Source organism: Fructilactobacillus sp. X3R2C1 (assembly GCF_059901235.1).
Genome location: NZ_JBWXVA010000002.1, coordinates 115,103 through 230,445 on the forward strand (window position 1 = coordinate 115,103; position 115,343 = coordinate 230,445).

General features: G+C 36.3%; 108 protein-coding genes, 1 other RNA gene, 1 pseudogene and 1 riboswitch (2 of these 111 running past the window's edge). Of the genes and pseudogenes, 84 read left to right on the plus strand and 26 right to left on the minus strand.

The window, feature by feature from the left end; all coding sequences use genetic code 11:
* From ribF to AC6UDB_RS02675, 7 genes are all read left to right on the plus strand, one after another.
* On the plus strand, positions 1 to 914 hold the 3' portion of the coding sequence (ribF, locus tag AC6UDB_RS02645) for a riboflavin biosynthesis protein RibF (protein ID WP_500701131.1). Its footprint begins 37 nt before the window's first position; 914 of the gene's 951 nt are visible here — the last part of the coding sequence; the start codon falls outside the window, past its left edge; the stop codon is at positions 912 to 914.
* Positions 915 to 1,004: 90 nt separating this feature from the next.
* Positions 1,005 to 2,048: a heat-inducible transcriptional repressor HrcA gene (gene hrcA / locus AC6UDB_RS02650; RefSeq protein WP_500709082.1), complete on the plus strand. Its 1,044-nt coding sequence runs from the start codon at positions 1,005 to 1,007 to the stop codon at positions 2,046 to 2,048.
* A complete protein-coding gene (grpE, locus tag AC6UDB_RS02655) occupies positions 2,045 to 2,626 on the plus strand; it encodes a nucleotide exchange factor GrpE (RefSeq protein WP_500707932.1) in 582 nt (193 codons plus the stop codon). The genes hrcA and grpE overlap by 4 nt, the downstream gene beginning before the upstream one ends.
* 39 nt (positions 2,627 to 2,665) lie before the next feature.
* Positions 2,666 to 4,525, plus strand: a complete 1,860-nt coding sequence (gene dnaK, locus AC6UDB_RS02660; protein ID WP_500709083.1) for a molecular chaperone DnaK — start codon at positions 2,666 to 2,668, stop codon at positions 4,523 to 4,525.
* Positions 4,526 to 4,622: 97 nt separating this feature from the next.
* Positions 4,623 to 5,768, plus strand: a complete 1,146-nt coding sequence (dnaJ, locus tag AC6UDB_RS02665; protein WP_500709084.1) for a molecular chaperone DnaJ — start codon at positions 4,623 to 4,625, stop codon at positions 5,766 to 5,768.
* A 115-nt stretch (positions 5,769 to 5,883) separates the two neighbouring features.
* Positions 5,884 to 7,722 carry a translation elongation factor 4 gene (gene lepA / locus AC6UDB_RS02670; RefSeq protein WP_500709085.1) on the plus strand — a complete coding sequence of 613 codons (1,839 nt, stop codon included), beginning with the start codon at positions 5,884 to 5,886 and terminating at the stop codon, positions 7,720 to 7,722.
* Between the two features lie 29 nt (positions 7,723 to 7,751).
* Positions 7,752 to 8,237 (plus strand): GNAT family N-acetyltransferase, encoded by a 486-nt coding sequence (locus AC6UDB_RS02675; protein WP_500709086.1) that lies wholly within the window; start codon positions 7,752 to 7,754, stop codon positions 8,235 to 8,237.
* 812 nt (positions 8,238 to 9,049) lie between these two features.
* Here the strand turns inward: AC6UDB_RS02675 and AC6UDB_RS02680 are convergent.
* Complete coding sequence (locus AC6UDB_RS02680) at positions 9,050 to 9,319, minus strand: hypothetical protein (protein ID WP_500696632.1); 270 nt, start codon at positions 9,317 to 9,319, stop codon at positions 9,050 to 9,052.
* 294 nt (positions 9,320 to 9,613) lie between these two features.
* Between AC6UDB_RS02680 and pnuC the strand changes: the two genes are divergently transcribed.
* Positions 9,614 to 10,378, plus strand: coding sequence for a nicotinamide riboside transporter PnuC (pnuC, locus tag AC6UDB_RS02685; RefSeq protein WP_500709087.1), 765 nt, complete (start codon positions 9,614 to 9,616; stop codon positions 10,376 to 10,378).
* Between the two features lie 44 nt (positions 10,379 to 10,422).
* Here pnuC and AC6UDB_RS02690 read toward each other — a convergent pair whose 3' ends face one another.
* Together AC6UDB_RS02690 and AC6UDB_RS02695 are read right to left on the minus strand one after the other, a co-directional pair.
* Positions 10,423 to 11,205, minus strand: a complete 783-nt coding sequence (locus tag AC6UDB_RS02690; RefSeq protein ID WP_500709088.1) for a DNA/RNA non-specific endonuclease — start codon at positions 11,203 to 11,205, stop codon at positions 10,423 to 10,425.
* Positions 11,202 to 11,366: pseudogene (locus AC6UDB_RS02695) on the minus strand (sunset domain-containing protein); the annotation flags it as partial. The gene AC6UDB_RS02690 and the pseudogene AC6UDB_RS02695, both read right to left, overlap by 4 nt.
* A 414-nt stretch (positions 11,367 to 11,780) precedes the next feature.
* On the opposite strand from AC6UDB_RS02695, the gene AC6UDB_RS02700 reads away from it, so the two are divergent.
* The 10 genes from AC6UDB_RS02700 to AC6UDB_RS02745 all read left to right on the plus strand — a co-directional run bounded on the left by AC6UDB_RS02700 (position 11,781) and on the right by AC6UDB_RS02745 (position 19,802).
* On the plus strand, positions 11,781 to 13,079 hold the full coding sequence (locus AC6UDB_RS02700; protein ID WP_500696634.1) for a Y-family DNA polymerase: 1,299 nt from the start codon (positions 11,781 to 11,783) through the stop codon (positions 13,077 to 13,079).
* Complete coding sequence (locus tag AC6UDB_RS02705; RefSeq protein WP_500709089.1) at positions 13,072 to 13,386, plus strand: hypothetical protein; 315 nt, start codon at positions 13,072 to 13,074, stop codon at positions 13,384 to 13,386. Before AC6UDB_RS02700 ends, AC6UDB_RS02705 begins: the two co-directional genes overlap by 8 nt.
* Positions 13,387 to 13,406: 20 nt before the next feature.
* Positions 13,407 to 13,769 carry a hypothetical protein gene (locus AC6UDB_RS02710; RefSeq protein ID WP_500693824.1) on the plus strand — a complete coding sequence of 121 codons (363 nt, stop codon included), beginning with the start codon at positions 13,407 to 13,409 and terminating at the stop codon, positions 13,767 to 13,769.
* Between the two features lie 97 nt (positions 13,770 to 13,866).
* Entirely contained in the window at positions 13,867 to 14,253 is a 387-nt protein-coding gene (locus AC6UDB_RS02715; protein ID WP_500693823.1) for a VOC family protein, read from the plus strand.
* Between the two features lie 152 nt (positions 14,254 to 14,405).
* Positions 14,406 to 14,729, plus strand: a complete 324-nt coding sequence (locus AC6UDB_RS02720; RefSeq protein WP_500695594.1) for a hypothetical protein — start codon at positions 14,406 to 14,408, stop codon at positions 14,727 to 14,729.
* A 44-nt stretch (positions 14,730 to 14,773) separates the two neighbouring features.
* Positions 14,774 to 15,730 carry a 50S ribosomal protein L11 methyltransferase gene (gene prmA / locus AC6UDB_RS02725; RefSeq protein ID WP_500709090.1) on the plus strand — a complete coding sequence of 319 codons (957 nt, stop codon included), beginning with the start codon at positions 14,774 to 14,776 and terminating at the stop codon, positions 15,728 to 15,730.
* The gene (locus tag AC6UDB_RS02730) at positions 15,731 to 16,474 is read left to right on the plus strand and encodes an RsmE family RNA methyltransferase (protein ID WP_500709091.1); all 744 of its coding nucleotides are present in this window, start codon (positions 15,731 to 15,733) and stop codon (positions 16,472 to 16,474) included.
* 6 nt (positions 16,475 to 16,480) lie between these two features.
* Positions 16,481 to 18,706: a RelA/SpoT family protein gene (locus AC6UDB_RS02735; RefSeq protein WP_500706419.1), complete on the plus strand. Its 2,226-nt coding sequence runs from the start codon at positions 16,481 to 16,483 to the stop codon at positions 18,704 to 18,706.
* Between the two features lie 6 nt (positions 18,707 to 18,712).
* The gene (gene dtd, locus AC6UDB_RS02740; protein WP_500709092.1) at positions 18,713 to 19,168 is read left to right on the plus strand and encodes a D-aminoacyl-tRNA deacylase; all 456 of its coding nucleotides are present in this window, start codon (positions 18,713 to 18,715) and stop codon (positions 19,166 to 19,168) included.
* Between the two features lies 1 nt (position 19,169).
* The gene (locus AC6UDB_RS02745) at positions 19,170 to 19,802 is read left to right on the plus strand and encodes an HAD-IA family hydrolase (protein ID WP_500709093.1); all 633 of its coding nucleotides are present in this window, start codon (positions 19,170 to 19,172) and stop codon (positions 19,800 to 19,802) included.
* Here AC6UDB_RS02745 and AC6UDB_RS02750 read toward each other — a convergent pair.
* Positions 19,791 to 20,639, minus strand: coding sequence for a fructosamine kinase family protein (locus AC6UDB_RS02750; RefSeq protein ID WP_500695600.1), 849 nt, complete (start codon positions 20,637 to 20,639; stop codon positions 19,791 to 19,793). The genes AC6UDB_RS02745 and AC6UDB_RS02750 overlap by 12 nt on opposite strands.
* Before the next feature lie 13 nt (positions 20,640 to 20,652).
* Positions 20,653 to 21,504, minus strand: coding sequence for an N-acetylmuramoyl-L-alanine amidase family protein (locus tag AC6UDB_RS02755; protein WP_500709094.1), 852 nt, complete (start codon positions 21,502 to 21,504; stop codon positions 20,653 to 20,655).
* Positions 21,505 to 21,852: 348 nt separating this feature from the next.
* Between AC6UDB_RS02755 and aspS the strand changes: the two genes are divergently transcribed.
* The 6 genes from aspS to AC6UDB_RS02785 all read left to right on the plus strand — a co-directional run bounded on the left by aspS (position 21,853) and on the right by AC6UDB_RS02785 (position 28,836).
* Positions 21,853 to 23,631: an aspartate--tRNA ligase gene (gene aspS, locus AC6UDB_RS02760; protein WP_500709095.1), complete on the plus strand. Its 1,779-nt coding sequence runs from the start codon at positions 21,853 to 21,855 to the stop codon at positions 23,629 to 23,631.
* 101 nt (positions 23,632 to 23,732) lie between these two features.
* Positions 23,733 to 24,611, plus strand: coding sequence for a YitT family protein (locus AC6UDB_RS02765; RefSeq protein WP_500709097.1), 879 nt, complete (start codon positions 23,733 to 23,735; stop codon positions 24,609 to 24,611).
* A 157-nt stretch (positions 24,612 to 24,768) separates the two neighbouring features.
* Positions 24,769 to 25,836: a CDP-glycerol glycerophosphotransferase family protein gene (locus AC6UDB_RS02770; protein WP_500695603.1), complete on the plus strand. Its 1,068-nt coding sequence runs from the start codon at positions 24,769 to 24,771 to the stop codon at positions 25,834 to 25,836.
* Positions 25,837 to 25,863: 27 nt separating this feature from the next.
* A complete protein-coding gene (locus AC6UDB_RS02775; RefSeq protein WP_500693811.1) occupies positions 25,864 to 26,673 on the plus strand; it encodes an ABC transporter permease in 810 nt (269 codons plus the stop codon).
* Positions 26,674 to 26,684: 11 nt separating this feature from the next.
* Positions 26,685 to 27,908, plus strand: coding sequence for a CDP-glycerol glycerophosphotransferase family protein (locus tag AC6UDB_RS02780; protein WP_500709098.1), 1,224 nt, complete (start codon positions 26,685 to 26,687; stop codon positions 27,906 to 27,908).
* Positions 27,901 to 28,836 carry a deoxyribonuclease IV gene (locus AC6UDB_RS02785; protein WP_500699451.1) on the plus strand — a complete coding sequence of 312 codons (936 nt, stop codon included), beginning with the start codon at positions 27,901 to 27,903 and terminating at the stop codon, positions 28,834 to 28,836. The genes AC6UDB_RS02780 and AC6UDB_RS02785 overlap by 8 nt, the downstream gene beginning before the upstream one ends.
* Here the strand turns inward: AC6UDB_RS02785 and AC6UDB_RS02790 are convergent.
* Positions 28,817 to 29,635: a pyruvate, water dikinase regulatory protein gene (locus tag AC6UDB_RS02790; protein ID WP_500709100.1), complete on the minus strand. Its 819-nt coding sequence runs from the start codon at positions 29,633 to 29,635 to the stop codon at positions 28,817 to 28,819. The genes AC6UDB_RS02785 and AC6UDB_RS02790 overlap by 20 nt on opposite strands.
* 142 nt (positions 29,636 to 29,777) lie before the next feature.
* On the opposite strand from AC6UDB_RS02790, the gene rpsU reads away from it, so the two are divergent.
* The 14 genes from rpsU to pepT all read left to right on the plus strand — a co-directional run bounded on the left by rpsU (position 29,778) and on the right by pepT (position 43,426).
* Entirely contained in the window at positions 29,778 to 29,975 is a 198-nt protein-coding gene (rpsU, locus tag AC6UDB_RS02795; protein WP_039142968.1) for a 30S ribosomal protein S21, read from the plus strand.
* 54 nt (positions 29,976 to 30,029) lie between these two features.
* A complete protein-coding gene (locus tag AC6UDB_RS02800; protein ID WP_500695606.1) occupies positions 30,030 to 30,473 on the plus strand; it encodes a GatB/YqeY domain-containing protein in 444 nt (147 codons plus the stop codon).
* Positions 30,474 to 30,589: 116 nt separating this feature from the next.
* Positions 30,590 to 31,564, plus strand: coding sequence for a PhoH family protein (locus AC6UDB_RS02805; RefSeq protein ID WP_500695607.1), 975 nt, complete (start codon positions 30,590 to 30,592; stop codon positions 31,562 to 31,564).
* Between the two features lie 2 nt (positions 31,565 to 31,566).
* Positions 31,567 to 32,049: an rRNA maturation RNase YbeY gene (ybeY, locus tag AC6UDB_RS02810; RefSeq protein ID WP_500693805.1), complete on the plus strand. Its 483-nt coding sequence runs from the start codon at positions 31,567 to 31,569 to the stop codon at positions 32,047 to 32,049.
* A complete protein-coding gene (locus AC6UDB_RS02815; protein ID WP_500693804.1) occupies positions 32,033 to 32,428 on the plus strand; it encodes a diacylglycerol kinase family protein in 396 nt (131 codons plus the stop codon). The genes ybeY and AC6UDB_RS02815 overlap by 17 nt, the downstream gene beginning before the upstream one ends.
* 10 nt (positions 32,429 to 32,438) lie before the next feature.
* Complete coding sequence (era, locus tag AC6UDB_RS02820; protein WP_500693803.1) at positions 32,439 to 33,347, plus strand: GTPase Era; 909 nt, start codon at positions 32,439 to 32,441, stop codon at positions 33,345 to 33,347.
* An 8-nt stretch (positions 33,348 to 33,355) separates the two neighbouring features.
* Positions 33,356 to 34,129: a DNA repair protein RecO gene (gene recO / locus AC6UDB_RS02825; protein WP_500709101.1), complete on the plus strand. Its 774-nt coding sequence runs from the start codon at positions 33,356 to 33,358 to the stop codon at positions 34,127 to 34,129.
* A gap of 280 nt (positions 34,130 to 34,409) precedes the next feature.
* The gene (glyQ, locus tag AC6UDB_RS02830; RefSeq protein WP_500693801.1) at positions 34,410 to 35,378 is read left to right on the plus strand and encodes a glycine--tRNA ligase subunit alpha; all 969 of its coding nucleotides are present in this window, start codon (positions 34,410 to 34,412) and stop codon (positions 35,376 to 35,378) included.
* A complete protein-coding gene (glyS, locus tag AC6UDB_RS02835) occupies positions 35,379 to 37,457 on the plus strand; it encodes a glycine--tRNA ligase subunit beta (protein WP_500709102.1) in 2,079 nt (692 codons plus the stop codon).
* A gap of 45 nt (positions 37,458 to 37,502) precedes the next feature.
* On the plus strand, positions 37,503 to 39,323 hold the full coding sequence (dnaG, locus tag AC6UDB_RS02840; protein WP_500709103.1) for a DNA primase: 1,821 nt from the start codon (positions 37,503 to 37,505) through the stop codon (positions 39,321 to 39,323).
* Positions 39,324 to 39,349: 26 nt separating this feature from the next.
* Positions 39,350 to 40,615, plus strand: coding sequence for an RNA polymerase sigma factor RpoD (gene rpoD, locus AC6UDB_RS02845; protein ID WP_500693798.1), 1,266 nt, complete (start codon positions 39,350 to 39,352; stop codon positions 40,613 to 40,615).
* A 57-nt stretch (positions 40,616 to 40,672) separates the two neighbouring features.
* Complete coding sequence (locus AC6UDB_RS02850) at positions 40,673 to 41,377, plus strand: tRNA (adenine(22)-N(1))-methyltransferase (protein ID WP_500695610.1); 705 nt, start codon at positions 40,673 to 40,675, stop codon at positions 41,375 to 41,377.
* Positions 41,364 to 42,176 carry a Nif3-like dinuclear metal center hexameric protein gene (locus tag AC6UDB_RS02855; RefSeq protein WP_500695611.1) on the plus strand — a complete coding sequence of 271 codons (813 nt, stop codon included), beginning with the start codon at positions 41,364 to 41,366 and terminating at the stop codon, positions 42,174 to 42,176. The genes AC6UDB_RS02850 and AC6UDB_RS02855 overlap by 14 nt, the downstream gene beginning before the upstream one ends.
* A gap of 11 nt (positions 42,177 to 42,187) precedes the next feature.
* Positions 42,188 to 43,426: a peptidase T gene (pepT, locus tag AC6UDB_RS02860; protein ID WP_500699455.1), complete on the plus strand. Its 1,239-nt coding sequence runs from the start codon at positions 42,188 to 42,190 to the stop codon at positions 43,424 to 43,426.
* Between the two features lie 43 nt (positions 43,427 to 43,469).
* Here pepT and AC6UDB_RS02865 read toward each other — a convergent pair whose 3' ends face one another.
* Positions 43,470 to 43,646 carry a YjzD family protein gene (locus AC6UDB_RS02865; RefSeq protein ID WP_500693794.1) on the minus strand — a complete coding sequence of 59 codons (177 nt, stop codon included), beginning with the start codon at positions 43,644 to 43,646 and terminating at the stop codon, positions 43,470 to 43,472.
* Between the two features lie 126 nt (positions 43,647 to 43,772).
* Between AC6UDB_RS02865 and dnaE the strand changes: the two genes are divergently transcribed.
* The 17 genes from dnaE (at position 43,773) to AC6UDB_RS02950 (ending at position 62,438) form a co-directional block, all read left to right on the plus strand.
* Positions 43,773 to 47,123, plus strand: coding sequence for a DNA polymerase III subunit alpha (gene dnaE, locus AC6UDB_RS02870; RefSeq protein ID WP_500695613.1), 3,351 nt, complete (start codon positions 43,773 to 43,775; stop codon positions 47,121 to 47,123).
* 115 nt (positions 47,124 to 47,238) lie between these two features.
* Positions 47,239 to 48,999: a pyruvate kinase gene (pyk, locus tag AC6UDB_RS02875; protein ID WP_500706444.1), complete on the plus strand. Its 1,761-nt coding sequence runs from the start codon at positions 47,239 to 47,241 to the stop codon at positions 48,997 to 48,999.
* A 90-nt stretch (positions 49,000 to 49,089) separates the two neighbouring features.
* Positions 49,090 to 49,959 (plus strand): CvfB family protein, encoded by an 870-nt coding sequence (locus AC6UDB_RS02880; RefSeq protein ID WP_500709104.1) that lies wholly within the window; start codon positions 49,090 to 49,092, stop codon positions 49,957 to 49,959.
* A 6-nt stretch (positions 49,960 to 49,965) separates the two neighbouring features.
* A complete protein-coding gene (gene xerD, locus AC6UDB_RS02885) occupies positions 49,966 to 50,853 on the plus strand; it encodes a site-specific tyrosine recombinase XerD (RefSeq protein WP_500693790.1) in 888 nt (295 codons plus the stop codon).
* A gap of 42 nt (positions 50,854 to 50,895) precedes the next feature.
* Positions 50,896 to 51,276 (plus strand): riboflavin biosynthesis protein RibT, encoded by a 381-nt coding sequence (locus AC6UDB_RS02890; protein WP_500693789.1) that lies wholly within the window; start codon positions 50,896 to 50,898, stop codon positions 51,274 to 51,276.
* Positions 51,245 to 51,967 carry a segregation and condensation protein A gene (locus AC6UDB_RS02895; protein WP_500709105.1) on the plus strand — a complete coding sequence of 241 codons (723 nt, stop codon included), beginning with the start codon at positions 51,245 to 51,247 and terminating at the stop codon, positions 51,965 to 51,967. The genes AC6UDB_RS02890 and AC6UDB_RS02895 overlap by 32 nt, the downstream gene beginning before the upstream one ends.
* The gene (scpB, locus tag AC6UDB_RS02900; RefSeq protein WP_500699458.1) at positions 51,967 to 52,539 is read left to right on the plus strand and encodes an SMC-Scp complex subunit ScpB; all 573 of its coding nucleotides are present in this window, start codon (positions 51,967 to 51,969) and stop codon (positions 52,537 to 52,539) included. Before AC6UDB_RS02895 ends, scpB begins: the two co-directional genes overlap by 1 nt.
* Complete coding sequence (locus tag AC6UDB_RS02905) at positions 52,532 to 53,257, plus strand: pseudouridine synthase (RefSeq protein WP_500699459.1); 726 nt, start codon at positions 52,532 to 52,534, stop codon at positions 53,255 to 53,257. The genes scpB and AC6UDB_RS02905 overlap by 8 nt, the downstream gene beginning before the upstream one ends.
* 6 nt (positions 53,258 to 53,263) lie before the next feature.
* Positions 53,264 to 53,384: riboswitch (FMN riboswitch) on the plus strand.
* A 6-nt stretch (positions 53,385 to 53,390) separates the two neighbouring features.
* A complete protein-coding gene (locus AC6UDB_RS02910; RefSeq protein ID WP_500693785.1) occupies positions 53,391 to 54,023 on the plus strand; it encodes an ECF transporter S component in 633 nt (210 codons plus the stop codon).
* Positions 54,020 to 55,102: a helix-turn-helix domain-containing protein gene (locus tag AC6UDB_RS02915; protein ID WP_500699460.1), complete on the plus strand. Its 1,083-nt coding sequence runs from the start codon at positions 54,020 to 54,022 to the stop codon at positions 55,100 to 55,102. Before AC6UDB_RS02910 ends, AC6UDB_RS02915 begins: the two co-directional genes overlap by 4 nt.
* Positions 55,080 to 56,507 carry a RecQ family ATP-dependent DNA helicase gene (locus tag AC6UDB_RS02920; RefSeq protein WP_500709106.1) on the plus strand — a complete coding sequence of 476 codons (1,428 nt, stop codon included), beginning with the start codon at positions 55,080 to 55,082 and terminating at the stop codon, positions 56,505 to 56,507. The genes AC6UDB_RS02915 and AC6UDB_RS02920 overlap by 23 nt, the downstream gene beginning before the upstream one ends.
* A 58-nt stretch (positions 56,508 to 56,565) precedes the next feature.
* Positions 56,566 to 57,228, plus strand: coding sequence for a LysM peptidoglycan-binding domain-containing protein (locus AC6UDB_RS02925; RefSeq protein ID WP_500709108.1), 663 nt, complete (start codon positions 56,566 to 56,568; stop codon positions 57,226 to 57,228).
* A 30-nt stretch (positions 57,229 to 57,258) separates the two neighbouring features.
* A complete protein-coding gene (gene cmk / locus AC6UDB_RS02930) occupies positions 57,259 to 57,960 on the plus strand; it encodes a (d)CMP kinase (RefSeq protein ID WP_500699463.1) in 702 nt (233 codons plus the stop codon).
* 64 nt (positions 57,961 to 58,024) lie between these two features.
* Positions 58,025 to 59,245: a 30S ribosomal protein S1 gene (gene rpsA / locus AC6UDB_RS02935; RefSeq protein ID WP_500699464.1), complete on the plus strand. Its 1,221-nt coding sequence runs from the start codon at positions 58,025 to 58,027 to the stop codon at positions 59,243 to 59,245.
* Positions 59,246 to 59,311: 66 nt separating this feature from the next.
* On the plus strand, positions 59,312 to 60,619 hold the full coding sequence (gene der / locus AC6UDB_RS02940; RefSeq protein ID WP_500709109.1) for a ribosome biogenesis GTPase Der: 1,308 nt from the start codon (positions 59,312 to 59,314) through the stop codon (positions 60,617 to 60,619).
* Between the two features lie 209 nt (positions 60,620 to 60,828).
* On the plus strand, positions 60,829 to 61,104 hold the full coding sequence (hbs, locus tag AC6UDB_RS02945) for a non-specific DNA-binding protein Hbs (protein ID WP_010021419.1): 276 nt from the start codon (positions 60,829 to 60,831) through the stop codon (positions 61,102 to 61,104).
* A 68-nt stretch (positions 61,105 to 61,172) separates the two neighbouring features.
* The gene (locus AC6UDB_RS02950) at positions 61,173 to 62,438 is read left to right on the plus strand and encodes a tetratricopeptide repeat protein (RefSeq protein ID WP_500695627.1); all 1,266 of its coding nucleotides are present in this window, start codon (positions 61,173 to 61,175) and stop codon (positions 62,436 to 62,438) included.
* 39 nt (positions 62,439 to 62,477) lie between these two features.
* Here AC6UDB_RS02950 and AC6UDB_RS02955 read toward each other — a convergent pair whose 3' ends face one another.
* Positions 62,478 to 63,296 (minus strand): site-specific integrase, encoded by an 819-nt coding sequence (locus tag AC6UDB_RS02955; protein WP_500693777.1) that lies wholly within the window; start codon positions 63,294 to 63,296, stop codon positions 62,478 to 62,480.
* Between the two features lie 114 nt (positions 63,297 to 63,410).
* On the opposite strand from AC6UDB_RS02955, the gene AC6UDB_RS02960 reads away from it, so the two are divergent.
* From AC6UDB_RS02960 to AC6UDB_RS03020, 13 genes are all read left to right on the plus strand, one after another.
* On the plus strand, positions 63,411 to 64,619 hold the full coding sequence (locus AC6UDB_RS02960; RefSeq protein ID WP_500706467.1) for a CCA tRNA nucleotidyltransferase: 1,209 nt from the start codon (positions 63,411 to 63,413) through the stop codon (positions 64,617 to 64,619).
* A 20-nt stretch (positions 64,620 to 64,639) separates the two neighbouring features.
* The gene (locus AC6UDB_RS02965; protein WP_500709110.1) at positions 64,640 to 66,559 is read left to right on the plus strand and encodes an ABC-F family ATP-binding cassette domain-containing protein; all 1,920 of its coding nucleotides are present in this window, start codon (positions 64,640 to 64,642) and stop codon (positions 66,557 to 66,559) included.
* A 30-nt stretch (positions 66,560 to 66,589) separates the two neighbouring features.
* Positions 66,590 to 67,540 carry a thymidylate synthase gene (locus AC6UDB_RS02970; RefSeq protein ID WP_500695631.1) on the plus strand — a complete coding sequence of 317 codons (951 nt, stop codon included), beginning with the start codon at positions 66,590 to 66,592 and terminating at the stop codon, positions 67,538 to 67,540.
* Positions 67,541 to 67,549: 9 nt separating this feature from the next.
* Positions 67,550 to 68,044 carry a dihydrofolate reductase gene (locus AC6UDB_RS02975; RefSeq protein WP_500693773.1) on the plus strand — a complete coding sequence of 165 codons (495 nt, stop codon included), beginning with the start codon at positions 67,550 to 67,552 and terminating at the stop codon, positions 68,042 to 68,044.
* An 11-nt stretch (positions 68,045 to 68,055) separates the two neighbouring features.
* A complete protein-coding gene (locus AC6UDB_RS02980; protein ID WP_500693772.1) occupies positions 68,056 to 68,277 on the plus strand; it encodes a YozE family protein in 222 nt (73 codons plus the stop codon).
* Between the two features lie 17 nt (positions 68,278 to 68,294).
* Positions 68,295 to 69,170 carry a ribosome biogenesis GTPase YlqF gene (gene ylqF / locus AC6UDB_RS02985; RefSeq protein ID WP_500709111.1) on the plus strand — a complete coding sequence of 292 codons (876 nt, stop codon included), beginning with the start codon at positions 68,295 to 68,297 and terminating at the stop codon, positions 69,168 to 69,170.
* Entirely contained in the window at positions 69,160 to 69,924 is a 765-nt protein-coding gene (rnhB, locus tag AC6UDB_RS02990) for a ribonuclease HII (protein WP_500706475.1), read from the plus strand. The genes ylqF and rnhB overlap by 11 nt, the downstream gene beginning before the upstream one ends.
* Before the next feature lie 38 nt (positions 69,925 to 69,962).
* Complete coding sequence (gene dprA / locus AC6UDB_RS02995; protein ID WP_500709112.1) at positions 69,963 to 70,835, plus strand: DNA-processing protein DprA; 873 nt, start codon at positions 69,963 to 69,965, stop codon at positions 70,833 to 70,835.
* A gap of 89 nt (positions 70,836 to 70,924) precedes the next feature.
* Positions 70,925 to 73,054: a type I DNA topoisomerase gene (gene topA / locus AC6UDB_RS03000; RefSeq protein ID WP_500695636.1), complete on the plus strand. Its 2,130-nt coding sequence runs from the start codon at positions 70,925 to 70,927 to the stop codon at positions 73,052 to 73,054.
* Between the two features lie 76 nt (positions 73,055 to 73,130).
* Entirely contained in the window at positions 73,131 to 74,057 is a 927-nt protein-coding gene (gene xerC, locus AC6UDB_RS03005; protein ID WP_500709113.1) for a tyrosine recombinase XerC, read from the plus strand.
* A gap of 20 nt (positions 74,058 to 74,077) precedes the next feature.
* Positions 74,078 to 74,620, plus strand: a complete 543-nt coding sequence (gene hslV / locus AC6UDB_RS03010) for an HslVU peptidase proteolytic subunit (RefSeq protein ID WP_500695638.1) — start codon at positions 74,078 to 74,080, stop codon at positions 74,618 to 74,620.
* Positions 74,621 to 74,636: 16 nt separating this feature from the next.
* On the plus strand, positions 74,637 to 76,091 hold the full coding sequence (gene hslU / locus AC6UDB_RS03015) for an ATP-dependent protease ATPase subunit HslU (RefSeq protein WP_500701084.1): 1,455 nt from the start codon (positions 74,637 to 74,639) through the stop codon (positions 76,089 to 76,091).
* Between the two features lie 46 nt (positions 76,092 to 76,137).
* Positions 76,138 to 77,022: an aldose 1-epimerase family protein gene (locus tag AC6UDB_RS03020; RefSeq protein ID WP_500706483.1), complete on the plus strand. Its 885-nt coding sequence runs from the start codon at positions 76,138 to 76,140 to the stop codon at positions 77,020 to 77,022.
* A gap of 40 nt (positions 77,023 to 77,062) precedes the next feature.
* On the opposite strand, the gene plsY is transcribed toward AC6UDB_RS03020, so the two are convergent.
* Positions 77,063 to 77,710 (minus strand): glycerol-3-phosphate 1-O-acyltransferase PlsY, encoded by a 648-nt coding sequence (gene plsY / locus AC6UDB_RS03025; protein WP_500693763.1) that lies wholly within the window; start codon positions 77,708 to 77,710, stop codon positions 77,063 to 77,065.
* Positions 77,711 to 77,882: 172 nt separating this feature from the next.
* Between plsY and parE the strand changes: the two genes are divergently transcribed.
* The 8 genes from parE to solA all read left to right on the plus strand — a co-directional run bounded on the left by parE (position 77,883) and on the right by solA (position 88,085).
* Positions 77,883 to 79,844 carry a DNA topoisomerase IV subunit B gene (gene parE, locus AC6UDB_RS03030; protein ID WP_500693762.1) on the plus strand — a complete coding sequence of 654 codons (1,962 nt, stop codon included), beginning with the start codon at positions 77,883 to 77,885 and terminating at the stop codon, positions 79,842 to 79,844.
* Positions 79,845 to 79,859: 15 nt separating this feature from the next.
* A complete protein-coding gene (gene parC / locus AC6UDB_RS03035) occupies positions 79,860 to 82,322 on the plus strand; it encodes a DNA topoisomerase IV subunit A (protein WP_500709114.1) in 2,463 nt (820 codons plus the stop codon).
* Positions 82,323 to 82,387: 65 nt separating this feature from the next.
* Positions 82,388 to 83,419, plus strand: coding sequence for a LysR family transcriptional regulator (locus AC6UDB_RS03040; protein ID WP_500695642.1), 1,032 nt, complete (start codon positions 82,388 to 82,390; stop codon positions 83,417 to 83,419).
* On the plus strand, positions 83,412 to 84,350 hold the full coding sequence (locus tag AC6UDB_RS03045; RefSeq protein ID WP_500695643.1) for a manganese-dependent inorganic pyrophosphatase: 939 nt from the start codon (positions 83,412 to 83,414) through the stop codon (positions 84,348 to 84,350). Before AC6UDB_RS03040 ends, AC6UDB_RS03045 begins: the two co-directional genes overlap by 8 nt.
* Positions 84,351 to 84,458: 108 nt before the next feature.
* Positions 84,459 to 84,896, plus strand: a complete 438-nt coding sequence (gene msrB, locus AC6UDB_RS03050) for a peptide-methionine (R)-S-oxide reductase MsrB (RefSeq protein WP_500709115.1) — start codon at positions 84,459 to 84,461, stop codon at positions 84,894 to 84,896.
* A 30-nt stretch (positions 84,897 to 84,926) separates the two neighbouring features.
* A complete protein-coding gene (gene msrA, locus AC6UDB_RS03055) occupies positions 84,927 to 85,454 on the plus strand; it encodes a peptide-methionine (S)-S-oxide reductase MsrA (RefSeq protein ID WP_500709116.1) in 528 nt (175 codons plus the stop codon).
* A gap of 140 nt (positions 85,455 to 85,594) precedes the next feature.
* A complete protein-coding gene (locus AC6UDB_RS03060) occupies positions 85,595 to 86,548 on the plus strand; it encodes a Dyp-type peroxidase (protein ID WP_500709117.1) in 954 nt (317 codons plus the stop codon).
* 403 nt (positions 86,549 to 86,951) lie between these two features.
* The gene (gene solA / locus AC6UDB_RS03065; protein ID WP_500709118.1) at positions 86,952 to 88,085 is read left to right on the plus strand and encodes an N-methyl-L-tryptophan oxidase; all 1,134 of its coding nucleotides are present in this window, start codon (positions 86,952 to 86,954) and stop codon (positions 88,083 to 88,085) included.
* A gap of 999 nt (positions 88,086 to 89,084) precedes the next feature.
* On the opposite strand, the gene AC6UDB_RS03070 is transcribed toward solA, so the two are convergent.
* Both AC6UDB_RS03070 and AC6UDB_RS03075 read right to left on the minus strand, forming a co-directional pair.
* Positions 89,085 to 89,948 carry a DegV family protein gene (locus AC6UDB_RS03070; RefSeq protein WP_500699472.1) on the minus strand — a complete coding sequence of 288 codons (864 nt, stop codon included), beginning with the start codon at positions 89,946 to 89,948 and terminating at the stop codon, positions 89,085 to 89,087.
* A gap of 14 nt (positions 89,949 to 89,962) precedes the next feature.
* Positions 89,963 to 90,382 (minus strand): MarR family winged helix-turn-helix transcriptional regulator, encoded by a 420-nt coding sequence (locus tag AC6UDB_RS03075; protein WP_500709119.1) that lies wholly within the window; start codon positions 90,380 to 90,382, stop codon positions 89,963 to 89,965.
* Positions 90,383 to 90,507: 125 nt separating this feature from the next.
* Here AC6UDB_RS03075 and AC6UDB_RS03080 point away from each other — a divergent pair, with 125 nt between their 5' ends.
* Positions 90,508 to 92,244 carry an Rqc2 family fibronectin-binding protein gene (locus tag AC6UDB_RS03080; protein ID WP_500709120.1) on the plus strand — a complete coding sequence of 579 codons (1,737 nt, stop codon included), beginning with the start codon at positions 90,508 to 90,510 and terminating at the stop codon, positions 92,242 to 92,244.
* 12 nt (positions 92,245 to 92,256) lie between these two features.
* On the opposite strand, the gene AC6UDB_RS03085 is transcribed toward AC6UDB_RS03080, so the two are convergent.
* The 7 genes from AC6UDB_RS03085 to AC6UDB_RS03115 are packed head-to-tail and all read right to left on the minus strand — an operon-like array spanning position 92,257 to position 99,866.
* Complete coding sequence (locus tag AC6UDB_RS03085; protein WP_500709121.1) at positions 92,257 to 94,776, minus strand: carbamoyl phosphate synthase preATP-grasp domain-containing protein; 2,520 nt, start codon at positions 94,774 to 94,776, stop codon at positions 92,257 to 92,259.
* A gap of 4 nt (positions 94,777 to 94,780) precedes the next feature.
* Entirely contained in the window at positions 94,781 to 95,854 is a 1,074-nt protein-coding gene (locus AC6UDB_RS03090) for a carbamoyl phosphate synthase small subunit (protein WP_500709123.1), read from the minus strand.
* 12 nt (positions 95,855 to 95,866) lie between these two features.
* Positions 95,867 to 96,403, minus strand: coding sequence for a bifunctional pyr operon transcriptional regulator/uracil phosphoribosyltransferase PyrR (gene pyrR / locus AC6UDB_RS03095; RefSeq protein ID WP_500693748.1), 537 nt, complete (start codon positions 96,401 to 96,403; stop codon positions 95,867 to 95,869).
* Positions 96,404 to 96,415: 12 nt separating this feature from the next.
* Positions 96,416 to 97,333 carry an RluA family pseudouridine synthase gene (locus tag AC6UDB_RS03100; protein ID WP_500709124.1) on the minus strand — a complete coding sequence of 306 codons (918 nt, stop codon included), beginning with the start codon at positions 97,331 to 97,333 and terminating at the stop codon, positions 96,416 to 96,418.
* Positions 97,323 to 97,826, minus strand: coding sequence for a signal peptidase II (gene lspA / locus AC6UDB_RS03105; RefSeq protein ID WP_500709125.1), 504 nt, complete (start codon positions 97,824 to 97,826; stop codon positions 97,323 to 97,325). Before lspA ends, AC6UDB_RS03100 begins: the two co-directional genes overlap by 11 nt.
* The gene (locus AC6UDB_RS03110; RefSeq protein ID WP_500709127.1) at positions 97,801 to 99,459 is read right to left on the minus strand and encodes a formate--tetrahydrofolate ligase; all 1,659 of its coding nucleotides are present in this window, start codon (positions 99,457 to 99,459) and stop codon (positions 97,801 to 97,803) included. The genes lspA and AC6UDB_RS03110 overlap by 26 nt, the downstream gene beginning before the upstream one ends.
* A gap of 11 nt (positions 99,460 to 99,470) precedes the next feature.
* Entirely contained in the window at positions 99,471 to 99,866 is a 396-nt protein-coding gene (locus AC6UDB_RS03115) for an EbsA family protein (protein ID WP_500709129.1), read from the minus strand.
* A gap of 40 nt (positions 99,867 to 99,906) precedes the next feature.
* Here AC6UDB_RS03115 and AC6UDB_RS03120 point away from each other — a divergent pair, with 40 nt between their 5' ends.
* Positions 99,907 to 100,311, plus strand: coding sequence for a reverse transcriptase-like protein (locus AC6UDB_RS03120; RefSeq protein WP_500695657.1), 405 nt, complete (start codon positions 99,907 to 99,909; stop codon positions 100,309 to 100,311).
* On the opposite strand, the gene AC6UDB_RS03125 is transcribed toward AC6UDB_RS03120, so the two are convergent.
* From AC6UDB_RS03125 to AC6UDB_RS03145, 5 genes are all read right to left on the minus strand, one after another.
* On the minus strand, positions 100,308 to 101,420 hold the full coding sequence (locus AC6UDB_RS03125; RefSeq protein ID WP_500709130.1) for an NAD(P)/FAD-dependent oxidoreductase: 1,113 nt from the start codon (positions 101,418 to 101,420) through the stop codon (positions 100,308 to 100,310). The two genes, AC6UDB_RS03120 and AC6UDB_RS03125, sit on opposite strands and share 4 nt — an antisense overlap.
* Positions 101,421 to 102,569, minus strand: a complete 1,149-nt coding sequence (locus AC6UDB_RS03130; RefSeq protein ID WP_500709131.1) for a THUMP domain-containing class I SAM-dependent RNA methyltransferase — start codon at positions 102,567 to 102,569, stop codon at positions 101,421 to 101,423. It lies immediately after the preceding gene.
* Positions 102,570 to 102,637: 68 nt separating this feature from the next.
* Positions 102,638 to 103,014, minus strand: an RNA gene (gene rnpB / locus AC6UDB_RS03135) — RNase P RNA component class B.
* A 12-nt stretch (positions 103,015 to 103,026) separates the two neighbouring features.
* Positions 103,027 to 103,464 (minus strand): cell division regulator GpsB, encoded by a 438-nt coding sequence (gpsB, locus tag AC6UDB_RS03140; RefSeq protein WP_500709132.1) that lies wholly within the window; start codon positions 103,462 to 103,464, stop codon positions 103,027 to 103,029.
* 54 nt (positions 103,465 to 103,518) lie between these two features.
* Positions 103,519 to 104,082: an SLOG family protein gene (locus tag AC6UDB_RS03145; RefSeq protein WP_500709133.1), complete on the minus strand. Its 564-nt coding sequence runs from the start codon at positions 104,080 to 104,082 to the stop codon at positions 103,519 to 103,521.
* A gap of 107 nt (positions 104,083 to 104,189) precedes the next feature.
* On the opposite strand from AC6UDB_RS03145, the gene recU reads away from it, so the two are divergent.
* Together recU and AC6UDB_RS03155 are read left to right on the plus strand one after the other, a co-directional pair.
* The gene (recU, locus tag AC6UDB_RS03150; RefSeq protein WP_500706511.1) at positions 104,190 to 104,816 is read left to right on the plus strand and encodes a Holliday junction resolvase RecU; all 627 of its coding nucleotides are present in this window, start codon (positions 104,190 to 104,192) and stop codon (positions 104,814 to 104,816) included.
* 12 nt (positions 104,817 to 104,828) lie between these two features.
* Positions 104,829 to 107,135: a PBP1A family penicillin-binding protein gene (locus AC6UDB_RS03155; protein WP_500709134.1), complete on the plus strand. Its 2,307-nt coding sequence runs from the start codon at positions 104,829 to 104,831 to the stop codon at positions 107,133 to 107,135.
* Positions 107,136 to 107,299: 164 nt separating this feature from the next.
* Here AC6UDB_RS03155 and AC6UDB_RS03160 read toward each other — a convergent pair whose 3' ends face one another.
* The 3 genes from AC6UDB_RS03160 to AC6UDB_RS03170 all read right to left on the minus strand — a co-directional run bounded on the left by AC6UDB_RS03160 (position 107,300) and on the right by AC6UDB_RS03170 (position 111,415).
* Positions 107,300 to 108,004 carry a DnaD domain-containing protein gene (locus AC6UDB_RS03160; RefSeq protein ID WP_500709135.1) on the minus strand — a complete coding sequence of 235 codons (705 nt, stop codon included), beginning with the start codon at positions 108,002 to 108,004 and terminating at the stop codon, positions 107,300 to 107,302.
* A 26-nt stretch (positions 108,005 to 108,030) separates the two neighbouring features.
* Complete coding sequence (locus AC6UDB_RS03165) at positions 108,031 to 108,534, minus strand: cell wall elongation regulator TseB-like domain-containing protein (protein WP_500709136.1); 504 nt, start codon at positions 108,532 to 108,534, stop codon at positions 108,031 to 108,033.
* Positions 108,535 to 108,601: 67 nt separating this feature from the next.
* Entirely contained in the window at positions 108,602 to 111,415 is a 2,814-nt protein-coding gene (locus tag AC6UDB_RS03170) for a helicase C-terminal domain-containing protein (protein ID WP_500709137.1), read from the minus strand.
* A gap of 163 nt (positions 111,416 to 111,578) precedes the next feature.
* On the opposite strand from AC6UDB_RS03170, the gene mvk reads away from it, so the two are divergent.
* The 4 genes in view from mvk to fni are tightly spaced (at most 16 nt apart) and all read left to right on the plus strand, a layout consistent with a single transcriptional unit that may run on beyond the window.
* On the plus strand, positions 111,579 to 112,511 hold the full coding sequence (gene mvk, locus AC6UDB_RS03175; RefSeq protein ID WP_500709138.1) for a mevalonate kinase: 933 nt from the start codon (positions 111,579 to 111,581) through the stop codon (positions 112,509 to 112,511).
* An 11-nt stretch (positions 112,512 to 112,522) separates the two neighbouring features.
* Complete coding sequence (gene mvaD / locus AC6UDB_RS03180; protein WP_500693732.1) at positions 112,523 to 113,518, plus strand: diphosphomevalonate decarboxylase; 996 nt, start codon at positions 112,523 to 112,525, stop codon at positions 113,516 to 113,518.
* A gap of 16 nt (positions 113,519 to 113,534) precedes the next feature.
* Positions 113,535 to 114,602 (plus strand): phosphomevalonate kinase, encoded by a 1,068-nt coding sequence (locus tag AC6UDB_RS03185; protein WP_500709139.1) that lies wholly within the window; start codon positions 113,535 to 113,537, stop codon positions 114,600 to 114,602.
* A gap of 9 nt (positions 114,603 to 114,611) precedes the next feature.
* Positions 114,612 to 115,343: the 5' portion of a type 2 isopentenyl-diphosphate Delta-isomerase gene (gene fni / locus AC6UDB_RS03190; RefSeq protein ID WP_500709140.1), read on the plus strand. 294 nt of this gene lie beyond the right edge of the window; 732 of the gene's 1,026 nt are visible here — the first part of the coding sequence; it begins with the start codon at positions 114,612 to 114,614; the stop codon falls past the right edge of the window.

Here is a 115,343-nt window from a genome sequence, read left to right on the forward strand (position 1 = left end):
ACGAAAAAAATCGTCCCCAAGTCATTGCCATGGGGTTTTTTGATGGAGTTCACCTGGGACATCAAAAAGTGATTAATCAAGCTAAACAAATTGCTAAACAAAAAAAACTTCCTTTGGCAATTTTAACTTATGATCATCACCCGTCGTTAGTGTACAAGAAGTTGGATGGAAATGAAAAACGTTATTTAACCCCGCTTAATCGTAAATTACATTTATTTGAGCAACTGGGGGTTGATGTGGTCTATGTCATCAATTACAACTTTGCTTTTCAAAATCAAAATCCCCAAGAATTCGTTGATAATTATTTGATTGGATTGAATGCTGATACGGTTATAGCAGGATTTGATCATACTTATGGAGAACAAAATGCGGGCATGAAAGAGCTCCCTCAATATGCCAGGGAGCGATTTGATGTAGTCAGTGTGGCCGCTGATGAAATGGACGACAAGAAGGTTAGTTCTACTAGGATTCGTCGAAATCTTGAACAGGGACACATCCGGACGGTTAACGATCTTTTGGGATATGAATTCGAAAATGACGGAGTGGTTGTTCATGGATTTGCTCGTGGTCGTGAATTAGGTTTTCCCACTGCTAACGTTGAGTATTCGGCAAAACAGCAGTTGCCCAAACTTGGGGTGTATGTGGTCCAGCTTGAAGTTAATGGTACGTGGTACAAAGCGATGGCATCAATTGGCAAAAATGAGACGTTTGGAAATGATAATCCAGTTACTTTAGAAATTAATATTTTGGATTTCGATCAAAATATCTATGGTAATCACGTCAGAGTTAGATGGTTATCGAAAATGAGAGACGAGGTCAAATATCAGGGGCGGAAACCGTTGATTGATCAATTAAAAATTGATGAAAGTAACACCCGATCTTATTTTAAGAAATACATTAATTCTCACCAGTAAACTTATTTCTTGACGTTCTTTAATACCTTTGGTAAGGTATAAATGTACGTTAGCACTTGATAATAAAGAGTGCTAAAAGAGGTGGTAAGAATGCTCACAAAGAGACAAGATATGATTCTAAAGTACATTGTTGATGACTATACTAACAATGGTGTTCCAATTGGATCAAAACGCTTGGCTGATCAACTCCCAATGAATGTTAGTTCGGCTACCATTCGTAATGAGATGGCAGTTTTAAGTGGTCAAAATTTGATTCAAAAAGTTCATACTTCGTCTGGAAGAGTTCCTTCAAATGAAGGATATCGATATTACATTGATAATTTGGTTAATCCTGTACTGGTTGGCAATGAAGAAAAAAGTTTGATTCATAATGCTCTGGGAGGAACATTTCAACAAATTGATGATATTGTTAAACAATCTGCTGATATTTTGTCCAGCTTGACCGATTATACCGCGATGACTTTGAGCCCAGAACAGACTAATACCGAAACTTTACAACATTTTCAACTAATTAAGTTAGCCGATCACCAAATGATGGCAATTATGGTGATGAATGATGGGCAAGTTGAAAGTCAGCCCTTTATAACTAATCACCAAATTGATGAAGATAAGTTACTTCAAGTAACTAATTTAGTTAATGACAAGCTTTTTGGTAAGACAATTCCGGAAGTTTTAGCGGCACTTAAAAGTACAATTCCTGACGAAATTAGACACTATTTAACTTCTTCAGAAAACTTTGTTGGAGCTTTTGAATACGTCATTAATAAATCGCTTAAAGACCATTTCTTTGTTAGTGGAAGAATGAATTTATTGGATACAATGGATGATAAGAACGATCTAAAAAATATTAAGCCACTTTATTCAATGTTTGGAAATAACTCGAATATGGCAAAAATTTTAGATAATGAATCCAAACCCATTTCAGTTATGATTGGTTCTGAGCTACGAAATGATTTATTGAAAAATTATAGTATTATCTCTGGAACTTATGATGTTGGAATTCATGGTGTTGGTAGGATTGCCGTAATTGGTCCTACCAGAATGTCTTATCCTAAGGTTTTGGGCCTAGTTGATGCGTTTAAAGATGAACTTCAGAAACGAATCAATGGATACTATGATAATTATGATAAATAAAAAGGAGGTTCAAAATGGCGAGCGATAATGAAAAGCAAAGTAAAGATTTAGATGATAAAACGGAAAAGGTTGATGAATCGAGTAAGTCAGAGCAAGAAGTCAAAACGGACAAAAAAGATGATTCTGCAAAAAAGATTGATGAACTAAATCAACAACTAGATTCAGTTCAAGACAACTACTTACGAGCAGAAGCTGAGATTCAGAACATTCAAAATCGAAACAAAAAAGAGCGTGCTGATTTAGCAAAGTATGGTGCACAAGATCTTGCTAAAGACGTTGTGCCTGTGATGGATGATTTAAAAAGAGCTCTTGACGTTGACGTTTCTGACGAAAACGGTAAGCAACTCAAAAAGGGGATCGAAATGGTCCAACAACATCTTGAAAAAGCTCTGAAGGATAATGATATTTCGGAAATTAATGCTAATGGAGTGGAATTTGATCCTAGTTTTCATCAAGCTGTTCAAACGGTTGCTCCAAGTGATGAACATCCAAAAGGAACCGTAGTATCGGTACTTCAAAGCGGTTATAAAATTGCTGATCGGGTCTTAAGACCAGCAATGGTAGTAGTGGCACAGTAATTAAATAGTTATTAAATATATAAAAAGAAGGTTTAAGTTATGGCAAGTAATAAAGTTATTGGAATTGATTTAGGAACAACTAATTCAGCTGCAGCCGTTATGGAAGGTAATGAACCAAAAATCATTACCAACCCAGAGGGATCAAGAACGACCCCATCAGTAGTTGCTTTTAAAGATGGCGAGATTCAAGTTGGTGAAGTTGCTAAGCGTCAAGAAATTACTAACCCAGATACTGTTGTATCAATTAAGAGTCACATGGGTGAGCAAGGTTACAAAGTAAAGGCAAACGGAAAAGAATATACTCCACAACAAATTTCAGCTATGATTCTTCAATACATTAAAGGCTATGCGGAAGATTACATTGGTGACACTGTTAGTGAAGCTGTTATTACCGTTCCTGCTTACTTTAATGATGCACAACGTCAAGCTACTAAAGACGCTGGTAAAATTGCTGGGCTTGATGTTAAGAGAATTATTAACGAACCCACTGCTGCTTCACTTGCATATGGTTTAGACAAAAAAGATAAAGATGAAAAAATCTTGGTTTATGATTTAGGTGGAGGTACTTTTGATGTTTCCGTCCTTGAATTAGGTGACGGAGTCTTCCAAGTTCTTTCAACTAATGGTGATACTCACTTAGGTGGGGATGACTTTGATAAGAGAATCATGGACTGGTTAATCGATAACTTCAAGAAGGAAAATGGGGTTGACCTTTCGAAAGATAAGATGGCTTTACAACGTTTGAAAGATGCTGCTGAAAAAGCTAAGAAAGACTTGTCAGGTGTAACTCAAACTGAAATCTCACTTCCATTCATTTCTTCTGGTGAAAATGGTCCGCTTCATTTACAAACCACGCTTACACGTGCTAAGTTTAACGAATTAACTTCTGACTTAGTTGAAAAGACTAAGGCTCCTTTAGACAATGCTTTGAAGGATGCTGGACTTTCAGCTAGTGATATTGACCAAGTAATTCTTAATGGTGGTTCAACTAGAATTCCTGCTGTTCAAGAGGAAGTTCAAAAGTGGACTGGTAAAGAGCCAAGTCATTCAATCAACCCCGATGAAGCTGTTGCTTTAGGTGCAGCTATTCAGGGTGGAGTAATTACTGGTGACGTTAAGGATGTTGTTTTACTTGATGTTACTCCACTATCACTTGGTATTGAAACGATGGGTGGTGTATTCACTAAGTTAATCGATAGAAATACAACCATTCCAACTTCCAAGTCACAGACTTTCTCAACTGCTGCTGATAATCAAACGGCCGTTGACATTCATGTTTTGCAAGGTGAACGTCCAATGGCTGCTGATGATAAATCATTAGGTCGATTCCAATTAACTGACATTCCTGCAGCACCAAGAGGTGTTCCTCAAATCGAAGTTACCTTTGATATCGACAAAAACGGAATTGTAAATGTTTCTGCCAAAGATAAAGGGACTGGTAAACAACAAAAGATCACCATCAAAGATTCCAATGGTCTATCAGACGACGAAATCGACAAGATGATGAAAGAAGCCGAAGCAAATGAAGATGCTGATAAGGAAAAGAAGAACAAGGTTGATCTAGATAATGAAGTTGACCAATTGATCTTCCAGACTGATAAGACATTGAAAGATGTTAAAGGCAAAGTTTCAGATGATGAGATTAAAGCCGCTCAGGATGCTGAAGACGAACTCAAAAAAGCTAAAGAAGATGGCGATACTGATGCAATGAAGACTAAAAAGGATGCTTTGAACGAAAAAGTTCAAGCATTAGCAGTTAAATTGTATCAACAAAACCAAGGCCAAGCTGATCAAGGACAACAAGGTGGAAATGATACTAATGGTGGATCATCTAATGGAAATGATGATAATACTGTTAATGGTGACTACCATGAAGTTCATGATGATGACAACAAGTAATTGTTGCAATTGATGCTATTAACAATTGATGAAAAGCTAAAGTCAGTTTGATGGGCTTTGGCTTTTTGTTGTATTATTTGAGCTTGGAGGCGAACTAATGGCTAGTAAAGATTATTACAAAGTATTAGGCGTGGACAAAAGCGCCAGTGAAGATGACATTAAGCATGCCTATCGAAAATTATCAAAAAAATACCATCCAGATATTAATAAAGCTCCAGATGCAGAGGCAAAGTTTAAGGAAATAACCGAAGCATATGAAGTTTTAGGTGACAAAAAGAAACGAGCCAATTATGACCAGTATGGTTCAGCTGATGGTCCCCAAGGATTTGGAGGCTTTGGTGGCGGAGCCGGTGCTGGTGCAGGCGGACAAGGTGCCGGATTTGGTGACTTTTCTGATATTTTCAATGATATTTTTGGTGGTGGCGGAAGACGTCGTCAAGCTGACCCAACTGCACCACGTCGTGGACGAGATTTGCAATATCAGATGACACTTACATTTGATGAAGCTGTTTTTGGGACTAAAAAGACCATTAAGTATAATCGTGAAGAAACTTGTCCGACCTGCCATGGCACTGGGGCTAAGCCCGGGACTAAACCAGAGACTTGTTCTAACTGTCATGGAAGCGGGTATGTTACTAAAACGGTTAATACCCCGCTCGGTCAGATGCAGACCCAGGAACCATGTCCCGTTTGTGGCGGCACTGGAAAAGTAATTAAAGAGAAGTGCCCAACCTGTGGTGGCACTGGAAAAGTTGAGAAACAACATTCTCTTGAAGTTACGGTCCCTGCTGGTGTCGAAGAGGGACAGCAAATGCACATGCAGGGTCAAGGTGATGCCGGTGAAAATGGCGGTCCTTATGGTGACTTGTACGTGATCTTTAGAGTTCTTCAAAGCAAGTACTTTAGAAGAGACGGATCTACCATCTATTTTGATCAACCAATTTCATTTGCCACTGCTGGTTTAGGTGGAGAAATTAAAGTTAAAACCGTTCATGGTGACGTTGATTTGAAAATTCCTGCAGGCACCCAGACTGGGACGGTCTTCCGTTTAAGAGGGAAAGGTGCGCCTAAACTTCATGGAAATGGTAATGGTGACGAAATGGTCAAAGTTAAGGTTCAGACGCCAAAGAAACTTAACTCTAAGCAAAAAGTTGCTTTACAAGCTTTAGCTGAAGCTAGTGGTGATACTAATGTTGAAGAAGGCAAGAATTTCTTTGATAAAATGAAAGATGCTTTTAAATAAACAAATAAAGGAGCGGTTTAATAACCGCTCCTTTATTTGTTTGTTATACATATATCGGGTTGTTATAATAATAGTAACGACTTGGACGAATTAATAATGAAAGTAGGAAAATATCGTGGATTATAAAAAAATGAAGGAAAAGCAACGCCGGACGAGAAATTTTGCTATTGTTGCTCATATTGATCACGGTAAGTCAACTTTAGCCGACCGAATTTTGGAGTTGACTGACACTGTTTCTAAAAGGGACATGCAAGATCAAATTTTGGATAATATGGATTTGGAACGGGAACGTGGAATTACCATCAAGTTAAATGCGGTTGAGTTAACTTATCATGGTAATGATGGGATTGATTATGTATTTCATTTGATTGATACTCCCGGACACGTAGACTTTTCTTATGAAGTTTCTAGAAGTCTGGCTGCTTGTGAGGGTGCCTTACTGGTTGTTGATGCCACTCAAGGAGTTCAAGCTCAAACCTTAGCTAACGTTTATTTGGCTTTGGATGATGACCTTGAAATTATTCCTGTCATTAATAAAATTGATTTGCCTTCAGCAGAGCCCGAGAAAACTAAAAAAGAGATTGAAGATGTGATTGGATTGGATACCTCTGATGCGGTTGAGATTAGTGCCAAGACTGGACTCGGGGTTGAGAACTTATTAGAGGAAATTGTTAAAAAGATTCCTGCTCCAAGGGGAAATATTGAGGGTCCGCTCAAGGCGTTGGTTTTTGATTCAGTTTACGATGATTATCGGGGCGTAGTGTTGAGTGTTCGTTTGTACGATGGTGTCGTAAAACCTGGGGATCAAATTCGCTTGATGAACAGTGGAAGTGAATATGAAGTCACAGAAGTTGGTGTTAACTCGCCGAAGCCACTTCAACGAAAGTACTTAATGGCTGGAGATGTAGGATACATTACTGCCAGCATTAAAGATATCACTAAAACGCGAGTTGGCGATACAGTTACTGACGCAAACAATCCAACTGATAAAGCTCTGCCAGGATATCGTGAAATGATTCCCATGGTTTATGCTGGATTGTATCCAACTGATAATGCGAAGTTTGGTGATTTAAGGGAAGCACTTGAAAAACTTAAATTAAACGATGCTTCACTTGAATTTGAGCCGGAATCGTCTGAAGCACTGGGTTTTGGATTTCGTTGTGGGTTCCTTGGATTACTTCACATGGACGTGGTTCAGGAACGTCTGGAACGCGAGTTTGGGCTGGATTTAATTACTACGGCTCCGTCAGTAACTTATCATGTGGATTTAAATGATGGAAGTACACTTGAAGTTGAAAATCCATCTGAAATGCCAGATGTATCAGCAATTAAGGATATTAAGGAACCATTTGTTAAGGCTAGTATCATGGTGCCAAACGATTATGTTGGTGCTGTGATGGAAATGTGTCAAGATCGACGTGGTCAGTTTGTCACGATGGAGTATCTAGACGATGCCAGAGTGAATGTCATTTATCAAATGCCATTATCGGAAATTATTTTTAATTTTTTCGACAAATTAAAATCAAGTACGCATGGTTATGCATCACTTGACTATGAATTATCTGAGTATCGACAAAGTGATTTAGTTAAAGTGGATATTCTATTGAACGGTGATAAGGTCGATGCTTTAAGTTTTATTTCCCATAAACAGTTTGCTGCTGGCCGAAGTCGTGAAATTGTTAAAAAACTCAAGAGTATTATTCCAAGACAAAATTTTGAAATTCCAATTCAAGCAGCAATTGGCGCTACCATTATTGCTAGGACTAATATTAAAGCTTATCGAAAAGATGTGACATCTAGAATTCATACTGGTGATCCTGATCGAAGAGCGAAGTTACTTGAGAAGCAAAAACGTGGGAAAAAGCGGATGAAAGCGGTTGGAAAGGTTGATATTCCCCAAGAAGCCTTCATGGCTGTCTTACAAACTGATGAAGACCAAAAAAGCGACAAATAGTATTTGCCGCTTTTTTGATACTAACAATTATGGGTTATAATAAGTTAAATTTGATGATTGGAAGTGAATATATGTGGATGGTAAAGTCATTTGATCAATTAACTTTGAACGAATTGTTTGATATTTATCAACTGAGATGCGAGGTGTTTGTAGTAGAACAAAAGATTACTTTGCAGGATATTGATGATAATGATAAGAAGGCATGGCATGTTTTTTTGCTTAACGATCAAAATCATGTTATTGCTTATGGGCGAATATATAAACAAGATTACTATATAACTTTTGGAAGAATTGCCGTTTCTGCCGAACAACGTGGAAAACATTTGGGAACAAAATTAGTTCAGAGAGTGATGAGGGTTATTAAAGAAAAATATCCTCATAAAGAGATTATTATTGAGGCACAAAAATACGTTGAAAATTTATATGTTTCATTTGGCTTTCGACCAGAAGGAGAAGTTTTCATGGAGGGGAATGTTGAACATGTAAATATGGCCCACGAACCGCTTTTTAAATAATAATTATGATATTTTAAAAATTAAAATTTATTATTTTATTTAGTACTAAAAACCACTATTATAGAATAGTGGTTTTTTAGTTTAAATGATATTATTCTTTCCGTTAATTGTTAATAAATTTCATGAAATGCCGGTATTATGATTATGAAAATCATTAGTTAATGTTATGGATTACACAATTGGATTGAGTACACTAATGAAGTGATATGACTAACTTTTCCAACTATCAAACGAAAGGGTTCTTTGTTTTTAATTATGAATTGCCACTATTAATCCCGTTGTCATGGGTGTTAAGATATGTGATATGGGAAACAATATAATTGTAAAAATTTCTTAGAAAAATTTTTTATAAGATAAAAATTGCTTTATGATTAGTCTTTGTGTTCTCTTATAAGGAGTATATTTTGATATTTTTTACTTATATACTTGATTAGTAACAGCTAATATAATATACTGTAAAAGTAAGGTAAAGATTAAAGAATTCACGCCAGGGGATTTGAATGTACAAAAAAAGCACTCAAATAGAGTGCTTTCTACGATTAGAGAGGTTCAAGAACTGTAGCATAGTTATGAGAAGTAACAATCTAATAAGTAAAGATCTATGAAATAAAAGAGCACACGTGTCTAAGACTAATAAGCAGTAGGAGTGGAAAGCCTTAGCTGATGTGAATGTTGAGAATGTGACAGAAATTTATTACCTCTCTAATCTACACTCTATATTTAATCACACTTTACGAAATTTTACCAGGGAATTCTCATAATTATGATGCTTATTTACCAAAGAAGTACTATCTGTTAGGTAGTACTTCTTTTTATTTTGGAATTGCCATGAACACAACCGTATTATTTGATGGGAATGAGTTCTTTTCACCGAATTCATCAAAGGAAATACTTTCACCAGGAGCTCCCAATTCATGTTTAGCGTCTTTTGTAATGGTTAAAAGATGTTCATGATCACGATCAATATCGTCAAGGGTGACGGCGTCTAATTCTACTTTTTCACCAGATGGCATTTTTACGGTAACTTTTCTAAGATCATGAACTCCATCGGCTTTGATTGCAAATGGGACATTTACTAGCATGTTATTTCCTCCTTTATACTTCATTATTCATTATACATATTTTTTGTTTGCATTTACAATATCTTTTATATTTTATAAATGATACATTTATCTTAATTTGTCACACTTTGAATTTTTTTATCAATTTCTCTCTTATGATCGAATAAAAAATGAAGCTATAAAAATAAAAAAATTTTTTTATGGACCAATGTTGGGCCAATTTATAAAAGTTAGGGTTGTTAGCAAATTTGTTTAGAGATTATAAGTGTGTAATGATGAAAAGTGAATTCAAATTTGTCGAAGGGATGATTATTTATGTCGGAGAAAAACAACATTGCGGCTTATGACATATTAAAGCCTAATTGGTATGTCAATCAGATGAAAGGTTGGAGCTTTAAAAGCTATTTGTTGCTCCTATTTGGTTTGGGAGTCATTGCTGGATCAACTGTCACACAACCACTTTCGTTTATTGCGATTATGACGATGTTAGCGGGGATGCTCGGATTTACTACTACCATTTCAATTACTAATACGAAACCATTAAATGGAATTTTTGGTTTGATTAGTGCTTTGATTTATATCTATGTTGCATTCACTGCTAAGAATTACAATGATATTATTCTCCAAACTACATACATTGTACTTTTGGATATTCCGGTCTTGTTAATTCCTAGTTGGGCTACTAATGTTGATGAACATATTAAGAAATTGACTGTTAAGGGTAATCTTAAAAAAACGTTTATGAATTGGGGGTTGACAGCTCTTTTCTTTGTTATAGTATTAGGAGCTTTATATGCCTGGGAGCATGGATACAGTGATAGCCCTCGTCCTTTTGTAGATAGTTTTGCGGCCACAATTGGAATTACTGGTGCTTTACTTACGACTTTAAGGTTTCGGGATACTTATTATTTCTGGCTTGCCCAGGGGATTTTCTCGATTATTCTGTGGGGCATTACTGCATATCAGGGTGGTGCCAATTGGACGTTATTCTTAACTTACATTTTGTACTTATGTAATGACTTGTTAAGCTTCTTTGACAAAAACATTGCATGGTTCCATACGAAACCAATCAATCATTAATATTTAAATTGAAAGGACAGTGATTAGATGGTCACTGTCCTTTTTTATGATTTGGTACTGTATCCAGTTTGATAATTAATATTGTATCCTGGCTCGACGTTAAAAATGTACACGTTAAAGTGAATTTGATTACTTCCGACTGATTGGGCTCTCATTTGGACACCACGACTAAGTAATTCATTATTTCGATAAATCGGAGTGACCTGATATCTAACGTAGTTATTTGGATTTTCTTTTAGATAAGTAGCAATATCATCCTCATGATAAAGCATTAATGGGGAATTTAACGTTCTTGTCCCAGTTATTAAGTTTTTGGGATTATTGTTTTCACCACATAGTTGGTAACCAATCAGATGACTTCGGTTATATAACCAACCACTGTTGGTGTGTTTATTGTGCCATCCAGTGGGATTAAAGGTAAGTGGTTCACGTTTCTTAGTGGGCATTGTTTTAACGTTTAACATACCGTTAGCATCGGTGGCTCGGTTAAGATGATCAAGGTTACTAAATCGTAACCAGGGGCGTTTATTATGCAATTCTTCAGTAGAAAAATTAGGATTATTGTGATCAACTTCTACTTCTTGATTTCCGTCGTAATTTAAGTCACTTAATTTTAAATCTGGTGCATGCTTCAATTGGTATTGAAGTTTTTTAAGCTTTGATCTTTTAGTATCAACTTGCCCTTGAAGTTGATTAATGCTTTTTTCAAGTTGCTGGGTACTTTCATTATCATCGGCGCTTTTATGTTCGTTTGAATTGGTTTGTTGTGAACATCCAGCAAGTAATAAGGATAATATTATGATTGGAAATAGCAGGAACTTTTTCATCGTTTAGCCCTCCGATATCCAGCTGCTTGTGCGTCTGCCTCCGAATTAAAGTAGATGACGTTTTGGCTGTTCATGTTGTAACCCGTTTGGCCGGGAACATGATAAATGTGTGAATTTTTATTTCCAACGACTCGCTGAGTGTTTGAAGTATTGATGTCATTGCTATTACTTTGATCTTGATGATTTGGTGTAGGTTTTGTTTTTAAGGTATCGGAGTCGTTTGTTTTGACATTTGAGACTGGATTAATCGATACATATCTACTGTTTAGATCATTTTCCGTATGATTGATTTGTTTTGATAGTTGTTGATTCTGTTCAATGAGTGCTTTTTTCTGGGAAATTAATTCTGATCTACTAGATTTTGAAGCAGACAGAATTACTGCCGGAGTAGTGAATAGTAATGAGGTACAGCCGATTAATATTATTGCTTTCTTGATTCGATGCATGGTTATTATGCTCCGTTTCTACTTAATATAATTAGAATATCATAAAAAATAAAAGCAAAAAATTATATTTACAAAGCAAATGAAAGATAGTAATATTTAATACGAACAGATGTTCGGGCAGGTGATATTTTGAATTATGATGATGAACCTCATGGTGTTTACTTTTTCATTGATAATAAGTCTTTTTATGCAAGTTGTGAGAGTGTTAAACGTGGACTTAATCCACTTCGTTCGATTTTGGTGGTTATGTCGGAACAAGCTAATACAAATGGAGGATTAATACTGGCCGCTTCTCCTATGGCAAAAAAGTTATTTGGGATTAGCAACGTTAGTCGTCAGCGTGATCTTCCTGATGATGAAAGGTTGTTGATTGTTCCTCCACGAATGAACTTATACATTAAAAAGAATCTACAAATTAATGATATTTTTGCTGAATTTACTGATGAACACGACATTTTGCCATACTCAATTGACGAGTCATTATTGGATATGACTCATACTTGGAGATTGTTTGGTAGTAGTTTGAGGGAAGTGGCCCTTAAAATTCAAGAGGAGGTCAGAAGCCGTTTAGGACTGTATACAACGGTTGGGATTGGTGACAATCCCGTTCAAGCTAAGCTAGCGTTAGACGTTTATGCAAAGCATGATTACGACCTGATTGGTGAGATTCATTACGAAGATGTTCCTGATAAGATTTGGAATATCAATAGATTAACGGATGTTTGGGGAATTGGAAAAAGAACAAAAGTCCATCTAAAGCGACTTCATATTAATAATATGTATGAATTGGCGCATGCTAACCCGTATCTGTTGAAAGAAAAAATGGGAGTCATTGGATTACAGCTATTTGCCACTGCATGGGGAATTGATCGAAGTAACTTGAGACAACCCCTGCATACTAAAGAAAAAAGTTACAGTAATTCTCAGGTACTTCCACGTGATTACGTTAAGCGGGATGAGATTGAAGTTGTTATTAGAGAAATTGCGAGTCAGGTTGCTTCACGAATTCGTAATCATGGACTGCAAGCCGGATGTGTGACGTTATGGGTTGGCTTTTCTTTTTCAATAAAACAGCTTATTGGTAGCAATGGTTTTTCTCAGTCAATGAAAGTTGAACCAACAGATGATGATCATGACCTTGGTCGTTATTTAATTGAATTGTTTGAAAGGAACTGGCACGGTGAAGTTGTGCGAAATATTGGAGTTGACTACAGTCATCTCTCAAATAAGGTTGGAGAACAATTAAACCTATTTAAGGATAATCAAAATATGATTAAACAAAATGTGTTAAATAAAACCGGTGATCAAATTCGAAAACGGTTTGGTAACACGGCTTTATTAAATGCCAATAGTTTGTGTGTCGGTGCTACCGCAATTTCAAGATCTAATTTGGTTGGCGGACACAATGGAGGCAATTCTTATGAATAATGATGTGATTTTTATTGGGAATCAAGTTTTATCCCATATTAATCATCTATTTTTGCGAATTCCTAAGACCCGCTACTGGATGATGATTGTTAATAACACTTTTGATAAAGAGTACGATTGGTTTTTGAGTTCTAAGAAGAAGTATCAACAGGAGCGATCGCAACCAATCTATGTTATTTCTGATTACGACTTGGAACTTTTAGAAAAAGTAGTTAACTATGTAACTGAATATAACCTGTTAACCATTTATTATCGTAATTTTGATGACATGGTTTGGCCTGATTCACAGAAGAAAATTCAAGATTAACTTAAAGTTAGGAGAACGTTATGAACGAAGAAGCTGTACATGATTTTTTTAAGTTTGATTATCATGATCGTGGGATTAAAAAATGGCAGGGTTATTTTTTATCAGATCATACCAGTAAACTAAATCAAATAAAGAAAGAAAAGGATAATGAGCAAACCAGAAAATTAGATGATCAGATGGATCACTCAAAAATTGATGAAATTCTGCAAAAATCGTTTGTCAGTCGACTGAGAGTGGAACTACAGTATGCTTATTATGACAAAAACGAACTAAAAGTGGAACAAATTATCGGTAGGATGAAAGGGTATTATAAGAACTTAGTAATTGTGGGAGACCAAATTCTTAAATGGAATGAAATTGTGAGTGCTAAATTAATAAAATAAACTAGGATGATGGCTTTATTATTTATCATTAATGTCTTACAATGTAGTTGTTAGAGATTTCACATATGGTGAAAAATATATCATAAGGAGAATTATTATGGCACTTAGTAATTACTTTACCGGCATCCAACATGTTGGTATTCCAGCAAAAGATTTAGATGAAACGATTGATTTTTATAAGAAGTTAGGTTTTGATAAAGCTGGTCAATTCATGTATCAAGGAAATCGTTGTGCTTTTATGAAGTATGGCAATTTAATGATTGAGACATGGGAGGGCGATCCAGTTGCTGATAAAGATGGCGCTATTAACCATATCTCATTAAACACTACTGATGCTGACGCAGCGTTTAAAGAAGCTAAGAAAATGGGCTTAGATGTTCAGGAAGATGAAATTGATACTCGTCCATTCTGGGATAAGGGAATCCGTTTCTTTAACATTTATGGGCCTAACCACGAAAAAATTGAATTCTGTCAAATTGTTTAGTTTATAGTTTGAATGTTTATATTAAGACGTGGCGATACACGTCTTTTTGTTTGCTGGAAGTTAGATGCTTGCCAATTAAATATATCTCCATTATGATATAGACTAAAGGTTTTAAGAACGAGTTTTATTAAAAATATGAGAGGAGGATGAATATGTTAGATCAAACTAAAAGATTTTTGCGCGATCAAGGATATCATTACAAAAAAACATATATCAGACCGTTAATTACTCCAGATAACGTCTATGTATTTCGCTTCGGTAAAGATAATTTAAATAATCGGCTCATTATTCGTTATGGCCATGGATGGACAGGGCGACAAAGAATTAAGGAAATTGATCTTCGATTGCATAAACAAAAGCATCCTCGGATTTTTAAGACAGAACGAGGATTGCTTAAGTATTTGGCTGGTCATTTGAAACAACACGAGCAGAAGCTTAAAAAAATTGAGGACAATAAAAATAATGCATCCAATTAACGGGTGCTTTTTTTATAAAAAGATAAAAAGAATGAGGGGTAACAATGAACTTAGTCGAGATTTCAGTTGAAACCAGTCACGAAGCAGTTGATGCGGTCGCTAATATTTTAATGGACTTTGGAGCAAATGGAGTTCAGATTAATGATAGAAATGATTATGAGGTTTTAAAACGAGAATCTAATTGGGATCAGTATGAATTGGGAGATTCTAAAGCTGATAACGATCTAGTTAACGCTAAAGTAAGTGCTTATTTTCAGGATGATATTGAGGTAGATGCGACCGTAAAAAAGATTCATGAAAAAGTTGCTGATTTAACGCGGTTCGATTTGAATCCTGGTAAAAATGTGATAAATGTTCATGATGTAAAAGATGAGGATTGGGCGACATCTTGGGAAAAGTATTATCATCCAGAACGGGTGACACGATTTTTAACCGTTGTCCCAAGTTGGGAAGACTATGATGTCAAAAGCTCTGACGAGTTGATGGTAAAATTAGACCCTGGAATGGCATTTGGAACCGGCACCCATCCTACTACTAAACTTGCCATGCAAGCACTTGAGATTGTTATTAGAGGAAACGAAAGAGTGTTTGACGTTGGAACTGGATCTGGAGTGCTATGTATTGCAGCGAGGAAACTTGGTGCTGGCAATATAAATGCTTATGATGTCGATAAGGTGGCCGTTAAATCAGCTGAAAAAAACATTGAATTAAATTCTGGGATGAAGGGAATCAACGTTAGTGTTAATAATTTGTTAAATGGAATCGATGAAAAAGCAGATATTGTGGTAGCTAATATTTTAGCTGAGATTATCATTCCGTTAATCCCGCAAGCAGAACAATGTTTAAATGAAGGTGGCATGTTCATTAATTCCGGTATTATTGCCGATAAATTAGAGCTAGTGATTGACGCGCTAAAAAAACATCATTTTAAGGTTGATCAAGTTTTAAGTATGGATGATTGGCGATCAGTAATTGCAAAGAAAGATATTGAGGTTAATTAATTGCAACACTACTTTTTAGATAAGCCACTAAAAGTGGGTCAAATTGTTAAACTTCCAAACGATGTGACACATCATTTTGTTGGGGTTATGAGAGCAAAAGCTGGAACCAAGGCTGAGTTTGTTTCTAGTCAAAATATTATTTATATTGGGGAATTAGTTGATGAAACGGCCTCAACAATTAAGATTGTTGATGTAACTAGTCAAAATACTGAACTTCCGGTTAAAGTAACGATTATTTGTGGAATCCCGAAGGCGAGCAAAGCCGACCTCATCACGCAAAAGGCAACCGAAATGGGGGTCAGTGAGATTATTTTTGTGCCTACTGAGTGGTCAATTGCTAAATGGGGGAATAAGGCACCGAAGAAGATTAAGAGACTTCAAAAAATCGCTCAAAGTGCTGCCGAACAATCTCACCGAAATATTATTCCAATGGTGAAGTACACCGATTCAATCACTAAGGTAAAAAAACTTAGTAGTGATCAAAAAGTTGTGGCCTATGAGGAATCGGCTAAACAGGGTGAAAACAGTAAATTGTATGAATGTGTGTCGGAAATGAAGCCTGGCAAAAGCTTGACCGCTTTTTTTGGACCTGAAGGTGGAATTTCACTTAAAGAAATCGAACAATTAAAGCAAGATGGTTTTGTTCCCGTCGGATTGGGGCCGAGGATTTTGCGAACTGAATCAGCGCCTTTATATTTTTTATCAGCCGTTTCAACTATATTAGAATTAAAACAAAGTGAGTAGGATATAATGTCGAAAATTAAAGAATGGACACCACAAGAAATCTTTCGTGATGCTTCTGAGTATCTTGATGATAGTGATGTTCAAATGATAAAAAAAGCATATAAATTTGCCAAAATTGCTCATGAGGGGCAAGAACGTGCTTCTGGGCAGCCTTATATTAATCATCCTGTTGAGGTGGCAGGCATTTTAACTGATCTTCATATGGATGCAGAAACGATCACGGCTGGTTTTCTTCATGATGTGGTTGAAGACACCGGTGCAACGATTGAAGATGTTACTGAACTTTTTGGTAAACACGTTTCATTAATCGTTGATGGAGTTTCAAAGCTTAGTAAGATTAAGTATAAATCGAGTAAAGAACAACTTGCTGAAAATCACCGGAAACTATTACTAGCAATGTGCAAAGATATTCGAGTAATGATTGTTAAATTAGCGGATCGATTGCATAACATGGAAACGTTAGATGCTCTTCGCCCAGATAAGCAAAAGCGAATTGCTCAAGAAACTTTAGATATTTATGCCCCCTTAGCTGATCGGCTCGGAATTGGAACGATTAAGTGGGAATTAGAAGATCTTTCTTTGCGTTACTTAAAGCCTGATGATTATTATCAAATTGTTGATTTGATGAATTCCAAGCGGAATGAGCGAGTGGCATACGTTGATAATGCCGTAAAAAAAGTTCAACAAGCGATTAAGGGGCTGGGAATCAAGGGAGAAGTCTATGGAAGGCCTAAACATATCTACTCCATTTATCGTAAGATGCATGATAAACATAAAGATTTTAAAGAAATCTATGATTTACTAGCTGTTCGAGTGATTGTGAAATCGGTAAAGGATTGTTATGCAGTTTTAGGTGCAATCCACACTGAATGGAAACCGTTCCCAGATCGGTTTAAGGATTACATTGCAATGCCCAAGCCTAATATGTATCAATCGTTGCATACTACAGTTGTTGGTCCTGAAGGCAAACCACTTGAAATTCAAATTCGAACTGAGGAAATGCATCGAATTGCTGAGTATGGTGTTGCTGCTCACTGGGCTTATAAAGAAGGTAAAAAGGACGAGGTTGAAAGTAATAAAAACAATGTTCAACTCAATCTTTTTAAAAAGATCATTGAAATTCAAGAGGAGTCAGAGGACGCCTCTGATTTCATGGATAGTGTCCAAGGGGATTTATTTAGCGACCGAGTTTATGCCTTTACTCCATCAGGTGATGTTATTGAATTACCCAAGGGGTCAATTCCGATTGATATGGCTTACTCAATTCATACGGATGTTGGTAATTCAACCACAGGGGCACGAGTTAATGGTAAATTAGTTCCCCTAGATTATGAAATTAAAAATGGAGATATTGTTGATATTATCACTTCCAGTAGCTCCGACGGTCCTGGCAAAAACTGGATGGGCATGGTTAAAACGCGTCGTGCTAAGCATAAGATTAAGCAATTTTTCAAACGGAGTAGTCACGATGATGACATTAATTCTGGAAGAGAAATACTTGAAAAAGAAATTGTCGATTCTGGATTTGATCCGGCTACCATTTTAACTGATGATAATTTATCCCGTGTTATCAATGAAATGCATTATACAAGTATCGATAATTTATATGCAGCCATTGGGTTTGGTGATATTCAACCTAACGGAGTTGTTAATCGTTTACTAGAACCAGAAAAAGATGAAATTGAGAAGAAACGACAAAAAGATGCCGAACGTGATGTATTAGAAGGTCATAAAACCATCTCACATGAGAGTGAGGACGCAGAACAAGGAAAGAAACCAGAAGATAACATCAAGATTCAAGGCGTTGACAACCTATTAGTTCATATCAGTCGTTGTTGTGATCCGGTTCCAGGAGATGACATTGAAGGATACATCACAATGGGAAATGGTATCTCAGTTCATAGAAGTAATTGTCCTAACTTAATTCAAGCAAAGAATGGTAATAATCGAATTATTAATCTTAGTTGGCGTAAAACTGATAATAATGTCATTACTTATAGTAGTGATTTAGAGATTCAGGGATACAACCGAAGTGGTCTTTTAAACGATATCTTAAAACGAGTTAATTCTGCTACTAAGAATTTGAATTCAGTTGAAGGAAAGGTCATTCACGAGGACCTTGTTTCTATCCGGGTCTCTGTGGGCGTAAGAAATATTCAACAGCTAAATCGCATTATTGATAGTGTGAGTGCTGTTCCTGATGTTTATGAGGTTAAACGAACGGAAGGATGAAAAAGATTGAAATTAGTGATTCAACGAGTTAACCATGCAAGCGTAAGTATTGATGGTAAAATAAACGGGAAAATCGGCAACGGATATATGATCTTAGTTGGGGTTACAGATTCCGATGGACAAGATGAAATTGATCATCTTGTTCATAAGGTTGCTCATCTAAGGATTTTTGAAGATGAGAATGGCAAAATGAATTTAAACATCCAGCAAGTTAACGGCTCAATTCTTTCTGTTTCGCAATTTACATTGCTTGCTGACACCAAAAAGGGAAATCGTCCAACTTTCACTGGAGCTGGTAATCCTAAGCACGCTAAACTTATTTACGAAAAGTTTAATGACGCACTCAAAGAGATCGGATTGAAAGTTGAAACTGGCGTGTTTGGTGCCGATATGAACGTTGATTTAGAGAACCATGGTCCTGCCACATTTATTTTGAATTATCAGAAAAAAGGAAAGATTTAACATGACAAATGCAGTTTGGAATTTTGATGGAACACTTTTTAATACTTACCCGTACATGGTGACTTCGTTTTGTAAGGCGTTAGCTGAGAATGGAGTGAGTGATGTTAACTTTGATCCTGAGTCAATCTATGAAGATATGCGAGTTCATTCATTGGGCTCGGCTGAGACCAAATATTGCGCTGAATTTAATCTTAATCGAGATCAATTTCTAAAAGACTATAAAAAGTTTGAAGTTGATGAAGTTATGTTAGCAAAGCCATTTAAAGGGGTTCAATCTGTTTTGTTAAAAGTTTTAAAAACGGATGGAAAGAACGGACTTTTAACTCATAGAGATGACCAAGCATTAACTCTACTTGATCATTTTGACTTAAAAAGACTGTTTACTGGTTTTGTTACCAGCAAACAGTCTTTTAAAAGGAAACCTGATCCGGGGTCTTTGAATTATTTAATTGAAAAGATGAATTTAGATCGCTCTGATACTTTTATGATTGGTGATCGACGTTTAGATGTTGATGCTGGTCATAATGCCGGAATTAAAACCATCCTTTTCGATCCTGACTACGTAATTGTTGAACCAGGAGACCCAGATTACGTAGTTCATGATTTTAACGATATGTTAAGTTTAATTAAATGAACTTAGCACGCCGTCTAATAAGGGCCCAAATGTTTCCCCAAATAATACAACGTGCATTAGTGAGTAATAGAAGCGGTACCAACCGACCCGGTTTTCAAAACCCGGTTCAATTGGATAGGTGTCATTGTAACCGCGGTAGAAATCGCGGTTAAATCCACCAAAGACGGTTGTTACACCAAGGTCATACTCACGGTCGCCAAAGTAGACGTCTGGATCAATCAACATGGGCTCATGATTAGCTGTAAAAATAGCATTCCCAGACCAGAGGTCTCCGTGGAGCAGGCTTGGGATACTGGGATGTTTTGTGTAGTAGTCAATAATTTGTTGTCTCATAACTTGATAATGTTGGTCTCTGGAATCATTCCAGCGGCCCTTTTCTTTTGCTATTTTTACCAACGGATCAATTCGTTGTTCGACGTAGAATTTTTGCCAAGTGTCTTGCCAGGTGTTATTTTTTGGTATTTTTCCAGCATCAAAGTTTTGGTCTAATCCAAACTGATCGTTATGAATTTTATGAACGTTTGCGACCATTTTGCCAAGATCGTATTGGTTTCCAGAACCAACGTCAATCCAATCCAGGATTAAAAAGCCGTCACCATCAATTTCACCAGATGCTACTACCGTTGGGACGTTGGCCGCTTTCGATAACAAGTGAATTCCTTCAACTTCATGATCGAAGAATACTTTTCCACGATTAGGCTGGACCTTCATAAAATAAGTTTTATCTGGAGTTTTAACTTGATATGAGTCATTGATGTCTCCGCCTGAAACCGGAGTTAACGATTCAACGTTCTTTAATGGTAATTGAGTAATCCAATCTTGATTTAATTTTTTCATAGTAAACTCCCTTCTAATAAGTCTTGTTTACATAATTATTGATTCCATTGGTTACATCATTTGCAACGAGATTTTGGTAACTAGCATTTTTAATCTTACTAAAGTCATGGTCATTATTAATGTATCCCATTTCGAGTAAAACCGATGGGATTGAGACATCCCTAATCACTAAATAGTTACCAACTTGGACACCACGATTATTAAGGGGAACATCATCCATATTGGAATTGATGTCAGATGCCAGTTGTTTTGATTTTCCTGAATGATAGTAGTAGCTGGTAAATCCACTTGCGGTATTATCGGTACTGGATGAATCAAAATGGAAACTCACGAAGAAATTGGCATGATTATCAGTTGAAAAATCGGGTCGTTTGTATAGACTAACCGTCTTATCTGAATCCCTTGTCATGATAACATGCGCACCACGATTACGCAGCTTATTTGCGACTTGTTGGGCTAGTTTAAGGGTGTAGTTTTTTTCTTTTTGCCCGCTGGTTGATAGTGCACCCGAGTCGCTTCCTCCATGACCAGGGTCTAAGACGATGGTTGTTTCTGATAGTTTAGTGGCTTTATTAAGCTTACGATTATTGACTAACCAAGCAGGTACCCAACCAATCTTTTGGTTTTGATATACAACTCTGTACCAGTTGTCTTTTTCACTTAGAATTTGAAGTCTAGTTCCTCGGTTAATGGTTTTGACCGTACGATATTCAATCCCTGGACCGGATTTTATGTCCAGGTTATTAAAGCCAATACTGACATTATTTTTTATTAACATAACTAAAAGGATAATCAAGGTTACGCCCACAATTATCAGAGTAGTGTAAAAACCACGTTTATTTTTTATGTATAAATTTATATTCATCTTTTCGACCTCATTAATGATACGATTACTCATAATAGTATAACTTTTTGTCTTTTTGTTTAAGCATATAATAAAAATACTCACTAGAATCTTGACAATTTATGTGGGTTTTATTAGTCTTAAAGTGATTTAAAATACTGTTGACGATGAATAGTAACCGTTTAGTGGTCTGAAGAGAACGTCCAAGTGCTGAGAGGGCGTGTCCTAAAAATGGTAAAGACGCATCGAGGTAAAATGAATAAACAAAAGAAACTAAAAAAGGTGGTACCGTGCTAATTGCGCCCTTGTAATTACATGGTGCGCTTTTTTTATGCTTTTGACTCAACTAAATGAGAGGAAGATTAGTACATGAAGCGAACAACGTATGCTGGAAACGTTAACGAGGATTATTTAGATCAAGAAGTAGTCTTAGATGGATGGGTTGCTAAAAAGCGTAACTTGGGAAGTCTTATTTTTATTGACTTACGTGATCGTGCTGGGATCGTTCAGTTGGTTTTTAATGAAAAAAATGGCAAAGAAGCCTTTAAAGTAGCCGAATCAGTTAAAAATGAGTATGTTATCCAGATTAAAGGAAGAGTGGTTGCTAGAGCAGAAAAAGAAATTAATCCGGATATCCATACCGGAAAAGTTGAAGTTGATGTTTCTGACGCTAGGGTTTTAAGCACCTCCAAGCAAACCCCATTTGAAATCAAAAATGATATCAATGCGTCTGATGACTTAAGATTAAAGTATCGTTATCTTGATCTTAGACGTCCAGTGATGCAAAAGGGATTATTGATCCGGAATCGGATCTTACAGTCTACTCACAAGTATTTTGACGAAAATGGATTTATCGATATTGAAACCCCAGATCTAACGGTTTCAACTCCAGAGGGAGCAAGAGACTACCTAGTCCCATCAAGAGTATATCCGGGATCATTTTATGCATTACCTCAATCTCCGCAGCAGTTTAAACAATTACTAATGGGAGCTGGATTTGATCGCTATTATCAAATTGCACGGTGCTTCAGAGATGAAGACTTACGGGGTGATCGTCAACCAGAATTTACCCAGATTGATATGGAGACTTCATTTCTTTCTGCTGAAGAAATTCAGGAAATCACAGAAGGATTAATTAAAAAAGTCATGAAAGATACGGTTGACGTTGATGTTAATTTGCCCTTTGAGAGGATTACTTGGCAGGAATCAATGGACCGATTTGGTACAGATCAACCGGATACTCGCTTTGGGATGGAATTAAAGGATCTTTCGGACGTAGTTACTGGGTCCGACTTTAAGGTATTTGATTCAGCAATTAAAGATGGTGGTCAGGTTAAAGCCATTGCTGTTCCTGGTGGTGCAGCAAACTTCTCAAGAAAAGATATTGATAAGTACGGTGAATACGTAAAGCGTTTTGGCGCTAAGGGACTTGCATGGATGAAAGTCACTGATGATGGATTCTCTGGCCCAATCGCTAAATTCTTCAAAGATCCAGAAATGGTAAGTAAAATTAAAAAAGCCACTGGGGCAAAAGACGGTGACTTGTTATTATTTGCTGCTGATCGGAGTAAGGTAGTGGCTGATACTTTAGGATATCTCCGGGTTGCCATTGCCAATGAGTTAAATATGATTCCAGAAGACAAGTATAATTTCCTTTGGATTGTTGATTGGCCACTATTTGAATATGATGAGGGTGCTGGGCGTTGGGTTGCTGCTCACCATCCATTTACGATGCCAAATGTAGGTGACGAACATTACCTAAATGACGGAGAAGATCCCCACAAAGCGCATGCTCAAAGTTATGATATTATTCTGAATGGACTGGAGCTTGGTGGAGGATCAATTCGTATTCATACCCGTGATCTTCAAGAAAAGATGTTTAAAGCCCTCGGATTTACTAAGGAAAGTGCGGAGAATCAATTTGGGTATTTCCTTAGAGCATTGGATTATGGTTTTCCACCACATGGTGGTTTGGCAATTGGATTAGATCGTTTTGCTAGGTTATTAGCACATCGTGGTAATATTCGAGATGTAATTGCCTTCCCTAAGAATTCAAAGGCAGTTGAACCATTGACTGGTGCTCCTACACCTGTTTCTGACAAACAGTTAGATGAATTAGGCATTTCAGTTGATAAAAGGGATAATTAAATATTAGCTAAAAGTTGTGGTAACCCCACAACTTTTTATTTTTTTTAAATTTTGGAATGGTATACTAGTTATGAATTTCTAAATGATCAGGGGTTACTTAAATGGACGACGTACAGAAAATTTTAAAGCGACATCAGTACATATCTAAGTTCTCGACCGCCTTCGTGTACGGAATCATGGTTTCAATTGCGATGAATTTCTTTTGGACTCCCGGACATATTTATTCTTCAGGAGTTACCGGTTTTGCACAGCTATTGGATACTCTTACAGAACGGTATTTTCCATTTACAATTTCAGCTGCTTTGGGACTTTTCTTACTGAACATTCCAATGTTTATTTTGTCTTGGAAACAAATTGGTCATCAGTTTACCATGTTTACGTTCGTTTCCGTTGTGGTTGCCAGTGTTATGATCAAAATATTACGGCCACTGACTCTGACAACGGATCCATTGATTTGTGCTATCTTTGGTGGTGCCATTAACGGATTTGGAGTGGGTCTGTCGCTTAAAAATGGGATTTCTACTGGTGGGTTAGATATCTTAGGAATTGTTATCCAACGTAAAACCGGTAAATCAATTGGGAAAATTAATCTGATATTCAATACTTTTATCATCTTATCAGCGGGATTCTTTTATGGTTGGCCCTATGCCTTTTATTCAGCAATTGGAGTCCTAGTTAACGCGAAAGCGATGGATCTGGCATATACAAGGCAACAAATCGTGCAAGTAATGGTAGTTACTGATCGTCCTAAGACGGTGGTTGATAGTATTCAAAATCACCTTAGGAGAGGTATTACGATTATTCATAATGCTGAGGGAGCCTATAACCATAAAAAAAAGTCGGTTTTGTTCACCTCAATTTCACGATATGAAATGACCGAATTTGAAGCGGCTTTAAATGAATCTGATCCAGATTCATTTGGAGTGGTTGTGGATGTTGATAAGGTACTAGGGAATTTCTATGAAAAGAAGCGAAAATAGCTTATTAAGTTAGAGTGTCCCGGTTTTTTCTTTATGATATAATGTCTCATTGTAATTATTGAAAATGGTGGTTTAAGTGAAAGTCATGTATACATGGTTAATTAAAATAGTTTCTGCAATTTTTTATTTTCGACCAAAGAAAAATATATATTATGTTATGAGTTTCGATAATAACCTTAGGTTGATTAAACAGATTGCCACTAACACGCCCATTGGACAAGAATTAGTCGTATTATACGAACCCGAAATTGAAGCCGCAGCAACTGATTTGAGTGCCTTTGGAATCAAGACGATTCCCTTTAATGAAAACGCTAAATTTGCGTTATTTACCGTTCCTCAATTAATGTCAGCTCGAGTTTTGTTCTGTGATAATTACTTCCCATTTTTGGCTGGTTTAGTACGACCAAAGAGTAAAATGAGAATTGTTCAATTGTGGCATGCTGATGGTGCCATTAAATGTTTTGGATGGGAAGATCCCACGACCAAGAAAAGATCGTTTTTCGATAGACTTAGATTTCAAAGTGTATACAATCATTTTGATGACTTTGTGGTAGCTTCAAAAGCGATGGGAAAGATCTTTGAACGCAGTTATCATGAGGTTCCTAGTAAAATGAAATATTTAGGCTATCCACGTTCGGATCGATTGTTTAAGGAACGCTGGAGAAGAGTTGCCAGACATCGTGTTTATCAGGTTGCTCCAGAATTAAAGGGTAAAAGGGTCATTTTGTATGCTCCAACATATCGGGATGGCTTAGAGTTTGAACCTCCAAAAAGTATTGGCGAAGCATTGACCGCCGATCCAAATGCGATTACAGTGGTTAAACTTCATCCCTTACTCAGGGATCAGGAAGCACGTATTAGAAAGTTTTCAAACGGAAATATTCGTTTTTATAATCAACTTTCAACGTCTGATTTACTTTCAGTTTGTGACACACTCGTAACGGACTATTCTTCAGTTGCCTTTGATTTTAGTTTATTGCCACAAGCACGATCAATGATTTTCTTTATGTTTGATTTAGAACAATACGAAAAAGACCCAGGAATTCAAAAGGATTTCTTACAGTGGTTACCATCTAAACCAATCACTAAGGTTGATCAGTTGAATAAAGCCATTGTGGATAATCAAAAAATTGATTTTACTAATTTTAATAAACACTGGAACACTTATAATGATGGGTATGCAACCGAACGGGTTATTAAAAAGTATGTTTTACAAAATAATTAGATAAACAGAAAAGGGAGAGTGCTGAGCTTGAAGGAAGTTTGGGCCTTACTTAAGGAACAATTTGAAAATTTGGGCATTATTTTTCGAATTTCAAAGTATGAAGATAAGGCTACTTATCAAAGTCATTATTTGGGCTTAGTCTGGGAGTATCTTTATCCGCTGATTCAAATTGCAATTTACTGGTTAGTCTTTGGTGTTGGGTTAAAGGGTAGTACCGGACACAACGGCAGTTATCTCCCATGGATGGTCATTGGGATTACTCCTTGGTTTTTTATGAACCGAGTTACACTAGACGCCTCTAAGAGTATTTATCAACGAGCTGGGTTAGTTTCAAAAATGAAGTTTCCAATTAGCATTTTACCTTCGATTAAGTTAGTCAGTAACTTGAGTTCTTTTTGGACAATGTTGGCGTTTTCAATTGTAATTGGTTATCTTTATGGAGTTCGACCGAGTTTGTTCTGGTTCCAGTGGATTTATTACTTTATTGCCATGATTGCTTGGTTAATTGCTTTTGGCATTTTTAATTCGACCATTACCGTCTTGGTACGAGATTATCATGTCATGTTGCAATCGTTTATGAGAATGCTGTTCTACATCTCAGGAGTTCTATTTAACTTTGAATCGTCTGCATCATTTCCGCCATTTTTAATCAGAATTTTGGAGTTGAATCCGTTTTTTTACATTGTTCAAGGATTCAGGGATTCAATGTTATCGAGTAGCTGGTTTTGGGAGAAGCCACTGTTAACCGTGATTTTTTGGTTGATGACGTTATTTTTCTTTTTAATTGGATCTCATCTTCACTTTAAATTTAGATCGCATTTTGTTGATTTAGTATAGGTAAAAATAACATGAATGGAAAACAAATTAAAAACAAGTTAATTAATGGGATTAAGTTGACTATTCGCACTGGGCTCATCGTTTTAAACGATGGGTTTATTTGTTTACCAACTAAAAAAAATGAAGTAATGTTTGAAAGTTTTAATGGTAGGGATATAAACGATAATCCAGCCGCCATTTACCTTGCGTGGGTGAAGCAACATCCTCATGATGCTAAAAAAGCCTATTTTGGTGTCAAAGCTTCCAAATACAAACAATTACACGAAAAGTATCCCAACATAAAGATTTTACGGCGTTTTTTTCCAAGGTGGGTTTGGCACATTGCTAGGGCAGACTTTTGGGTTTTTAATTCCCGATTTCCGAAGTGGTGGAAAAAGAATAGGCGGACCACCTATATCCAAACATGGCATGGAACCCCGTTAAAAAAATTAGGAATTGATATCAAACACGTTGCGATTCCAGGTATTTCCACTAATCAATACCATAATGATTTTGTCAAAGAAGCCGAGCGGTGGGACTATTTAATTATGCCTAATCAGTATTCAGAACGAATCTTTGATCACGCCTTTGATTTTAGAAATATTCCGTTACGAATTGGTTATCCCAGAAACGATGTCTTATATCATAAAAATACTTCAAGTGAGATTAAAAAATTAAAAGAAAAAATTATTGGTGACTCGACTTCTAAAGTTATTTTGTATGCACCAACTTGGCGTGATGATGATTATCAAAAGAAGGGCAGTTATAACTTTGAGTTACCGTTTTCTTTAAAAGGTTTCTTTAAGCATGTATCTAGTGACACTATTTTAATTATTCGTCCGCATTACTTAGTCAAGGACCAAATTGATATTTCTGGGTATGAAAAGCGAGTTTACATTGAAGCTGATCGTGATATTAATGAGTTATACTTAATTTCAGATTTGCTCATTACTGACTATTCTTCAGTAATGTTTGATTATGCCAATCTAAAACGGCCAATGTTGTTTTATACTTACGACTTAAAGCATTATAAGGATGAACTACGTGGATTTTATTTTGATTTTCTAAGCGATGCTCCTGGTCCAATTGTTCAAAATCAAAATTCTTTTTATGAAGAGTTGTCTAATTTTAATGAAAATGGTAAGTTTGCTGGGTATCATCAGAAAATGATGAAGTTTTATGGTAAGTTTTGTAGTTGGGAGCATGGAGATGCTTCTAATCAAGTTGTTAAAGTAATGGGGGATAAACATGAGTAATGATGAATTTTTGATTGGTTCACATGTTGCAATGAAAAAGCCAGAGATGATGTTAGGATCCGCAAAAGAAGCCGAACGCGATGGTGAGAATGTCTTTATGTTATACACTGGTGCTCCTCAGAGCTCAAAAAGGACCCCGATTGCAAATCTTAAAATTGATCAAGCACACGACTACATGGCTGATCATGATTTACGTGAGGTGGTAGTTCATGCACCTTACATCATTAACTTAGGTAACACAAAAAAGCCACAAAGTTTCCACTTTGCGGTTGATTTTCTTAAACAAGAGATTGATCGATCTGAAGCAATGGGAGCTGATCAAATTGTTTTGCATCCCGGTGCACATGTTGGTGCTGGCGTTGAAGCGGGAATTAAGCAGATCATTAAAGGGTTAAATGAAGTAATCACCCCAGAACAAAAGATTCAAATTGCACTTGAAACAATGGCAGGAAAAGGGACTGAAATCGGGTCGACTTTTGAACAACTTGCTGAGATTATTGACGGTGTTAATTTGAATGATAAGTTATCGGTTACCTTTGATACCTGTCATACTAGCGACGCTGGTTATGACATTAAAAATGATTTTGATGGGGTTATGGAAGAGTTCGATCAAGTTATTGGTATTAATCGAATCAAAGTGATTCATTTAAACGATTCTAAAAATCCAATGGGATCCCATAAAGACCGTCATACTAACATTGGTTTCGGGACCATTGGATTTGATGCTTTAAATTATGTAGCCCGGTATCCCAAGTTTGATCAAGTTCCTAAGATTTTAGAGACGCCGGTTGTTAAGATTGGAGATGTTAAAATTGATCCTCATCAATATGAAATTAAAATGTTAAAAGAACAAAAGTTTAATTCTGATATGATTGAGGATATTAAAGAAGATTATCAAGCTAAAAAGATTAATGATCTTGTTCGTTAATATTAAGACTTTGAGTTATGATGGTGGCCGTTTCTTCAATTGACTTGTTATACACGTTAATTTGAAGACAATTTAGTTTTCGATAAAGTTGCTTGGCATAGTCAAGCTCTTTTTTTATTTGATTTGAGTCCGAGTATGGAGTGTTTGGGTCTAACCCATAAGCAATCATTCTTTCCTGCCGAATCTTTTTTAGATTGGTAACTGAATTGGTTAAACCAAATATTTTATTGTGGTCGATCTGATAAACCTCTTCTGGTAATTGGATGGTAGGACCGATTGGGACGTTTGCTACCAAGAAGTTTTGATTGGCAAGGTATAGCGATAATGGCGTTTTAGATGTTCTTGATATTCCTAAAAGAACGATATCAGCTTTTTTGAGGTCATTAGGTCGTTTTCCGTCATCATTAGCTACCGCAAATTCGATTGCTGAGATCCGTTTGAAGTAGTCTTCATTTAAGTTGTGAACTAGGCCAGGTACTTCTGCAGCCGATTCATGGAGTTTTTTAGAAATGATTTGAATGGGTTTTTGAATGCAGTCAAAACTATACAGGTTATTTTCTAGTGCAAATTGAGATACTATTTTACTCAGGCCCGGATCAACTAAAGTGTGAAAAATGATGGCGTCCTGTTTTTTAGCAAGTTTGAGTATTCCATCGAGCATGGATTGCGTTTGAGTAAATGGGTATCGTTTAAAATTAGCGTTTGCTTCTGGAAATTGAGAAGCAGCGGTTCGGGCGATCGAAGTTGCCGTGGCACCACTTGAATCAGAAATGATAAATGCATTAAAATTAGTTGCCATAATATTACCTCCTACTTTGTTAACATTTTATCATATTTCTTGTTCAGACTCGTTGACGGGCTCCGTGCCATAATGTATAATTAATATTGATCGTTAAGGATTACAGACGGTATCATTTAAGCTCGGAGGGAGGGATTTTATCATGTCAAAAACTGTCGTTCGTAAAAACGAATCTCTTGATGATGCTCTTCGACGCTTTAAGCGCACGGTTTCAAAAAGCGGTACCCTTCAGGAATTCCGTAAACGTGAATTTTACGAAAAACCTAGCGTAAAACGTAAATTAAAATCAGAAGCAGCTCGTAAACGTAACAATAAGAAAAAGAAGCGTCGCAGCTTCTAATATTAAACGCCCCTGATCAGGAGCGTTTTTTATATTGACGAAAAGAGGTCCAATATGACTTTATCAAATGAATTAAATAATGATCTAAAAGATGCAATGAAGAATCATGATAAGACTAAGCTGACAATTGTCAGAATGCTTAAGTCGAACTTAATGAATGAAAAGATTAAATTAGGTCATGATCTTTCTGATAGTGAAGAAGCGGCTGTTGTTAATCGAGAAGTTAAACAACACAAAGATTCGATTGCTGAGTTTAAAGATGGTGGCAGGGATGATTTGGTGAAGGAGCAAGAAGATGAGCTAAAGATTCTTGAAAATTATGCCCCAAAGCAAATGTCAGAAGCTGATCTTGAAAAAATTGTTAACGAAACGGTTAAGCAACTTGGTGCGGCAAACAAGAGCGATTTTGGCAAAGTAATGGGTGCTGTCATGGGTAAAGTTAAAGGACAAGCCGATGGCAACACTGTTAATAAACTTGTTAATAAAGCGCTTAGTTAAGAAGGGAACTCATTGAATGGTCAATGGGTTCTTTTTGTTCTTTTACTTTGTAAGTGGCAAATTATATGCTAGTATTTTAAGTAAAAGTTGAGTTGATATGAAAGGAACCTGTTTGATTGACAGATAATTTTGAATTTAAAAAAGAATTAACGTTAAAGAATCCAAATGATGAATCAGCTTTATTTGGAGCTCAAGATGCCTTTTTAGATATTCTAGAACAGGGGATGGAAACTTCTATTCGCCATTCTGGTGGTAAGATTACGGTTGAAGGTGACACTCAGAAAGCGGTTCAAAATACCATTGATATTTTAAATGGAATGATTGAACTTGTTCATTCTGGGATCACTTTGAATGGTAGTGATTTTGTTTCGGCAATGAAGATGGCTGAGAAAGGAACTCTAGGTTTTCTCCCAGAATTATATAATCAAGTCCTTTTAAAGGATAATAAGGGGAAGCCGGTTCGAGTTAAGAATTTTGGGCAGCGTCAGTACGTTCAGTCCATCAAGCATAATGATGTTACCTTTGGAATCGGACCTGCTGGGACGGGAAAGACTTATCTAGCAGTTGTAATGGCAGTTGCCGCTTTAAAAAAGGGTGACGTTGATAAGATTGTCTTAACCAGACCAGCTGTTGAAGCGGGTGAGAGTTTAGGCTTTTTACCTGGCGACCTAAAAGAAAAAGTTGATCCATATTTACGACCACTGTACGATGCACTGAATTCGACCCTTGGATCTGATCACACTGAAAGGCTAATGGATCGTGGCGTTATCGAAATTGCGCCATTAGCTTATATGCGTGGTCGGACCCTCGATAATTCTTTTGTTATTTTAGACGAAGCTCAAAACACTACTAATGCTCAGATGAAAATGTTTCTAACCCGGTTGGGTTTTGGTTCTAAAATGATTGTTAATGGTGATATTTCTCAAATTGATTTAAACGGAAGAATCCGGAGTGGATTAGTCACCGCTCCTAAAATCCTGAGAAATATTGATGATATTAATTTTGTAAACTTTAGTGCTGATGATGTAGTTAGACATCCAGTTGTGGCTAAAATCATTAATGCCTACGAAAAAAATGATAATGGGGAATAGATATGGATCTGGAAATATATGATCAAACTAAGGATGGGGTCGACCCCAAAAAAATTGATTTGATTAGAGATATTCTAAATTATGCCGCTAAGTATATTGATTTAAAAAATAATACCGAAATGTCGGTTACTTTGGTCAACAATGATCGCATCAAGGAAATTAACCGGGACTACCGTGGTGTAGATCGGGCCACTGATGTGATTAGTTTTGCGATTGAAGATCAGAGTGATGATGATTTTCCCGTAATCATGAATGATGAAATGAAAAAAGATATTCCTGAAAATATTGGGGATATTTTTGTGTGTGTTGATAAAGTTGCTGAACAGGCTGATTTTTTAAATCATTCAAATGATCGAGAACTTGGTTTTTTAGTTGTACATGGATTTTTGCATCTAAATGGTTATGACCATATGAAGCCTGAGGATGAAGCCATCATGTTCCCACTTCAAAGAAAGATTATGGACTCTTATGGACTCACAAAATAATAAACAGACTGGGAAAAATAAAAATATATTTCAGGCTTTTGGACATGCGTTTGATGGCATTAAATGGGTTTTTGTTCATGAACGAAACTTTAAGTTTGATATAACTAGTGCCATTATTACCCTAATAATTGGTTTTCTTTTGAAAATTAGTTTGGAACAATTTATGTGGCTGTTTACCGCAATTATTTTAGTTCTTGTCGGTGAGATTCTTAACACCGTTGTTGAGAGGATCATGGATTTTATGGCGGACCATCATTACGACGAACGAGTTAAGGTAATTAAAGACGTTGCGGCTGGTGGCGTTGTTTTAACGGCAATTTTTGCGATCATTGTAGGTTTAATTGTTTTCGTTCCAAAAATTATTGATTTAATGAGCTAAAGGGGAAAATATGGCAGAAAAGGCACAGTATAAGTCAGGATTTGTAGCAATTGTAGGACGTCCAAATGTTGGGAAATCAACCTTTTTAAATCGAGTGATTGGGCAAAAGGTTGCGATTATGTCTGACAAGGCACAAACCACTCGTAACAAAATTCAGGGAATTTATACCACTGATGATGCACAAATTGTTTTCATTGATACTCCCGGAATTCATAAACCAAAAAACAAGTTGGATGATTATATGGACGACGCTGCTCTCTCTTCTTTAAAGGAGGTCGATGCAGTCCTTTTTATGGTTAGTGCTACTGAAACTCGTGGTGCTGGTGATAATTACATCATCGATCAATTAAAAAAAGTGGATTGTCCGGTTTACTTAGTTATCAATAAGATTGATGAAGTCAATCCGAACAGTTTATTACCAATCATGGACACGTACAAACGAGCTTATAAATGGGCTGATGTGTTTCCTATTTCTGCTCTTCAAGGGAACAATGTTGATGAATTACTGACTACTTTGGTTTCTAAGTTGCCAGAAGGACCGCAGTATTATCCTGACGATGAAATTACCGATCATCCCGAACGTTTCATCGTTTCCGAATTAATTCGCGAAAAAGTTTTAGAACTAACGAGGCAAGAAATTCCACATTCTGTTGCAGTTGAAGTTGAAAAAATGAAGACCCAAGATAATGGAAACGTTCATATTGACGCTAATATTATTGTTGAACGAAAGGGCCAACGCGGGATCTTGATTGGGAAGAATGGTGGAATGCTGAAAAAGATTGGGACATTGGCCAGAAAAGAGATTGAAACTCTACTTGGAAGCAAAGTTTATCTTGAATTGTGGGTAAAAATTCAACCAAGTTGGCGTGAAAAAGAATCAGCTTTAAGACAATTAGGATACCGAAAAGATAGTTACTAGGTGATATTTTGTCAGTAAATCCAAGGAGTCAAACTTTTCATGGAATTTTATTGTATCGTAAGAACTATCGCGAGCACGATATGTTGGTGAAATTTTTGACGGCAGAAGCTGGGCTCAAAATGTTTTTTATTAGAGGAGCCAATAAAGCGAACTTTAAAATGGCAGGTGATATTTTGCCATTTAGCTTTGGTACGTACGAGGGCACGCTCAAATCAGAAGGATTGTCGCACATTAGTAGTGGTAATGAGGTTAAGCATTTTGAACAGATTGCAAATGATATTTATTTAGATGCATATGCTACTTACATTATGACGTTAGTGGATGCGGCATTTCCTGAGGGAGTTAAGATAAACGATTGGTTTAATCGTTTATACTATGCTTTAAATATGATTAACAGTGGTTTTGATGCTGAAGTAATTACCAATATCATTGAGATTCAACTTCTTCCTGCTTTTGGGGTAGCACCTGAATTTAAATCCTGTGTTATTTGTCATCAAACCAATAAAAAGTTTGATTATTCAGAAGAGTATGGAGGAATTATTTGTGAGGATCATTTTCATCTTGATCCTCATCGAATGCATCTCGACCAAAAAACAATTTACTATCTTCGCTTGTTTTCTGCGATTGACCTGAAAAAAATCGGTAACATTCAGGTTAATAGCAAAACTAAAAAGAAAATTCGCAGTGTGATTGATAAAATTTACGATAGTTCTGTTGGACTAAATTTAAAGAGTAAAAAATTTTTAGATCAGATGAACAATTGGAAAATCAACCTTAATTGATGGTTAACCGTTGACTGTTTTGTGTGATAATTTTATAATTATAGTAGTTAAATAATTGGTGTTGATGAAGGAAGTTTTATGCTTATCACATTTCAGTGAAACCATGTTAGTGGGAAATGGTTAATGTGGGTATAAATTGGCACTTTCGGAGCCATTTAATCTCGAGTTGCTGATTAAGTTCAGAAGTAGGGTGGAACCGCGAATAAATCGTCCCTATGTGAAAGTCATTGTACTTTTGCATAGGTTTTTTTATTTGCTTATTGATTAGGAGGAGAAGTTAATGACAGAAAAACTATCAGTCCAAGATATTATCAGTACTCTAGAGTCATATTGGAGTTCGCTTGGTTGCATGCGGATGCAATCATATGATACTGAGAAAGGTGCGGGAACAATGAGTCCGTACACTTTTTTGCGTGCGATTGGACCAGAGCCATGGAATGTTTGTTACGTTGAACCATCAAGACGTCCAGCTGATGGTAGGTATGGAGAAAATCCTAATCGGCTTTATCAGCATCATCAGTTTCAGGTATTAATGAAGCCATCTCCGGACAACATCCAAGAATTGTACATTAATTCGCTTGAACAACTAGGAATTAATCCACTTGAACATGATATTCGGTTTGTTGAGGATAACTGGGAAAATCCATCAATGGGATGTGCCGGTGTTGGATGGGAAGTATGGCTCGATGGCATGGAAGTAACTCAGTTTACTTATTTTCAGGTTGTCGGTGGATTAACTATGGATCCAGTTGCGGTTGAAATCACCTATGGATTGGAACGGCTTTCTTCGTACATTCAAGACGTCAACAATGTTTTTGACCTGGAATGGGGTAACGGAGTTAAGTACGGTGATATTTTTAAAGAACCCGAATATGAGCATTCTAAGTATAGTTTTGAAGAATCAGACCAAAAAATGTTGCACCAAATGTTTGATGCTTACGAAAAAGAGGCTAAACGATTAATATCACTTGGCTTAGTTCATCCAGCCTATGATTATATTTTGAAATGTAGTCATACTTTTAACCTACTAGATGCAAGAGGAGCCGTATCTGTCACTGAACGTGCTGGTTACCTTTCACGAATTCGAAAAATGGCACACGCGATCGCCAAAGCATTTGTTGCTGAGCGTAAAAAGCGTGGTTTTCCACTTATTAAGGATGAGCAAAAACGACAAGAGCTTTTAAAAGATGATTCAAAAAATAGTAAGAAGAAAAACAAAAAGCATCATGATGGCAAGGGGGATAAGTAGATGGCTAAGACATTTTTGTTGGAGATTGGATTAGAAGAAATGCCCGCTCATGTCGTGACGCCAAGTGTTAATCAATTGGCAGAAAAAGCGGCTCAGTATTTAAAAGATCAAAGAATTTCTTATGACCAAATTAAAAAGTTCTCTACTCCTAGAAGACTGGCAATTCAAATTACTGGCTTAGTTAACAAACAACCAGATGTTGATAAAGAGGTTCGAGGTCCGGCCGAAAAGATTGCAAAGGACAAAGATGGCAATTGGAGTAAGGCGGCAATTGGTTTTACTAAAGGACAAGGATTAACGCCTGATGATATCGTCTTTAAGGATGTTAAGGGAACTAAGTATGCTTTTGTTGAAAAACACGTAGCGGGAAAACCAGTTCAAGAAGTATTAAGTGGTCTTAATGATGTTGTAAAATCAATGACTTTTCCAACGTTAATGAAGTGGGGAACCAACAAGTTTGAATTTATTCGCCCCATTAAATGGATTGTGGCTTTACTGGACGATGAAGTGATCCCAATGCAGATTGTTGATGTTCATTCTGGACGGACCACCTGGGGACACCGCTTTCTTGGAAAAGACGTCGAGTTAAAAAATGCCGATGATTATGAAGAAGCTTTAACCAGCCAACACGTGATTGCCGATGCTAACAAGCGAAAAGATTTAATTCGTAAACAGATTGAAGCAATTGCGAAAAAGAACAATTGGAAGGTCAATATTGATAATGATCTTCTTGAAGAGGTTAATAATTTAGTGGAATGGCCAACTAGTTTTGCTGGAAAATTTGACGACCGTTTCTTAAAAATTCCACGTGAAGTATTGATTACTTCAATGAGAAACCACCAACGATTCTTCTACGTTGAAGATCAGGATGGTAATCTTTTACCTTATTTTGTCTCCGTTAGAAATGGTGATGAGAATCATCTTGATAACGTAGTTGCCGGAAACGAGAAAGTTTTGACTGCTAGACTTGATGATGCTGATTTCTTCTATAATGAGGATCAACAGCAATCAATTGACGATTATGTTAATAAGCTCAAAACAGTTAGCTTTCACGATAAGATTTCTTCTGAATACGATAAGATGCAGCGCGTTCAAGTTATTTCCCAGATAATTGGGAAAAATGTTGGATTAGATGAAACTCAATTAAAACACTTACAACGTGCCTCAGAAATTTATAAATTTGATTTAGTTACCGGGATGGTTGGAGAGTTTGCTGAATTACAAGGAGTAATGGGTGAAAAATACGCATTGCTTGCGGGTGAAGATCCGGAAGTTGCTACTGCAATTCGTGAACATTATCTTCCCATTTCATCCGACGGGGAACTTCCCAAAACTAAAGTAGGTGCTGTTTTGTCAGTGGCAGATAAACTTGACAGTGTGATGACCTTCTTTGCTGCAGATATGATTCCTAGTGGTTCAAATGATCCGTATGCATTAAGAAGGCAGGCAGCTGGAATTGTTAGAATTGTTGTTAGTGAAAAGTGGCGAGTACCACTTATGCCATTAATGAATCAAGTGATTGCTGAAGAGAAAGCTAAAGCGGTCTTACCAAAAGTAGATCAAACTAAGATTGTTTCTGACGTGGTTGCGTTTATTAAAGAAAGAATTAAACGACAACTCAAGTCGAAAGATATTCGCTATGATCTAATTGATGCGGCGGTGGGATCAACTGACAGTGATATTTACTTTAACGTTGAAACCGCAATGACATTAAATGATCATAAAGATGATCCTAATTTTAAAGAATCAATTGAAGCACTGACACGAGTGGTTCGGATTGCTCAAAAAGGTCATTTTCCAGCTGGTAGTGTTAAAGTTGATGAAAAGTTGTTTGAAAATTATTCAGAGAAAGTCCTTAATGATAAAATCAAACTTATCAGCCCAAACTTTAATGAATTGAATGCTAACCAAGCTTTTAATGAATTAACTTCTTTAAAGCCACTCATTGATGAGTATTTTGATAAAACCATGGTAATGGCAGACGACACGAAAGTTCGCAATAATCGTCTGGCAGAATTGACTAATTTAGCAAGAATGATTGATCACTTTGCTGATGTCGACGAAATAATTGTTAAATAAAAAAATTAATATTAGAATAGATTTCCGAGAAAGGATGGTGATCTCATGGCAAAAATTCCTGAAACGGTAATTGATGATGTCTTAAGTAAGACCAACATTACTGACGTTGTTAGTAAGTATGTCAATCTAAAGAAGTCAGGAAATAATTTATTCGGTTTGTGTCCGTTCCATGAGGAAAGAACACCATCCTTTTCTGTGTCAGAAAGTAAACAGATTTTTCATTGTTTTAGTTGTGGACGCGGTGGAAATGTTTTTAAATTCCTCATGGATTTGCAAGGAATTTCCTTTCCAGAAGCTGTTATTGCTGTGGCAGAAGATGAGGGAATTACTCTTCCTGACTCAGTTCAAAATGATAATAGTAAATCTCCAGTAAATTCAGAAAAGAACAGCCTCATTAATCTTCATGAGGAAGCCAGTAAACTCTATCATCATGTATTGGTTAACACTGAGCTTGGAGTTCCCGCATTAAAATATCTGCATGAACGAAAAATAACGGATGAAATGATTGAAACTTTTAACTTAGGATTTGCCCCTAGCCAAAGACTCTTAAAACCGTTCTTTAAGAACAAAAAAACTGATTTTCAACTTTTACGAAAATCGGGATTGTTTGTTGAAAATTCGAGTGGTGAATTGAATGATCGATTTTCGAATCGGATCATGTATCCTATCAGGGATCCTAATTCTAAGACCATTGGATTTTCCGGTAGAATCTTACATCGAGATCCTGATCTTCCAAAATATTTAAATAGTCCTGAAACTAGCATCTTTAATAAACGAAGGATTATTTATAATCTCGATCTTGCCAAGTCTAGTATTCGAAATGAGCAAAATTTAATTCTGTTTGAGGGTTTTATGGACGTTATTTCTGCTTTTCAGGCCGGGGTTAAAAACGGCGTTGCTTCAATGGGAACGAGTTTGACGAACGAACAAATTTATCAGTTCAATCAGTTAACGAATCAGATATACGTTTGTTATGATGGCGATGAACCTGGACAGAAGGCTACTAAGCGAGCGATTAGCCTTTTAAGTAGTGAAGGTAAGTTTAAAGTTGGCGTGATTCAAATGCCTAACGGGGTTGATCCTGATGAGTATCGACGAAAAAATGGAAATGACAAGTTTAAAGATGCTATCAAAAGTGCTCGAGAAACCACAACTTCCTTTGAATTGCATTTTCTTAAAACGCAGTATGATTTAAGTAATGATGAAGAAAAACTAAATTATGTAGATGAAGCCGTTAATGTGATTGCAAAAATTGACAAACCCGTTGAACGTAGTGTTTATTTAAAACATTTAGCTGATGAGTTTGACTTGGATATCAATGCTTTGTCGGTTCAATGTAAACAAATTCGTTCGACCTTCATCAATAAACAGCAAAGAAAACAAATCCGTAGGTTGAAGACTGACTCATCTCCTGAAGTTTTGAATCGAAATCCAAAGAAGATTACTAAAGTTGAAAGTGCGGAGCACTTACTTTTGTCACGAATGTTGAATAATCATGATGTTTGGTTAAAGGTGACCAATGATCCTGATTTTAGTTTTGTTCATGATGGGTATCAAACGATTTATTTACTTGCACAACATTATTTTCAGTTGCATGACGAGTACGTTCCTGCTGAATTTAGTGACTTTTTGAAAGAATCTGATTTGCAATCAACTTTTGCTAATATTGAAATGGCTGCTTTATCTAATGAGCCAAGTGAAAAAGAAGTTGACGATTGTGTTAAAATAATAAAGCAGGCTTTAACTGGTGGGGTATCCCTTAAATCAAAGTATCAAGAAATGTTAGATGCAGTTAAACTTGGTGATACTGATAAGGCTGCCCAATTGGGTAAAGAATACCAGGACCTGCAAAAGAAGTATCAATAAGAATACAGTAATGGGAGGCAATTTTTATGGCAGAAAAAGACATTAAGAAAAATGAAGTAAATTCCACAAATAAGACTGCGAAAGCAGCTCCCAAAAAGAGCGGTGCTCCTAAAAATAAGAGCACTAAAAAGACTACTGCAAAGAAAACGACTAAAACTAAGGCAACTAGAGCAAAGAAGACAACGAGTAAAGAAAAATTTGATAAAACTGGATATAAGAAGGTTTTTGACGCCGTTGTAAAGAAGCACAAGAAGGTTGGTCACATCACCTATGGGGTCTTAGAGGAAGAACTCCAGGTTCCATTTAGTTTGAATAAAAAACAAATGAACGAATTGATGGAAAAGGTTGAAGACTCAGGAATAAGTATTGTTGATGAAAGTGGCGAACCAGATCCCAGAGCTTTAAAAGCAGCTAAAAAAGTTACTCAAAAAGAACTAAAAAATGCTTCCAGTTCAAAGGGAGTTAAAATTAATGATCCGGTCAGAATGTACCTAAAGGAAATTGGTCGAGTTCCATTACTTACCGCTGATCAAGAGGTACAATTAGCTCTCAGAATCGAGCAGGGTGATGAAACAGCTAAACAAGAATTAGCTGAAGCAAACTTGCGATTAGTTGTTTCAATTGCCAAGCGTTACGTTGGCCGTGGCATGCAATTTCTTGATTTGATTCAAGAAGGGAACATGGGTTTAATGAAGGCCGTTGAGAAGTTTGATTACCGTAAAGGATTTAAGTTTTCAACGTACGCTACGTGGTGGATTAGACAAGCAATTACTCGAGCCATTGCGGATCAGGCTCGAACCATTCGAATTCCCGTTCATATGGTTGAAACCATCAATAAACTGATTCGAATTCAGCGTCAATTACTCCAAGACCTTGGCAGAGAACCGTTACCATCTGAGATTGGTGCTGAGATGGATATGCCAACTTCAAAGGTTAGAGAGATCCTTAAGATTGCTCAGGAACCAGTTTCACTTGAAACTCCAATTGGTGAAGAAGATGACTCCCACTTAGGTGACTTTATTGAAGATGAAGATGCCACTAGTCCTGCTGATCATGCTGCTTATGAGCTTTTAAAAGAACAACTTGAAAGTGTCCTAGATACGTTAACTGACCGTGAAGAGAACGTTTTACGACTTAGATTCGGGTTAGATGATGGAAGAACTCGAACCTTAGAAGAGGTTGGGAAAGTCTTTGGTGTCACTAGAGAACGAATTCGACAGATTGAAGCTAAAGCATTAAGAAAACTGAGACATCCATCACGCAGTAAACAATTAAAAGATTTCTTAGATTAAAGATGTGGCAGAGATCCAACTGGATCGCTGCTTTTTTATTGGATTAGGAGGGAAACGATGACGGCAAAAAAGTTATCGCCACGTTTACAAGCAGTTTCTGATTTAGTTCCTAATGGGGCAACAATAGCTGATATCGGTTCGGATCACGCTTATGTTCCGGCTTATTTGTTAAAACGGAATTTGATTAAGTTTGCGATTGCCGGTGAGGTTGCTCCTGGACCACTGCATAACGCAACATTGGAAATGAAAGAACAACACTTAGGTGATAAAATGGTGACCCGGTTGGGAGATGGACTTAATGTGATTAAATCAAGTGACCACGTGAATGCAATTGTGATTGCTGGGATGGGTGGTGAATTAATCACTCAGATCCTTGAACGTGGCAAAGAGAAACTTTCTAAACAAACGGCCCTAATTCTGCAACCAAACGTTGATGAAATTCGGGTAAGAAGTTGGTTAGTTACAAATCAGTATAAGATTGATATTGAAAACATTGTTTTTGATGCTGGGCATTTTTATGAAATGATCTTGGCAACTCCATCAACGAATCCGATTAAGTATTCTAATCAGGAACTAAGGTTTGGACCGATTCTTTTAAAACAACAAAAACAAGCATTTATTGCAAAATGGACTGATCGGATGCGGAAAAATAAGATTGTTTTGGATAATCTGCATAATGCTACTAATCCACCTCTTGAAAAAATTCAACACATCCAAAAGATTAACGAAGAATTAGAGGAGATTTTAGATGACAACCGTTAATGACTTAATTACTAGATTTGAACGATTCGCACCACTTTCACTTGCTGAACCAAAAGACCCAACTGGATTTCAAATTGGTTCTAAAAAGCGAAGTATTAAAAACGTCATGACCACTTTAGACGTTAGACCTGAAGTGGTTGATGAAGCGATCAACAAGAACGTTGATTTTATTTTTGCCCATCATCCCGTGATGTTTCATCCTGCAAAGAATTTAGATTTAGCTGATCCCCAAAATCAAATGTACGCTAATATTTTGAAACATAATATTACCGTTTATGCGGCTCATACGAACTTGGATAATGCAAATGGTGGAATGAATGACTGGCTAGCAGATGCGATCGGTCTTCAAAATACCGTTGGACTGGTACCCCATTTGGATACTAATGGTTTTCCTACTAATTATTCGATGGGACGTGTTGGCAACTTGAAACAATCAATGAAAATCATTGATTTAGGTCGACTATGTAAACAAGTGTTTGGAATTAGTGGTTTACGAATGGTAACAAATGATGATCAAGAGCGTGTTAAGCGGATTGCTATCTTAGGTGGAGACGGTGGCAAGTTCTATCGACAAGCGATTGAACAAGGCGTTCAAGTTTATATTACTGGCGATTTGTATTATCATACTTCTCAAGAGATGCTTTCAAGTGGTCTGTCTGCGATTGATCCCGGGCACCATATTGAAAGTATATGTAAAAATAAGTTAGCTGAAATGTTTACGCGCTGGTCTGATGAAAATCGTTGGGATATCAATGTATTTGCATCGCAACTAAACACGGATCCGTTTGAGTTTATATAGGAGGAATAGTTATGGCTGATAGCAAGCAGTTACTGGATCGCTTTTTGAAATATGTGAAGGTGAATACGAGATCTAATCCGAATTCTGACACAATTCCGTCTGATCCTAAAGAAGTTGATTTTTTAAACGAACTTTCTTATGAATTAAAGGATATTGGGATGGAAAACGTACGAACCAATGAAAAAAGTGGTTATGTTTTTGCTGATTTACCAAGTAATGTTAAGCAAAAAGTTCCTAAGATTGGATTTATCTCTCATATAGACACGGCAGACTTTAATTCAGAACACGTCAATCCACAAGTAGTTAAAAATTACGATGGAAAATCGATTATTAAACTTGATAAAGATGGCAAATACCAGCTGGATCCGAGCGTATTCCCAACCCTTAAAAAGTATGCTGGTCAAACTTTAATTACTACCGATGGTTCAACTCTCTTAGGAGCTGACGATAAGGCGGGAGTGGCTGAAATTATGACGGCAATGAAATACTTAGTTGATCATCCCGAAATTAAGCATGGCGATATCGTAGTTGGGTTTGGACCAGATGAGGAGATTGGTACCGGAGCCGATCAATTTGACGTTACTGATTTTGGTGCTGATTTTGCATACACGGTTGATGGTGGTCCACTTGGAGACTTAGAGTACGAAACGTTTAATGCGGCGTCTGCCACAATAAAATTCAACGGAACTGATGTTCATCCTGGTGACGCCTATGGTGTGATGGTAAATGCCTCTCAGCTTGCAATTGATTTTCATAATCAATTACCAAAGGACCAACGACCGGAAAATACCAAAGATCGTCAGGGCTTTTATTATCTGCTTGCGATTGATGGGGTAACTGATCATGCTAAATTAGATTACATCATTCGTGATCATGATAAGAGTAAGTTCAACGAACGCAAGCAATTCATTCAAAACTTAGTTAATAAGTTTAATGATAAATATGGTGATGGGAGAGTTGAACTTGAGATGCATGATGAATATTACAACATGGCGGAAATCATTAAGAAAGATATGACACCCGTCAATATTGCTAAGGATGCCATGAATGAAGTTAACATTAAGCCAAATATTTATCCGGTTCGTGGTGGTACTGATGGTTCTAAGATTTCTTTTCTTGGGATTCCAACTCCCAACCTATTTGCTGGACCAGAAAACATGCATGGCCGCTTTGAATATGTGTCGCTTCAAACGATGGAAAAGGCTGTCGATTTAATTATTAAGATTTCAGAGGATGTTTCAAAAGACTAAAAAAATAACCTGCAGGTTCAACCTGCAGGTTATTTTTATTTCTTTAACGACTAATTAGTTTAATTCCGTTGAAGGCAATAAGGGCAACAACAGCGCCGATTACTCCAACTTGAATCCAATTATAAGGTGCGCCAACCAAGGCCGATCCAATATAACCAATAATTTCGCCATATACAAATCCCCAGAAAGCACCAGTTAAGTTAGCAGCAAACGTCTTCATAATTAACACCTCTCAATACCAGTAGTTTATCACTACAGTAGAAAAAATCAATTACAAACTTCGAATAAAATTTATCGGGTCCATTTGCTATAATGAATATGAAATTAGGAAAGGAGATGACAAATTTTGGGATACAATCCGTTACAAAACATTACATCGTATAGTTTGCTTCAAAGTACCAATACGGTTCCTAAGTTAATTGAAAAAGCTCGTGCGCGTGGTTATCAAAGTGTGGCACTAACTGATCGGAATGTGATGTATGGGTCGGTAGCTTTTTATAATGAGGCAAAAAAGCAGGGTATTAAGCCAATTATTGGTTTAACGGCAGTTTTGGACGGGATGTTTTTTAAAGAAAACAAGTCCGAATTGATTTTGATTGCTAAAGATCAGGATGGGTACAAGAATTTGATGAAAATTTCATCACTTTTGATGAGTAATGAGCAAACTAATGTTATTGAAAAAATCAAGGATAAACTCCACCATCTATTTGTCATTTTTCCAGAGAATAGTGAGTTAAATAAACTGATTGAAGTAGGAAGAATGAGCGAGGTTAAAACCTTAATTGCTAAAGTAAAGAGCGTTAGCGATTCAAATGCAGTAAAAGTTGGAATTAGCTTAAATCGAACTAAGATAATTATAAATGAGCTTAAGAACCTAGGGGTCCAAGCTGATGTTGATTTAGTGGCGCTTAATTCGGTTGAATATCTTGATGCAGATGATTATTTTTCAAATGAAGTTTTAAAGTCGATTGGAACTGGTGACGTGATCAAAAATCCAATGGAAGAAAGGCATCAGGTTGGAACCAAATGGTTGAAGGATCGTCATAATATTGAGACTCAGTATCACAATCTAGGGCTTGATCAAGCGGTTTTAAATAACCAGAAAATGGTTGATGAAGTTGACGTAGCGATTCCCAAAGAGCAACCTAAACTACCGACGTTTAAAGCTCCAGATAATCTTTCTTCAATGGACTATTTACGTCAATTATGTGAACTTGGTTTAAAGGAAAGATTGAAGGATGAATCGCATCTTAATCGTAATGAGTATCAGGACCGGTTAGATTCTGAACTAAAAGTTATTAATCGGATGGGATTTGATGATTATTTCTTGATTGTATGGGATGTTTTAAATTTTGCTCATCACCAAGGAATTATAACTGGACCTGGTCGGGGATCTTCAGCGGGATCATTAGTTGCGTACACTTTAAAAATTACCGATGTGGATCCGATTAAGTATAATTTGCTATTTGAACGATTTTTAAACGAAGAACGAGCACAGATGCCGGATATTGATTTAGATATTCCCGATAATCGGCGTGATGATATTTTACAGTATGTTCATCAAAAATATGGAAATGAACATGTTGCTCAAATTGTGACTTTTGGAACGTTAGCTGCCAAACAAGCTCTTCGAGATGTTGGCAGGGTATTTGGAATGACTCCAACTCAAATGGCAAAGTGGTCATCTGCAATTCCAAATCAGCTTCATGAATCCCTGGCTAAGGCCGAATCAGAATCACAGAAATTAAGAAATTTATTAGCTGATAGTAAAACCAATCGGTTGCTATTTGATATTGCTGAAAAACTAGAGGGACTACCACGCCATTTTTCCACTCACGCTGCTGGTTTAATTTTAAGTGAAGATCCCATCGTTGATCGTGCTCCACTTCAATCCGGAAATGATGGATTGTTGATGACCCAGTACTCCAAGTATTATGTTGAAAGCGTGGGGCTCTTAAAGATTGATTTTTTGGGTTTGAGAAACCTCTCTACAATGGCTAACATTTTAGAAATTATTCATTCAAAAGTTGATCGTAATTTTGAAATAACTGACATCAATTTAAATGATCAGGATACTTTGAAGCTTTTTCAATCTGGTAAGACTAATGGGGTTTTTCAATTTGAATCATCTGGAATTCAAAACGTGTTACGTAAATTAAAACCAAATGATTTTGATATGGTGGCAGCCGTGAATGCTTTGTATCGACCCGGTCCCATTAAGAATATTGATATGTTTATTGCCAGAAAGAATGGGACTCAGACGGTTAACTATCCAAATGAAACCATTAAAAACATTTTGGGTTCAACCTTTGGCATTATTGTTTATCAGGAACAGGTTATGCAACTTGCATCGGCAATGGGTGGTTTTACACTGGGACAAGCTGATATTTTGCGCCGTGCGATGAGCAAAAAGCATAAAAAAGAAATGGATAACATGAAGATCCAGTTCATTGATGGCGCTAGTAAAAAAGGATATTCTAAAGACGTTTCAAAGACAACGTTTGACTATATGGAACGATTTGCCGACTATGGATTTAATAAGTCTCACGCAGTTGCATATAGCAAAATGGCGTTTCAGTTGGCCTATTTAAAAGTTCATTTTCCTGGTCCATTTTTTACATCGTTGCTAAATTCGGTGATCGGTAATTCACGTAAGACCAAGAATTACGTTCAAGAAGCCAAAGAATCAGATATTCAAGTTGAGCGTCCTGATATCAATGAGAGTAAAGATGTTTATACTTATCAGGATGGTAAAATCAGGTTTGGACTTCGTACCATCAAAGGATTACGAACCGATTTTATTAAGAATGTTGAGGAAGAACGAAAACAAAATGGTAATTTTCATGATTTACAGGAATTAATCAGTCGAATCGATCCCAGGTTTAGAAAAATTGATCTTTTAAATGCACTTGCTTATTCAGGGGCGCTTGATGGTTTTGGGTATAACCGAAAAGAATTAATTAATGCCATTCCAGAATTTATTAGTTCTACTGAATTAAGTGGAAACTCAATTGAATTAATTCAAGCGTTGGCTCCCAAAATTAAAAGAACCGATGATTTTTCTGATTGGGAGAAACTAAACAAGGAAAATGAGTACCTTGGAACTTATTTAACCGGGCATCCAGTTGGTCACTATACTGATTTACAAGAACAAGTTCATGCTTTAACTACTAATGATATTCATGAGCCCAGTAAAAACGTGAAAATGATTTTGTTTGTATCTCATGTAAAGACGATCCGAACGAAAAAAGGGCAACTTATGGCTTTCATCGATGGTAATGATCAGTTTGGTGATATTGATGTGACCATTTTTCCTAATCTTTACGCTAAAATTAGTGGATGGATAAAAAGTGGAATAGTGGTTTTGGTGTCTGGAAACATTGAGGTTCAACGGGGACTTCAATTAGTGGCAAATTCAATTGAACCAGCTGCTAATGTCGTTCATCAGTCTTTAAAAAAAGTTGATCATCAAAAAAAGCTTTATTTAAAGATTGCGTTAGATCATGATCGAGATTCAATCTATCAAGATTTAATCCGGATAATAAAAAGATATCCTGGGTCAACACCAATTTTGCTTTATCGAGCTTCCGATGATCGAAAGCAACTATTAGATAAAGCATATAACGTGGCCATTAATTCTGATTTAATGCATGATCTACGTGACATTTTAGGAGCGGGAAACGTTGTTACACAATGATAAATTTTGCCTGTGAAACTAACGACAATCCTTATAAAAAGTGATACAATACACTTGAAATCAAATAATGCTTGGTACGCAGATGTGTGCCATGTAAAAAGGAGAGGCTTTACTTATGAAGAGAACAAAGATCGTAAGTACACTTGGTCCTGCAAGTACTGATGTTGATACCATCACTAAGCTTATTGAAGCAGGAGCAAACGTTTTTCGTTTCAATTTTTCACACGGAGACCATGCGGAACATTTAGACCGTATGAATAAAGTAAAAGAAGCGGAAAAGAAAACTGGTAAGGTTGTTGGAATTGTCTTAGATACTAAGGGTGCTGAAATCAGAACCACGGTACAAAAAGACGGAAAGATTGAATACCACACTGGTGATCAATTTAGAATTTCAATGGATGGTAACCTTGAGGGAACTAAAGACAAGATTGCTGTTTCTTACCCAGGCTTGTATGACGACGTTAAAGTTGGCGGACACGTTCTGTTTGATGACGGTCTTTTGGATACCAAGATTGACAAAAAAGATGATGCCAACAAAGAGTTAGTGGTTACTGCCCAAAATAACGGGGTCTTGGGCTCACGTAAGGGTGTTAATGCTCCAGGAGTTTCAATTAACTTACCTGGTATTACTGAAAAAGATACTGATGATATCCTTTTCGGATGTGACCATGGTATTAACTATATCTCTGCTTCATTTGTTAGAAAGCCACAAGATGTCCTAGATATCCGTGCCTTACTTGAAAGCAAGAATATGGAAGACGTTCAAATTTTTCCTAAGATTGAATCACAAGAAGGAATCGACAACTTTAACGAAATCATCAAAGTATCTGATGGTTTGATGGTTGCCAGAGGTGACATGGGAGTTGAAATTCCACCAGAAAATGTCCCAACCGTTCAAAAACATTTAATCAAGATCTGTAATGATTTAGGTAAACCAGTTATCACTGCTACTCAAATGCTTGATTCCATGCAAGAAGAACCAAGACCTACTCGTGCCGAAGTATCTGATGTTGCTAATGCTGTTTATGATGGTACTGATGCAACTATGCTTTCAGGTGAAAGTGCTAACGGTGATTACCCAGTTAAGTCAGTTGCAATGATGAGCAAGATTGATATCGAAGCTGACAAACACTTCTTTGAATTTGGTACTCCACGTCCTAAGTTCGGTACTGGTGACGTCACTGAGTCACTTGGTGAAGCAGTTGCACGGATTGCTAAGGATATGGGAATTCACACAATTGTAGCTGCAACCGGTTCAGGTTACACTGCAAGAATGATTTCAAAATATCATCCAGACGCTGATATTCTTGCTTTAACGTTTAACGATCGTGTTCGTCGTGGCTTGACGGTTAACTATGGTGTTCAACCAATCTTAGTTGATAAACCATCAAATCCAGATGAAATGTTCGAATTGGCTGCTAAAAAGGCAGTTGAAACTGGACTTGCTAAGGAAGGCGACATGATCTTGATTACTTCAGGTGTACCATTAGGTGATCAAGGAACTACTAACACAATTCGCGTTAAGTTGATTGGTACTAAATTAGCTCAAGGTCAAGGTGTTGGTGGTGAAACTGTCATTGGCAAGACAGTAGTTGCTAAAGATGCTAAGGAAGCTAACGATAAAGCCATTGATGGTGGTGTTCTAGTTGTTAAGGATACAAACAAGGACTACTTACCAGCAATGAAGAAGTCAAGTGCAATCGTGGTTGAAAACGGTGGTTTGACCTCATACGCTGCTGTCGTTGGTATCTCACTTAACATTCCAGTAATTGTGGGTGCTACTGATGCAGTTGAAAACATCAAAGATGGTCAATTAGTTACTGTTGACGGTCGTCGCGGTGTTGTTTACGCTGGGAACCAATCAAAAGCTAAATAATAATTATTAAGAATGAAGCACCCGATTATTATCGGATGCTTTTTTTATTTGGTATAATATTCATTAAAAGCACTGGGATGGAGAATTAATATGGATGAAGATTTGGGAACCGTAATTACGGGAAAAGTCACTGATGAAAACGATAAGGAGTATTTCATTCAAAATAACGGAATTACTTATTCTTTAAACAAGGGCGAGTTAAAAAAGCCAATTAAATTAGGTGGAAATTTTAAGGGATTTGTCTACGAAAATGAAAAGCATCAAATGAAAATCACGCGAAACGTTCCTGATGTTGGAATTGACAGCTATGCATGGGGAAAAGTGGTTGGAATTAAATTTGGATTGGGAATCTTTGTTGACATCGGTTTACCAGATAAGGATGTTGCTGTTTCTCTTGATGATTTGCCGGATATTAAGTCATTATGGCCAGAAGTTGGTGACCAACTTTTAATTGCTCTAAAAAAGGATAGTAAGAATCGAATCTGGGGTAAATTAGCTGATCCTCAGATATATAAAGCGATTTCCCAACCAGTTAATGATCCAAAATTGAAAAATCGGGATGTTAACGCTTGGGTCATTAACCCTAAACTGATGGGAACGCAAGTAATAACGGACCACTATAATTTAGGGTTCATTGACAAATCAGAAGAGGAAGAACAACCACGACTAGGAGAGAAAGTAAACGCTAGGATTATTGGAATCCGACCCAATAAAACGCTTTATTTATCACTTAGACCACGATCTTATGAAGTGATTGGTGAGGACGCCAAGATGATTCAGACAATTCTTGAGCATAAGCCTAATAATGAATTACCTTATAACGATAAAAGTGACCCTCAAGTAATTAAGGATTACTTTGGAATCAGCAAATCTCAGTTTAAACGAGCCCTGGGGCATTTATTAAAGGCTCATGTTATTTCCGAAACCCCAGATGGAATTAAATTAACTGAAACGAGATGAAAGTAAGTGAATGATCAAATTGAAGATTATCTCCACTATTTACTAGTAGAAAGAGGATTATCTGACAATACCATTAAAAGTTATCGACAAGATTTAAGGGAATTTGAGTTGGATTTAAAAAAAAATCACATCAGTTCGTTTAAAGATGTCGACCAGTATGCAATTTTAAATTACATGGAAACAATGAAAAATAGTGGTAAGTCTCGTAATACAATCATTCGATTTGTATCAACGCTTCGTAAATTTTTTCAATATTTAATGGAATTTAAGGTGATTAAAAAGAACCCCATGAACAAGATTGATACTCCTAAAAAGGGCAAGCACTTACCCGATGTTTTATCCGTTAATGAAGTTGATCGATTACTTAAAATGCCGGATGTGAACACCAAGTATGGGGTAAGAGATCGAACCATTTTAGAAGTGATGTATGCTACTGGGCTTCGAGTATCTGAATTGATTAATTTAAAGTTATCCGATCTTCATTTAGAAATGAATCTGATTCAGACCATTGGAAAGGGAGATAAAGAACGAATTGTTCCAATTGGAGAAGTTGCTCAGAATTGGCTATTTAAGTATTTAAATGATAGTCGATTACAGTTACTTAAGCACCGGACATCTCCGTACGTTTTTTTGAATGCGCATGGTGGACGAATTAGTCGACAAAGCATTTGGGAAAAGATTAAACGTTACGTTAGTTTAGCTGGCATTAAAAAGAACGTTACTCCACATACATTACGACATTCTTTTGCAACGCACATTTTAGAAAATGGAGCCGATCTTAGAACTGTGCAGGAATTACTTGGACATTCTGATATTTCCACGACGCAAATTTACACTCATATTTCCCACGAGCGGTTAAGTCAGGTGTATGATAAATATCATCCAAGAGCATAAAATGAGATGGAGTAATGACAGCAAGTAATTGAGGTGATGTCGATGCTATTCAGGTATCGAAATGATTATGAAAAGATTGTGATGGGGATGTTGTCACTTTCTAAAAGTAACGATAAAACGAAACATCTTGTGGAAGAAATGAATTGGTATCGAAATGCTGACAATCGTGACATTTTTCTTTGGAAGGATCGATTTGGAAATTGGGCTGGAATTGTAGGAGTTGAAATCAACCCGAAAAACGTGGTTGTTAGAAGGATTACCCTTACGCCAGATGCTAACAATATTTTTAATGAATTTCGAATTCTTGATAGTGTTGAAAATGAATATCCTGACAAAAAAATCATGGGAACGTTTAATACGCAAGATGTCATTAGTAAATGGGAGTTAAGTCATGAACAGAGACAATCTACAGATTCACGTTAATGACTTTGATGGTCCACTAGAGCTTCTACTGCATCTAATCAAACAAGCAAAGATGGATATTTATGATATTGACATTAAGGATATTACTGAGCAATATTTTAAATATTTAAATAAAATGAAACGTTTAAATTTTGATATTGCTGGTGATTTCTTTGTAATGGCGGCTAATTTGATGCGAATTAAATCTAAAATGTTGTTAGCTAAAGAAACTGATGATGAATTAGATGATGATCCACGGGACGATCTGGTTGATCAGTTGGTTGAATATAATCGGTATAAAAAAGCGTCGAAAAAGTTGCAAAAAAAAGAAGTAGAACGAAATCATTATCATTCTAGGATTCGTTCTTTTAATAAGTCGGAGATTGCAATTAGTGAAAATGAGTTTGAAATTAGCTTGCTGGAACGAGCATGGAATAAGATCATTAAACGACATCAGTTAACTTCTAAACCGCCAGTTCAACAAGTTTCAGAATGGAATTTTAGCGTTAATGAGCAAAGTGAAGTAATTATGAGACGAATAAATGGAGCTAGTAGTCATGAAATCTATTTTTCCAAGTTGTTTGAGGCCAATTCTCCTTTAGAAGAATTAGTGACCGATTTTTTGGCACTTTTGGAAATGGTTAAACATCATCGTATTATGGTTGTGCAAACCAGTAATGACGGAGAAATCTTATTAAGGAAATCTAATTAATGAATTTAATGGCAGAAATTGAAGCTCTCTTGTATGTTTCGGGAGAGTCTGGAATGACAATTGAACGGTTGAAAAAATTAACTTCCGCAAATGATTCCACCATTCGGAGCTGTATTGCTTCGTTGAGTGAGCGTTATTCAAGTGATCGATTTGGCATCTGCATTTTACAAAATGGTGACATTATCCATATGACAACTAAAAAGGATTATTCAAAAGTAATTCAAAAGTTTGTTAAATCCGATGAAGAGTTGTTAACGCAGTCGGCACTTGAGACGCTTACGATTATTGCGTATAAACAGCCAATAACGCGCGTTGAAGTTGATGAGGTAAGGGGCATAAATAGTTTGATTTCAATTAGAAATCTTTTGGCACAAAATTTAATTACCATCAAGGGTGAGCGTGATGAACCAGGCAAACCTAAGCTATATGTTACTACCGACCTTTTTTTAAACGCTTTTAACCTTAAAAGCATTAATGATTTACCAGCTTTAGATGCAGAAAGAGATCCAAAAGATTATGGTCAGATGTTTGATGATAAAATGAAACCATTGGAGGATCAGCAAGATGAGTGAAAGATTACAAAAAGTTATGGCGCATGATGGGGTGGCTTCGAGACGAAAGTCTGAGGAACTCATTAGTACTGGACATGTGAAGGTTAATGGTAAGATTGTTAATCAGTTAGGGATAAAAGTTGAACCCACTGACAAGATTGAGGTGGATGGAACATCGTTAAGAAAAGAAGATCTAGTATATTTTGCCCTGTATAAGCCACGTGGGGTAATTTCTTCTGTGAGGGATGAAAGGGATCGAGAGACCGTTTTGAACTTTTTAAAAAAGGTTCCTGAACGAATATACCCCGTTGGACGATTAGATTATGATACGAGTGGGATAATTATTTTAACTAACGACGGAACGCTTGATTTCCAGTTAACGCATCCTAAATATGAAGTAAAAAAGACATACTTAGTTAAGGTGATTGGGAAACTCGATCACAATGAGTTGAATAAAATTCGAAAGGGTGTTTTAATTAATGGCAAGTATAAGAGTGCACCCGCGGAAGTTGAGGTGATTTATAAGGCTGGTAATTCAAAGAATAATTCGGTGCTACGTTTGACGATTCACGAGGGTAAGAATCATGAAGTTAAAGATATGCTGAAAGCAGTTGGTCATCCTGTTGAAAAATTAAAACGGGAAGAGTTTGCTGGGATCGGTTTAGAAAACTTACAACCTGGTGAGTTTCGTAGGCTCCGAAAAAGAGAAATACGAGATTTGTATGCTTTAACTAAATAATTAATAAAACGTCTTCAAGGTCGGGTGAAATTCCCAATCGGTGGTTACAGCCCACTACCCAATGAAAATTGGTTGAGATGGTGAAATCCCATTGCCGACAGTAAAGTCTGGTATAAAGAAGATGAGTTTTTTTATGGCGCAATTTACCCTAATTGACTTTGAAGAACGTTTAATTGGAGGAATTGTGATGATAGCTAAAAACGATCGAATTAAAAGAATTACTATAACTGCCGTGATTGGTGCGATCTCATTTTTGTTAATGTTGATTTCATTTCCAATCATCCCATACATGAGTTATTTGAAATTGGATTTTTCGGATATTCCAATTTTGATTTGTTTGTTATTATTGGGACCGGGTGCAGCCATTGAAGCTGTGATACTTAAACTATTTATTTACTGGATGGTGATGGGTTTTTCACCACTTGAGTTAATTGGGTTGACCACCTCTCTTTTAGCCTCATTAACAATGATTTTGGTGTTTTACTTTTTGAGAAAATATTTATTTAAAAGTCACTGGATTGACTTTTTGATTGTTTTGGTTGAAACGCTGGCGTTAACAATTGTCATGAGTATTACCAATTTGTTCATTAGTACTCCACTGTATGTGAAACTAACAAATTTAAAGTTAGATTTTTCGCTTGCCAAAACGATTCTTTACGGAGTAGTTCCCTTTAACTTAATCAAGGGTATTGTGATTGGATTGATTTTTGTGATTATTGCAAAACAAATGCAGAAATGGATTAATAAGCGATCTTATCAAAAATGATTAATAATACAAATGAAGCTCTTGGTCTTTTCGTTTTTAGTGCAACCCAAAAACGAAGGGCTCGATTAATTGAAAACTTACTGTTAGGCAAGAAAACGGTAGCCACCTTATACTGGGCGATGAGATATGGTCTTTTAGACCTTCTTGGAGTTGGACGATATTTTAATAAAAACGAATTAGATGTTAAGTCTCTGATTAGTGCGAACTTGCTGGAAGAAGTTGAACATGGTCAGTTTAAATTAACGTCTGAAGGAGAAAAAGAAAGAGCAGAATTAATTAAAATGATTGATGATTCTAATCTTTCTTTTTCATTACATACTTTTCAAAGAATTGATTTAGTTAGTTTTAAGCAACGATTGCAGTTGTTTGTTCAGATTATATCAGAGCATGTCCATAACGTTAGACACTATTATCCAGTCAATGTTGATGGAGTTAATAAAGATTTTATTAAAAAATATTATCGACTGATTGATCGCAAGCAAGTTGGCACAGATTTAAAGAAAGAGTTGAAACGATTTTTATCCTTACTCGATCTAAATGACGCTGATTTATTTGCTCAAGGATTAGTTGGATTTAATACTAATGGATTCACAATCCAGCAGATTGCACATAATTTAAACCAATCGTTAGTCAAAAGTTATATTGATGATTTTATCAATTATGCAAAATTAGCGAACTTTGTTGAGCAAAGTGACCAATCTGTAATGGTTCCATTACTTAATGGTCTTTTCAAAAATCCAATTTCTGGTAGTGCTAAAAGGACTTTTGATGAATATGAACGATTGGGTAATATAAAAAAGGTTGAACAACTGCGAAATCTACGAGAGTCAACTGTCCTAGAACATCTTCTGGAAGTTGCAATTTACGTTGATTATGACAAGTTTCCTTATCAAAATTTCATTTCCCTTCAAATGGAAAGAAAAGTTAGGCGTATTCTACTTGGAACGGACGTTGATGACTGGGACTATCATCAATTACCAACTGATGTTTTAGAGCAGTTTAGTTTTTTTCAATTTAGATTACTTGAAATCAAACAGACAAAACAGGGAATTAATAATGAACAAGATGAAACTTGCTAAACAAATATTAAAAAATAAGTTTGGCTTTAGTGATTTTAAGCCTGGTCAAGATAAGACCATTTCTGCACTATTAAATGGAGCAAATGTTCTTTCAGTCATGCCAACTGGGGCAGGTAAATCATTAATATACCAGTTATATGGGTATTTAATTAAGCGTCCGGTTGTGATTGTCTCGCCACTTATTTCTCTTATGGAAGATCAGGTTGGTCGGATGAACTTTATGGGAGAAAAGCGGGTGTGTGCTTTAAATTCAATGAACGATTGGTCGAAGCGACACCGGCTATTGAATCATCTTGATCAGTTTCGTTATATTTTTGTTTCTCCAGAACTATTATCTAATTCTGATGTGCTTAACCGCATTAAGCAATTGAAAATTAGCTTATTGGTGATTGATGAAGCACATTGTATCTCTAAGTGGGGGCTTGATTTTCGTCCTGATTATCTGTCATTAAGACAGGTGATTCGTACGTTAGGACATCCGCAAACGCTAATGCTAACGGCAACTGCTTCAAAAAAAGTTCAAAAAGATATCATTAATTATTTGAAGTTAACTGACGTTCAAGAAATAATTGAAAATGTGGATCGGCCTAACATTTTTCTTGCGGTTCATAAAAGTTCAAGTGAAAAAGATAAGCAAGCCTATCTTTTTAATTTAATTGAGAAACTCAAGTATCCCGGTATAATTTATTTCTCTAGCCGAGATAAGGCTTCGAAAGTTGCTTTGAAACTTAGAGAACAAACTGATATCAAAGTGGCAGCTTATCATGCCGGTCTTAGTAACGATGATCGGTATCGGATTCAGCATCAGTTTATGGATAATGAGCTTCAGGTCATCTGTGCAACAAGTGCTTTTGGAATGGGGATTGACAAATCAGACATCCGATTTGTAGTCCATTATCATATGCCGACTGATATGGAAAGTTATGTTCAAGAAATTGGCAGAGCTGGAAGAGACGGTAAACAGAGTATCGCAGTGTTACTTTACTCTAATGGTGATGAACAAATTGCACAGAGCTTAATTGTTAGGTCCATTCCTAATGATCAACAGATTGATAATTTCTTTTCAAATCCCAAAGCTAAAATGAGTGAGCAGAATAAGAGACTCCTTCAGTTCTATTTAAATCATGGGTATGGTAATGATGACGTCAAACAGATTTTTTCTGAGGTCACCCTTAAAAAGGATCAAAGTTTAAAGCAAGTTGTCCGGTACATTAATCATACTGGCTGTCGGCGAAAACTTCTGCTTTCTTTATTTGATGTGAACTTTGATGACCACACTGATGATTGTTGTGACTTTGGAAGTGAAAAGTTTGATTTAATGAGTCTTGGTTTGTTAAAAAACGTTAATAGTGAAAAGTCCAATTTAACTGGTACTTGGTATGAGATTTTGGACAAACTTTTTTAATAATAATTAGGCGCAAAAAATGATATAATCACCATAGAAGTTTTGGAGGGATGTATTTATGAGGGACGACAAACATAAAGATAACAAAAAAAATGATCCATGGGATGACTCATTTTCAGATGACACCGATCCAGATGGAAATCTTTCAAGGACAGAGTACCGTAAGCACCACCGTAGTAATTCATTAGTCGTGATTATGCTGGTTTCTGTTATTGTAATTATTGCCCTTGTTGCACTTGTTTTTGGGCTTTCTAAGGAACGTGCGGTTGGAAATGGGAGTACCAGTGAAAAGACTCAGAGTAGTAAGATGCACCACGAAAAACCCAAAAAGAATAAAGATCAGAAATCAAAGAAACCGAAAGCAAACTCAGGTAGTGTTCAAAGTGAGGATACTACAAATGATAATACTGTTTCATCTGGTGCTGGATCTGAAGAGGCTTCATCTTCATCCGTTCAAAACGAAATGGGAAGTAACCAAAGTAGTACGACTCCAAGTAGTGATTCATCGTCTACTGCTAATAACTCGCAGCAACAAAAACCAGCCCAAACAACGAATGGCACTGATAATGCTGGTAGTAATGATTACGTTAAGGTTCAAAAGGGTCAGGGAGTTTATCGCGTAGCTACTAATGCGGGTATTAGTATGCAACAGTTATTAAAATTAAATGGACTTAGTTCATCCAGCCAGATTCATCCAGGACAAAGTTTAAGGGTTAAATAATTACAAATAAATGATAAGGATTGATTACATTTGGGTAAGAACGGCTTACAAGTTGCAATCGATGGGCCTGCTTCAGCAGGTAAAAGCACGGTAGCTAAACTAGTTGCAAAAAAATTTCATTACATATATTGTGATACCGGTGCAATGTATCGATCAATTACGTTAAAAGCAATTAGACTAGGATTGGATTTAAATGATGAGAAGACCCTTCTTGATCTTTTAAAAAAAACCACGATTACTTTTGAACCGGGTGATCCAGTTCAAAAGGTCTTTGTTGACGGTAAAGAAGTTACAAATGATATTCGTAATCCTCAGGTAACTAGCAATGTTTCAGCAGTTTCAGCACTTGGATCAATTCGTTTCGAATTAGTTAAAAGACAACAGGATTTGGCAAAAGATGGTGGAATCGTTATGGATGGTAGAGACATTGGCACGACGGTTCTACCAAAGGCAGATGTAAAGGTCTTTTTAATTGCCAGTGTTACGGAGCGAGCTGAGCGGAGATATAAAGAGGATCAAGCAAAGGGAATTTCGGTTAGTCTCAATAAACTTAAAAAAGATATTGAGGAACGGGATTATAAGGATTCCCATCGAAAGATATCCCCATTAAAGAAAGCATCTGATGCTTTTGAAATTGATACCACTTCAATGTCGATTGATGACGTGGTTGCGGCAATTTCGCAATTAATCGAAAATAAAATTCAACAACTTTCAAATAATAAAGCCGATTAACTGGTATTTTATTTCCAACTAAGATAAAATAGCAATTAGAGTTGTTGCAAGGAGGAAATGTTTGATGAGTGAAAACGATACTAATGCAAACAAAGATTTATTAGCCGCTCTCGATAATATTAAGCAGGTAAACGTTGGTGATGTTGTTAATGGTGAAATTTTGGCCATTGATGATGACCAGCAATTAGTCGTGGGAATCGAAGGCGCTGGTGTTGAAGGAGTTATTCCAAGGAAAGAAATTTCCGCACAAAGGGAAGATAACCCAACTTCAAACTACAAAGTTGGAGACAAAGTTAAGGTTGTTGTTGTATCTCGAATTGGTGATGATAAGGAAGGTGGAAGTTACCTTCTTTCAATCAGAAGACTTGAGGCTCTCAAGGTTTGGGATGACATCAAGGAAAAAGCTGATAAGGGTGACACCATCAAAGTTACTGTTACTCGTGCGGTAAAAGGTGGTTTAGTGGTAAATGCTGACGGAGTTCGTGGATTTATTCCAGCTTCCATGATTACTGATCACTTTGTTGATGATTTAAATCAATTTAAAGGTCAAGAACTCGAAGTTAAGATTATTGAAGTTGTCCCTGAAGAGAATCGTTTGATTTTATCACATAGAGCGATTGCTGAAGCAGAACGTAAAGAAGCTCGTGATAGAATTATGAGCACACTAAAACCCGGAGATGTTGTTGAAGGGAAAGTTGCTCGTTTGACTAACTTTGGTGCCTTTGTCGATCTTGGTGGGATTGATGGACTTGTTCACGTTTCAGAAATTTCTTATGAACATGTTAACAAACCAAGTGATGTTTTGAAGGTTGGCGAAGAGGTTAAGGTTAAAGTTCTTTCAGTTGATCCTGATCGTAATCGTATTTCATTATCAATTAAACAAACTCAACCAGGTCCTTGGAGTGACATTGAAGAAAAAGCTCCTAAGGGAAGTGTCCTTGATGGAAAAGTTAAGCGCTTAGTTGATTTTGGTGCTTTTGTTGAAGTTTTCCCTGGTGTTGAAGGATTAGTTCACATTTCACAAATTTCACATAAGCATATTGACAAGCCGAGTGATGTTTTGAAGTCTGGCGAAGACGTTAAAGTTAAAGTCCTTGACGTTCAACCTGAAGAACATCGATTAGCATTGTCAATGAAAGCTCTCGAAAAAGACCCCAGAGATGATCAAAAAACTCCAAAGAAAAATGTGAGTGATAATTCAACTAATAATGCTCCTGAAGAAGAGAATGGTTTTACGTTAGGTGACATTGTTGGAAATGAATTAAATGATGATGACAATGAGTAATTAGAAAATTATCCTTCATATTTATGAAGGATTTTTTTTATTCTCAAAAATAAGAGGTGATATAAAATGACAAAACCTACTGTAGCAATTGTTGGAAGACCAAACGTTGGTAAATCAACAATTTTTAATCTAATTGCTGGTGAACGAATTTCAATTGTTGAAGATACTCCTGGAGTGACCCGTGATCGTATTTATGCTCATGGGAGTTGGCTTGGTCACAATTTTAATTTGATCGACACTGGTGGAATTGAAGTTGCTGATGAACCATTTATTAAGCAAATTACTGATCAAGCAGAAATTGCGATTGATGAAGCTGATGTAATTATATTTATGGTAAATGGTAAGCAGGGGATGACTGACGCTGATGAACGAGTGGCCCAATTATTGTATCGATCTGATACACCAGTTGTATTGGCGGTTAATAAAATTGACAATCCCGAAAGTCGGGCCGACATTTATGATTTCTATGCTTTGGGGTTTGGTGACCCATATCCCATTTCGGGCTCTCACGGACTTGGTTTAGGGGATTTGTTAGATGCTGTTGTTAAGAATTTCCCAGAAAATGCTAACGAAGCTGACGATGATAGTATTAAATTTAGTGTGATTGGCCGACCAAATGTTGGCAAGTCATCACTTGTCAATGCTATTTTAGGAGAGAATCGGGTGATCGTATCAAATGTAGCTGGCACTACTCGCGATGCGATTGACACTAAGTTTGAAAATGATGGTCAAGAGTACACCATTGTTGATACCGCAGGAATTCGGAAACGTGGTAAGGTTTATGAAAAGACCGAGAAATACAGCGTAATGCGAGCTATGAGAGCAATTGATGGAAGTGATGTGACATTAATGGTTCTCAATGCAGAAGAAGGCATTAGAGAGCAAGACAAGCGGGTTGCTGGATATGCGCACGAGGCTGGCAAGGGTGTCATCATTGTCGTTAATAAATGGGACGCTTTAAAAAAAGATAATCACTCGCAACAACAATTTGAAGCTGATATTCGTGAGCAATTTCAGTATTTGGCTTACGCACCCATTATTTTTGTATCCGCAACGACCAAACAACATGTTAGTCAGTTACCATCTTTGATTAAACGAGTTAACGAAAACCATCAACGTCGAATCCAGTCGTCAACCTTAAATGATGTTATCATGGATTCAATCGCAATTACTCCAACACCAACCAGAAATGGGAAGCGACTTCGGATTTACTATGCTACCCAGGTTGCTGTTGGACCGCCAACGATTGTCTTGTTTGTAAATGATCCAGAACTACTTCATTTTTCGTACAAACGTTATTTGGAAAATCAAATTAGAAAAAATTTTGACTTTGCTGGGACACCAATTCACTTGATAGCAAGGCGTCGAAAGTAATGACTAATGGTAACAACCTTCTAATCATAATTATATTAAAATTTTTTTAGTAAATGTTAATTATACTTCCATTATTTGTTGCAATGACACCATTCTTATGCTAAATTAAGACTAGAAATGATGTAGTCGTACATCATTTCCCCTGGCTTAATCTTTAACTTATTGGGTGTTTTTTACATAAAAAACATCTATTCAGGAGGTGAATACACATGGCCAACAAAGCAGAATTAGTTAATGATGTCGCAAAGGCAACTGGTTTAACTAAGAAAGATGCCACCGCAGCTTTGGATGCAGTTTTTGACTCAATCCAAGACAAGTTGACTCACGGTGAAAAGGTACAATTGATCGGTTTTGGTAATTTCGAAGTACGTAATCGTGCCGCTCGTAAGGGACGTAACCCCCAAACTGGTGCAGAAATTCAAATCCCTGCAAGTAAAGTACCTGCCTTTAAACCCGGTAAGGCTTTAAAGGAAGCTGTTAAATAGTTTTATTTAATGGTTTAACCAGTGCGCTTATGCGTACTGGTTTTTTTATTAGTAGGAGGACATGTGTAATGACTTATTCAGAGCAAGCCTTAGACGCCCTAAAAAAGGGTGATATGAGTCAATTTAATGATGACATCAAAAAAGCCAAGGTAAATGATAGTGATGATATGATTTATTCGTTAGCAGAAGAACTTTATTCATTAGGTTTTTTAAACGAATCGATTGATATATATAAAGATCTTTTAAAAAAATATCCTGAGGAAGACGAGTTAAGAACAAGTATTGCAGATATTTTGATTTCTGAAGGCAAGATTGATAAAGCGCTTAATTATTTAAGTGAGATTAAACCTGATTCCCCAAATTATGTTAATGCTTTGATGGTTGAAGCTGATCTTTATCAAACTCAGGAAATGTATAACGTTAGTGAACAAAAATTACTTGAAGCTGAAAAAATTGATCCAGACGAAAACGTAATTAAATTTGCCCTGGCTGAATTGTATTTTTCTACCGGACAATTTGATAAAGCCATTCCTATATACTTGGGAATAATTAAACAAGGTGTTTTGAACATTTCTTCAGTTAATTTGGTTGAAAGGTTAGGGGTGGCATATGCTAATGCAGGTCATTTTGAACAGGCTATTGGATACCTTGAACAGATTAAGCCCACTGATATGACGCCAGACGTCAAATTTGAAACGGGTTTTACTTACTTACAGTTGAAGAACTATGCTAAAGCGATTGAGATGTTCAAGCAGTTGCGAGAAGAGGATCCTCAGTATGCCTCACTATATCCTTACTTAGGGGAAGCATACATTCAAATGAATGAACCTGAAAATGCTTTAAAGGTTTATCAGGAGGGTATGAGCGTTGATCAGTATAATGTCAATATGGACATTAAAGCCGCAGACGTTGCTGCTAAACTTTCAAAAGAAGATCTAGCCCTGAAGTATCTTAATAAGGGACATCAGGTTGATCCGGATAACATGGAATTAGTTATTAAGTTATCTAATTTGTACGTTAAGCAGGGTGAATATCAAAAAAATGTTGATTTTTTGAGCCCATACGTAAAAGAAGAAGAAACCGATCCACAAATTTACTGGAATTTGGCGGTGTCTTATGCTCATCTTGAAAAGTATGATGATGCTCAAAAGTACTATGAGCGAGCTCTTCCGTACTTTGATGATAATCCTGATTTCTTACGTGAGGCGATTTTATTGTTCAGAGAGAATGGTCAAATTAAGGAAACCATTAAATTGTTAAAACATTATGTGAAACTTGTCCCGACTGATGATGAAATGGCATACATGCTTGAAGATTTAGAAGATTACGAGTAACAAAAATAAGGATCAGAGTTGGATTTGATACTCTGATCCTTATTTTTGTGCTAATTTTTGATAATAGATTAGTGACGCTGGATCCATTCTTAAATCCTGTGCAAGAGTTTTGTCACTATCATTTGGATGTTGATTGAGGTAGTTAACGACGAATGCTTGGTATAGTGATTTGGGATTAAGATTCATTGCTAGGTATTCACTATCTGGCTTTAAGTATTTGTGAAGACCTGCAGATGTAATATGGCAGTTGGAAGCGATTCTTTGCTTTAAAAAGAGGTCCTTTGAATGATGACGAATTTGAAGCGGGGTAACAAATTTTTGAAAATTAGATAAAAAGGATTTTTCTTCAGGTGAAAAGTCAACGTGGTTTAATTCATGATAAAAGCCAGGTAAGAGAAACTCTGAAGATTGGTATCCCTTACTGATAAGTAACAGCGTCATTCTAGTGTAGTAGTGAACCTCAGGATCTTCGAGGATAGTTGGTAAAGAATAGATCCACTTGGTAATGTATGAATTATGTTCGTTTTTTTCCTTACTTTTAATGTTAATTGTAGGAAGATGGGTATTAAGATGGTTGTTAAATAAGAATTTAAAATAGACGTTGATCTGAGATAAAACCTTGTTATAGGTATTGTTTCCGTTATTACGCTTAGAAATGATCATATCTAGATATTGCTCGATGTCTCGATCAAAGATTTGACTAACTCGGTGATCCGCTTGGTATCCCACGTTAAAATTAGATAAATAATTAAAAAGATCCGATAAGGTTTTGGAATACTCGCGAATGGTTACATTTGAGAGTTCTTTTTTTCTTAGATAACGTTCAAAATGATCTTGATATGGATAATTGTTACTCATGATTTGTCTCCTGTAATAAGTTACTTTAACTTAATCATAACACAAGAACCAGACACAAGCCTAACTTTTATATGATAATTTTGGTAGAATGAAATCAGTGAAGGTGTGTGGATCATGAAAATAGACAACTTACCAAGTGAATTTGATGATGCTAGAAGGGTTCTTCAGACAATTGAAGAAGCGGGATTTCAAGCTTATTTTGTTGGCGGATCAGTCCGTGACACTATTTTGCATGCACCAATTCATGACGTTGATATCGCAAGTAGTGCGTATCCTGAAGAAATTAAAACCATTTTCAAGAAGACAATTGATACTGGGATTGAACACGGAACCGTCACGGTGGTGCACGATGGTCGATCTTATGAAATCACGACGTTTCGGACTGAATCAGGATACCAAGATTATCGGCGTCCCGATCAAGTTACCTTTGTTCGATCACTTGAAGATGATTTAAAGCGTCGTGATTTTACTATCAATGCGCTTGCCATGAAAGAAAATGGTGAAATCATTGACTTGTTTGGTGGCTTAAATGATTTAAGAAATCATCTAATTAAGGCTGTTGGAGATCCAGAACAACGTTTTAATGAGGATGCTTTACGAATGATGCGTGCTGTTCGCTTTGCTAGTAAACTGAATTTTGCAATTGAAAAGAACACTTTTAATGCGATTAGTAAACATAGTTATCTATTAAAAAAGATTGCTGTGGAACGAATTAACGTGGAATTTGTAAAGATGATGCTAGGGATGGCTCCTGGCAGGGGGCTTAAACAGATGATCCAAACGAATTTAATTAAGTATGTTCCCGTCTTGGGTGATTATGTTTCTGAAATAGCTAGGTTAGGGTCACGTCCCATTTCAGAATACATTAATAATGAAGTTCAGGTTTGGTCCTTAATTGCATGTCAGTGCGAATTAAATAGTGAACAGATTGGACATCTGATGAAGAGTTGGAAGGGATCAAATAGGTTAACCGAGAACGTTAAACTAACGGTTAAAGCAACTTACAAGATTGTAAGTGATGTTTTAGATCCAGTAACGTCGTATAAAGTTGGTCGCATCAATCTTGATAACGCATGTCAAGTAGCCATGACCTTAGGTAAGGTAGTCAATATTGACCAAATAGAAAATGAATATGATCGCCTTCCGATTAAAAGTAAAAGTGAACTAAAAATTAACGGTAAAATGTTGATTGATAGAGGTTTTAAACCAGGTCCATTATTAGGAAATGTTCTTAATCAACTGGAACGTTCCGTTATAAGTGGCCAAATTAAAAATGATTCAGATTCACTACTTTCTGCATCGAAGCAAATAAATAATGATTAAAAATAATTGGAGCAGATATTGTGCAAACATTAAAAGCAGAAAACTTAACGAAGACGTATGGTGAAAAGACTTTATTTAAAAATCTTGACTTTATTATCAATGAACATGACCGAATTGGATTAATTGGAACGAATGGAAGTGGTAAATCGTCCCTTTTAAACACTATTTCTGGAATTGATCATGATGTTAATGGGACAATTACCACTTCTAAGTCATACACAATTGGATACCTAAAGCAGGTTCCAGATTTAGATGAAAACCTAACCGTTATTGACGCTGTTTTTGCCGGTGATCAAAAGATTTTTAAAATCATCAGATCCTATGAACATGCCCTTAAAAATTATTCTAAGCATCCGGAAAATTCAGATTTTGAAAAAAAGTTTGAGAATGCAGAAGCAAAAATGAATGAAGAGGATGCCTGGACGGCGGAAGTGGACGTTAAAAACATCCTTAATCAACTGAAAATTACCGATTTAGATCAAAAGGTGGGAAGCATGTCGGGTGGCCAGCAGAAACGAGTTGGATTAGCTCAGGTTTTAATTCAGTCACCTGATTTACTTTTATTAGATGAACCTACCAATCACTTGGATTTTGACTCGATTGACTGGTTGGAACGGTTTTTGAGTAAATACAAGGGAGCTTTAGTATTTGTTACCCATGATCGTTATTTTTTGGATCAAATTGCTAATCAAATATGGGAATTATCATTTGGTAAACTTTATAAGTATCCCGGTAATTATCAAGATTATGTCCAGAGGAAGGCTGAACTTGATGAAGAGCAAGAGGCTGCCTCTCATAAGCAGCAACGGCTTTACAAACAAGAGTTAAAGTGGATGAAAAAAGGCGCTAAAGCTCGTTCCACTAAGCAACAAGCACGAATTAATCGATTTAACGATTTAAAAGCTGATGTTGATCAGGGCAATCCAATCGATGAAGATGTCGATATCACAATGGGTCAAAAACGGCTTGGTAAAAAAGTGATTGACATTAAACACGCTAACTTAACAATTGCTCATAAGCCAATTCTAAGAGATTTCAGCATGTTAATTCAAAATGGTGAACGAATCGGAATTAGTGGTGAAAATGGTGCCGGGAAATCAAGCTTTTTAAATGTAATTGCTGGAAAGCTTCCACTTCAGTCCGGTACCATTGATATTGGTGAAACCGTTAAAATGGCATATTATACACAAAAAATGGAGAAAATCCCGGAAGACAAACGTGTTATTAGTTATTTAACTGATATCGGTGAAAATGTGGTTGATAAGGATGGAAATAAGGTTAGCGTTACTAATTTATTAGAACAGTTCCTTTTTCCTAAATTTATGCATGGAACTTTGATCCGCAAGCTTTCAGGTGGAGAAAAAAGGCGCCTTTATTTACTGAAATTATTGATGGAGCAACCAAATGTGCTTCTTCTTGATGAGCCGACTAATAATCTCGATATTGGGACCTTAACGGTTCTAGAGGATTACATCAAGCACTTTAATGGGACAACGATTACAGTATCTCATGATCGTTACTTTCTTGATAAAGTAGCTGATCGATTATTGATTTTTGATGGGAATGCTAAAATTGAGCGTTATACTGGTCAATTTACTGATTATCTACAAAAAATGAAAATGCAAAGGAAACAGGTTCATCATGATGGTAAGAACCAAACCAATAGCCGATTAGATGAAGCTAAAGATAGCACTTCCGAGAAAAAAAGCACGAAATCGAAAACCAAGTTAACGTATGCTGAAAGAATTGAGTGGGATAAGATCGATGGCAAGATTAATTCTTTAGATCGCCAGACTAAAGATGTAAAAAAACAGATGCAGGAAAATAGTTCGGATTACGATAAGTTAGCAAAGTTACAACGAAATCTTGATGAATTAAATCAGAAATCGGATCAATTAATGAACCGATGGGAATATTTGAGCCAGTACGTTGATGAGTAGTTGTTTTTATTAAAAAAGGAAGAGATTAAAATGTTAGAGGATGCATATTTAAATCTAGAACGTTACGTTTTAGATAATGGTCACAAAAAATCAGATCGAACTGGTACCGGAACCATTAGCACCTTTGGTTATCAAATGCGTTTTAACTTACAGGACGGCTTTCCACTTTTAACCACTAAGGCGGTTCCCTTTCGGTTGATTAAATCAGAATTACTTTGGTTTTTGCGGGGTGATACTAACATTCGTTATTTACTTAAACATAATAATCATATTTGGGATGAATGGGCGTTTGAAAAATGGATTAATTCTGATGAATATCATGGACCAGATATGACTAATTTTGGTTTGCGTTCACAAAGTGATCCCGAATTTAATGAAGAATACCAAAAGCAGAAGAAAATATTTTGTGAACGAGTTTTAAATGACGATGATTTTGCCAAAAAATATGGCGATCTAGGCTTGGTTTACGGAAGCCAATGGCGTAACTGGAAAACGAGCAATGGTAAGGCCATTGACCAGATTAAAAATGTTATTAATACCATTAAAACTAATCCTGATTCCAGAAGAATGATTGTGAGTGCTTGGAATCCAGAAGATATTCCTAGTATGGCTCTTCCACCTTGTCATGTAATGTTTCAGTTTTACGTAAACGATGGCAAGTTAAGTTGCCAATTGTATCAGCGTAGTGGTGATATTTTTTTGGGAGTTCCATTTAATATCGCAAGTTATGCTTTACTTACTAGTTTAATTGCCAAAGAGGTCGGATTAATTCCTGGTGACTTTGTCCATACGTTGGGTGATGCTCATATTTACAGTAATCACATTGATCAAGTCAAAGAGCAGTTAACTAGAAAGCCACACCCAGCTCCACATCTATGGCTAAATCCCGATAAGGAAAGTATTTTTGATTATGATATGGATGATATTAAGGTGGTTGATTATCACCACGACAAGCCAATTAAAGCGTCAGTGGCAGTATAGGAGATTATTATGTTAGCTTATATTTGGGCAGAATCAAATGGACATGTCATTGGAAAAGATGGTAAATTACCCTGGCACTTGCCGGATGACATGCAATTTTTTAAACGTAATACGATCGATCATCAAATTCTAGCTGGTAGAACCACGTATGACAGTTTTAAAAGACCATTACCAAGACGCAAAAATTTGGTTTTGACTCACCGCCCGCAGAGTGATTTTCCGAGTGGGGTTGTGACCTTTAAAACAGTTGATGAATTTTTGAAGTATGCAAAAAGATACCCTAATGAAATGATTTTTGTGGTTGGTGGAACGTCCGTATTTGAAGATTTGTTGCCGTTTGTTGATTATCTATATCGTACTAGTATCAATCATGATTTTGATGGGGATGTTAAAATGATTGATATTGATTATTCTCAATTTGAATTAGAAAAGAAGATTTCCGGAAAAGTTGATGAACATAATGTTTATCCGCATACTTTTGAGATATTTAAGCGTAAGAAATAAGAGGTAAGAAATTGAGAAAAAGTTTTTATGAGTTTTTAATGACTAGAAGACATCCAGGGAGTTCTGATCCAATTGCGGAATTTGCTAATAATGCGTTCTTTGATCAATTATTTCCAAAGCAAGAGGATAATTTTGAAAGGCTTTCTAAGTACTTGGAGGAAAATGCTGGTTATTTACCATCCATGACAATTTTTGATGATGCATGGAAAGAGTATCTTGCCTACCTCGATTAACGATAAAGGAGCAGTAAATGGGAAGTAATATACAATGGTTTCCTGGACACATGGCGAAAGCTATTCGTCAGTTTGAGGAAAATGTCCACGTTGTTGATATTATTTTTGAATTGGTTGATGCAAGGATTCCGTATTCATCGATTAATCCAGAGATTAAGCGGGTATCAGGTAATAAGCCACGTTTATTTATTTTAACTAAATCTGATTTAGCTGATCCAAAGATGACTAAAGAATGGTTAGATTACTTTAATAGTACGGGATTATCGGCCATCTCAATCGATTCAAAATCACGTGGGGTCAGAAATAAGATTGAGACTGCTGCTCGGAAAATTCTGAAGGATAAGTTAGAACAATCGCAAGCAAAGGGATTAAAAAAAGACATCATTAAGGCTGTCTGTGTTGGGGTTCCGAACGTTGGCAAGTCAACTTTGTTGAACCAGTTAGTTAGTAAAAGATCAGCAGCGGTTGGCAATCGTCCAGGAGTAACTAAGGGCCAACAATGGTTAACCTCTAGTAAAACGATGGAATTATTAGATACTCCCGGAATATTGTGGCCGAAGTTTCAAAATCAGGAGATTGCTGATAAATTAGCGTTAACGGGAGCAATTAAGGAGAGTATTTATCATCCTGATGATATTGCTTTATTTGCGCTTCATTTTTTTCGTAGTCACCATAGCGACGAGATCTTGAAACGTTATCATTTGGGTCCGTCCGATTTAAACCTAAGTGATGTTGAGTTATTACTTAAAATTACTGAAAAGATTGGAATGAAAGACGATTACGACCGAGCCAGCGTCAGGATTATTAATGATGTTCAAAAGGGAAAATTAGGGCGTTTTACGTTAGATTCCCTTGAACTGGTGGAAAGAAATGAGTATGGTAATGACGATTAGAGAAATTTCTGAGCGGTTTGCTAACGTTGATAATGTTAGTGATCCGCTTTTTGTCCGCTTTGGGGATGATCCACGAATTGGAGTTCAAAGAATTATTAAGAGAACGTTGAAGCGAATTAATACCCAGACCGAGAAAAAACGTGATTTTTTAACCAGACTTAAATATGAAAAAGAAATATGGCAACGCGGGGTGAAGTATATTGCTGGCGTTGATGAAGTGGGCAGAGGGCCGCTTGCTGGTCCAGTAGTCGCTGGTGCGGCAATTTTACCAGTTGACTTTGATCTTATTGACGTCAATGATTCCAAAAAATTAAGTGATGAAAAAAGACGAGAACTAGTTCCAAAAATCAAAAAGGAAGCGATTGCTTACAACTGTTTTGCGGTTTCAAGTCAGATGATTGATCAAGTCAATATTTATGAAGCAACTAGAATTGCCATGAAAAACGTAATTAGTATGTTAGATCCACAGCCAGGTCATATTATTGTGGACGCCATGACAATTGATGACAGTATTCCGCAGACTAGGTTGATTAAGGGAGACTCAAAATCAGTTAGTGTTTCTGCTGCTAGTATCCTTGCTAAGGTTTTTCGAGACGATTTAATGAATGAATACGCTCGTAAGTATCCTGGATATGGATTCGAACGAAATGCGGGTTATGGAACCAAAGAACATTTACGGGCTTTAGATAAACTTGGTCCGACCCCAATTCATCGCAAGACTTTTTCACCAGTATTAAAAACAATCAATCATTAATTTACGTATTTATCCATAGACAAACCAGGAGGTAGAAAATGGATAAACGGAAATTATTGCTTAGAATCAAGTTATGTCGTGGGATTGGGATTAAAGGCGAAGCAATTCTTGCACGGTGGGTTAAGGGGACTTCAGTTGAAAACATGTCTTTATCTGAGGTTGAAGATGAATTAATCAATCTATTAAAACGTCATCATTTGCAGACAACGAAGTTTAAGAATTCATTTTTAAGTAGTGAGTTAGAGCGATCTTTTCGTTTGAACCAAAAGTGTCATTGGATAACCATTCTTGATGATGGTTATCCTGAACAACTTGCTGATATTTATTGCGCGCCAATTGTGCTCTTTTATGTGGGTGACGTGTCGTTACTTACAACACGTTCGATTTCTGTGGTAGGAGCACGACAGTGTACAAGTTATTCAATTGCAGCAATTAAGGATATTATTACACGTCAGGTACTTAAAAAGTTTACGATTGTGTCTGGTCTGGCTAAGGGAGTTGATTGTTTAAGTCATCAGTGCGCTTTAGCACATGATGGCCGTACCATTGCGGTGATTGGAACAGGCCTCGACCGTTTTTATCCCGCTGAATGTACGCAGCTTCAGGATAATTTGATGAGAACCAACCTGGTTATCAGTGAGTATCCATTAGGAAGTAAACCCTTAAAATACCATTTTGTGGAACGAAATCGCATCATTGCTGGTCTTTGCGAAAAATTAATTGTTGTTGAGGCAAAGCAAAGGTCAGGAAGTTTAATTACTGCTAGTTTGGCTTTGACCGAAAATCGGGATGTCCTTGCCATACCAGGTAATATTACTTCTCCACTTTCTAAGGGTTGTAATCAACTAATTGCTTCTGGAGCACGTCCTTGTTTGAGTGATAATGATGTTTTGGAAGATTCTTTAGTTTGACAGGTCTTTAAAACTGCAATATGATATGGAAGAAATTTAAACGGAAATTATCATGTATTAATGAAGAAAAAATAACGAGGATAATTTTAATGGCCACAACTTCTGTAGCAAAGACAAAGAAAACAACTAAAACAAAAAAACGTAAAGCAAGTTCAAGAAAGAAAAAATTAGTGATTGTCGAATCGCCAGCTAAGGCAAAGACGATTCAAAAGTATCTAGGAAGTACCTATAAGGTCGTAGCAAGTAAAGGACACGTTCGTGATCTCCCTAAGAGTAGGATGGGCGTGGACATTGAAGACGATTTTAAACCTGATTACATTTCAATTAGGGGGAAAGGTGACGTAATTAAAATGCTAAAGTCTGAGGCTAAGAAGTCGAAGATGATTTATTTAGCATCTGACCCTGACCGTGAGGGTGAGGCAATTGCCTGGCATGTTTCTCACGTATTGAATCTTGACGTTAATGATCAAAATCGGGTGGTCTTTAACGAAATTACCAAAGATACCGTTAAGGATGCTTTCAAACATCCAAGAACGATTGATATGAATCTCGTGGATGCCCAACAAGCACGTCGGGTTTTGGATCGATTAGTGGGATATTCAATTTCTCCACTGCTTTGGAAAAAAGTAAAAAAGGGATTAAGTGCCGGACGGGTGCAGTCAGTGGCATTGTGGTTAGTGATTGATCGGGAACGTCAGATTAGAAAATTTGAGCCAGAAGAATACTGGACAATTGATTCTGAATTTAAGTCTGGGCGTTCAAAGTTTAAAGCCAGTTTCTACGGTCTTAATGGCAAGAAAGCGAAACTTGCGAATAATGATGATGTGCAAAAAGTTTTAAAACAAATTGATCCAAAAGCTGATTTTGATATTACAAAAGTCACTAAAAAAGAACGACGGAGACAACCAAACGCACCATTCACAACCAGTACTCTTCAACAAGACGCCAACCGGAAATTAAATTTTAAGACTGGACGAACAATGATGGCTGCCCAGCAACTTTATGAGGGAATTAATATTGGCAAAGAAGGAAGCCAGGGTCTCATTACTTATATGAGAACTGATTCAACAAGAATCTCATCAATTGCTAAGCATGAGGCAGCTACCTTTCTTCATGAAAAGTATGGGGCAGAATACTCTGCTAATAAACCAATTAAGGGGAAAATGCCAGAAGGCGCTCAGGATGCGCACGAAGCAGTCCGACCTACATCTGTTTATCGGACTCCTGCAAACATTAAACAATATCTTACTAAGGATCAATATAAACTTTACAATTTAATTTGGTCACGATTTGTAGCTAGTCAAATGACTCCAGCAATTATGGATACTGAAACAGTAACCATTGAACAAAATGGTGTAACGTATCGTGCTAACGGCTCAAAGATGAAATTTGAAGGTTTTTTGAAAGTCTATTCAAATGGGAAAGAGAAAGATAATATCTTGCCTGATTTAAATAGTGGTGACACCGTTAAATTATCTAAAAATAATCCAGACCAACACTTTACTCAACCACCAGCTCGATACACTGAAGCCAATCTGATTAAAACTTTAGAAGAGAATGGAGTGGGACGTCCATCTACCTATTCGCCAACATTAGGTACAATTCAAAAACGTTATTACGTTAAACTAGTTGGAAAACGATTTGAACCAACCGAACTCGGTGAGATTGTAAATAAAATTATTGAAGAGTACTTTCCTGACATTGTCAACGTTGATTTCACGGCTGATGTCGAAGGAAAATTGGATGAGATCGAAGAAGCTAAAGAAAAATGGGTTGAAGTTGTAGATCACTTCTATCAACCATTTTCAAAAGAAGTGGATCATGCGGAACAGCTTATGGAAGATGTTCAAATTAAGGATGAATTAGCCGGATTTAACTGTGAGATATGTGGTGCGCCGATGGTCGTAAAGATGGGTAAGTATGGCAAGTTTTACGCTTGTTCACGCTTTCCTGATTGCCGCAATACTCAAGCAATTGTCAAAGAAATTGGGGTAACTTGTCCGAAGTGTAAGAAAGGCCAAGTTATTGAACGTAAAACAAAAAAGAATCGTTTGTTTTATGGATGTTCACGTTATCCTGAATGTGACTTTGTTTCATGGGATAAGCCAATTGGACGAGATTGTCCAAAGTGTGGTCATTTCTTGGTTGAAAAAAAGGTTCGTGGTGGCATGCAAGTTATTTGTCCAAACGGCGATTATAAAGAAGATATTCAGAAATAATTAAAATAGCTGTTCCTCGGAACGGTTTTATTTATAAGGTAAAATGTAAAAAGTTACTTTAACTTAGGAAAAAATAATGCAAAACAAAAAACTAATCGAACTATTCGTAAAATATATTGTAAACGAACGTCAATATTCAAAAGACACGGCTAAAGCTTACGAAGACGATCTTGAGGAGTTTAATGTATTTCTACAGACGTCAGGAAATGCTAAAAGCTTTAAAAATATCGACAATTTTGACGTTGAAGTTTTCTTAGGTACTTTGCACGATAGAGGAGATGAGAACAGCACCATCGCTCGTAAAATTTCTTCATTAAGGTCTTTTTTTAATTTTTTGCTAAACAATGAACTAATTTCGGACAATCCGTTTGAATATGTTCACATAAAAAAGCATAATAAGCATTTACCAAGATTCTTTTATCAAAAAGAATTAGACATTCTTTTTAAAACAGCCGCAAGTAATCAAGACAAACGAATTGCTACTCGTGACAGTGCCATTCTCGAGGTTCTATACGGGACGGGAATGAGAGTCAGTGAGTGCTCCAATCTTGATATTAACGACATTGATTTTGATAATCGAATCATGCTTGTTTTAGGTAAGGGAAACAAGGAACGTTATCTGCCATTTGGAAGGTATGCTAAAAGTGCTATTTTACGATATATGGAGAAATGTCGAACGCCAATTATGCGTGAATATCATAAAGACCATCTTTACTTATTTATCAATCAGCATGGTGATAAACTGTCAAGCCGCGGTATTGAATACATTTTAGATGGAATTATGAAAAGAAGTGGTCTTAATAGTTCAATTCATCCTCACATGCTTCGTCATACATTTGCCACTCAAATGTTGAATAATGGAGCTGATCTTAGAACTGTTCAGGAATTACTTGGTCATTCTGATTTATCTACAACCCAAATTTATACTCATGTTACTAAAGAAGGACTACTTAAGAACTACCAGAAGTTCTTTAAGCGTCCTGATGAAGATAATCCAAACTAACTTTTGAAGGGAATTTAATTATGACAGTAAAATTTGAAGCTACCACAATTTGCGCCATCAGACATAATGGTCACGTTGCACTAGCTGGTGACGGTCAAGTTACTATGGGAGAAAAAGTTATCATGAAGGGAACCGCACATAAAATCCGTCGGATCTTTGATGGGAAAGTTGGAGTCGGTTTTGCTGGAAGTGTTTCTGATGCATTTAACCTAGAAGAAAAGTTTGAAAAAAAGTTGAAAGAATATAGCGGCAACTTAAAAAGAGCTTCAGTAAAATTAGCTCAAGAATGGCGCGGCGATCAACAGTTACAAAAACTTGAGGCCATGCTAATTGTTGCCGATCATGATAATTTGCTTTTAGTATCTGGTTCAGGAGAAGTAATTGAGCCAGACGATGATATTTTAGCAATTGGATCTGGTGGTAATTTTGCATTAGCAGCAGCCACTGCAATGAAACATAAGGCGCCTGAAATGTCAGCTGAAGAAATTGCCAAAGCTGCTATTAACATCGCTGCTGACATTGATATTTTTACTAATCACAATGTAATTTCTGAAGAACTATAAACCGAGGTATTAATTAATGACAAAAGAAGAACAAATGACACCAAAAGAAATTGTTTCCCAATTAGATAATTATATTGTTGGACAGGACGATGCTAAGAAGTCTGTAGCAATCGCGTTGCGTAATCGTTACCGTCGTCTTCAATTAAGCCCACAGATGCAAGAGGACATTACTCCTAAAAACTTATTGATGATCGGTCCCACTGGAGTTGGTAAGACAGAAATTGCACGTCGTTTGGCTAAGATTGTAGACGCTCCATTTGTCAAAGTAGAAGCAACCAAATTCACTGAAGTTGGATACGTTGGTGGAGATGTTAATTCAATGGTTCGTGATTTAGTTGAGAGCTCAGTTCAAATGGAAAAGAAAATTGAGTTTAAAAACGTTAGACGTGAAGCTGAAAAGAAAGCGAATAAGGACTTGGCTGAGATCATTTCACGCGAAGAAAACCACGTAGATGATCCAGAAGCAATCGCAAATAATGATAAAAAATTAGAAGATACGGTTAAAGAACTTAATAAAGCATTTAAGAAGGGGAAACCAATAGATTTATCTTGGTTAACTCAAAAAGATCCCTTCATGGATAATGACGAAAAGAATAAAATTAAAAATGATGCCGATCAAATTTTAAATCAAATTGAAAATGGCGAGTTAGAGGACCATGAAGTTAAAATCTCCATTGATGACCCAGCGACTGCACTAAACGCGGACAACAGCAAAATGGAACAAATGGGAATTAACTTGCAGGGATTAGAGAGTATGCTGCCGAAGAAGCAAGTTGAAAGAGTCCTTCCGTTAAAAGAAGCTCGTGAAGCATTAATCAATCAAGAATCAGAAACACTAATTGACGATGCCAAAGTGAATGGCTCAGCAATTAAACGTGCCGAAAATACCGGGATTATTTTTATAGATGAAATTGATAAATTGACTGGTGGAAACAAACAAACTCGTGGAGAAGTGTCAAGAGAAGGTGTTCAACGAGACATTTTACCAATCGTTGAAGGTGTAAATGTAAATACTAAGTATGGAGTCATAAATACCAATCACATCTTGTTTATCGGTTCCGGTGCTTTTGCTGATAGTAAGCCTTCAGATTTAATTCCTGAACTGCAAGGTCGATTCCCAATTCGAGTAGAATTAAATGATCTAAGTAAGAATGACTTTGTTAAAATTTTAACTGAACCGAGTGATGCATTAATTAAGCAATATGTAGCATTAATTGGGACGGATAATATTAAAGTAACTTTTACTAAGGAAGCAATTGAAAAAATTGCTGATATTGCATATTCTGTTAACCATGATACTGATAACATCGGTGCTAGACGGCTTCACACAATTCTAGAAAAATTACTTGAAGATATTTTGTATGAAGGACCAGATATGCATATGGGTGATATTACGATTAACCAACAATACGTTGAAGACAAAGTTGGTAATCTTGCGGCTGATGAAAATATAGCACGATATATTTTATAGTTTCTACATTTTGTGAAATAATATATAAAGAAAGGGAGGGATTAAATTGCCAGTTACACTAAAAAATGATTACTTAACGGTTCGAATTAATCAAAAAGGTGCTGAGATTGTTTCGGTTAAGGATCAAAGCGGTACTGAATATATTTGGGGTGCTAATAAAAAGTACTGGAAGCGTCATGCACCGATCTTGTTTCCAATCGTTGGTCGACTTCAAGATGATGATTATATTTACGATGGAAACAGTTATCATATGTATCAGCATGGTTTTGCTAGAGATAGTGAGTTTGAGATCGAATCTCACAACCAAACCGAAGTCAATTTTATGTTGCATTCGAGTGCGGCTACTAGAAAGATTTATCCCTTTAACTTTAATTTATCTATTCACTATGAGCTAGATGAACACACCATTGCGGTTGAAATGGTAGTAGAAAATATCAATCCAGATCCAATGTATTTCTCATTAGGAGCTCATCCAGGATTCAACGTCCCATTGTTTCCTAAGAAAGAAACATTTGATGATTATTCGGTCTCGATTGCTCCAAAGCATGACTATAAAACTGTTAGAATTGATCAGAATGGATACAGTAATATTAAACATCCAATTGAAAAAACGCTGAACAATCCACTACAGTTAAATCGTGACCTATTTATTCATGATGCAAAGGTGCTTGATGTATCTGATAATGAGCAAACTACCGTTATGCTCCAATCAGATGTCACCGAGCATGGAGTCGCTTTGACTGCTTACGACTGTAAGTACATTGGTATCTGGTCAACTTATCCTAAAAATGCTCCCTTTGTGTGTTTAGAACCATGGTGGGGAATTGCTGATGAGGAAGGCAGTACTGGATTTTTAAAAGATAAGGCCGATATAAGTAAACTTGACCCGAACGAAAGCTTAAATGCTGATTTTGATATTACTTTCTTCTAAATAAGATTAAATTAAATAAGGGACACTCGTTGAGTGCCCCTTATTTATGCTGTTTTTTTGAAGGAATGGATTTCTTTACGTATTTTAAGTACCAGTAATAAAGACCAAACGGAACGAGATTTTCATCTCCATGAATAATCTTAATGATGTTGTTCCGGTGGCGATAGAAAGTAAAGATTGTTAAACAAATTGCTAGAATTGTCAGTGCTGGATCGTTTTCAAATAATGATGCAATAACAATAATGGTAAAGCCTAGCATACTAGCAAGACTTACCATACTAGTAACAAAGATACAGATAATCCAAGTTCCGGCCGCAATGCAGAAAAAGACGAAGTTATATGCCCAAAGCATCCCAGCACTAGTTGCAACTGCCTTACCACCACGAAAATGATCAAAAATCGAATAAGTATGGCCTAAGATCGCTGCCAGTCCAAAAATGAGCGGGTACCATGAATGGATTCCAAACTGCATTGGTAACCAAGTAGCAATGGCGCCCTTAGCAATATCAAGAATCATCACAATGGTTCCTGCAAACCATCCTAGTACCCGATAAGTGTTGGTAGCGCCAATATTTTTGGAGCCATGTCGTCTAATGTCGATATGAAAAAATACTTTGCCAATCCAAATTCCGTTGGGAATTGATCCCAATAAATAAGCAAAGATTAGGAGAATAATAAATTTAACCATATCTTCCTCCGTATTATTAATGTAATATATAAGTCCCAAAAGTTTATTTTATCATTAAAAAGATGATTTTAAAATTTAGTTTGGGAAAATGAGCTAACTTTAAAACGTCTTTGCAATCAAGTTTAAATAGGTTATTATTAAAAACGATGACTAAAAGAAGGAGTCTTTCCTAATGACACAGGCAAAAAAGCAAGAGTATGATGACTCTTCAATTCAAGTTTTACATGGTTTAGAAGCAGTTCGAAAACGACCTGGTATGTACATAGGTTCTACTGATTCAAAGGGATTGCACCATTTAGTTTACGAAATTGTTGACAATGCAGTCGATGAAGCGTTAGCTGGCTATGGTGATGAAATCAACGTTACCATTCACGAAGATGATAGTATCACAGTGGTTGATCATGGGCGTGGTATGCCAACTGGAATGCATTCTTCTGGAAAACCAACTCCTGAAGTAATTTTAACGGTTCTTCATGCTGGTGGGAAATTTGGCCAAGGAGGATATAAAACTTCGGGGGGATTGCACGGAGTTGGGTCAAGTGTTGTTAATGCACTTTCAACTCATTTAACGGTTCAAATTGTCCGTAATGGTACTCTTTATCAAGAAGATTTTAAAAATGGTGGGCATCCTGTTGGAACCCTAAAAAAAATTGGAAAAACCAATAAACATACCGGAACGACTGTCACATTCAAACCTGATCCGGACATCTTTACTACTACAACTTATAATTATGATATCTTGGCAGAACGGCTTCGTGAGTCTGCCTTTTTGCTGAAGGGCGTTAAAATAACGCTTAAAGATGAAAGACCCGGAAAGATTCGTGAAGATGAATTTCAGTTCAAAGATGGGATTAAGGAATTTGTTGACTATCTGAACGAAGGCAAAAGTACACTTGGAAAAGTTATGTATTTCGATGGGAAAAAAGATGGCATTGAAGTTGAAGTTGCTGCTCAATACAATGACGGCTATACCGAAAATATGCTTTCATTTGTTAATAATGTTAGAACTAAAGATGGTGGAAGTCATGAAGCCGGCTTTAGAAGTGCATGGACCAAGTCTTTTAATGAGTATGCCCGTAAAGTCGATTTATTAAAGGACAAGGACAAAAATCTGGAGGGAAACGATGTTCGTGAGGGGTTAACTGCTGTCGTAGCGTTAAAAGTACCTGAAGAACTGCTCCAATTTGAGGGTCAAACTAAAGAAAAATTGGGAACCCCGATTGCAAGGTCAGTTGTTGATAGTGTTGTTTCAGAACAATTACTCTACTACCTCATGGAAAACAGTGATTTTGCTAAAACTTTGATTAAAAAGGCCACTAATGCGCGCACAGCGCGTGAGGCTGCTAAAAAGGCTCGAGAAGAGAGTCGACACGGTAAAAAGAAAAAGAAACGCGAACGACTCCTTTCTGGGAAACTGACTCCTGCTCAGTCAAAAGATACGAGTGAAAACGAATTATTTCTAGTTGAAGGAGATTCGGCCGGAGGCTCCGCTAAGCAAGGACGAGATCGAAAGCATCAAGCAATTTTACCGTTACGTGGTAAGGTTCTAAACACTGAACGTGCTAAACTTCCTGATATTATGAAAAATGAGGAAATTAGTACGATTATCTACACAGTAGGAGCGGGTGTAGGAACTGATTTTAAGATCGAGGAATCAAATTATGACAAAATTATTATCATGACAGATGCGGACGATGATGGTGCCCACATTCAGATCCTCCTTTTAACTTTCTTCTATAAATACATGCGGCCAATGATTGAAGCAGGTAAGGTATATATTGCGTTACCGCCACTTTATAAATTGCAACATGGTAAAGGGAAGAGATCCAAAGTAGAATATGCTTGGACCAATGAAGAACGTGATCAAGACATTAAAGATTTTAAATCAGGATATTCGTTACAGCGTTTCAAAGGTTTGGGCGAGATGAACGCGGATCAATTATGGGAAACTACGATGGATCCTGCCAAAAGGACTTTAATTCGAGTTCGAATCGATGATGCAGCTGATGCAGAACGACAAGTATCAACTTTAATGGGTAATAAAGTAGAACCACGTCGAAAATGGATTGAAAATAACGTTCAATTTAATCTCGAAGAAGACGGAAGTATTTTAGATAATACTGAGAAAAATTAGCTTGGAGGTGATGAAATGGCACATAGATCTAAAATTAAAGATTTAACTCTTTCAGAAGTTATGGACGAACGGTTTAGTCGTTATTCTAAATCAATTATTCAAGAGCGAGCATTACCAGACGTCCGTGATGGGCTTAAACCCGTTCAAAGACGGATTTTGTATGCCATGAATAAGGATGGCAATACTTCTTCTAAGGGATTTAGAAAAGCAGCTAAATCAGTTGGTAACGTCATGGGTAATTTTCACCCTCATGGCGATAGTTCAATCTATGAAGCTATGGTTCGTATGAGTCAAGACTGGAAACTACGGGAACCGTTGATTGAGATGCACGGAAACAATGGTTCAATGGATGGTGACCCTCCAGCAGCCATGCGTTACACAGAAGCTCGCTTAAGTAAAATATCAGATGAAATGTTGCGGGATATCGATAAGGATACCGTTGATTGGGTTTTAAACTTTGATGATACGGAGTATGAACCTGTCGTTCTTCCTTCTAGATTTCCTAACTTACTAGTAAATGGTGCTACTGGAATTTCAGCGGGATATGCCACCGAAATTCCACCACACAATCTAGGTGAAGTAATTGATGCGTTAATTTATCTACAAAAGCATCCCAATGCCACTTTGGACAATCTAATGAAGTACGTTAAAGGACCAGACTTTCCAACTGGCGGAATCATTCAGGGACTTGACGGAATTAAACAGGCCTATGAAACTGGCAAAGGACGAATCATGATTCGTTCTAAAACTTCAATTGAATCATTGCGTGGGAATAAACAGATGATCAAGATAACCGAAATTCCTTATGAAGTTAATAAGGCTCAATTAGTCAAACAAATTGATGAGGTTAGAATTAACAAAAAAATTGATGGAATTGCCGAAGTAAGAGACGAATCAGATCGTGAAGGATTAACGATTGCAATTGAATTGAAACGGGACGTTGATAGTACTAGTATCTTAAATTACTTGTTCAAAAATACTGACCTGCAAATTTCGTATAACTTTAATGTCGTTGCTATTAGCAATATGGCACCAAAAAGGCTTTCTCTAAAAGAAATCTTAGTTGCTTACTTGGATTATCAACGCGATGTTATATCTAAAAGAACTAAATTTAATTTAGATAAAGCCAATGCACGACAACACATTGTCTTGGGTTTGATTAAGGCATTATCAATCCTAAACCAGGTGATTAAAACCATTCGTGCTAGTAAAGATAAACAAGATGCGCGAAATAATTTAATTTCTGAATACGACTTTTCCGAAAAACAAGCGGATGCGATTGTTGCCTTACAATTGTATCGTTTAACTAATACAGATGTTACTGAATTAAAAAAAGAAAACGCTGATTTGGCAGCTAAAATTGCTGAATATGAGACTATTTTAGCAAGTCCAGATGAACTTGACTCTGTTTTAAGAAGCGAACTTAGAGATATTGCAAAACGTTACCGTAATCCACGTCGTACTAAAATTGAAGACAAAATTCAAAATCTGGAAGTTAGTGAGGAAGTTACGCTTCCAGACGAAAATGTAATGGTAATGGTAAGTAATGATGGTTATCTAAAACGCAGTAGTATTCGCTCATTTAATGCGTCTGAGATCACTGATAACGGCTTAAAAGACGATGACCATGCTGTTTACCTAAATGAATTAAACACTCGTGATTCGCTGTTTATGTTCACTGACAAGGGTAATATGATTTATCGCCGTGTTTATGAAGTCGAAGACGTTAAGTGGAAAGACACGGGAGAACATATCTCAAGAATGAATGGGCTTGATGCCAATGAGAAAATCATTGCTGTTTATGACTTCTCTGATCTAAGTAAACAAGATGGTGAATTTGTAATTACAACTAGTGCTGGCCATATTAAGCGCACTGAATTTAGCAAATTACTTCCTAGTCGTACCTATAAAAGTCGTGCTGCAATGTATGAAAAGTTGAAGGGGCCGCTATCAAAAGTAGTCAATGTCTCATACAATCGGGTTGAAGATCCTGGTAGTGTCTTATTGATGACAGAAAAGGGAATGGCCCTTAGATACGACTTGCAGGAAGTTTCGTTGAATGGTCCGAGGACCACAGGAGTGAAAGCAATTAGTTTAGCTGATGATGATCACGTCGTTAACATGCAATTTGTAAATGATGAGTCTGAAATTGGAGTTGTTTTCCAAAATGGGCACTTTAAAAAGATGAGAGTAAGCGACATTCCAGTGACTAGCCGTGCACGAAAAGGAATTAAAGTTTTAAAAGAATTTAAAACCAAAAGTAACCTGTTAGCTGATTTTATCAAAATTGATTCTAGGGATGAAACGCTTAAAATTTATACTGATCACGCGACTTCACACGAAGTGGTCTTGGGTGACTACGGAACATCTGGTCGTTTATCAAACGGATCGTCCGTAATGAATACGAAGATGATTGGAACTCCAATTTTGATTGCTCACGACACTTTAAAACAATCTCAAGTTGATAATTTGCTATAGTAAATATAGTGATTTCGTGATAATATACACAATATAATAATAAATGTTAGTGCGAGGTATTAGTTTTGAGAGAATCTAAGAGGGAATCATTATTTTCATCCAAGGCTTTGGTATATTTCTTACAATTATCTGAATCGCTGAACTATACAAAAGCTGCGGGTATTTTAGGAATTACACAGCCTGCACTATCCCAACAAATTAAAAAATTAGAAAATAAGCTCCATGCTAACTTATTTTATTCTGTTGGTAAACAAATTCATTTAACCGATGCGGGTTATACTTTAAAAAATGCTACCGAGGAAGTATATGGAATCCTTGATAATGCTACTGATGAAATTGAATCATATTCAAGCTCAATCCGTGGAACAATTAAGGTTGGAATTCTTTCTGCAATTGAAGATGAAATATTTGAAAATTTTGCCCTATATTTCTATGAAAAGAATCCAGATTTGCGAATTGAAATGTACATGTTGACTCAACAAACATTAATCTCTGATCTTGAAAGTGGAAGAATTGATTTAGCCATTATGTACCTACCAAATGAGAAATTGCATAATTGGAAGGGAATGGCCATTAAACCGATTACTCACGATACTTTGTGCTATGTTCATCATGATAAAAGTAAAATTGGAAGTAAAATTAATCTTAAAAAAGTTGTTGGGCCAATGGTAGGTTTTCCCAATGGTTATTACTTTAATCAATTTTTAAAGAACATTTACAGCGCTAAGCGCTATGAAATGCCAAAAATGGAAGCATGTTTTACAAGACCAGTGCAAATCATAGAATTTGCTTTATCATCTGGGTTAAATACAATTCTACCGAAGACCTTTATGATGACACGTGATCGAACTAAAATGGCTCAAAAGAATACTTATTATACTGATATTATTCCTGATTTTTCTCTTCAAGCCGTTGCCGTCTATCGTGATACTAAAGATGGTATTCCGCGGTTAAATAAATTATTTGACGAATTTAGTGGTTTTGTAGGAGAATATGAGCAGGCTAAAGATGTATACTTAAGTAGTATTAATATAGAAGTTAGAGATCGTCAGAGACTCTTGGAAATATGGAAAAAGAGGAGAGAGAATCATGAGTAAAGAACTAGTTTTTGGACATAAAGTACCGGATACGGATGCAATTGTGGCTGCAATGGCACTCGCATATTTGAAGAAACAAGACGGGTATGATGTAGAAGCAGTCGCTTTAGGTAATCCCAATGCTGAAACTAAGTATGTGCTTGATTACTTTGATACTAAAGCACCACGTGTGATTGAACGTGCAAAACCTGAAGTTGATAAAGTAATGCTAGTCGACCACAACGAACCTCAACAAAGTGTAAGTGATATTGATCAATTAACCGTAACTGATGTTGTTGATCATCACCGAATTAATGGTTTTAACACTGCTGCACCTTTGTATTATCGTGCTGCACCTTATGGATGCTGCAGTACAATTATTACTAAGATGTTTTCAGAAGAGGGTATTAAAATTCCCAAGAAATTAGCCGGTTTAATGTTGTCAGCCATTATCTCTGACACTTTATTGTTAAAATCACCGACTACTACTGATTTTGATCGCGATGCACTCAAAGCTTTAGCTGACATTGCCGGAATCGATGATTACGAAGATTATGGTGTTAAAATGCTTAAGGCCGGGACTAACGTTGACGCAAAAACTGATCAACAACTTATTGACGGAGATGCTAAGTCATTTACGTTAGGTGGTAAGAATGTCAGGATCGACCAAATTAACGTTGTCGATTTAGACGATATTACCAAACGTGCTGATGATATTAAGAAAGCTATGAAGGCTGAATCTAAGGATAAGGGCTATGATTTATTCTTAGTGCTTGTAACCAATATTCTTGATAGTAATTCAGAACTAATTGTAGTTGGGGAACCAAAGAGCGTGGTCGAACAAGCTTTTGATAACAAATTCAATGATGATGACATTATGAATTTGCCTGGAGTCGTTTCTAGAAAAAAGCAAGTTGTTCCCCCATTAACTGATGCATTAGAAAAAGAATAGTTATAAAAAATCCACTTAATTGTGGATTTTTTGGTTTAAAACAAATTGTTTGCTATTTAATTGGATAAGATATAAATTAAATATAGAAACAAATAGGAGGTTTATATTATGGCTGAAAATAATAAAGATGATTTGAGAAACCGCTTAACACCTGAGCAATACAACGTAACTCAAAATGCTGGAACTGAACCTGCATTTACTGGCAAATATGATAATTTTTATAAAAAGGGAATCTATGTTGATGTTGTAAATGGTAAGCCATTATTTAGTTCTGCTGATAAGTATGACGCTGGTTGTGGCTGGCCATCATTTACTAAACCAATTAGTGAAGACGAATTAAAGAATGATACTGATACTTCTTTTGGTATGATTAGACAAGAAGTTCGTGGCGCAGACTCTGCGTCCCATCTAGGACACGTCTTTCCAGATGGACCGCAAGATAAGGGTGGTTTACGTTACTGTATTAATTCTGCCGCTCTTAAGTTCATCCCTTATGATAAGATGGACGAAGAAGGGTATGGCAAATACAAAAAGTTTGTTGAATAATACAAATGACTGAAATAGAGGTCTTTATTAATGAGTGATAAAAAAGAAACAGCAATTTTTGCCGGTGGTTGTTTCTGGTGCATGGTCCAACCATTTGATCAGATGCCAGGAATTATTTCCGTTGTATCTGGATACACAGGTGGTCATGTCCCAAATCCAACTTATGAGCAAGTTGCTTCAGGTACTACCGGTCACACAGAAGCAGTTAAAATTACTTTTGATCCGAGCATCATTTCATATAAAAAATTAGTTGAAATCTATTGGCATCAAACTGACCCAACCGACGCAATGGGACAATTCCAAGATCGTGGTGATTCCTATCGTCCCGTTATTTACGTTAATGGTCCTGAACAACGCAAAATTGCTGAAGAATCTAAGAAAGAATTGGAAAATAGCGGTGAATTTGATGAACCAATCGTAACCAAAATTGAAGATGCTCAAACATTTTATCCGGCTGAGGATTATCATCAGGACTTTTATAAGAAGAATCCACTTCGTTATGCAATGGAAGAGAGTGGTGGACGGAAAAAGTTCATTGATGATCATTGGAAGAAGTAAATAAGTCAACAAAAAGAATGCCAATCTGACATTCTTTTTTCATGACTAGTTATATGTAGTAAAATAAAAGTGGTATGAGATTAGTAATAAAGTAATTCTAATCTCATATTAATACTGAGTATATTCTGGGAGGTATTACAATGGCTGAAGAAAAGATAAGACCAAATAAATCGCAAGACGTTTGGAAAGATACTGGTGAAAACGTTGAATTTGCTACTTTAGAATTAACTAGAAAAGATCAAAAAGCGGCTCAAGAGGGAATCCAAGATTTTGCTGATCGTTCACAATCCATTATTAGATCAATGAGAATTAGAGAGCCTAAAGCAAACCTTAGAGTTGCCATTGGTTTTAGTAGTAAAGCTTGGGATTACTTGTTTCCGAAGGCTAATAAACCTAAAGAATTAGAGGACTTTACAGGCGTTAATGGTCCAAACTATTCGATGCCATCATCTGAGGGAGATATCTTTCTTCATATTCGTGCTAATACTGAAGCCGTTGTATACGAAGTTACTACACAATTCATGCTCTTTTTAAGAGATTTTACTAAAGTAGTGAACGAAACTCATGGTTTTAGATATTTAGAGGGAAGAGCTATCATTGGTTTCATTGATGGGACTGAAGTTCCACAAGTTGAAGATGTTGCTCCATACGCGCTTATTGGTGATGAAGATCCCGAATTTATCAATGGTTCATATGCTTTTGCACAAAAATGGCATCATAACATGGACTATTGGAATCACCTAGATACTACTACTCAAGATAAAGCCATTGGAAGAGAGAAATTTTCTGACTTAGAATTACCGGATGAAGAAAAATTTAAAAATGCCCATAATGTAACTTCAAACACATCCGTTGACGGAGTTGAACAAAAAATTGTCAGGATGAATGTTCCTTATTCTGATCCTGCTAACAATGATACAGGAACTTACTTTATTGCGTATTCACGATACTGGCACGTTATTAAGGGCATGCTTCAACAGATGGTTGATGAAGATGATTTCTTGTTAACGTTCTCAACCTTATTAACTGGTCAAACTTTTTTCATCCCTTCAAGACCAATGCTTGAAAAAATTGCTGATGGGGATTTGAATTAGTCATCAGTAAATTTTTAAAAATTATTGATTAATTATCATTGACAAAAACGTTGGTTAAGCATAATGTACTGTCTAAAGAAAATGCTAAGAAAAGATGAGTACTGAACCAACCATGATACAGAAAGCAAGCGACGCTGAGATGTTTGCGTATTGGCATTTAGGAAAATGGTCTTGGAGCATATATAGACAAGTTATTTACAAGTCATATTTGGATGGCGTCCATTAGAGCGCTATACACTGCTTAATTTATTCTAGATATAATTAGCAATGTTACTGAGGATTGGCAGAAAACTGACAATCAAGGCTCGGTGGTACCGCGTTTATTCGTCCAAGCTCTTGAAACTTTTGTTTCAAGAGCTTTTTTGTATTTTCTTTTAATATAATAAAACAACGGAGGCATAATATGTCTGATAATATTTTTGATTTAGCAATCATTGGAACAGGATCAGTTGGTTCGGCGGCAGGATATTACGCCAGTCAAAATAATAGCAATATTTTAGAGCTGGATATTGCTAAACCCCCACATACACTAGGATCACATCACGGGCAGACTAGAATTATCCGGCATGCATATGGTGAGGGAGAGAAGTATATCCCGCTACTACTAGAAGCTCAAAGATTATGGGATAAACTCCAGAAACAGACGGGCAAACGTCTTTTCCATAAAACTGGCGTTCTGACCGTTGGGCCAAAAGATTCAGCATTTTTAAATAATATCAAAGCGTCTGCCAATGACTACGATATTGATATTGTTCCTTATACTTCAACTGAAATTCACGATCAATGGCATAACTGGAATTTTAACGATCAATACGAAGGGATTTTAGAGCCAGGTGCAGGGTATTTAGAATCAGAGGAAATTATTAAAACATATATCGAAGGTGCTAAAAATAATGGCGTTACCCAAAGCTTTGATAGTTTTGTTAGAAAGATTGATCAGCAAGACAATGGAATTGTTGAGATTAAAACACAAGATCATACTTTTTATGCCAAAAATGTCATTTTATCAGCAGGAACCTGGGTCAAACAACTATTGCCAAATTTACCAATCACGCCAACAAGAAAGGTATTTGCATGGTTTAACGTCGCCGATAACGGTTTAAATGAAAATGAAGGGTTCCCAGCTTTTACGGTAGAACTTGCAAATGCTATTCAGTATTACGGTTTCCCAGGAAGTAATGGCACCATTAAAATTGGACGTCACCAGGGTGGTCAAAAGATTAAAAATAGAAAAGAAAGGGGCAATTTTGGCGATTATTCTGAAGATTTAGATGAAATCGATCCATTACTAAATCATCATTTGACAGGGACTGATGGTATTGACCATGGTGGTACATGTTCGTATGATCTTTCTCCTGACGGTGATTTTATTATTGATCGTATTCCATCCATGAATAAGATTCAAATTGTAACTGGATTAAGTGGACACGGATTCAAATTTGCCAGTGTACTTGGTAAACTATTAAGTGATCAAACTCTTGGAAAATCAAATTCTTATAACTTAGAACCATTTAGATTAGACCGGTTTAACCGCTGAAAATAATCAAAAATTTAATCGATGAAATAACAACAAATGCTGTTGTTATTTTTTTTGAAAACAAGCCAATAATGTGGGTTATTTAAAAGCACTCATTAATAACGTATCATTGAGTACAGAAACTATTTAAATAAGACTTTGATGTTGACGGAACGTTGAGCTTTAATGGTGTTGAAATAAATTCGGAATTGTAAATGCAATTAAACAACTAGCAAAACGTAATGAAATTATCTTTGATTCAACCAGACCAATCAGATATCTAATTTCAAGCGTACCAACATTTAAAAATAAGACATTAATAGGTGCAAATGGGGCGCTTGTATCAAGAAATAGTCATACTTATTCAATAAAACCCATTAGTAATTGTGATATACAATTGACTAAAAATATCATTAAAAAATATGATTTAAATTACATAATTGATGATAATTGGAATTACAGTGATAAAGTAAGCGCTTTAAATCCAATATTTAAGCAACTAGATCCAAATTAATTAGCTGAAAATGTAGCTATCTCATCAATCAAAAAAGCCGTTAAAATCATCTTATTGGACATAAATAGTGACTTAATTGATAAAATACAGTATTCATTAAACAAAATACGTCATTTTGGCGAAAAGAATATTGACCTGACAGCTCAAAATATTAACAAATTCAGTACATTAAGAATTATAACCGATAGCAACTATTAGAAACTAGATTGCGTTTGGAAACGATAGTAACGATCAAGAATTACTCGCGAAAACTTTTAAAAGTAGATGAATCTACAGTCAGATCAAATTATTGTGAATCCAAATGATGAAGTTGCAAAATCAATTCAAAGTTATACAAATGATGATAATCTAAAATGAGTATGAATTGGTCTTTTCTTAAAATTAAGTCTACTTCGTATAATATATATTATGTAAACTAGAAAAAGAATAAATAATTAAGTGTTTCCCTCTATAAATATATATTAAAAAGAACACCATTTTTGGTGTTCTTTAATTTCAAACTTATTTTATCTATTAATATCTTTGATCCATCCTAATGCAAGAGCTCCGCTACCTAAATGGGTTCCAATTGCTGGTCCGAATGATCCGCGTGTAACTTTCATATTTGGATATTTTTCTTGAATGGATTTCTGCCAAACATCAGCTTCTTTAGGGTTATTGGCATCAATTACAGCAACTTCAATTGGATAATTGGCTTTTGATACTGCTTGAGAAAATAAATCTTCAACACGTTTAAGTGCCTTTTTCTTAGAACGAACCTTATCAAATGCTACGATCTCATCAGTTTGGTTATCAAAAGTTAAAATGGGCTTTATGTTTAATAGTCCACCTACAAACGCTGTTGCATTTGATAAACGCCCGCCCTTCACTAGGTTATCTAAATCATCGACAACAATTAACTCATCAATGGTTGACCGAAGAAGTTTAAGTTTTTGAATAATTTCTTCTGGAGGAACATTATTTTGTGCTAAATTAACTGCATATTTCACTAAAGCAGCCATTGGATCAACAGTAATTCCAGAATTAAAAGGATAAATTTTGATGTTATCCATCATTTTGGCTACATTACAAACTGCTTGATACATGCCAGAAATGGTTGAAGCTAAATGAATACTAATCACTGCATCATAACCATCGTCAGCTAATTTATTATATTCTTCAATTAGTGCTCCAATTGGCGGCTGTGAAGTCGTCGGTAATTTGGGTGACTCTTTAAGCTTTTGGTAGAATTCCTTATTTGTAATGTCAATTCCTTCGCGGTAACTTTTACCGTTGAAGATTACGGAGATTGGAATAATATGAACATTATATTTTTTGATATCTTCCTTAGATAAATACGATGTACTATCAGTAACAATCGCTGTCTTCATTTCTTTCACCTAACCTATTTACGGATTTTCTTCATACTTGTTTCTAATCGATTGAGGAGAATCTTTAAAAGATTCTTTTCTTCATCAGTCCACTGATTAAAAATTTGTGTGGAAAGATCTTCGTAGTCATTACTAATTTGATGACATGCCTTCTTACCCTTATCAGTAATACTGTATATTAACTGGCGTTTATCCTGCCCAATGACTTTCTTTTGAATCATTTCTTTTACAACTAATCGTTTCAATTGTCGCGATAAAGTTGATGTATCTAATTTCATTGACTTAGAAAGCGATTCTTGGGTCGTATAGCCATCGTCAATGGCAATTAACAATTGCCATTCTGAAATAGTAAGATTTGATTTTTTGGTAAGAGCTTGGAGCTGTTGTTGATGCATTTTTCCAACAACTCTAAGAGCAGTTAAACTATTTTTCATTGATATTCCTCCGTAAAATATTATACCATTAATTGCCTAATACAAGATTATGGATTTAATATTTATGTGCTACCACTCAACAATATAAGTTATACTGGACAATGAAGCCAAAAGGAGTGTTATATATGTCATTTGACGGATCATTTACACATGCAATGAGTCATGAATTAAATAACAAATTACTAAACGGACGTGTTTCAAAAATAAACGAGCCCTACCCTAATGAAATTATTTTAACTATTCGTTCTAATCATAATAATTATCAGTTATTATTATCAGCGAATCCCTCATACGCTCGAGTACAAATTACAAACGTCCCTTTTACAAATCCGAAAGTTCCAACTAACTTTGCAATGACGTTAAGAAAACATTTAAGTGGAAGTTTTATTAGCAAAATTCATCAAGTAAACAATGATCGGATTATTCACATTCATTTTAATACAAGGAATGAATTAGGTGATATTGAGGAATTAGTCCTTGTCATTGAAGTAATGGCACGTCATAGTAACATCATTTTAGTTCAAGCTAAAGATTCATCAATAATTGATTCAGTTAGAAGAATTTCATCTGCTCAAAATCGATACCGAACCATTCTTCCAGGATCTAAATATATTCAACCCCCAAAACAAGATCTGATTGATCCATTTCAAGTTAACGAAAAAGAATTTACACAAATTGAAAAAATCAATCGTGAGTTTCCAAATGTAGATGTATTTGCTACTCAATTACGTAAATATCTTCAAGGACTTGGGACTGATACGTCCTATGCGCTCGCAAGTGCCCTTCATGTATCTGGATCAACTTTAAAACAAAAATATTGGAAATTTTTTAATCATTTCGAAAATCCAGAACCTATTATTGGAAATGATATGAAGGGAAAATTACAATTTTCAGCATTTCAATATATCGGCATTCAGCCGGATAAAAGATTTAAAACTTTAAGCGAAATGTTAGATGAATATTACCAAACTAAGGTTCAACGTGAGCGCGTTCGAGAACAAGGGTCACAATTAATTCGAATTACCAAAAATGAATTAAAAAAGAATCGAAAAAAGCTTAAAAAATTACAAAAGACTTTAGAAGAATCTGAGCATGCAGATGACCTACGGGTTAAAGGTGAGATTTTAATGACTTATTTAAATCAAGTTAAAGTTGGATCTAAAGAGATTAAACTACCCAATTTTTACAATAATAATAAGGAGATCATTATCTCACTAGATCCTTCCCTCTCAGCTTCTGAAAATGCTCAAAAATACTTTAAAAAATACGATAAAAAGCGAAATGCAAAGGAATATATAGTTAAGCAAATCCAGGAATGTCAGGATGAAATTGATTATTTTGAGAGTATTGAATCCCAAATTGAAATCGCGGATCCACGTGATTTAGATGACATTAAGACAGAATTAAAAAATGGTGGATACATTAGGAAGCCAAAAAAAGGTAACAGTAAACATCATAAAACTAAAGTTAGCAAACCTGAAAAGTTTGTCTCAGATGATGGTGAGATAATTTTGGTTGGTAAAAATAATTTACAAAATGATCAACTTACCCTTCGGACAGCAGATAAACGTGATACTTGGCTTCATGTCCAAAATATCCACGGATCTCATGTAATAATTAGATCTTTCAATCCAACTGAACAGACAATTCTTCAAGCTGCTGAACTGGCTGCTTATTTTTCCAAAGCACGAGCATCTGCTAACGTGCCAGTTGATTACGTTAAAGTAAAAGCTGTAAAAAAGCCCAATGGAGGGAAACCCGGTTTTGTTACCTATCGGGGGCAAAATACGATTTACGTAACGCCAACGGAAGCAATTGTTAAACATTTAAGAGAGAATAGTAAAAAACAAGATACTAATTAGTATCTTGTTTTTTTACTTCAATAACTTGTTGGTTGCTTCGTTAATAGTATGACCTATTGATAATTTAGCCCCTGACTCGAGTGATCGGTCTTTTTGATAATCGTACACTCCAAGTTGCTTAAATGGGAAAGAAGCCTGCATCACCGTAAAGTGTGTTGAAGAATCAATTTTGGGAACGGTATTTACAATTTTATCAATATTTAAATGTCCGGTTGCCATCCTGACCAGCACCCCAATCCAGTTAATTCCAGTGGACATATTTAAAAGAACGGTCTCGGTAATTCGAAGTGGTCTCACACCAGTAATTTTAATCTTGTCTTGATCCCTGTAAAAAAGAACCTGAACTAGTCCATGAAGACTTTGATTTTTCACCGCTACCTTAGCTCGTTCAACTAGCCCTTCCACATTCAAAACATCTTTACCATAAGGAACATAATAATCTGTTTGAAGACTGATATCGTCATCGTTTCCATCACCGGATTTAAACCCCACGGTTGAAATTGGAACTATTTTGTTCTCCGTTACTAATAAATCAAACGCAAAATCAACATGAGATCCATACCAAACTGCATCTTTTTGATTTGGTGGTAAAACCACCAACTTGAAATCATGATACTTGCTAAGTTCACGAATTAGGAAGTGACGATTACCCGGCAGAAAGACGTATTGGGGTTTCTCAGTTTGAATGACGTCTAAAATTTCTCCCAGTTGAATTGGTTCAATGTACTGCTTGTCACTCATCATTGGCGCTAAGGAGGCAGAATTAGGATTATTATTTAAAATTACAGTGTCAAATCCAATCTTTTTAAGTTGAATTAATATTTCACTAGTATAGAAATCAGAAGCAATATTGGGGCCAATTTTATTTCTACCCTTTCCAATTACTAGTGCGGTGTTATTCCCGATTTGATTAGATTCGTTGTCAATTTCATAACTAGCATAAAAGGAATTAATTTTTTCGGGAAATTCTCCAGCCGTTGGTTCGATCATTTTATAGGTTTTATAAGAATCCTTTTGACGAAGTTGATTGATATCTGTATGCCAAATGGATGACAACATTCCATCACCAAATCCCATTTCATGAGCTAACCTGAAAGCTTTAGCGTCATTTTGGTGTTTAAAAATATACGATCGACTCTTATCAATATTTGCCATGATCACAAAGAAAAATTGATCAATTTTGGTCAATTCTTGTAAATCTTCAATACTATAATGACGTGAGAGGGCTTCAAATAGAATTGGGAGTTGGATATCGGTTGGGTGAATTAATTGTGAAATTAGTTCATCTTCGGAAAGTTCAGAATAACTTGGCAAAACATCTTTTGGACTCGATTGCGAACTTCTAATGGCCTTTAACAAAGCGGCTTCGCAACTACGACCTACCCCAATTACTGATCCAATGGATTTGGTTTTAGTTCCAAGTCGTGAATCAGCATCAGGTAATTGCTCAAACGGCCAGATGGGGATTTTTACCGTGATATGATCACTGATTGGTTGAAGCACCGTCGTAAATTTATGAAAACGTGCTGGTAACTTAATTTTAGTAATTGGATAATTTAATAATAATTGTGAGGTAACTAAGGCAATTGGATATCCCGTTGATCTTGCTGCTAAGGTAGTACTCATGTTAAAACTAGGATTTACCTTTAGAACAAAACAATCATTTGTTTCAGTATTCAGAGCAAATTGTACATGACAAACGCCTTTGATTCCCAAAACGTCCATGACCTGAAATGAAATTGATCGCATCATTTGAATCTGGGTATCACTTAAAGTTTGTGCCGGGGTATAAACGACCGAATCATTTGAATTCACTCCGACTGGATTCATATCTTCTAAAGAAGATACCATCAATTTTGTCCCCATTGTATCACGCAGTGAAACCGTTCCAACTTCTTTGTAGCCGACAATTTCCCGTTCAATTAGGCATTTACTAGACTTTGACTCCTCAAAGATGGTATCAGCATCGTTAGTTATTTGTTCCATGTTTTGAAAAATCAACCGTTGTTGTCGAACTTTAGGATCTAACGGTCTAACAGAAATTGGAAATGAAATTTTATCAATTACATTCCTTAAATCATCAAAATTATCAACAATATAATAATCAGGGGTGGGAATCCCATATTCTTTTAATCTTTGATTCAATCGATTTTCATTGTTAAACAGATCAATGTTATCATCATTTAAACCAATAATATTTACATTATTTTCTTTTAATATTCCATTTTTATTTAAGCGTTGAATAACCTTTAGTGCATTAACTCCGCCGAAAACTGAGGTAACTGCATCAATGTTCTCTGTTTCAATAACATGTTTAGCATTTTCAGTATTAACAGGTTTAATGGAAACATTATCAGGATTCATTTCCTGTAATATTACTGAATATGGATTATTATCCAAAAGAAAAGTATTAATCCCAAGTTTCTTCCAAACCTTTAGTGCTTGAAATGCAGCGGAATCAAGCTCACATTCTTGACCAATTCCAGACGGTCCTGCTCCGATTATTAGTATTTTTTTGATATCGTCTTTCATTAGGCTATCTCCCATGAGCTGTGATACTTTCTAGAAATTCATCAAATAAGTCAATACTGTCAGTTGGACCACTAGACCCATCCGGAGAAAATTGAACTGAGAAACTTGGATAGTCACGGTGCCTAATTCCCTGAACTGTTCCATTGATTAAGTCTATGTATGTCACAATTAGTTTTGATGTGTCGATAGAATTTGGATCTACGGCATAATCCTGAGCTTGATTAGCATAAATAATTTGATTAGTAATAATTTTTTGAATGGGATGATTGCTTCCATGGTGTCCAAGTCTCATTCGATAAACACTGGCTCCATTAGCCATAGCTAACAATTCATGCCCTAATCCCATACCAAAAACTGGAAGTGCCTGTTCTAATTTAGAAATCGTCTTTAAAACACTTTCATCAATTTCGTGCGGAGATCCAGGCCCTGTTGATAAAATAATTCCTTCTGGGTCAAGATCAATGATTTCTTGGTATGAAGTGTCAAAGGGAAGCACAATTACATTGCAATTCCTTTGAGATAATTGACGAATAATCCCTTCTTTTAAGCCAAAATCAAGTACCGCAACGGTTTTGCCATTCCCAGGGACCAAATAAGGTTTGGGTGTGGCAACCTGTTGAATCTGCTGATTACTTAAAACGGCTGCATTTAACTGATCAAATGCATGTTCATCATTAACATCAACGAGACTCGCTTTTGAAATATCATGTGCCATAATGTATTTCAAAAGATAACGAGTATCAATTGCAGTTATCCCCGGAATATTACGTTGCTTAAGAAATGTATCTAAAGATATATTTTTTAAGTAACTAGTTGAAATATCCTCACTATGATGAACAACCACACCCTTAGCTGATGTCAAAATAGACTCATAGTTTTTTCGATTGATTCCGATATTTCCAACTGAAGGCTGTGTGAATGCCACGATTTGATTGTGATAAATTGGATCTGTGATTGATTCCTGGTAGCCATTAAGATTCGTATTCATAACAATCTCGCCCGTTACGGTTGATTCAGCCCCCATCGATTTTCCCACAAATGAAGTGCCATCATTTAGGATTAAATATCTTTTAGTCATAATGAAGGTCCCTTACTTATTAGAAACGATTTCGACAGAATCACGATCATCAATTTCTGAAACCAAGACATTAACTTTTTCGTCCTTTGAACTAGGAATATTTTTCCCAACAAAATCAGCCCGAATTGGTAGTTCACGATGACCACGATCAACTAATACAGCTAAACCAATTCTCTTCGGTCTTCCCATTTCATTGATTGCTCCTAATGCTGCCCGGACAGTCCGACCAGTGTATAACACATCATCAACTAGGATTACATTTTTATTATTAATGTCTACCCCATCATTATTAGTTGGATTAGGCTTTGTTTTTCGGTTCTTTAAGTCATCACGATATTTGGTTACATCTAGTTCCACAACCGGAATTTTAGCATTTTCAAGTTTTTCCAAGCGTTTAGCAATTCTTCTTGCCAAATAAACTCCACGAGTCTTAATACCAACTAAAACTAAGTCGTTGATACCTTTATTTTTCTCAATAATTTCATAAGTGATTCGTGTCAAAGCACGTTGCATGGCCATGCCATCAACTACAACTTTCTCTTTTGCCATAAATGTCACTCCTTAACTGATATCAGAATACTGTTTTCTTAATTGATCGATTGTTTTTTGAAAAATTGGTGGTGCTGGAACTTTAAAATTGAGTTCTTCATGTGTAACTGGATGTTTAAATCCCAGTTCAGCAGCATGTAAAAACTGTCCTTTCCCTTTAATGGTATTTTTAGGTCCATAAAGTGGATCGCCAACGAGTGGATGACCAATATATTTCATATGGACTCTAATTTGATGAGTTCTTCCGGTTTCTAACTGACATTCCACTAAAGTATATTTCCCACCAAACCGTTCAAGAACGTGGAAATGAGTGATGGCATTCCTTCCGCCGGGAATTACTGCCTGTTTCTTGCGGTCTTTAAAAGATCTACCAATCGGAGCATCAATGGTACCGCGTTCTTCATTAATATTACCATGAACCAACGCTAAATACTTTCTGCGATTAGTTTTTTCCCTTAGTTGTTTGGACAATGATCTATGAGCAATATCGGTCTTAGCTACCATCAACAATCCAGAAGTATCCTTATCGATGCGATGAACAATTCCTGGTCTGACTGTTCCATTAATAGAAGATAATTTTGTATGATATAACAGCGCATTAACTAACGTATGATCAGGATGACCGGGAGCTGGATGAACTACCATACCTTGTGGTTTGTTGACCACAATTACCTGATCATCTTCATAAATAATATCCAGCTTAATGTTTTCTGGTACTAAATTCATTTGTTTAGGCTCAGGGATAGAAATTTGAATGAGGTCATTATTTTGGGATTTGTATTTTGGCTTTTTAGTATCACCATTAACTAAAATTAAATGATCCTTGATCAATTCATTTGCACGACTACGACTTAAATCTTCATAGTGATCCGAAACCAATTTATCAAGTCGCTCGTTTTCATTATCAGCTTTAAATTCTCTATTTTGCATTTTTCTCACTCTCAGGTTTTGCTAATACGATAACTAAGAACAGGACGATCACACCAATCGTGACACAGGAGTCAGCTATATTAAAAATTGGAAAATTTATAAAATCTAATTGAATCATATCGGTAACTGCTCCTAGAAACAACCGATCTAGCAAATTACCAATCGTTCCAACCAACATCAATATTAAACCAAACAAGTATCCGATATGATATCTTTCGATGTAAATAAATATCATAAAAACCAAAACAGCTCCAGTGGCGATGAATTCAAAGATGACAGATTTCCCAGCAAGAAAACTCCAAGCAGCACCTGTGTTATTAATATTAGTCAATGATATAACTCCAGGAACGAATGGAATTTCTTTTCCAAGTGGAATGTTAATCCGAATCCACCATTTCGAAATTTGATCAAAAATCAGGAGAATAAAAAACATTAGTGCCAAACATATCCATGCCAAGATTTGTTTTTTAGAATAATCCGGTGATTTTTTCATTTTTATCAATATCCATTTCTGCTGCAGCTGGATGCTTAGGCAATCCCGGCATAGTGATTACTTTTCCAGCCATCGCCACAATGTATCCTGCTCCTAGTTTCGGCAATAATTCAGTAATATGCAAAGTAAACCCACTTGGATCGCCTAATTTTTTGGGGTTATCTGATAAAGAATATTGAGTTTTAGAAATACAGATCGGTAGTTTATCCCATCCATTTTTTTCAATGCCCTTTAATTGCTTCATGGCTTTCCCAGAAAGCACGACGTCCTTTGCTCCATAAATCTTTTTAGCGACTTTATTAATTTTATCAATCAAGGAGTCCTCGTCATTGTAAACTCGATTAATGGATGTATTATTATCAACAAGTTTGATTAATTTCTGAGCAAGGTCAATTGAACCCTTACCACCCTCAAGAAATGATTTGCTAATACCAAATTCTACGTCTTGTTTCCTTAAATGATCACTTAACCACTTAATTTCTTCAGGAGCATCATCATTAAACTGGTTAATGGCGACGATAATTGGCTTGTTAAAAGATTTCATTGCTTGGATATGATGATCAAGATTTTTTACTCCAGATTTTAATGCTTCCACGTTTGGGGTGGCTAAGTTTTCTTTACTAATCCCACCATTGAACTTTAGAGCACGAATTGATGCAACTACTACGACTGCATTCGGATCTGCGTTTAAGTGTGGTGCTACCAAATCCATGAATTTCTCACCACCTAGATCAGAACCAAATCCTGCTTCAGTTAACGTATAATCAGCAACTTTAAGAGCTGCATTAGTAGCTTGAACACTGTTACACCCCATAGCTAAATTAGCAAACGGTCCTCCGTGAACAAACGCTGGGGTATGTTCTAACGTCTGAACTAGATTAGGATTAATCGCATCTTTTAAAATAATTGTTAAAGCACTTTCAACCCCCAGATTTGAAACAAAAACTGGTTCATTATCATAAGTGTATCCAATTAAAATATTCTTAATACGTTCTTTTAAATCATTTAAATCAGTTGATAGACACAAAATGGCCATTAATTCACTTGCAGCTGTGATTTCGAAATGCTCTTCTCTAGGAACGCCGGACTTAGACCCACCTAGTCCAATCACCATATTTCTTAGTTCACGATCGTTAACATCCATCGCTCGGTGCCACTGAATTTTACGTGGATCTAAATGTAAAGGATTTCCATGTTGAATCGAATTGTCGATCAGTGCCGCTAGAGTATTATTAGCAGAAGTTAAAGCATGAATATCTCCCGTAAAATTAAGATTAATGTTCACCATTGGTTCAACTTGAGCAAATCCGCCTCCGGCTGCTCCACCTTTCATTCCCATCACAGGACCCATAGAAGGTTCCCGCAAAGCAATGGCAACTTTTTTATTTAGTTGATTTAACGCATCGCCAAGACCAATTAATACAGTGGATTTCCCTTCTCCAGCCGGAGTGGGATTAATAGCAGTTACTAAAATCAGTTTCTTTTTAGTATGTCGATCACGAGTATTACCTGATATTTTTGCCATGTACTTTCCGTATGGATCAACTTCGTTTTTGGGAATCGAAAGTTTACTTGCAATATCTTGAATCGGATCTAATTGACTTTCCTGTGATATTTCAACGTCAGTTTTCATTCATACACCCTCTATTTTTTTACTTCAGTGCTAAAAGCTTCTTTTAATTCGATGATAGAATTGTTGGGAAGTATAAAATTATAGTTTTTATTCTTATAGTTGAAAGATAATTGAAATTTTTTGGAATGAATATCAATAATGTCCTTAATATTCATTTGAATCCCCTTGGGATGAAACACGCTCCGCACTGTTAACGTCTTATTTGATAAGATTAACTTTCTAAAGTGAATTTGAATCCATGATAGTAGGATAAAAACAATAAAAAAACCTAATGTAATTTCTTGAAAGTGAGTTATTTCTAACCAAATGATCACCCCAATTAGCAAAACAATAAACGTCCAACTCCAGCAGATAATACTAGTAGTGATACTTGGTTGATACAAAAATTTTCTCTTTTGAGTTATCATAGTCTAAACCTCTTTATTAAACGAATGGAGTAATTTATTAATGTATAAATTATATTCTGATGCAGCCATTAAACCTAAAAGTAATCAATGTGGAATTGGAATTTTAATTCTTCATCAAAAACAACAAATTCAAATTAAAAAGCAATGTAAAGCAAAGAATAATCATATTGGTGAATTCAAAGCATGCCTCACTGCCCTAAGAGAGCTTTGTGATCATTTAAATAGTATTAACAAGCATCCAAGTGATATTACTGTCCTGTACTACACTGACAGTTCCATTTTAAGCGACAGTCTTAATAAACAATACGCCAAACATTATCAAAAATACGTTGATGAAATCGTTAAATTACAAAATCATTTCGCAATGGTGTTAACTAAATGGATTCCAGACACTCAAAATCTAGGTGCTCACGAATTAGCTTTTCAAGCTCTTCATTCTAATTAATTAACGTAGTTAGAGATTGGTTTTTCGTACATATCCCAGTCTTTAGTAGTGCCAAAAACGATATAATCCGATAATAATTTTCCAATCATTGGTCCAGTAGTTAGACCCGACGATCCAAGACCACTACCGATCAACAATTTTTTGTAATTGGGGATTGAACCAAAGAAGGGAGCAAAGTCATCTGTATAAGCTCTCGTTCCCACTCTACTACCAATAATATCAGAATAATCCAAGGTAGGAATTAATTTTTTGGCTGAATTAAGCAATTCATCATTAACCTTTGGTTCCTCTTTTAAATCAAAGCCCTTTTCATCGTCGTGAGTAGCTCCAATAATCAATTTTCCGTGTCCAAGCGGAATAAAGTCATATTCTCCTTCTGGCATCATCACCGGCATGTTCTCATGAGCTGGAATATCAGATACTTTTAATTCTACCAGTTGTCCTTTTTGAGGTCTGACTTTTACTTTAATGTTAAGAGGATCAAGTGTTTCTTTTACCCAAGCACCGGTAGCTATGACAATTTGATCGAAACTTAATAGTTGATCTTTAAAACTAATGGTATGGTCACCAGTAAGTATCACTCTGCCCTTATAAAGAGTCAAATTTCGTTTTTGGGCGATTGCAACTAAATGCTTGCAGAAGAGATTCCCATTAATCCGACTACCTCCGGAAACAAAAATTCCTGGGTGAGTAATCGTAAGAATGGGAATTTTATTTTGCACTTCTTTTTTATCTAACCTCATTATGTTTCCCATCTCAGGAGTTGTTTGAGCCCTTCTTTTAGCTAAAGCATAGAGGTCATCTAAATCGTTATTATCTTGTCTTGTAATGATGGTCCCACTACTATTAAAAGTTGCTGAATTCATTTGAGTTTGATCAGCAATTTTAGGAATCAACTTAGCTCCAGCCTTTGCTAAGTTATACCATTGTTTATTTCTACGTTTCGACAACCATGGTGATACGATTCCTGAAGCAGCTTTGGTTGCTTGCCCATAACTATCGTCAAACATCGTTACCTCTCGTTCATCAGCATTTGGAAGTTGACTTAGGTAATATGCAAGGGTGGAACCAACTATTCCACCACCAATAATCGCAATTTTCTTTTTCAATTACTTGTCCTTCTTGTTAAAAGTTTGTTCAGCCCAGTATTGGAAATAATCCGTTCTGATTCGTCCATTATACAATTTACGTCGTTTAGTGGCTTTTTTGCCATATTCTTTTTCAAAATTTAAATCACTGGTTAAGTAATACTTAGACCAAGTTTTCATAGGAATAAACACCTTTCCCATGTCATGATAAAGCTGAGCTGCTTCTTTAGTATTACCCATTCTTTGACCATATGGCGGATTAGTAACTAAAACCCCATCTTGTTTATCGGTATGAAAGTCTTGGACGGCCACTTGTTTAAACTGAATGTCATGAAGTAAACCAGCTTCCTCAGCGTTTACTTTGGCATAATTAATCATTTGTTCATTAACATCGGAGGCCATGATATCAAACTCAGTGTCATAATCAGCTTTTGAATCTGCATCGGCACGCACTTTCTTTACAAGTTCTGGATCCACCCAATCCCAGTGTTCAAATACGAACTCACGATTATAACCTGGTGCAATATTTCTAGCAATTAAAGCCGCTTCAATTGGGATGGTCCCCGACCCACACATTGGATCCAGAAATGGCATTTGTTTGGGATGCCAATTTGTTAAAAGAATTAGAGCTGCGGCCATATTTTCTTTTAATGGGGCTTCACCCTTTGCAACTCGGTATCCACGTTTAAACAAACTAGAGCCAGTAGTGTCTAGTGTATCCATAACTTCGTCTTTATTAACCCGAACTTCAAGTGGATATAGTGCCCCTGATTCAGGTAATCTGGTGCGGCGATGATAAAATTTACTTATCTTTTCAACGATTGCTTTTTTAGTAATGGCTTGAATGTCCGGAACACTATGAAGAACTGATTTTTGTGAACGTCCCTCAACTGGAAACTTTCCATCCATCGGGATAAGGTCTTCCCAATCCAACCTCTTAGTATTCTCAAACAACTCGTCGAAAGTTGTCGCTTTAAAACGACCCACAATAATTTTAATTCGGTCTGCAGTTCTTAACCATAAATTAGCCTTAATAATGTCAGTAATCGTTCCAGTAAAAAGAACCATTCCGTTCTTAACTTCTGGATCGTATCCCAATTCCCGCAACTCATCTCTCACTAAGCCTTCTAAACCAGCAGAACAAGTTGCCATTAAATTAAATTTTTTCATTTTATTCATTCCCTTTTATATAAAAAAAGAGTGGGAAGATCCCACTCAACCTGAAAAATGGTGCAGGCCCCTATAAGCCATGTTTTGTTCTTAACCACAACTTCAGGAAAAAGTGGTTAAGTAGTAATCATCTATCTCAAGAACAAATTGTTCTTCCCCCACACTTGGTTCAATTTCCGTGTGTGAAGCTCCCCTACCAAAGTTTGGGTTTCCCGCTCGCGGGGTTTACTGCGTTCCAATAATTTGATTTCTCAAATTAGTCGTTTCTGTGGCACTTTATGAAATACTAGAGCATAGCAATTACCTTAGTTCTTTCTTTCGCCGTAATCAAATCAATGATCCCTCGGCTTATTTTTTCACCGAGCACGAACACTACAAGCATCTCAGCTTGTGCGAGAGTGGACTTTCCTCAGCCAACAATTGTTGACCGCGATTACTCAGGACCTGCACCAAGTTTTTAAAACCTATTAGATTTATCTGAATCCTCGCCGTATACACGACGCTCTAAGCTGGATAACCGTTTTAAAATATCCATGTCAGTAGGATTCTGACCTTGAGCCGGCTGACTTGAAGCAGTATTCTTTGGTGCTTCCTCAGGTTTAGTCTGCTCAGCAGTTGTTTCTTCTGGTGCCCGTTGAGGAGCACTTGAACGTTCGATAGGACGTTGAGTACTTTGTGTGCTCGATCCCATTGATACCTGACGAGATAATTCGTCAACTTTTAACTTTAGATCTTGATTTTCCTGATCTAACTGATCAATCTCACGTTGAAAAGTCTCATAGTCCTTAATGATACTATCCAAGAAAGTATCAACTTCAGCAGGATCATAACCCCGCATTTTTTGCTTAAATTCCTTTTGTAGAATTTGTTTTGGAGTAAAATTAATATTTTCCATTAATGCACACCTCACCAATCATTTCCGCATAATTCTATTTTATCAGAAATAAAACTAAAAGTCATCATTTAACTGTCTTTGATAATCATCAGCAAGATCTTGTAACTGATCAAAATCGACCAATTGCATCGGATATGCATGATTTTTTTGAAACTGGTGAATAGCTTGATAGTCATACTTAGTTTTACCTTCATTTTCTGGATCATACACTAATAATGACTGGTCTGTATGCGTGAGCATAAATCGTTGATAATTTTTTAGTTGTTTAGGTGAATCATACGAATGATCACTTACTGAACTTGAAAAATCAGCTTTAGAAACTGCTCGATTTAATTTTGCTTGATTATCTTCATTCCAGTTTGACCCAAATTTTTTAAATGGTAACATTACTGCTAATTGAAATTCATGTGGATACTTTTTTTGAAGTTCTTTAGAAACATCGGCCGTCCATTGTTCAATTCCGAGCTGTCCGCCGGTGATAATCCAGTCACATCCATTTTCAATTAACTGTGAAAGTTGATCAAACAAAGCTTGCTTAATAATTTTTAACTTAGGATCATCATTTTGAAAGATTCCTAATTCATAACTCCGGTACCCTGATACCCAAACGCGGCTCATTTCTATCCACCTTTCAATAATTATTTCTCCAAGTTACCTACAATTGCTATAATATACTACGTATATGATAACATGATCATTTTTAATAAATGGATTGAGGTTATACAATGAATTTCCATTATCCTAACGGTAATTCCTATCGAAGTACCAGTAAATCAAGTAAACTTATCATTAAAAAAAATAAATCTACCATTAAGTACGGTGATCGGGGGATGTCCCTTGAAGCTGAATTAAATGAAAGCAACCAATATTATTTGGAAAGGGATATTGCAGTGGTTCATAAAAAACCTACCCCAATTCAAATTGTAAATGTTGACTACCCCAAACGTAGTGCAGCCGTTATTAAGGAGGCATATTTCCAGCATGCTTCTACAACTGACTATAATGGTATTTATCGGGGCAAATATATTGATTTTGATGCTAAAGAAACTACTAGTACCACTTCTTTTCCTCTTAGTAACTTTCATAAACATCAAATTGAACACATGAAAAAATGCACCAAATTAGGTGGGATCACCTTTGCAATGATAAAATTTGTTAAAAGTAATGAACTTTTTGTGCTTGAAGGACCGAATCTATTCTATTATTGGGACCGACAAAATCAGGGCGGAAGAAAGTCAATTTCAAAAATAGAGCTTCAGGATAATGCGTACCAAATTAAGTACCATCTTCAACCCTTGATTCCATACCTCAGAGCGGTTGATCAAATTATCGATAATAAGAACAATATGTAAAGGAGAAGTCTAATGGCTGATTCAGATGAAAATATTTCTAGGGTACAAAGGTTTAAGCACCATCAGCAACCACGAAAGAAAAAGATGAAGCTTTGGAAAAAAATCATTTTATGGATTTTGGCAGTAATCGTTGCCATACTTATTTGTGGAGCAGGGCTTTTTACTTATTATGCAGCCAGTGCTCCAAAGATATCTTATAATACCCTCTCTAGTGATAATTCAACGACGATATATGATTCAAGTGGTAAGATAATTTCACGTTTAGGTGCCCAAAATCGGGACTACGTGAAACAAGATCAGATTCCTGATAACCTAAAAAATGCGATTATTTCAATTGAAGATCGTCATTTTTATAAAGATCATGGGGTTGATCCTGCCAGAATTGTTGAAGCAGCCTTTTCAAATCTTCGTGGCCAAGGTGGTTTACAAGGTGGCAGTACCCTTACCCAACAATTAGTCAAATTATCAGTCTTTTCGACTAAGGCCTCGGACCAAACGCTAAAACGCAAGGCTCAAGAAGCCTGGTTAGCGGTCAAAGTCGACCATGATTATAGTAAACAACAAATTTTAGAGTTTTATATCAACAAGGTTTACATGGGTAATAATGCTTACGGAATGCAAACTGCTTCCGATTATTATTTCAATAAACCATTAAAGAAAATTAACCTCCCACAAACGGCTTTTTTGGCTGGTTTACCTCAAGCTCCTGTTCAATATAATCCTTATACAAATCCTAAGTTAGCAACTGAACGAAGAAATCAAGTTCTAGAAGCAATGGCTAACAATAAAGTGATTTCTAAGGAGCAAGCTAGTGAAGCTGAAAAGACCAGTATTCAAGATGGTCTGGTTAAACAACACAATTCAAATTCGTCTCCATACGCAAAAAATGAGAAGTATGCCGATGCCTATATCCAACAAGTTGTTCAAGAACTAGACCAAAAGGGATACAAATTAAATGCTGGAAATAAGGTTTATACAAATCTGAATATGGACACTCAAAAACAAATGTATAAACTGGCCAACGATCCCAACTCACCTATTCAATTTCCTAACAATAACTTCCAAATTGGTGCCACGATGGTAAATTCCAATAACGGTAAAGTGGTTTCGATGCTTGGATCAAGAAAACAAAAAATTGCCTTTGGATTAAATCGTGCAATTCAAACCGATCGTTCAAGTGGATCAACTATGAAACCACTAATGGACTATGGACCAGCAATTGAATACTTAAAATGGCCAACTTATCAAGCCGTTCAAGACACGCCCTTCACGTATCCCGGAACAAATAAAGAACTTCAAGACTTTGACAATAAGCACGAAGGTACCATCACGATGCGAAAAGCACTTGTTGAATCACGTAATATTCCTGCGATCAGAACCCTTCAACAGGTTGGAATCCAACGATCACAAGACTTTTTAGCTGGATTAGGAATGACATTTAATAAACCACTTGAACTACAAAACGGAATTGGTGCCTATATCTCATCAGAGCAGGAAGCAGCTGCGTATGCTGCATTTGCAAATGGTGGGACGTATTACAAACCATATTTAATCAATAAAGTAGTTAATGTCAACGGATCTGAAAAGCAATACAGCCCTAAGGGGCATCGAGCCATGTCACCAGATACTGCCTTTATGATAAATGACATGCTCAAAGGCGTCATGACTTCCCCTAATGGTTCTGGAACTGCTGCTAAGATCCCTGGACTTTATCAAGCTGGTAAAACTGGTACTACTCAATATCCAGACGATTGGATTAAGAAAGTGCCTGACCAATCATCAATGGATTCATGGTTTAGTGGGTACACGAAGAATTTCTCACTTTCTATTTGGACCGGATATGACCACCAGTTTAAACCTGGAAACTATATTTCCGAGCCACAAACACGAATTGCTCAAACCTACTACAAAGAAGTAATGTCACAGGCATCTACTAATAAACCTAATATTGATTGGCAGAAGCCGGATAATGTGATTGAAACCAAACGAGATGGCGTAAACGAATACTATATCGAAGGCCACATGGGAACCGCGGTTTCAGCTAATAATGCTAGTCAATCTGGACAAGCATCCAAGAATCGTTCAGTTGTCTCAAATTCATCAAGTTCAAAAGACTCCAACAGTTCATCATCTGACGATAATTCTAGTTCAAGTCAGACGTCATCGGGGTCTAGTTCTAAGGTTGAAGAGCCATCTGAATCAAGCAAACCTAATGATCAATCATCTTCTGAATCATCAAATAATCAAGACAACAATAATCAGAGCACTCCTGCTTCTAATAATAGTCAATCATCAAGCACTTCTACTCCAAATCAATAAATTGAATATTCTCTTTAAGACTCATCCACTTTATGATTTATGTGGCTTGGGTCTTTTTTGTTGTTGTTTTGTTTTTTTAATTAAGTTAAAGTAACTTTTAACTTTTCACCTGAATTTTAATCATTTAACCACAAAAAAATGCATAGATCTTTTACATCCATGCATCATTGATTAATTTTAAAAATCGGAATATTTTGTTTTGGTTTTCTTGGTTGATCACTGTTTAAATTTCTCTGTCGCTGTTCATTGGCTTCCTGAACTTGTGCAGCGGTTTTAATGTTGCGATGCTGCCAATTCAAAAGAATTCGATCCATATACTTCAAACTATAAACCTGACTTAGCACCGCCTCTTTGAGGGCTAATTCAATAATCTTTGGTGAGTAATGATCTTGTTCAAGCCATTGATTGATTGTTTCCAACTCGATTGAAGATAATGGCCGACCAAATTCCTCTTGAATTTTTTTAAATAATCCTTTTCGTTCCTTAATATCATTACTTTGTTTGTTACGCTCTTTTTGAGCATGATTATTAGTGTTTACTAACGATGTAGAATCAAGCAACTTGTCCATTTTATGATTTAAAAGATCAAACTTATATTCGTCCTTCCCAGACTTCGTACTAGAAATGTTGATAATCTTTTTAGTAACTAATTGATGTAATAAATTATAAATATCGTCCTCTTTTAAACCAGTTGCTTTCGACAACTCAGTAGCACTTGGAAACAAATCCCCTTTAGAACGAGCTAGTACTAACTCCAAGAAGACCACTAATTCAGTTGGGCTCATCCCAAACTCAGAGAAATGCTGCAATAAAAAACCAGAAACGCTAATTGAACCACTTTCTAAATAGCGCTCTAAATTTTCACTCATTTTATTCCTCCTTCAATAATTCATCATTACAAATTCTTAATGGTTTGCACAATCTTGCCCGTCTTATAATTTACCGTGACGTAGTTCATTCGATTGTTCTGATTTAAATAGGAAACCACCCAGGCTGGCTGATCTTGATAAATCCCAAGCCCGGTGTTAATAATCTTAGAGGCTTTCCCAATTTTTTGAGCCGTCTTTTCTGCTTCCTGTTGTGTAATCCCACTCTTTTGGGTAACTACCTGCATACTTTTCCCGTTCTTAGGTAAGATGGCATACGCATACTGATTTTGTTTATTATAACCACCAACTGAATAGTATGTCTTATTTAAATTAGACGAATAGAAATGATTAATATTATGAAATCCAGCACTATTTTCTGCTACCGTAGTGACATGAGAACGAGCGCGTAATTGGGGTGCTTTAGCAACATGAAAGAAAATAATAACACCCAGAATGATTAGAACGATCACCGCAACAGTTATCCATTGAATCCGATGAGTCCTTTTTCGTTTTAATTGTTCTCTGTACATGAAAATTCCTCTTTTATTTAGCTTTTACATGCATCATTATAGCAAACTTTCCTTGTTTAATAATTAATTAATCCCTCTTATTAAAGAAATCTTGACCATCTTTAACAATCTTAGCGATCGACCCCGTTTTAATTGGTAAATCAGAGGGAAGCGCATCGATGATTTGCTTACCATACCGTTTGTCAATCAAACGACTGTCCAAAAAGTTAATGATACCATAATCAGTTGAGCTTCTAATCAATCTTCCCACACCTTGTTTAGTTTTGATAATAGCTTCTGGTAAGTCAAAATTATAAAATGGATTCTTGTTTTGTTCCTTTAAAAACTTAGCCCGACTTGAAACAACCGGATTATTGGGAGATTCAAACGGTATCCGGGTAATAATGAGTTGCTTGAGTAAATTATCCGGAAAATCAACACCCTCAAAATAACCATTAGCTCCAAGTATTACCGGAACTGCATCCTTGGTTGACTCAAACCTTTTGATCATTTTTTCTTGACTCCCAGAAACACCGGCGGCTTGAATCATAAAATTACCGTTATTGTTCTGATCTAATTTTTCGTACACTTTTTTCAAAATATCCAATGAGTTAAACAGTACTAGCGTTGGTACTCCATTAGCGTTAATAAGCTTCCAAATTGAGTTAGCCAGATAAGAGATATATTCATCATTATCTACACTAGGCGGCATCGGTGTCGTTTCAGAAATCATCATTTCAGTTTGCTTGGAATAATCAAAAGAAGATTTTAGCCGTTTCATTCTCGTATCACTCCGACTTAAATCAAGCTGATCAAAAATATACTGTGACTTTTTTGATGTAAACAACGTCGAACCAGTAAAAATTGCTGGCTTAAAATAGTGATAGATATTTTCCTTTAACTTATTTTTGGAAGCAAAATCGCCAGTCATGAGGATGACATGATTAGGATCTAGATCCTCTGTATAATAGATCCAGTAAAAAGAGGATCGCTCACTAACCCTTTGCTTAACTTGGTCCACGTTAACACTATCAATGTAATCAGTAATTGTAAGTAAATGACGTTCAAACTTCTCAATCAAAGCTCGATCAGAAATCGTCCAACGATTCTTTTCCTTCTTAACTAACTTTTTGAAGGCATTTATAAATTCTTCTAATTTTACGTTGATATGAGTCAAATGGTCTATTTGACCTTGATGGGCTTTCACAAATTGAAGTAGTTCTTTCGCACTAATCGAAGACTCAGAACGCCGAGTAGTAACGGGTTTCATGAATTTGACCCTAAAATCCTGTAAAATCAACTGATTCGTATCAAAAACAGCATCTAGCTGCGAATCTAACCCATTAAGTCGATTTAACTCATCAACGTCATCAGAAAAGATTTCATTTAAATTTAGCCCGTGGGTTTGGAATAAATCATTCTTAAGCCTTCCAATATTTTTCTTTAAAGTATTGAATTTAATGACTTTTTCTTGCGATGAAAACGCAACGTCAGCAAGCTTATGAGCTTCGTCAACCACTAAGTATGGCTTTGAAGTCATGTAATTACTTAATTGACGACTATTCTCAAAAAGATAATTATGGTTAACGATAACAATATCAGCACGTTCCACCCGCTTCAATTGAGCGAGTAAAAAGTCAACATCCCGAAAAGAGTTCTTCTTATCCGTCTCCACATGAGAATTTTGATAATTAATTTGATCAATAAATGGAACTTCATTGGGAAGATTTAATTCGTCAAGATCACCCGTGCTTGTCTCAGTGAGCCATACCAAGATTCGTGCTTTCATGAATTGTGACTGTTTAGATTTATCGTGAAATTGAAGTGTTTTGCTAAACCGTTCTAGATTAATATAATGATTGACACCCTTTAACATGGCAACATTAAAACTAGTATTAAGTAACGGTTCTAGCTGACTTTTAATTGTAGAATACAACTGTTCCTGAAGTCCATTGGTAGAAGTACTGACCACTAGCTGTTCACCTTCATTAACCAAATAAGCCATTGGAATCAGGTATCCCAGGGTTTTCCCACTCCCGGTTGGTGCTTCAATTAATAAATTATAGGTGGGGTTTTCTTTATCATGATAATTATTATAAATTAAGTTCATCATTTTACTTTGTGAACTTCGCCAATTTAACTTACCCATAAATTGGCGTTCCTTCTGCTTCTTAGTCTTAGGATACTTTATCAAATTGTGCTCTGAGATTGAATAGGATGGTACTTGGTTTTTCAGCGCAATCCCATTTACAACCACATATTGCGAATTCAAATTCTTTAAATGTTCCCGCTTAATCTCTTCACGATCTTCAATAAATTGAACCGTATCTCTAGGGAGATCAGGATGAACCTTAAGAATAGACTGAATTGTCACTAAGGGTAATTTTTCAATCTTCTTCATGATTGTTAACAGTAAATGAGCAGTTGCGTCAGCATCACTTTTAGAGGAATGCGGATGGGTGTGTGAAATCCCAAAATGATGACTTAAGTCCTTTAATCGATATCCCGTTAATTCCGGAAAAAAGATTTGACTCAACGTGACCGTATCAATGGCTTTAATATCTAACTCAGGATAACCCACTCTTTCTAATTCCGCATTTAAAAACGGAAAGTCAAAATTAACGTTATGGGCAACGAAGACAGTACCACTCAGTATCTTATAAATATGGGGAGCAACCTGATCAAACGTTGGTGCTCCTTTAATTGTCTGGGCGTTAATGCCAGTTAAGTGGGTGATATCTTTAGGAATCGCTTCACCATTATTAACATATGTTGAGTAGGAATCGACCACTTGACCACCTTGAACAAAAGTACAACTAAATTGAATAATTTGGTCACCATTAGAGACATCCGTTCCAGTTGTCTCCATGTCAACGACTGCATATTTTGTATTCTTGGGCACCTGTCTCACCTACCTTTAAAACTAATTCCACTACAATATTACTACATTTATCTTAATATTTATATAAACCAACATTTAATCATTAGTAAAGTATTCTAAAATATATTGGTCATGTTCTAAATTATGATAAAATAGGTATGTTTGGAAAGTGAGCGATTGAAATATGAACACGACTGCAACCGGGTTGAGTCATGCAAAAATAATTTTTTTAGGTGAGCACAGTGCCGTCTACCAAAAGCCTGCGATTGTTTTTCCTGTGCCACAAATTAAAGTGAAAACCACCATTACTTCTGATGGTAACAATCAACTATTCAGTAAATACTACCATGGTCCAATTAGTGCTCTCCCTTCTTCAATGAATGGATTACAGACACTTATTAATCGTCTTAACCAATCATTAAATCCTAATAACATCCCAATTAATATCAAAATTGATAGTGCAATTCCGTTGGGGAGAGGGATGGGTTCATCCGCTGCAACAGCTAGTGCAGTTACCAAAGCCTTTTTTCATTTCTTTAATCATCAACTAAACGCTAACCAGCTTAAGAAATTTACCGATGTAGAGGAAAAGATAACTCATGGTAATCCAAGTGGAATTGACGCTAAAACCGTCAGCGCGCTTAATCCCATCTTATTTGAAAAAGGTCAGTTTTACGATTTTCCTGTTTCAAACGCAGGAAATCTCATCATTGCTGATACTGGTATCTCAAGTAATACTTCCACGGCAGTTTCAATGGTAAGAGATGAAATGGACCATAACTTTCAAAATACGAATGATTTAATTAACGACCTCGGGGATTTAGCTGAAGCAGCTAAACATTCTCTGACATACAATAAACTCAAACAAACTGGCCGATTAATGAATCTGGCCCAAAATGATCTTTCAAAATTGGGAGTTAGTTCAACAGAAATTAATACCCTGGTAAATGCTGCTAATCAGGCGGGTGCCCTCGGTGCTAAACTAACGGGAAGCGGACTCGGTGGATGCATTATTGCTCTGTCAGATTCTAAAACCACCACGCAAAAAATCAAGACAACCCTTAAACAAAGTGGAGCACAAGGAGTTTGGGTCCAATCATTAAATGAAATGAAGTAAGGAGATTTATTATGTCCGACAATACTAATATCTATAGAACCCAGAAGGCTCGTGCTCATACTAATATTGCACTAATCAAATATTGGGGGAAGGCCAATAGTCAACTCATTATTCCAGAAGACAGTAGCCTGTCTTTAACTTTAAATGACTTCTATACCGATACTGAAGTTCGCTTTGACCCATCTCTAAGTTCTGATCAAATCACTTTTAACAATCATCTAATTAATGATTCGGAAGGAAAAAAGATTGTCAGTTTTCTTGACATCGTTCGAAAAAAAGCCAATGTTGATATTCACGCCCATGTTAAGACAAATAACAATATCCCTACTGCTGCTGGGCTTGCTTCATCTGCTTCAGGGTTTGCTGCTCTCGCTGCCGCTTCTAGTAAAGCCATTGGAATGAATCTTTCTAAAAAAGATCTTTCTAGGCTCGCTAGACGAGGATCAGGTTCAGCAACACGCTCTATTTTTGGCGGTTTCGTCAAATGGGAAAAGGGTCATAGTGACGAAACTTCCTTTGCCATTCCAATTGAAGAAGACATTGATTGGGACATTAACCTAGTAGCTGTTATTATTAATCGAAACGAAAAAAAGATTTCTAGTAGAGAGGGTATGAAAATTTCTAAGTCCACCTCCCCTTACTATCAATCATGGAAAAAAGTTACTAGTCATGACATGACCACGATGAGAAAAGCAATTCGTACTCATAACTTCGACTTAATGGGCCACACTGCTGAAGAAAATGCCATGAAAATGCACGCCCTCACGTTCAGTTCCGATCCAGCTTTTACATATTTTAATGGAGATACACTTAAAGCAATTCAAATTGTTCACGAATTAAGAGACAATGGCATCAGTTGCTATTTTACAATTGACGCTGGTCCAAATGTAAAAGTGTTAGTCCAACATGATAATTTAAACCAAGTTGTAAATCGATTTAAAAGCACTTTTGGATCATCAAACGTGGTTGCTACCACTCCAGGTCCTGGAATCGAATATTTAAATTAAGGGAGTAATTAATTACATGATTTCCGCAAAAGCACCTGGCAAATTGTACGTAGCTGGTGAATATGCAGTAGTTGAGACCGGCTACCCTGCTATCATCGCTGCATGTGATCGCTTTGTTAGGGTTGGCATTAAAGCAAGTTCAGATTTTGGAAGCATCTATTCAAAACAGTACGATGAAAATATGCTCCATTGGAAGAGATTAGGCCATCGCATGGTCTTCGATAATCGTGATAATCCTTTTCAGTACATCATTTCAGCGATTAAAGTAACTGAAGAATACGTTGAAACTCTCAATAAAAGTTTAAAAACATACGATATCATCGTAAATAGTGAACTCGATAGTGCCGACGGACGTAAGTACGGATTAGGTTCTTCAGCTGCCGTCACGGTTGCAACCGTTAAAGCCTTATGCGAATTCTACGACATTAACCTTTCAACGATGCAACTCTTCAAGCTAGCCGCAATTGCTCATTTTGAAGTTCAAGGAAATGGTTCATTAGGCGATGTAGCTGCTAGCGTATTCGGTGGTTGGATTGCTTACCATTCATTTGACCGACAGTGGTTAGCCAATGCCCGTAAAGATGTGGATTTAGTGGAACTGTTAGATTTAAAGTGGCCTAGTTTAAAAATTATGCCGCTAACAGCACCAAAGAATTTACAATTATTAATTGGATGGTCAGGTTCACCCGCTTCAACTTCAAATCTAGTTGATCGAGTGGAGCTAAAAAAAGCCAGAAATTCTGAACTTTATCAAGACTTTCTTCACTTCAGTCAGGAGTGTGTCTTAAATATTGTTAATGGCTTTAAAAGTTCTAATCTGGAAATGATCCAAAAGAACATTGAAAACAACCGCAAGCTCCTTTTAAAACTCGGTGAATTTGCCAACGTTGAAATTGAAACCCCAAAGCTAAAAGAATTAATTGACATTGCCGATCATTTTGGTGGTGCAGCCAAAACTTCGGGAGCTGGTGGCGGTGATTGTGGGATCGTCATTATTAATAAGGATGATAATATCGATGATCTTGTTAGCGATTGGAACCGCCATGGAATTGAGCTACTAGACCTTAAGATTCATAATAATTAGGAGAAACAAATGACTAACCAACAGTCACATCGAAAAGATGAACACGTCTCGCTTGCTAAAAAATTTCACCATACGGAATCTGAAGCTGGATTCGATCAGGTTCATTTTATGCCAGTAACATTCCCTGAAATGACATATCAGGATGTAGATATCTCAACTCAATTAGGCTCGCTGCCTTTAAGGGTCCCCTTCTACATTGAGGCGATGACTGGTGGCAGTGAGTATACCAAAAAATTAAATTTTCACCTAGCTTCTATCTCAAGGCGCTGTGGAATCGCAATGGCATCCGGCTCAGAGAGTGTAGCAATCAAACATCCGGAACTAATCGATACCTTTTCGATCATTAGAAAGCAAAACCCAGATGGACTGATCTTTGCTAACATTGGTGCTGGGACAACCCCAAAAGCGGCTGAGCAAGCAATTGATATTCTTCAAGCTAATGCATTAGAGATCCACGTTAATTCAGTTCAAGAACTCATCATGCCCGAGGGATCAAATTCATTTAACTGGCTATCCAATATTTCAAACATTGTCCAAAATATTAAAGTACCAGTAATCGTCAAGGAAGTTGGATTCGGGATGAGTTCTAAATCAATTCAAACCCTTTTGGACCTTGGAGTTGAATATGTAAACATTGGTGGTCGTGGCGGAACTAACTTTGCTCAAATTGAGAACTTCCGTCGTCATCAAAAAGAAATGGACTATTTTAAAGACTGGGGGATTACCACGGTGGAATCTCTC

Bases quoted from the DNA above. Each gene is read 5' to 3' on its own strand.
- dprA (WP_500709112.1), top strand. From the start codon at position 69,963: ATGGATAAACGGAAATTATTGCTTAGAATCAAGTTATGTCGTGGGATT.
- AC6UDB_RS02905 (WP_500699459.1), top strand. From the start codon at position 52,532: ATGAGTGAAAGATTACAAAAAGTTATGGCGCATGATGGGGTGGCTTCG.
- AC6UDB_RS02755 (WP_500709094.1), bottom strand. From the start codon at position 21,504: ATGAATATAAATTTATACATAAAAAATAAACGTGGTTTTTACACTACT.
- glyS (WP_500709102.1), top strand. From the start codon at position 35,379: ATGGCTAAGACATTTTTGTTGGAGATTGGATTAGAAGAAATGCCCGCT.
- pnuC (WP_500709087.1), top strand. From the start codon at position 9,614: ATGTCGGAGAAAAACAACATTGCGGCTTATGACATATTAAAGCCTAAT.
- AC6UDB_RS03085 (WP_500709121.1), bottom strand. From the start codon at position 94,776: ATGAAAGACGATATCAAAAAAATACTAATAATCGGAGCAGGACCGTCT.
- hrcA (WP_500709082.1), top strand. From the start codon at position 1,005: ATGCTCACAAAGAGACAAGATATGATTCTAAAGTACATTGTTGATGAC.
- msrA (WP_500709116.1), top strand. From the start codon at position 84,927: ATGAGTGATAAAAAAGAAACAGCAATTTTTGCCGGTGGTTGTTTCTGG.
- AC6UDB_RS02970 (WP_500695631.1), top strand. From the start codon at position 66,590: ATGTTAGAGGATGCATATTTAAATCTAGAACGTTACGTTTTAGATAAT.
- AC6UDB_RS03185 (WP_500709139.1), top strand. From the start codon at position 113,535: ATGATTTCCGCAAAAGCACCTGGCAAATTGTACGTAGCTGGTGAATAT.
- parE (WP_500693762.1), top strand. From the start codon at position 77,883: ATGACACAGGCAAAAAAGCAAGAGTATGATGACTCTTCAATTCAAGTT.
- pepT (WP_500699455.1), top strand. From the start codon at position 42,188: ATGGCTGATAGCAAGCAGTTACTGGATCGCTTTTTGAAATATGTGAAG.
- recU (WP_500706511.1), top strand. From the start codon at position 104,190: ATGAATTTCCATTATCCTAACGGTAATTCCTATCGAAGTACCAGTAAA.
- AC6UDB_RS02780 (WP_500709098.1), top strand. From the start codon at position 26,685: ATGAATGGAAAACAAATTAAAAACAAGTTAATTAATGGGATTAAGTTG.
- AC6UDB_RS02975 (WP_500693773.1), top strand. From the start codon at position 67,550: ATGTTAGCTTATATTTGGGCAGAATCAAATGGACATGTCATTGGAAAA.
- der (WP_500709109.1), top strand. From the start codon at position 59,312: ATGACAAAACCTACTGTAGCAATTGTTGGAAGACCAAACGTTGGTAAA.
- AC6UDB_RS03045 (WP_500695643.1), top strand. From the start codon at position 83,412: ATGAGTAAAGAACTAGTTTTTGGACATAAAGTACCGGATACGGATGCA.
- AC6UDB_RS02950 (WP_500695627.1), top strand. From the start codon at position 61,173: ATGACTTATTCAGAGCAAGCCTTAGACGCCCTAAAAAAGGGTGATATG.
- prmA (WP_500709090.1), top strand. From the start codon at position 14,774: ATGAACTTAGTCGAGATTTCAGTTGAAACCAGTCACGAAGCAGTTGAT.
- mvk (WP_500709138.1), top strand. From the start codon at position 111,579: ATGAACACGACTGCAACCGGGTTGAGTCATGCAAAAATAATTTTTTTA.
- AC6UDB_RS03070 (WP_500699472.1), bottom strand. From the start codon at position 89,948: ATGAAGACAGCGATTGTTACTGATAGTACATCGTATTTATCTAAGGAA.
- AC6UDB_RS03120 (WP_500695657.1), top strand. From the start codon at position 99,907: ATGTATAAATTATATTCTGATGCAGCCATTAAACCTAAAAGTAATCAA.
- AC6UDB_RS02750 (WP_500695600.1), bottom strand. From the start codon at position 20,639: ATGAAAAAATTAAATCAAGATTGGATTACTCAATTACCATTAAAGAAC.
- hslU (WP_500701084.1), top strand. From the start codon at position 74,637: ATGACAAAAGAAGAACAAATGACACCAAAAGAAATTGTTTCCCAATTA.
- dnaJ (WP_500709084.1), top strand. From the start codon at position 4,623: ATGGCTAGTAAAGATTATTACAAAGTATTAGGCGTGGACAAAAGCGCC.
- lspA (WP_500709125.1), bottom strand. From the start codon at position 97,826: ATGAAAAAATCACCGGATTATTCTAAAAAACAAATCTTGGCATGGATA.
- mvaD (WP_500693732.1), top strand. From the start codon at position 112,523: ATGTCCGACAATACTAATATCTATAGAACCCAGAAGGCTCGTGCTCAT.
- AC6UDB_RS03130 (WP_500709131.1), bottom strand. From the start codon at position 102,569: ATGAAAAAATTTAATTTAATGGCAACTTGTTCTGCTGGTTTAGAAGGC.
- dnaG (WP_500709103.1), top strand. From the start codon at position 37,503: ATGGCAAAAATTCCTGAAACGGTAATTGATGATGTCTTAAGTAAGACC.
- scpB (WP_500699458.1), top strand. From the start codon at position 51,967: ATGAATTTAATGGCAGAAATTGAAGCTCTCTTGTATGTTTCGGGAGAG.
- pyk (WP_500706444.1), top strand. From the start codon at position 47,239: ATGAAGAGAACAAAGATCGTAAGTACACTTGGTCCTGCAAGTACTGAT.
- AC6UDB_RS02735 (WP_500706419.1), top strand. From the start codon at position 16,481: ATGTCGAAAATTAAAGAATGGACACCACAAGAAATCTTTCGTGATGCT.
- rnhB (WP_500706475.1), top strand. From the start codon at position 69,160: ATGACGATTAGAGAAATTTCTGAGCGGTTTGCTAACGTTGATAATGTT.
- pyrR (WP_500693748.1), bottom strand. From the start codon at position 96,403: ATGGCAAAAGAGAAAGTTGTAGTTGATGGCATGGCCATGCAACGTGCT.
- AC6UDB_RS02800 (WP_500695606.1), top strand. From the start codon at position 30,030: ATGACTTTATCAAATGAATTAAATAATGATCTAAAAGATGCAATGAAG.
- parC (WP_500709114.1), top strand. From the start codon at position 79,860: ATGGCACATAGATCTAAAATTAAAGATTTAACTCTTTCAGAAGTTATG.
- plsY (WP_500693763.1), bottom strand. From the start codon at position 77,710: ATGGTTAAATTTATTATTCTCCTAATCTTTGCTTATTTATTGGGATCA.
- topA (WP_500695636.1), top strand. From the start codon at position 70,925: ATGGCCACAACTTCTGTAGCAAAGACAAAGAAAACAACTAAAACAAAA.
- AC6UDB_RS03160 (WP_500709135.1), bottom strand. From the start codon at position 108,004: ATGAGTGAAAATTTAGAGCGCTATTTAGAAAGTGGTTCAATTAGCGTT.
- hbs (WP_010021419.1), top strand. From the start codon at position 60,829: ATGGCCAACAAAGCAGAATTAGTTAATGATGTCGCAAAGGCAACTGGT.
- AC6UDB_RS03115 (WP_500709129.1), bottom strand. From the start codon at position 99,866: ATGATAACTCAAAAGAGAAAATTTTTGTATCAACCAAGTATCACTACT.
- ylqF (WP_500709111.1), top strand. From the start codon at position 68,295: ATGGGAAGTAATATACAATGGTTTCCTGGACACATGGCGAAAGCTATT.
- dnaK (WP_500709083.1), top strand. From the start codon at position 2,666: ATGGCAAGTAATAAAGTTATTGGAATTGATTTAGGAACAACTAATTCA.
- xerC (WP_500709113.1), top strand. From the start codon at position 73,131: ATGCAAAACAAAAAACTAATCGAACTATTCGTAAAATATATTGTAAAC.
- AC6UDB_RS02850 (WP_500695610.1), top strand. From the start codon at position 40,673: ATGACGGCAAAAAAGTTATCGCCACGTTTACAAGCAGTTTCTGATTTA.
- AC6UDB_RS02710 (WP_500693824.1), top strand. From the start codon at position 13,407: ATGAACGAAGAAGCTGTACATGATTTTTTTAAGTTTGATTATCATGAT.
- AC6UDB_RS02745 (WP_500709093.1), top strand. From the start codon at position 19,170: ATGACAAATGCAGTTTGGAATTTTGATGGAACACTTTTTAATACTTAC.
- AC6UDB_RS02715 (WP_500693823.1), top strand. From the start codon at position 13,867: ATGGCACTTAGTAATTACTTTACCGGCATCCAACATGTTGGTATTCCA.
- solA (WP_500709118.1), top strand. From the start codon at position 86,952: ATGTCTGATAATATTTTTGATTTAGCAATCATTGGAACAGGATCAGTT.
- AC6UDB_RS02680 (WP_500696632.1), bottom strand. From the start codon at position 9,319: ATGCTAGTAAATGTCCCATTTGCAATCAAAGCCGATGGAGTTCATGAT.
- AC6UDB_RS02915 (WP_500699460.1), top strand. From the start codon at position 54,020: ATGATTAATAATACAAATGAAGCTCTTGGTCTTTTCGTTTTTAGTGCA.
- AC6UDB_RS03145 (WP_500709133.1), bottom strand. From the start codon at position 104,082: ATGAGCCGCGTTTGGGTATCAGGGTACCGGAGTTATGAATTAGGAATC.
- AC6UDB_RS02675 (WP_500709086.1), top strand. From the start codon at position 7,752: ATGGGTTATAATAAGTTAAATTTGATGATTGGAAGTGAATATATGTGG.
- hslV (WP_500695638.1), top strand. From the start codon at position 74,078: ATGACAGTAAAATTTGAAGCTACCACAATTTGCGCCATCAGACATAAT.
- AC6UDB_RS03090 (WP_500709123.1), bottom strand. From the start codon at position 95,854: ATGACTAAAAGATATTTAATCCTAAATGATGGCACTTCATTTGTGGGA.
- AC6UDB_RS03060 (WP_500709117.1), top strand. From the start codon at position 85,595: ATGGCTGAAGAAAAGATAAGACCAAATAAATCGCAAGACGTTTGGAAA.
- AC6UDB_RS02920 (WP_500709106.1), top strand. From the start codon at position 55,080: ATGAACAAGATGAAACTTGCTAAACAAATATTAAAAAATAAGTTTGGC.
- AC6UDB_RS02705 (WP_500709089.1), top strand. From the start codon at position 13,072: ATGAATAATGATGTGATTTTTATTGGGAATCAAGTTTTATCCCATATT.
- glyQ (WP_500693801.1), top strand. From the start codon at position 34,410: ATGACAGAAAAACTATCAGTCCAAGATATTATCAGTACTCTAGAGTCA.
- AC6UDB_RS02855 (WP_500695611.1), top strand. From the start codon at position 41,364: ATGACAACCGTTAATGACTTAATTACTAGATTTGAACGATTCGCACCA.
- AC6UDB_RS02880 (WP_500709104.1), top strand. From the start codon at position 49,090: ATGGATGAAGATTTGGGAACCGTAATTACGGGAAAAGTCACTGATGAA.
- AC6UDB_RS03080 (WP_500709120.1), top strand. From the start codon at position 90,508: ATGTCATTTGACGGATCATTTACACATGCAATGAGTCATGAATTAAAT.
- AC6UDB_RS03155 (WP_500709134.1), top strand. From the start codon at position 104,829: ATGGCTGATTCAGATGAAAATATTTCTAGGGTACAAAGGTTTAAGCAC.
- AC6UDB_RS02865 (WP_500693794.1), bottom strand. From the start codon at position 43,646: ATGAAGACGTTTGCTGCTAACTTAACTGGTGCTTTCTGGGGATTTGTA.
- ybeY (WP_500693805.1), top strand. From the start codon at position 31,567: ATGGATCTGGAAATATATGATCAAACTAAGGATGGGGTCGACCCCAAA.
- AC6UDB_RS02815 (WP_500693804.1), top strand. From the start codon at position 32,033: ATGGACTCACAAAATAATAAACAGACTGGGAAAAATAAAAATATATTT.
- AC6UDB_RS02690 (WP_500709088.1), bottom strand. From the start codon at position 11,205: ATGAAAAAGTTCCTGCTATTTCCAATCATAATATTATCCTTATTACTT.
- AC6UDB_RS02910 (WP_500693785.1), top strand. From the start codon at position 53,391: ATGGCGCAATTTACCCTAATTGACTTTGAAGAACGTTTAATTGGAGGA.
- AC6UDB_RS03100 (WP_500709124.1), bottom strand. From the start codon at position 97,333: ATGCAAAATAGAGAATTTAAAGCTGATAATGAAAACGAGCGACTTGAT.
- AC6UDB_RS03110 (WP_500709127.1), bottom strand. From the start codon at position 99,459: ATGAAAACTGACGTTGAAATATCACAGGAAAGTCAATTAGATCCGATT.
- AC6UDB_RS02890 (WP_500693789.1), top strand. From the start codon at position 50,896: ATGCTATTCAGGTATCGAAATGATTATGAAAAGATTGTGATGGGGATG.
- AC6UDB_RS02960 (WP_500706467.1), top strand. From the start codon at position 63,411: ATGAAAATAGACAACTTACCAAGTGAATTTGATGATGCTAGAAGGGTT.
- AC6UDB_RS02785 (WP_500699451.1), top strand. From the start codon at position 27,901: ATGAGTAATGATGAATTTTTGATTGGTTCACATGTTGCAATGAAAAAG.
- AC6UDB_RS02790 (WP_500709100.1), bottom strand. From the start codon at position 29,635: ATGGCAACTAATTTTAATGCATTTATCATTTCTGATTCAAGTGGTGCC.
- AC6UDB_RS03075 (WP_500709119.1), bottom strand. From the start codon at position 90,382: ATGAAAAATAGTTTAACTGCTCTTAGAGTTGTTGGAAAAATGCATCAA.
- AC6UDB_RS02955 (WP_500693777.1), bottom strand. From the start codon at position 63,296: ATGAGTAACAATTATCCATATCAAGATCATTTTGAACGTTATCTAAGA.
- rpsU (WP_039142968.1), top strand. From the start codon at position 29,778: ATGTCAAAAACTGTCGTTCGTAAAAACGAATCTCTTGATGATGCTCTT.
- AC6UDB_RS03165 (WP_500709136.1), bottom strand. From the start codon at position 108,534: ATGTACAGAGAACAATTAAAACGAAAAAGGACTCATCGGATTCAATGG.
- msrB (WP_500709115.1), top strand. From the start codon at position 84,459: ATGGCTGAAAATAATAAAGATGATTTGAGAAACCGCTTAACACCTGAG.
- AC6UDB_RS02720 (WP_500695594.1), top strand. From the start codon at position 14,406: ATGTTAGATCAAACTAAAAGATTTTTGCGCGATCAAGGATATCATTAC.
- rpsA (WP_500699464.1), top strand. From the start codon at position 58,025: ATGAGTGAAAACGATACTAATGCAAACAAAGATTTATTAGCCGCTCTC.
- AC6UDB_RS02770 (WP_500695603.1), top strand. From the start codon at position 24,769: ATGAGTTTCGATAATAACCTTAGGTTGATTAAACAGATTGCCACTAAC.
- era (WP_500693803.1), top strand. From the start codon at position 32,439: ATGGCAGAAAAGGCACAGTATAAGTCAGGATTTGTAGCAATTGTAGGA.
- AC6UDB_RS02765 (WP_500709097.1), top strand. From the start codon at position 23,733: ATGGACGACGTACAGAAAATTTTAAAGCGACATCAGTACATATCTAAG.
- gpsB (WP_500709132.1), bottom strand. From the start codon at position 103,464: ATGGAAAATATTAATTTTACTCCAAAACAAATTCTACAAAAGGAATTT.
- AC6UDB_RS02925 (WP_500709108.1), top strand. From the start codon at position 56,566: ATGAGGGACGACAAACATAAAGATAACAAAAAAAATGATCCATGGGAT.
- aspS (WP_500709095.1), top strand. From the start codon at position 21,853: ATGAAGCGAACAACGTATGCTGGAAACGTTAACGAGGATTATTTAGAT.
- rpoD (WP_500693798.1), top strand. From the start codon at position 39,350: ATGGCAGAAAAAGACATTAAGAAAAATGAAGTAAATTCCACAAATAAG.
- AC6UDB_RS02895 (WP_500709105.1), top strand. From the start codon at position 51,245: ATGAACAGAGACAATCTACAGATTCACGTTAATGACTTTGATGGTCCA.